The sequence below is a fragment of the Vibrio metoecus genome, from assembly GCF_009665255.1.
In the GTDB taxonomy this organism is placed as follows: domain Bacteria; phylum Pseudomonadota; class Gammaproteobacteria; order Enterobacterales; family Vibrionaceae; genus Vibrio; species Vibrio metoecus_B.
In genome coordinates this window covers 1,441,786-1,557,128 of record NZ_CP035686.1, presented here as the reverse complement: position 1 = coordinate 1,557,128, position 115,343 = coordinate 1,441,786, and the positions used below count along the sequence as shown (strand labels likewise).

The following is a 115,343-nucleotide window of genomic DNA, read 5'->3' as shown; positions in this document are numbered from 1 at the left end:
TATCTATCACAGCCGTTATCCGCGCCCAGTCAAAGATTATCTGGTTGCGAATATTGAGAGCTTATTACCTGTGATGGCGAAGGCTCCGCAGCTAGTGAATAGCGTGTTAGTGCAATCTGTGGTGCAGAAGTTGACTGCTAAAACTGTGGGTTATGTCGATGCGCCCCTGTTATCGGTACCGACACTCGTGCAGCGTTTGCACCGTCATCCCGTCGTCCTGTTTGATATGCAGCGTTTGGCGGGGTTATCGCAAGAAGAGCGCGAGCAACATGTGTTGATCGTGCAAGATCCGTTTACCAGTTATTACGATGCAGATGTGGTCGAAGATTTTGTCGCCCTGCTGCTTAAATTAGGCAAAAAACCAGTATTGTTGCCGTTTAAGCCCAATGGCAAAGCGCAACATATTAAGGGCTTTCTACGCCAATTTCGTTCGACGGCAGCGAATACCGCGGCATTTCTGACTCAAGTGGCGGATCTCAATATTCCGCTCGTGGGTGTAGATCCTGCTTTGGTGCTTTGCTATCGCGATGAGTATGTTGAAATATTAGGCAAAGAGCGCGGCGAGTTTTCGGTTCTGACGGTTCATGAATGGCTCAAACCACGCCTGTCGCAGTTTACGCCTCAAGCAACCGATGCACAGCCTTGGTACTTATTGGCGCACTGTACGGAGAAAACCAAGCTGCCGAATGCGGAAAAAGAGTGGGTGGAAATCTTCCGCCACTTTGGTACGCAGCTCAATGCGGTGGCGGTAGGGTGCTGTGGTATGGCGGGTACCTTTGGTCATGAGGTGGATAAATTAACCATGTCTCGCGATATTTACGATTTGAGTTGGCAACCCGCATTAGCGTCGCTACCGAAAGAACGCTGTTTGGTGACTGGTTACTCGTGTCGTAGCCAAGTGAAACGGTTTGAGCAAATCAAACCTAAGCATCCGTTGCAGGCTCTGTTACACTTGCTATAAGCAGAATGCCCAGTGACTCCACTGGGCTTTTTCATTCAGTTGAATTGAGGTGATTATGAAAAATTTAGAATTAAAGGTTCCTCCAGTCGCGGTTTTTCTGGTGGCCTTGGCGTTGATTCATCTCTCTTCCATTCTCTTTCCAACATTAACCATTACACTACCGTGGCCAAGCCTAGTCATGGCGCTCTGTTTTTGCAGCTCAGGTTTCTGGGGGATTGCAGGTTTGTTGGAGTTTCGTCGTTTTAAAACGACGGTGAACCCCATGGCACCGGATCTCGCGGCCACTGTGGTAGACAGCGGCGTTTTTGCACTCAGCCGCAATCCTATGTATCTCGGCTTACTGCTCCTGCTGTTTGGGCTTGCTTACTGGCAAGAAAACGCTCTTAGCTTGGTGATAGTTGGCGGCTTTCTGTTGTACATGAATCAATACCAAATCGAGCCTGAAGAGCGGATTCTAGAAGCCAAGTTTGGCGAAGCCTATCTACATTACAAAAAGCGAGTGAGACGCTGGTTGTAATGTCCGATTACCTAGCATTTTTAGCTAAAATTCACATATTTGTGAAAAAGAGTTTGAAACATTTCTGGGGATTATAGATTTGTGCGTAGGATAACCTTCCTATTTGACGTTGCAGTGGTAGTGGCTGGCTGGCGCGCGGCGCAATTTGTTCCCAACAAACTTGTCACTGACTTGTCGCCTACCTATCGTTCCAAGTAGTTGGGATATAACGAGCTATCAAATGATAATTTCTGATTAATGAAAGGATTGAGTTGTGCATCAGGTTTCTAAATTGCTGTCGTGCTTTATCGGTTTTTCTCTTTTCCCTACACTGCTCTATGCGGAATCCACAGCAGATATTTCATCTCGTATTATTAATGGTTCGAATGCAAACTCTGCCGAATGGCCATCGATTGTGGCTCTGGTTAAACGCGGTGCAGATGCTTATCAAGGGCAATTTTGTGGCGGCAGTTTCTTAGGTGGACGATATGTCTTAACTGCTGCTCACTGTTTTGATAGTCGTAGTGCTGCTAGTGTGGATGTCATTATTGGTGCGTATGATCTGAATAACTCTTCTCAAGGAGAGATGATTCCTGCGCAAAAAATTTACCGTCATTTGAGTTATAGTCCCAGTAACTTATTGAATGACATCGCGATTGTCGAGTTAGCACAAACCAGTAGTTTACCTGCCATCACTTTAGCGGGTCCTGCAACACGCGTGTCTTTATCAGCATTAACCCCTTTAAAAGTGGCTGGATGGGGGATTACCGTGCAATCGAAACCGCCACAATTTACTCCGATACTACAAGAAGTAGATGTTGACCTAGTTTCGCAATCGCTTTGCCAGATCGTTATGCAGCATGGAATTTCTTCTGATCCTAATTCAACCAATTTTTGCGCTGCTCGTCTTACGAAAGATTCATGTCAGGGTGATTCTGGCGGCCCAATTGTAGTTAAAACGGGCCGAGAGCAACTGGGTATTGTGAGTTGGGGTGATGAACAATGCGCTAAAACGGGCACTTATGGTGTGTATACCAACGTCAGTTATTTTCGTGATTGGATCACAAAGCACACTAACCAGCTTAGCTATGATCAAGTCGCCAATCTCGGTATTCGTTCATTAGGTAAAGTGAGTCAATCATTTACATATACCAACCTTGATTCCAATACGTTGACTTATACAGGAAACACATTCTCTAGCCTGCCTGCTGATTTCAGCGTGCTATCCAATGGATGCAGTACTAAAGTGACGTTAGCCACTAGTGAAAGTTGTAGTGTAGAAGTGGCTGTTGATGCGCAAAACTACCGTCAATATCAGTATGACTTTGAGTTGATCTTTAGCTATGCGGGAGGTTCTAAACGTGCAACGTCTCGCATTCAACTGGATACTTCGCCTTTTGCCCCAAGTACCTCTTCTGGTGGTTCCATCGGCTGGCTGAGTTTGCTGCTTTTGGCTCCATTGGGGATGAGACGGAAAACCGCTTGATTAGCAATACCATAATAAAAATAACCCGCTGTGTGCGGGTTATTTTTTTCGTTATATAAGAGGTCTGAGAATTATGCCGCTTGCTCAATCTGGCTAAGGAAGGCTTCTTTGCGCTCATTGAAACGGTTGACGAGATCATCGATTTCCGCTTGGTCGTAAGGTTTTAAACCACTGGCAACCATACGTTTTAGCCCTTTGCCTACCACTTGTCCTTCATCTTTAAACACAAAGTTGAGTGTCACTAAGCCGCGTTTGCCATCCACATCAAAAGTCGCGCCAGCAAATTCTACTTCTGGATGAGTGAGATCAAGGCGGGTAAATTCCACTTCCATCGATTCATAAATCACCAGTGGACGCTGGCAGTTGATCATCATCTGCTGCTCTTCCATCAAAGGCACCATGATGTGCGGGAAGTTCATGCCAGAAAACTGCACATAGCTGGTCACCACATGCTCAATAAAAGCAGGGTTGCGGTTGACTTCACCTTCACGTGACATGTGCAGGTACTCTTTGCCGCTGGCATCCACGACTGCGCTTTCACGCTGACACTTATTTTCAATGTGCAGAGCAACGCCATCACTCACCATACCTGAGAAGTCAAAACGCATCTTCTGGCTAATGCCTTCTTTTTGCAGCAGTACGGCAAAAAGCAAATCGCCTGGTACGCAGAAACGCTTGCTGTCTTCGTCATGGATTGGGTTGAAATCACCCGCGACCAATTTGGCAAAGTGGCTAGCCTGTTGGCGAGTAAATTGAAATTGGTGTTGTTGGGTTGAATGGTATGCAGTCAGGAACATGGTTATCGCTATCTCAACTAAACTGCGCGCATTATAGGACAGAATCTTGCAATCATTGGTCTATCCAGTGGAGATGTTATTGCTATTTTAAATTGCCACCTCAAGTGATTTAAGCATAAGAGCCCCGTAGGGCTCTTGAAAGGTTGATTTGTCAGTCACTTAGTGCTGGCTTGGTAGCAGCTGATCGGGCATTAAACGGTTGTGTACGGCAAGTTGCAGCAGAGCATTGGCTTTTTCGATATCCGGCGCAAAATAGCGGTCTTTATCGTAAAACGGTACTTTTTCACGCAGTATCTGCCTTGCTTCCTCAATGCGTGGTGAGGACTTCAATGGTGCACGAAAATCCAATCCTTGTGCTGCTGCAAGGTATTCCACCGCCAAAATACCACGAGTATTTTCGCCCATATCACGCAGTCTGCGTGCGGCAAACGTCGCCATGGAAACGTGGTCTTCTTGGTTGGCTGAAGTGGGTAAACTGTCGACTGACGCAGGATGCGCGAGGGTTTTGTTCTCACTGGCTAAGGCAGCTGCCGTGACTTGCGCAATCATAAAGCCGGAGTTCACCCCACCATTGTCGACCAAAAAGGGCGGTAGTTTACTTAGCGCACTGTCAATCAGCAGTGCCATACGCCGCTCGGAGAGACTGCCAATTTCAGCAATCGCCAGCGCCAAGTTATCCGCTGCCATGGCCACAGGTTCAGCATGGAAGTTGCCGCCTGAGATGATGTCGCCATCCTCGGCAAACACGAGTGGGTTATCAGAAACCGAGTTAGCTTCGACTTCCAACACCTCTGCTGCACTTCGAATTTGCTGCAAGCAAGCGCCCATCACTTGGGGTTGGCAGCGCAAAGAGTAAGGATCTTGCACTTTTTCACAGTTGCTGTGGGATTGGCCAATTTCACTGCTGACATCGAGCAGGTGACGATACGCCGTTGCAGCATCCATTTGGGTTCGGTGCCCACGCACGCGGTGGATACGCGGATCGAAGGGGCGACGGCTTCCCAGAGCGGCTTCGACCGACATCGCACCGCACACAGTGGCGGAGGCAAATAGATCTTCAGCCACAAACAGTCCTTCGAGCGCAAATGCGGTCGAGGCTTGAGTACCGTTCAGAAGCGCGAGCCCTTCTTTAGGGGCAAGGGTAATTGGCTCTAGCCCCGCAATTTTCATCGCTTCTAGACCGGAGATGATTTTGCCGTTGTAACGTGCTTGGCCTTCGCCGAGCAACACTGTGCTCATGTGAGCCAGCGGCGCAAGATCGCCCGATGCGCCAACCGAACCTTTTTTCGGTACGCAAGGATAAATCTGGTTATTGACGAGCTCGATCAAAGCTTGGATGACTTCAAGACGGATACCAGAATAGCCACGCGCCAAGCTGTTGATTTTAAGTAACATCATCAAACGAACGGTTTCATCCGACATCAGCTCGCCGATGCCCGCAGCATGAGAAAGCACGATGCTCTTTTGCAGCGTTTCCAAATCTTGCGGGGCAATTTTGGTGTTGGCGAGCAAGCCAAATCCGGTATTGATGCCGTAAACGGTACGTCCTTCGCTGATCACTTGTTCGACGACTTGGGCGCTTTCGGCAATCGCCGGAATCGCTTCTGGATCGAGGGATAACACCACGGGTGAGCGGCTCACTTGACGCAACTGTTTTAAGCTGAGTTGGCCGGGTTTGATCATCAGGTGCAACATGGTTTCTTTCCTCACTTGAGTTTGGCCAGCTCAGCGTTGAGCATTGGTAAATCGAGTTTTTGCTGCTGCGCGCAGCGTTTGGCAATCTCATAGCCCGCATCGGCATGGCGCATTACGCCGGTCGCTGGGTCATTGTGCAGTACGCGTGCAATACGTTCGGCGGCATCATCACTGCCATCACAGCAAATCACCATGCCGGAATGTTGTGAGAACCCCATACCGACGCCGCCACCGTGGTGCAGCGAAACCCAAGTAGCACCACCTGCGGTGTTGAGTAGCGCATTGAGTAGGGGCCAATCAGAGACCGCATCTGAACCATCGAGCATGCCTTCCGTTTCGCGGTTCGGGCTGGCGACTGAGCCTGAATCGAGGTGATCACGACCAATCACGATTGGCGCTTTGAGCTCGCCATTTTTCACCATTTCGTTAAAGGCTAAGCCTAAGCGAGCGCGATCTTTTAAACCGACCCAGCAAATACGGGCAGGTAAACCTTGGAAGTGGATTCGCTCACGCGCCATATCCAGCCAGTTATGCAGATGTGGGTTGTCAGGGATCAGCTCTTTGACTTTTTGATCGGTTTTGTAAATGTCTTCCGGATCGCCAGAGAGTGCCGCCCAACGGAAGGGACCTATCCCTTCACAGAATAGGGGACGAATATAGGCCGGCACAAAACCGGGGAAGTCGAACGCATTGGTAACACCTTCTTCCAGCGCCATTTGGCGAATGTTATTGCCATAGTCCAGTGTCGCAGCGCCGCGAGTTTGCAAATCAAGCATGGCGCGCACTTGGATCGCCATCGAAGCTTTGGCAGCTTTGACGACTTCAGCTTCATTTTGTTGACGCATCTGCGCGGCTTTTTCCATGCTCCAGCCGAGTGGTAAATAGCCATTGAGTGGATCGTGTGCCGAGGTTTGATCCGTCACCACATCAGGCGTGATGTTGCGTTTGACTAATTCGGGGAAGACGTCAGCGGCATTACCCAGTAAGCCGACAGAAATTGGGCGATCGGTATCGGCGATCATCGCCAGCGCTTCATCAAGCGTGTTGGCTTTTTTGTCGACATAACCGGTGCGCAGACGATAGTCGATGCGCGATTCATCACATTCCACCGCAATCATCGAGAATCCTGCCATCGTCGCCGCCAAAGGTTGCGCGCCGCCCATGCCGCCCAAGCCGCCAGTTAAAACCCAACGGCCTTTGGCATCGCCGTTGAAATGCTTTTTCGCAACCGCGACAAACGTCTCGTAAGTACCTTGCACTATGCCTTGCGAGCCAATGTAAATCCAAGAACCTGCCGTCATCTGGCCGTACATCATCAAGCCTTGTTTATCGAGCTCGTTGAAATGTTCCCAGTTTGCCCAGTGAGGTACTATGTTGGAGTTGGCAATCAACACACGTGGCGCATTTTTGTGGGTTGGGAAAACCCCAACCGGTTTGCCCGATTGCACCAATAAAGTCTGGTCATCTTCGAGGCGCTCCAGCACTTCGACGATTTTGTCAAAGCACTCCCAGTTACGGGCCGCGCGGCCAATACCACCATACACCACCAGTGCATGAGGATGTTCAGCCACATCGGGGTCGAGGTTATTCATCAGCATGCGAAGTGGGGCTTCAGTGAGCCAAGATTTGGCGCGCAGCTGTGTGCCACGAGGGGCGCGAATGGTGCGCTGAGTGTCCAGTCTTGTTCCTTGTGTAGATGACTGTGTCATGTTGAGACTCCTTTTGATTCACGGGTGACGGATGGATTGCACTTGTTCGGCCATGGCGTTAGCAATGTCCCAACACAAACGAGCAGCTAAGCGCGCCGTATGTTGATCGATATCGAAACTCGGGTTGTATTCGGCGATATCGGCAATCATCAGTTTGTTTTTGTAATGAAGAATTTGGTCGAAATAGGGGGCAAGCGCTTCTATGCTCACACCGCGCGCGGCAGGCGCACTCACACCGGGCGCACTGGCCGCCGGAAACACGTCCAGATCAATGGTGAGATAGAGGTAATCACAATCATCAATAAAGTGTTGTAATCGAGTCAGGTGATCCTTGAGTGACAAAGGCGAAAACGCTTTATCTTCAACATACCAAACCCCTAGCTTATCTGCGCGTTCAAACAGTGCGGGCGTGTTGCTGGCGCGGCTCACTCCCAAGCAGGCGTAATGAAAATCCCAACCTTGCTGCTGGCAAAAATGGTGGATTTGATTAAACGGTGTGCCTGAGCTTGGGCGTACTGGAACGAACGCTGTTTCAACCCCAGATTCAAACGCGCGTAAGTCAAAATGCGCATCAAAATTGATGATGCCGATCCGCGGTCGCTGTACGCCTGTTGCTAGAAAATGCTGTGCTAAACCCTGAAAGGTTGCCCAAGCAATCTCGTGTCCGCCGCCGAGCACGATGGCCCGCGCGTGAGGCAAAGCCTGTTGAATCACTTGCGCGCATTCTTGCTGAGCTTGCTCTAATGCATCACCTTCACAACGAATGTTGCCCAAATCGTAAATGGGGGTTGGATGGTGCCACGCGAGATTGGCCAGTGCTTGCTTAATAAGGTTGGGCGCGTGTTTGGCTCCGGTGCGACCTTTGTTGCGTTCAACGCCCGCATCACACTCAAAACCGATCAGCGCTACCCCTTGAGGCTGATTGGCTAGCTCGTCCACTTGAATTGGACAAGCGATATAGTGCACACGACGCCCAGCTTGGCCATCTTCGGGATCATGGCGGCCTTGCCAAGTGTGCTCTGTGGTGAAATTAGGATTCATAGCTTAGCTCTCCATTCACCATGCGAGCATGCAGGCGAGAAACGCCGACTTGATAGCTCAGCTCGGCAGGGTGTTCGATATTCCAAATCGCCAAATCAGCATCGTAGCCTTCTACGATTTGTCCACGGTTTGCGGCGTAACCCAAAGCTTGCGCTGCATGGCAAGTGACACCGCGTAGCGTCTCTTCTGGCGTTAGGCCAAACAAGGTACAGCCCATATTCATCATCAGGGACAAATCGGCAAATGGTGAGGTGCCGGGGTTTAAATCGGTAGAGATGGCCATGGGTACGCGATATTGGCGCAGCCATTCAATCGGCGGCTTTTGGGTTTCGCGCAAAAAGTAGAATGCACCGGGAAGTAAGGTGGCAACCGTGCTCGATTGCGCCAATGCTTTCACGCCCGCTTCATCAAGGTATTCGATATGGTCAACGGAGAGCCCACCCATGCGAGCGGTGAGTGCGCTGCCGCCTAAGTTGGAAAGCTGCTCGGTATGACCTTTGATTTGCAAGCCATGCGCTTGCGCAGCATGAAACACGCGTTCAGTTTGCGCCACGCTAAAGCCAATCGACTCACAAAACACATCCACGCTGGTGGCCAGTTGCTCTTCGGCAACCCGAGGAATGATCTCTTGGCAAATATGCGCGATATAGTCATCACTACGGCCTTGAAATTCAGGAGGTAGTGCGTGCGCGGCAAGTAATGTGGTGGTGATTTTGACGCGGCGATGCTGCTCAAGCGCTTTGGCGGCGCGCAGCATTTTCAGCTCATCCTTGAGCGTTAAACCGTAGCCAGATTTCACTTCAACGGAAGTGACACCGCTACGCAGCAGGCCATCCAAACGCGGTAGCGCCAGCTCGATCAACGCTTCTTCACTGGCCTTACGAGTGGCATTCACGGTAGAAAGAATGCCGCCACCTTGGGCGGCGATGGCTTGGTAGGGCACACCTTGTAAACGCAGCTCGAATTCGTTGGCGCGGCTGCCGGCATAAACCAAGTGGGTGTGGCAATCAATCAATCCCGGTGTGACTAATTTGCCGGCACACGAGATAGAATGCGCATCGCTGGGAAGGTCAATATGTTGGCCTATGTGCTGAATGCGCCCCTGCTCAATGATGAGGGTTTGCGGCTCGGTTACCTGATAACCTTGCACGCCCGGTTGCATGGTTACTAAACGCGCTTCGGTCAACACACAATTCATCGCTTTCCATCCAGATATCGATATGTCAAATGTATATACAAATAAATAGTGGAAAGCGTAAAAGTTCGCAACTTGAATGTTGCGAAAATGTGATCATGTGGGACTATTGGTTGAACAGAATTTTCGAGCTGAGTTTATAACGCGAACCCGGATGATAGAGCAGGGCTGAGCTAACCAGTTTGTCACCACTCCAAGTACGGCGATTGAGTAGCAAGCAAGGTTCATTAGCCGCAAGTGCAAGGGCTTGTTTGACATGCGCATCGGCCACAATGGCTTCTACAGTATGCTCAATCGCGCTCAGTGGACAGTTTTGCGACAAATATTGGTTGGGCGTAATTTGGGTAAAATCTTGATCCAAATAGTGTGGCACCGAACGGCTATTCACCCAACGCACTTCCAGTTGCATCGGGATATCGTTAGCGTAGTGAATGATTTCACTGTAAAACACTGGGCTACCCACCATCACACCGAGCTTGATGGCGACAGCTTCGTCGGCGTTCAGCGCACGCTGTTCAACCACTTTGTTGTGATACTGCTTACCGCGACTGAGGATTTCATCCGCGATGTTGCGAATATCTAGCAAAGGCGATTCGGCTTTCTCTTCTGCCGCGCAAACAAAGGTGCCTAAACGTGGGCGGCGCTGCAATTTTCCTTCACTGACCAGATCGCGCAGCGCTTTGTTGACCGTCATGCGGCTGACACCAAATTGCTCGGTTAATTCCAATTCAGTAGGTGTACGATAACCGACCGGCCAACGACCCGACTCGATGTTATCGAGCATAAATTGTTTGATTTGCAGATAGCGTGGAGACAAGTTTCAACTCTTTCAAAAAATCATTTGCATAGACAAATCATTTCTTTGAAATCGAAGTTTTGCAACTTTTTGTGTGTAAGTTGCCACATTGCGCAGATTTTTAGGGTGTGATTGTGCTTGATATTGATGGGGCTAAAAGAGCAACGCCAGCTTGAAAGCTGGCGTTACGAAGTTTAGTCACGCTTCCACAGCATATGACAAAACTTCTGATCCGGGTCACGGCTGATCAACATGCGAGCGAATACATCGTCCAGCACATCGTTCTCTTCGTTCACCAGACCAATGCGAACTTCGGCGTAGATTTCCTTATCGACTTCAAAGCCCACTTGATCATCCCAGTCATCGCCGACATCAACCATTTCAGCCGCGCCGCGATCATCAAACTGAGCTGTGAACAAAATTACATCCACAGGTTCGAGGTTATCTGGCGCCATCTCTAGGAAAATGTCGTATGCGGTATCAATGGTGTCGTCGATAGAAATTAGCTCAGCCATAAGATTACGCTCGGTTCATGAATTTGCGTTCAGCAGTATTGATAACGATACGATCGCCCGTTGCAATGTACTCTGGAACTTGAACCACTAATCCAGTTGGCATACGCGCTGGTTTAGTACGAGAAGAGGCCGAAGCACCTTTGATTGATGGATCTGTCTCTTCAATCACCATTTCAACAGAAGATGGCAGTTCAATCGCAACCGCTTCACCGTCAACCAATACTACGCTCATACCTTGAATTTCTTCAGTGATGAACAGCAGTTCGTCTTCGATTTCATCTTTCTTGAAGTTGTATGGGGTGTAGTCGTCATTGTTCATGAAGACATACTCATCGCCATCAATGTAAGAGAAAGAGATCGGGCGCTTGTTCATTTCTACGGTGTCGAGCACGTCGTCAGATTTGTAACGCTCATCTACGCGAGCGCCAGTATTGAGGTCAGTACAACGCAGTTTGTAGATTTTTGAACCGCCGCGGCCACCTGGAGTGGTCACTTCGATATCTTTGATCAGCAGAGTTTTACCGTTAGAAACGATGGCAAAACCTTTTTTCAGTTCACTTGCCTTTGGCATGAAATATATCCTTCGTGTAAAAAGTGGCAGCATTATAACTAAAGGAAGGGGGAAAAGGAATATCTCTCCTTATGTTGCGTTTTGTCTCACGCGTTGCATGATGAAGAGCTAACCGGAGTGATGCTTTGCTAAGCAATAAAACGGTGAGCTATTGATTGATAGCCGCGCATCGTGGAACATAAGGCTTCTGCAAACCAAGTGAGTACGTGAGCGGTATGACTCTGCCGGTGATTGACCCGAAACAGCCTTTTCAACCTGAATACCAAAGTGCGATTACCGATTTGGTACGTTTTTGGCGTGCAGGGGCAGGGCAGGCGCTGCACAGTATCTATCTTTACGGCAGTGTGGCGCGCAAAACGGCACAGCCTAACCGTTCCAATCTGGATGTCGTGGTAGTCACGCATGGCGCTTTTGAAGAAAATCGCGCGACCTTAATCAACACGATTCGTTGGCGTTTTCAGAAAAGTTATCCGTGGATCACTGATGTATCCATCAAACTTGCAACGGTTGAAGAAATCGCGACCTTAGAGGCGATTTTCTCTTGGGGTTTTATGCTGCGCCATTGCTGTGTGTGCATATATGGCGATGATCTGGCGGAGTGTTTTGGTCACTACGAGCCCAGTTGGGAAATTGCCAAACATTGGAATATGGATGTCGGTGATTGGCTAGCCTATTACCGAGATAAAATTGCCAAAGCGGCTAATCAACAAGAGCAGATTTTGGCTCAGCAGATGGTGGCCAAAAAACTACTGCGTGCCAGTTATTCACTGATTATGTACCGCGACAAGCAGTGGTTTGACGATCCACTAGAATGCGGTACCCACTTCCTACGCTATCACCCAGAGAAGCAGATTGAGATTGACCGCCTTGGTTTACTGCTAAAATCCCGTGCGATTCCCAAACGCTCGGTGGTGGGTTTACTTGATAGCTTTGGTCCTTGGCTGGTGTCTCAATATCAAAAAACCGAATTCAGGATTGGTTAGTCTTTTTTGAGAATTTGCGATAAGTATTATTTTGCACAGTTTAACGGTTTATTAATTAAGGAAATGCTGTGCTAACTTTTAGTTATGTATTCTTCCGAGTTGCTCTAGCATGTCCATTCTTGATAAGTGCCACCCAACCATTAAAAAGATAGAACTGGCCAATATTTCTCAATATCTAGTCTCGTCCATGCATTCAATTCGAGAAGGTATGGTATGGCTGATCCCCTGTTTGATGATCTCTTCCTTTGTGCTGTTTATCGCCAGTATGGGGGAATTGTTTAGTGGTGGTCGCCCGGAGTGGGTGCTGGTTTTATATCGTGCTAATCAAGTGATCGCCGAAACGTTCCCTTATTTGATGACGGCGACCATTTCTTATCTTTTAGCGATGCATTGGCATTTACCACGACCTCCGATTGCGCTACTGAGCATCGTTTACTTAGTGGTGTCATCGGCATCGGTCAGTACCGAACATAATCTGCCGACGTTTCAGATTGTCACGGCACTGGTGACCCCCGTATACGCTATTCCGTTGATTGCTTGGCTTATGCGTTACCCCGCATTGCATTTAACGCGTTCTAACAGTGCTGGTACTATTGTCCGTGAGTCGCTCAATCTGGTGTTGCCGGCAGCGTTGACCTCGATTGTAGTAGTGGCGATTAATTTAATTTTATTTGGCCCAGTGACGCGCCAAATCTTCGCGAGTTTAATGCATTTTGATTATGCCAATGACCCTTATGCATTTGGGTTAACGTTCGCTAGCCTTAATTCCCTACTTTGGTTTTTCGGGGTGCATGGTTATTACGCGTTACTACCTTTAGTGGAACGCTTACAAGAAGCGAGTCTGCTTTCTGAGTCCTATTTATTGATCGGGGAAAGTGCTCCGTATCCGATGAATTTGTCTTTTATGGGTACTTTCGTGTTTATTGGAGGCAGTGGGGCCACTTTTTCACTGGCTTTATCCATTTTGCTGTTTAGTAAACAAAAATCCATACGATTGCTTGCCTTAGCGAGCATTCCTATCGGGTTTATCAATGTGAATGAAATATTCCTATTTGGCTTGCCATTGATTTTGAATCCCAGATTGTTTCTGCCCTTTCTGTTAGTGCCGATGACGAATGTCGTGGTGTCTTTATGGGTGGTTACCTCTGGATGGGTGGATTATCCTACGGTTTCCGTTCCGTTTAATAGCCCGATTTTTCTTAATGCGTGGATTGCGACGAATGGCGACTGGCACGCTTTGTTACTCCAACTGTTCAACATTTTTCTTGGTTGCGTTTTGTATCTGCCTTCGGTGTTACGGCTCAATGAACAGTATGGCAAGCAGGTTATTCGTATTCCTTCGCTAGATACTATGTACACCCGTCGCCAAGAAGAAGCAGAACACTTGCAAGATGACCCGATTGCATTGGCGCAAAAACAAGAACGTGAACAATTGAAGGTTGAGCAACAACTGCAAATGATGAGCAGCAAAGAGTTCTGTTTGGAGTATCAACCACAAGTTTGCCATCGCACTGGGCAAGTGATTGGTTGTGAGGCATTAATTCGCGCCAAAGATCAACAAGATAACATTCTACCACCGGCAGCCTTTTTACCTTCCCTTGCCAAAGCAGGGTTGATGAAAGAGATGGATTTATGGGTGGTGAAACACGCTACGCGTGATGTTCGCAAGCTAACGGATCTCGGAGTTTATGTACCTGTCAGTATTAATCTGACGGCAGAAACCTTGATGAATTTGACCGTAATGGCTCAGATTGAAGAGATCATTCGCCCAGTGGCAGGATTAATCCATATTGAGCTGACGGAAGAAAGTTTACTGGCGGATGAACAGCGTTTGACTTGGGTATTTAATCAACTCCATCAATTAGGTGTCAAAATTTACATTGATGATTTTGGTACTGGTTACTCTTCTCTCAGCTATCTGCACCGTTTTGATGTCGATGGGATCAAGATTGATCGCTCTTTCGTGCTAGCTTTGGCCTCTGAAAAAGGGCGTAAAGTGTTTGCGAATTTACAGCTCGTTGCTCATTCCCTTGAGTTGGAAACGATCGTCGAAGGGGTCGAAACTCAAGAGCAATTAGAAGCGATGGGAGATGAATACCCTTTCTCAGTACAAGGCTGGTTTTACAGTAAATCTCTCACTCGTGAACATTTGGTGGAATTCGTGCAAGAACGTAATATGCTCAAAACAACCCCAGCTGAGGTGCAATAAGCTCGTCGAATTGCTTGCCGATGAAAGGCAAAATCGCGTCTGCCACCGGTTTGAGTTGCTTGTCGATGTAGTGCTGATAATCCATCGGACTTTTGGAATACTCTTTCGGCTCTGGTCCATTCACGGTGATCAAATATTCAATGCTGCCGCGATACTGATACTGTAGAGGCCGCCCGAGTTTGGCATTAATGTCATCCGCCATTCTGGCTGCGCGCACTTGCGGCGGCACATTCTTTTGGTACTCATGTAACCGTCGGCGCAAACGCTTTTGATATACCAATTGATCATCCAATTGGCCTGCCAATGTCTGTTCTACGATAGTGCGAATATAGGATTCTGGGTCTTGGCCGTGGAAAATCAATTGATACAGCTGATGTTGAAACCGTTGCGCGAGCGGCGTCCAATCGGTGCGTGCGCTTTCCAAACCTTTAAAAATCAGTTGTTCATTATCACCATCCCCTTTTAAACCCGCATAGCGTTTTTTGGAGCCCGTTTCTGAACCGCGAATGGTCGGCATTAAAAAGCGGCGATAGTGGGTTTCGTATTCGAGTTCAAGAATCGAAGTAAGGGCATATTCTTGCTTTAAATGCTCTGTCCACCATTGGTTGATTTCACTCACCAAAGCATTACCAATCGTGTCGGCTTCTTGTTGAGTGTACTGACCACCCAGCGCAACGAAAGTTGAGTCTGTATCGCCATAAATTACTTGATAGCCGCGCGCTTCAATCAACTGTTTTGTTTGGATCATGATTTCATGGCCGCGCATGGTAATGCTCGATGCCAATCGCGCATCGAAAAAGCGGCAGCCTGATGATCCGAGTACACCATAAAACGAGTTCATGATGATTTTGATCGCTTGCGAAAAAGCCTTTTCTTGGTTGCGTTTGGCTTCATCGCGCGCTGCCCATAGCTTTTCGATCATCTCAGGCAAAAAGTGTTTGGTACGATGAAATTGACCACCGCGAAAGCCCGGAACCGCGTGATCGGCTTGTTTGCCTATCGGTAGCTTTAATCCTTCAATCAACCCAAGCGGATCAATCAAAAACGAGCGAATAATCGAAGGGTAGAGGCTTTTAAAATCGAGCACGAGTACCGAGTCATACAGCCCCGGAATTGAATCCATCACATAACCGCCCGGGCTGGCAACCCAGTTTTCTGGCTGCAAATTGGGAGCGACATACCCTGCACGGTGTAGTTGTGGTAGATAGAGATTGGTGAATGCGGCTACAGAGCCACCAATGCGATCTAACTCGACACCTGTTAAACGTGAACGCTGAATGGCGAAATCGAGCAGATGAGTGGCCGCAAAAATCTTATTCACTAATACGCAGTCTTGCAGGTTGTAGCGAGCGAGCGAGGGCTTATCGTGGCGAAACATCTGGTTAATTTCATCCATCCGATCATGCACGTTATGGATCGCTTTCCCTTCGCCGAGCAGCTCTTGCGAGACGGACTCCAAAGACCATGAACGAAAATGGTAAGTCGCGGTTTTTAACGTATCGATGCCATCGAGCACCACACGTCCGGGAATACTGATAAAGCCTTGCTGAGTTTGGCTCGCCGTTCGAAAGAAGCTCGGTTGCTGAGCTCGGCCAATAGTGAGTTTCAGTTTGTGGAACTCCGCGCGTTTGTGCAGCAGCCGGAAATCGAAATCCACCACACTCCAACCAATAATCACATCAGGATCAAACTGCTCAAACCATGCAATGAGCGCTTTGAGTAACTGGTATTCATCCTCGACCCATTGAATCGGCGTTTCCGCAGGCTCTGGCTGACCTATCATAATCACTCGACTGTCCATCGGGCTGTCCAAGCCAATCGAATAGAGCAGCCCTTTTTCGGAGCATTCGATGTCTAGCGACACCATATTTAGCGTCGGCAGGTAGTCACCTTGGCGACATTTGGCTTGCTGAACTTGGCGATAACGACCGAAATCGGTGATTTGACCAGTAAATTCGATGCTGCCTTGGATAAAGCGTTCCATCAGAAAACGGTCAGCCAAACGGATATCGGTCTCGAAGGTTAAAATTTCCGCGTGAGCGAGTTTTTCCGCTAAGGTTTGACTATCTCGAATGGTGGTGGTGTAACAAGCAGTGAGGGCTTGGCCTTGGAAGCTGTGTAGGGCGAGGGGTGAGAGCGAAAGCTGCAAGGCCAGTGGCGCTGCAATAGATTCAGTCTCTGAGCAAGCCGATTGTTCAATAAAAAACACAGGGCGCTCACCGCGTATGATTAGTTGCGTGGGGCCTGAAGGTGTGGCAAGCCAAAGTTCAATTTGGGTTTGTCCAGCCACATCACGAGCGTGACGTGTTAATACAAACCCTTGTTCAATCTTCAATCTGATTCACCTTTATAGATTCTCATACAGTTTTGCGCTGGCACATTATACTGATCGTGAAGCTGATTACATCGCATTGTGATTTGTGTCGCCAGATAAGGCCAATCATCGGCGAAAGACAATTGAAATCATACGGTGAAAATGAGTGAAAACATTCACTAAAGCTTTCAATTGGTCGAATATGATTTTCATTAACTTATTGATTTCTATGTGCCACATGTGCGATTCGACACTTTGAAAAATAAGTGCTTGCTAAAGTGTAGGTTTCAGATCATATTCACGAGAGAAAAGTTGCCCGCGTTGGTTGGGGTAACTTCGCTGTAATCCACTGTCTAGGTGGGTGCAGAGCCAATAGATAAGTGTGGAGATACAAGTTTGATTAGTGTTTTCCTTGTAGATGATCACGAGCTGGTTCGCACAGGGATACGACGTATTATTGAAGACGTCCGTGGAATGAAAGTAGCAGGGGAAGCTGACAGCGGTGAAGAAGCAGTAAAATGGTGTCGTGCGAACCATGCAGACGTCATTTTAATGGATATGAACATGCCGGGTATTGGTGGCTTGGAAGCAACCAAGAAGCTGTTGCGTGTTAATCCAGACATTAAAATTATTGTATTGACGGTACATACCGAAAATCCGTTCCCAACCAAAGTGATGCAAGCGGGTGCCGCAGGTTATCTCACGAAGGGCGCGGCGCCGGATGAAATGGTCAATGCGATCCGTATCGTTCACAGTGGCCAGCGTTATATTTCTCCAGAAATTGCGCAGCAAATGGCGTTGAGCCAGTTTTCGCCCGCCTCTGAAAATCCTTTTGCTGATCTCTCCGAACGCGAATTGCAGATCATGTTGATGATCACTAAAGGCCAGAAGGTGACGGACATTTCCGAACAGCTCAGTTTGAGCCCGAAAACCGTCAACAGCTACCGCTACCGTCTGTTCGCCAAACTGAATATCAACGGTGACGTGGAATTAACCCACTTAGCTATCCGACACGGGATCTTAGATACTGAGAAGTTATAGTGTCGACACAGTTTGATTCTGCCCCTTTTCTTAAGACAGTCACCAACCAGCCCGGCGTATACCGAATGTATAACGCTGAGGCTGAAGTGATTTATGTCGGCAAAGCCAAAGACCTCAAAAAGCGTCTAACCAGCTATTTTCGCAAGAATCTCGACAGCGAAAAAACCAAAGCTCTCGTCAGCAACATCGCCAAGATTGACGTGACGGTCACCCACACCGAAACGGAAGCATTGATCCTTGAGCACAATTACATCAAGCAGTATCTGCCTAAGTACAACGTGCTGCTGCGTGATGATAAGTCTTATCCCTATATTTTCTTAAGCGCGCACAAACACCCGCGACTGTCCTCACATCGTGGTGCCAAAAAACGCCGTGGTGAATATTTCGGGCCTTATCCGGATTCGGGTGCAGTGCGTGAAACTCTGCATTTGATCCAGAAAATCTTTCCCGTCCGTCAGTGTGAAGATACGGTGTACAGCAACCGTACTCGACCTTGCTTGATGTATCAGATTGGTCGCTGTGCCGGACCTTGTGTGAAAGGGCTGATTTCTGACCAAGGCTATCAAGAGATCGTCCATTACCTGCGTCTTTTCCTGCAAGGCAAAGACAACCAAGTATTGTCGATTCTGGTTGAGAAAATGGAGCAGGCGAGCCGTGAACTGCGTTTTGAAGATGCCGCTAAAGCGCGTGACCAAATTCAAGCCATTCGCCGCGTACAAGAGCAGCAATTTGTGTCGGATGACAGTTTGGAAGACTTGGATGTGCTCGGTTTTGCGCAAGAAAATGGCATTGCTTGCATCCATATTTTGATGATCCGCCAAGGCAAAGTGCTCGGCAGTCGTAGCCATTTCCCGAAAATACCAAGTGATACCTCGCAGGTCGAAGTGTTTGAGAGCTTTTTAAGCCAATATTATTTGAGCCACAGTGAAGCTCGCAGTATTCCTGCACGGATCATTTTAAATCGAGGATTGACCGAAGAAACCGAGGCGCTACAAACCGCGATCAGTGAACTTGCAGGGCGCAAAGTCACTTTCCATGTCAATCCAACCGGTACGCGTGGCCGCTATTTAAAGCTTTCTAATACCAATGCTTTGACGGCGCTGACGACCAAGATCAATCACAAAATGACCATCAGTCAGCGCTTCAAAGCCTTGCAAGAAGAGCTCGGAATGGATGCGATTACCCGCATGGAGTGTTTTGATATCTCGCATACCATGGGCGAAAGCACGATGGCCTCTTGTGTGGTGTTCAACCAAGAAGGGCCGCTAAAGCAAGAGTATCGGCGTTACAACATCACTGGCATCACCGGTGGGGATGATTACGCGGCGATGGCGCAAGTGTTGGAACGCCGCTACAGCAAGCAGCTTGATAGCAGTAAAATTCCCGACATTATTTTTATTGATGGCGGCAAAGGGCAGCTTAATCGTGCGTACGAAATTATCTCCTCATGTTGGCAGGATTGGCCGAAGTACCCGAAGATCATTGGTATCGCCAAAGGAGTGACACGTAAACCCGGTTTGGAAACGCTGATCACGATTGATGGCGATGAATTCCATCTACCGAGTGATGCACCTGCACTACACTTGATTCAACATATTCGTGATGAAAGCCATAATCACGCGATTGCAGGACACAGAGCGCAGCGCGGAAAAACTCGCCGTACCAGTACGCTTGAGGGTATTGAAGGCGTGGGGCCAAAACGGCGTCAGGCGCTACTCAAATATTTGGGTGGTATGCAGGAATTGAAACGTGCATCTGTTGAAGAAATCGCCAAAGTGCCGGGGATTAGTTACGCGTTGGCAGAAATCATTTATCAAGCATTGAAACAATAAGAAAAATACAGCAACATTAACGCGCCATCGAAAAGAGCCTATATATTATGCGTTTCAACATTCCTAACCTTCTCTCCCTGCTCAGATTATTTCTGATCCCCGTGTTTGTGGTGACCTTTTATCTTCCTTTTGAATGGGCTCCCTTTGTCGCCGCGATGGTGTTCTGGGTAGCTGGATTTACCGATTGGTTAGATGGAATGTTGGCGCGCAAATTAGGCCAAACTTCGCGTTTTGGCGCGTTTATTGACCCAGTGGCCGATAAAGTGCTAGTGGCCACGGCACTGATTTTGATCACCGAACATTATCACAGTATCTGGATCACCATTCCTGCGGTGACTATGATCGCCCGTGAAATCATCATTTCTGCACTGCGTGAGTGGATGGCAGAAATTGGCAAACGAGCCAGTGTCGCGGTGTCTTGGGTGGGCAAAGTGAAAACTCTGACCCAAATGTTTGCACTCTGGGTGCTGATCTGGCGTTATGACGACTGGATGATTTGGCTTGGCTACATTTCTATCTATGTGGCGACTGTGCTGACCTATTGGTCAATGGTGCAATATCTCGCTGCGGCCAAAGACGATTTACTTAACGAAGAACATCACTAGAAAACGGGCGAAAGCCCGTTTTTTTATCGCTGGACGATAGGGGCGTTGGACAAAAGATTGAGCTTGAGATCCAGTTATCTCCATAAAAACGCGGCTTTTTTTGCTAATAAAGTGAGCAAATATCGCGTTTTTGCATGTTAAATAGTCAAACGATTAGAAAGGCAAAAAAATTGTGTTGACTCAATACCTCGAATGCGTAGAATGCATTCCCGTAGTCAGGCAGTCAGCGAAACAAGCAAGCGCCTGAAGTTACAGAGGCGCGTTGGCAGAGTGGCCATGCAGCGGATTGCAAATCCGTGAACCTCGGTTCGACTCCGGGACGCGCCTCCATTGCGACACTAGCTCAGTTGGTAGAGCGCAACCTTGCCAAGGTTGAGGTCACGAGTTCGAACCTCGTGTGTCGCTCCAAATTAAATGATATGGCGTTAAGCGGTATCACAAGATGGTGTCTTCCATCGCAAAGATTTTGCGTGCCCTGGTGGTGAAATCGGTAGACACAAGGGATTTAAAATCCCTCGACTTTCGAGTCGTGCCGGTTCAAGTCCGGCCCGGGGCACCATCTCCATTATGCGACACTAGCTCAGTTGGTAGAGCGCAACCTTGCCAAGGTTGAGGTCACGAGTTCGAACCTCGTGTGTCGCTCCAAATCGAAACCCCGCTCAATGAGCGGGGTTTTTCGTTTCAGTATCCTGTTAATCACATATGGTGCTATTTCTCTTCGATTTGATTAGCATTTGCTAACGTTTTCCTGTTTTTATGAGTTGAATCACGTCGGTTATTCCGTGTCCAGTTACAATTGCCCTAGATTACTAAGGGTTATCCGTGATTGGGTTGTACACGCTAGAGAAATGAGTGCCGAGCATGCAATCGTTCAAGTGGGATCAATATTTCGAAACAGGGTTGGATGAGGTTGATGAACAGCACCAGTATTTGGTGAACATTGTTAATCGCTATAGCTCTCTGTTGGCTGAAAATCACGTCTCGCTAGAAGAGATCCGTCTTGCGTTGTTCGAGTTGTCCCGCTATTCAGAATACCACTTCAAAGAAGAAGAAAAGCTGATGCGTGAGGTCGGCATTTCAGACCGTCATCTTGAAGAGCACATTCAGGTTCATCGCACGTTTATGTCTGAAGTGTTCAGCATGCAAGCTTTCATCCATGACGTAGATGACCGTTCGGCCGTTCAGCTATTGGAGTTTTTGATCCATTGGTTGGCGTACCACATCTTAGGTATCGACCAGAATATGGCGCGACAAGTGATTGCGATTCGCTCTGGCATGAGTGCTGAAGAGGCCTACGCTAAAGAGGAGCGTGAGAAAAATGCCGCGACGGAGCCATTACTCAATGCCCTTAATGCGTTATTTGATCAAGTCTCTGAACGTAATAGGGAACTCGTCAAACTCAATCAATCACTGGAAGAAAAAGTGATTGAGCGTACTCAGCAGCTTTACCAAGTCAATCGTCAGCTAGAAGCACTGTCGATGACCGATAGCCTGACTGGCTTACCTAACAGACGTAAAGCCATGCGTCAGCTCGTACTACATTGGAACCTTGCTCAAGACAATCAACAGTCTTTCGCCTGTGTGATGGTTGATGTTGATGGCTTCAAGGCTGTGAATGACCTCTATGGTCATGATGTGGGAGATAGAGTTTTGACGACGTTGGCACACACACTAAGGGATCACTTCCGTAGTGATGATCTGGTTTGTCGTTTAGGTGGCGATGAGTTTTTGGTGCTTTGTCCTGAAACGAATACATTAGGTGCAGTACATATCGCTCAAGCGGTTTGTCACGCCATTCAACAGCATGTGATCTCGATTGAAGACAACCTATGCTGGCAAGGTAGTGTTAGCATGGGCGTCGCAGAATTCGATCCAAAAATGAAGGATCACCATGAATTACTGCGCGCGGCGGATCAAGCGGTTTACCTTGCCAAAAACAGTGGGAAAAATCGTGTTTGCGCTTTTGATGGGCTGAGCTAGTTGAGTGATTTCAGCATCCACACGTCGCAGCCATTATGCTCAGTTCCTGCCATGGGCTGTGTTAAGTGCTCAAAACCAAGCTGTTGGTAGAGCTTGATTGCTTGGGTCATGCTAGAAAGGGTATCTAAATAACATTTGGCATAGCCTTGCTGCTTCGCAAAATTCAAACAGTGCTCGCTGAGCGCTCGGCCTACGCCATGGCCGCGGCTTGTGGGGAGCAGAAACAACTTCTTCAGTTCACACAAATCCGTATGGCCAGCAAAAGGTGCAATACCACCACCGCCGACTACCTTCCCCTCCAATAACGCAACAAAATACGCGCTGCGATCTTGTTCTCGATAATGCTGACTCATGGCAAGCACTTCAGCATCCGAAGGGCCAAAACCTTCACCAATGGCACCAAACTCAGCGCCGACGCTTTGAATAATTTGGCAAATCTCAGAGTCAAACTCAGGTCGAATCGGTACGATTTCTACTCTCATTGCTAGTCCTTTTCTGGATGAAAAATGCGGTGATGTTGTTTTTTTAGCATGTCACCGCGTACTTCTAATTAGTGGGTATTGCTGTAAGACTTTTCAAGTGCATGAATAATGCCCCAATAATGCATACACGGTGGATTTCAATTTGGCTTTAATCCTAGCTTTCGGTACTATGTATAGCTATTTGAAAACCCCAAGAATCCCTTACGGTAACACTATTGGCGGTCTTGCGACTGCCAAAGAAACCTACTCGGGCTCCTAAAGGAAACTGCTGATTGGCAGACGAGGAAACGATGCAACATCTACAAGAGATTATTGCTAATGCGACCGCGGCGATTAACGCTGCAGAGTCGCTCGTCGCACTGGATGAAGTGCGTGTTCAGTATCTGGGCAAAAAAGGTGAACTGACGGTTCAACTGCAAAGCCTAGGTAAACTACCGCCGGAAGAGCGCCGTACTGCTGGCCAAGAAATTAACGTTGCGAAAGAAGCGGTGCAAAAAGCACTGGCTGAGCGTAAAGATGCGCTGCAAAGCGCAGAGCTGGAAGCCAAATTAGCGGCTGAAACCATCGATGTGACTCTGCCGGGTCGCCGTATCGAAAATGGTGGCTTGCACCCAGTGACCCGTACTATCGAACGTATTGAAAGCTTCTTTGGTGAGCTTGGCTTTACTGTAGAGTCTGGCCCTGAAATCGAAGATGATTTCCATAACTTCGATGCTCTGAACATTGCCGCGGATCACCCAGCGCGTACTGATCACGATACTTTCTTCTTCAATCCGAAGCTGATGTTGCGTACTCACACTTCTGGCGTGCAAATCCGTACTCTGGAAGAGCGTCAGCCGCCACTGCGTTTCATCGCCCCAGGCCGTGTTTACCGTAACGACTACGACCAAACGCATACACCAATGTTCCACCAAGTGGAAGGTATGCTGGTTGATGAAAACGTTAACTTCGCACAGCTGAAAGGCATCCTGCATGACTTCCTGTGTAACTTCTTCGAAGAAGATCTTGAAGTGCGTTTCCGTCCGTCTTACTTCCCGTTCACTGAGCCTTCAGCGGAAGTGGATGTGAAAGGTAAAAACGGCAAATGGCTAGAAGTGCTAGGCTGCGGTATGGTGCACCCAAATGTACTGCGCAGCGTAGGCATCGACCCTGAGAAATACTCAGGTTTCGCGTTTGGTATGGGCGTTGAGCGTTTAACCATGCTCCGCTACGGCGTGAATGACCTGCGTGCATTCTTCGAAAACGATCTGCGTTTCCTAAAACAGTTCAAATAATTCAGGGTTCCCAAGAGGTATATACAATGAAATTCAGCGAATCATGGCTTCGTGAGTGGGTTAACCCGGCAATTACCACTGACGAATTAACCCACCAAATTACAATGGCGGGTCTGGAAGTGGACGACGTACTGGCAGTGGCTGGTGTGTTCGACGGCGTAAAAGTGGGTCACGTGGTTGAGTGTGCTCAACACCCAGATGCCGACAAACTGCGCGTCACCAAAGTCGATGTGGGCGAAGAAGAGCTTCTGGACATCGTGTGTGGTGCAGCCAACTGTCGTCAAGGTCTGAAAGTTGCAGTGGCAACCGTAGGCGCGACGCTGCCAGGCGATTTCAAAATTAAGAAAGCCAAACTGCGTGGCCAACCGTCACACGGTATGCTTTGTTCATTCTCTGAGCTGGGTATCGATGTTGAATCGAACGGCATCATGGAACTGGCTGAAAACGCACCAATTGGTATGGATTTCCGCGATTTTCTGTCACTGAACGATGTGACTATCGATGTGGATTTGACGTCTAACCGCGCGGACTGTTTCAGCATCCGTGGTTTAGCTCGTGAAGTGGGCGTACTGAACCGTGCGGACGTGACTGCGCCTGCGGTGAATGCGATTGCTGCGACCATTAATGATACGATTGCAATTGACGTGAAAGCACCAGCGGCGTGTCCACGTTACCTTGGTCGTATCGTGAAGAACGTGAACGTTCAAGCGCAAACGCCACTGTGGATGCAAGAAAAACTGCGTCGTTGTGGTATCCGCTCTATCGATCCGGTGGTTGATATCACTAACTTCGTGATGCTGGAACAAGGTCAACCGATGCACGCGTTTGATCTGGCGAAGATTGAAGGCGGAATAGTGGTTCGTCTGGCTGAGCAAGATGAAAAACTGACTCTACTTGATGGCTCAGAAGCCAAATTGAACGCAGATACGCTAGTGATTGCTGACCAACAAAAAGCGCTGGCGATTGCTGGTGTGTTCGGTGGCGAGCATTCTGGCGTCAGCACTGACACCAAAGATGTATTACTTGAGTGTGCGTTCTTCGCACCAGACCATATTCGTGGTCGTGCACGTAGCTACGGCCTACACACCGATTCTTCAATGCGTTTTGAACGTGGCGTTGACTACGCTCTGCAACACGCGGCGATGGAGCGTGCAACGCAGCTGCTGGTTGAGATCTGTGGTGGTGACGTTGCGCCAGTGGTAGCCGCAGAATCAGCGGCCGATTTACCAAAACCAAACCAAGTGACACTGCGTCGTAGCAAGCTCGACAAACTGCTGGGTCATGCGATTCCGGATGCGGACGTGGTAGAAATTCTTGAGCGTCTGGGCATGCAAGTGGCGACTACCGCAGAAGGCTGGCAAGCGACTGCGCCAACATGGCGTTTTGATATTGCTATCGAGCAAGATTTGGTGGAAGAAGTAGGCCGCATCTACGGTTACAACAACATTCCTAACCAAGCTCCTGTGGCTGCGTTGAACATGAACCTGCATAACGAAGCGAAATTACCGCTGAAGCGTGTACGCGACTTGCTGGTTGACCGTGGTTACCAAGAAGCGATCACCTACAGCTTCGTTGAGCCTGAGCAGCAGAAACTGGTTGTACCGGGTGTTGATGCGCTGATCCTACCAAACCCAATTTCTGCTGAAATGTCAGCGATGCGTTTGAGTCTGATCCAAGGTCTGCTGAACACTGTGGTTCACAACCAAAAGCGCCAGCAACCTCGTGTTCGTCTGTTTGAATACGGTTTGCGTTTTATCCCTGATGCAGCAGCAGAAAACGGTATGCGCCAAGAGCCAATGTTGGCGGGTGTGATTTCTGGCGCTCGTGGTGAAGAGCACTGGAATATGGAAACGGCAACCGTTGATTTCTTCGATATGAAGGGCGATCTGGAAGCGGTTCTTGAACTGACTGCGAAAGGCAAAGCTTACAGCTTCGCAGCAACTAAGCATCCAGCTCTGCATCCAGGTCAAGCTGCAGCGATTATGGTGGATGGCAAAGCGATCGGTGTTATTGGTACGGTTCACCCAGAACTTGAGCGTAAGTTTGGCCTCAATGGTCGCACAATCGTGTTCGAGATCGAGTGGAATGCGATCAACACACGCGTGATCCCTGAAGCGGCAGCGATTTCTAAGTTCCCAGCCAACCGTCGTGATATCGCGTTGGTGGTCGATGGCAACATCGCTTCTGGCGACATCGTTGAAGCTTGCCGTGTTGCGGGCGGTGAGTTGTTGAAAGACGCGAAACTGTTCGACGTTTACGTGGGTAAAGGCGTTGAAGAAGGTAAGAAGAGCTTAGCGATTGCGCTGACGCTTCAATCCGTTGAACGCACGCTTGAAGAAGCGGATATCGCAGCAGCGGTAGAGGCGATTGTTCAAGCAGTATCTGCCCAATTCGGCGCGGCTCTGCGCGACTAAGCCAGAGATCTCCTCGCTTCAAGCAAGATGATAGCAGGCTCCTCGGAGCCTGTTTTTTATGGTTTGAATGTGGAGTTAGGTCAACAACTCTCTGATTTTTAGATGAAACTAAGAAAAAATTTTTGGCGTATCGAAAAAAATTATCTACTCTAAATAGTGATAAGAGTCTGAAAATCATTTTAGTGACAATGATGTAAATAACTAAAAATTCAGATTTTTTTCCTCTTGTTCTCCAAGAGAAAGTGAGTGATTTTTAAAGAGAGCTGTAAATCATAACGTTTTGAATCGCTTAGTAAGCAATAAAAAAGTTGGCGAAAATCAGAAGGTTGGCATACACTTTCACTGTTCGGCTGTTAGGTTGTTGATTGGTCGAACAAAAATTGCTTTGGCGCTGCCAACCAGCAGCAAGGTTTAACTTAGCTTTGAGGGAAGTTTTATGGCGCTCACAAAGGCCGAATTGGCTGAAGCCCTGTTCGAAAAGCTCGGCATGAGCAAGCGGGATGCCAAGGATACGGTTGAAGTGTTTTTTGAAGAAATTCGCAAAGCACTCGAAAGTGGCGAACAGGTAAAACTCTCTGGTTTTGGTAATTTTGACCTACGAGATAAGAATCAACGTCCGGGTCGAAACCCCAAAACGGGTGAGGATATTCCTATTACCGCTCGACGTGTCGTAACGTTCCGCCCAGGGCAAAAATTGAAAGCCCGAGTCGAGAACATCAAAGTCGAAAAATAAGACCGAGCAATAGACCACGCCCATAAGCGTGGTCTTTTTGCTTTTATCCCTTTCTACTTGTCGCTGCGACAGTGTTGATTGTGTTCCTTTATCCCAATCATATAGCCTGTTTACCCATATTCTGTTTATGCACATGGGATGAAGCTACTTGCAGCCTATCTGCAATACCATATTGTTGAGTAGATGGTGGAGTTAACATTTGAAAGCGCAGCCTGAGCTTTGGGTGGCTGCGCTTGCATGTTTTAAGCGGCTTGGATGTGAGTTGTGATGTAAGGCTGCCAAGCTTGTTGGTAGAGATCTCGTGACGTTGAGCGTATCTTGGCAATTTGAGCCTGTTCCCATTCAGTTAAACCACGCTGCTCTTGGCGAGCGGTTCGCTCAATATTTTGTATTTGCTCATACAGCTGATGCTCAGCACCACTTTTGACTTCAGCAATCGCGGCTAAATGAAATTGAACTTCGGCGATAATTTTGGTTTTAGGCAGTTGCACCAAAACGTTGAGATCGCGATACCCCGACTCTGCTGGATTCTTAAAGCGGTTCTTCACTTTTACAATGGTTGCTTCTCGGTTCAAGGTTTCGTAAGCGGTCACAAGGCTCGCCACATCATGGGCAACGATCGTCGCGCGCGCTAAATCCGTAATACGTTCCGCTTGTCCATCCAGCTCCAACGCAACTTTTTCTAATGCACGTTGGTGAGATTTGGCTCCGGCGAAATACGCTTGAGTATCCGTAAGTAGGGCAGTGCTCTTACACAAGGTTTCTAATTCGATCTGGGCTTGGTGTGCTTTACTGTACAGCACATCAAAATCTTGGTAAGGCTGGGTGACGGGATAATTCTGGCTAGAGATGCCGTACAAACCACTTAAGCTGTGACGAAATAGCTTAGAGCTGACTTCATTTTGTCGAGACTCTTCTCGATTATCTTCCGTTGAGCTTGAGATTAATGGAACGGCCGCCATAACTGGAGCACGGCTTAACAGCAATAGCATCAATGCTGTGGTACGTAGCAATAGACTCATTCACTCTCCTTAGCTTGCGCTGTAGGGTCAAAAAGTGGACCTAGAAGGCGTTTCCTGACAGTGCAATTCAAGTTGGTTCAATGTGTTCAATTCCATTCACTATGATCAATGGGGATGCAGATGGCTGTTTCCAATCAAATCCACCGCTACACTTTGTAAGAATTTGTTATCCATCACATAACATCGACATAGATTCAGACTGCGCCCATTAAGCAGAGTTCCATCACTACAAGTAAGTAAATGTAACGGCCTAGAGGTCATCAATGGGACAAATTCGTGCTACCGAAAATGGGGCAGATCCGCTACTCTTGGCTGTTCTCAAAAAGACAGGAGTAAGAGATGCGAGACCCTGAATTCTGGCATAACAAATGGGCAGCAAATCAGATTGGTTTTCATCTGAAAGATGTGAATCCGTTGCTGATTCGGTTTTGGTCTGAAACAGCACCTAAACGTGATGATAAAGTGCTAGTGCCTTTATGCGGGAAGAGTGAAGATCTCATCTGGCTTGCTAATCAGCATGACAGTGTGCAAGGGGTTGAACTGAGTCAAATCGCGGTACGTTCCTTCTTTGCAGAGCATTTTTATACCCCGACGGTGACGCGACTCAATGCGCAACATGAGTTGTATCAGTTTGATGAGCTGGCTATTTTTTCCGGCGATTTCTTTACAGCTCCTGTTGAATCAGTGGATTTGGTTTATGATCGTGCAGCCTTGGTAGCCTTACCGGAAGAGATGCGCGCAGACTATGCTCAGCGTTTACTACAACTGCTTAAACCAGGTGGACGAATTTTGCTGGTCAGCATGGACTATGTGCAAACTGAGCTGCCGGGACCACCGTTCTCAGTGCCTGAAGCGGAAATTCGCACCTTGTTTATGGGTTGTGAGGTGCGCAGAGTTTACCAAGATACGAGCATAGATCCGCATTTGAATAAGCGCACACAAGTGGGCTTAAGCCGGTTTGCCGAAGAAGTTTGGGTGATTGAAAAAGGCGAGTGACTCTTACTCTTTGAACGTCACTAAGTAGAAATGAAAAAGCGCGCTGAAAGAGCGCGCTTTCTGATAGTGCTGATAAAGATAGGGAGCTGAATTAGTAATGGATCTTCACGGCTTTCGCACACTCAATCGCGCGATCAGTGGCTTCTTGCGTCGTTTTTCCTCGACTAAGGGCAACACCTAAGCGACGACGACCCGCGATATCTGGCTTGCCAAATAAACGTACTTGGGTGTGAGGAATGCTTAAGGCGTCATCAAGCCCACTGAACTGGATATTCTGTGACTGGCCTTGGCCAAGAATCGCGGCTGAGGCTGATGGTCCATATTGCACGATTTGACCAATCGGTAGACCGGTAAAAGCGCGCACATGCAAAGCGAATTCAGACAGTTCTTGGGAAATCAGCGTCACCATTCCGGTATCGTGTGGACGAGGGGAAACTTCATTGAAGATAACTTTATCGCCTTTCACAAACAGTTCAACGCCAAACAGGCCGTAACCGCCAAGCGCGTTAACCACCTGTTCTGCCACATATTCAGCCGCTTTGATGGCATTCTCTGACATCACTTGCGGCTGCCATGACTCACGGTAATCACCATCTTCTTGGCGATGGCCAATCGGGGCGCAGAAATGCACGCCATCGACAGCACGCACGGTCAGCAGTGTGATTTCGTAATCAAAATCGACAAAGCCTTCAACAATCACACGGCCTGCGCCACTGCGCCCGCCTTGCTGAGCGTACTGCCACGCGGCTTCAATTTGTTCTGGGGTGCGAATAACACTTTGTCCTTTGCCTGATGAGCTCATGACTGGCTTACAAACACAAGGTAGACCAATGGTTTCTACTGCTGCGGCAAAGCTTTCGTAGCTGTCTGCAAATTGATATGGCGAAGTTGGCAAGCCTAATTCTTCGGCGGCTAAACGGCGAATGCCTTCACGGTTCATGGTGAGGCGAGTTGCATTGGCGGTAGGTACAACGTTTAAGCCTTGCGCTTCTAACTCCACTAACTTGCTGGTAGCAATCGCTTCAATTTCTGGAACCACGAAATGTGGCTTTTCTAAATCAATCACTTGTTGTAGTGCATCGGCATCGAGCATATCAAACACGTGGCTGCGATGGGCGACCTGCATGGCAGGCGCATCGGCGTAACGATCACAGGCGATCACTTCAAGGCCAAGACGTTGGCATTCAATTGCCACTTCTTTACCGAGCTCACCAGAACCAAGCAAAAGTACTCGCGTTGCGTTATCCCGAGTCGCTGTCCCAAACATAGACAATCCTTATAATTATTCAGTCAACATTAGCAAAAAACAGCGGCCATGATACTGGAACAAAGCACAAAAGAAAACGTTTGCTTCCCGCTGTAGCCCTTCAGATTAGCTCTTATTGGCGTCAAGTTGATGACAGTTTTATGGCGAAAAAATTAGAGTGAAAGTGCGATAAACAGCAAGATAGGCAGGCTAAATAAACTGAAGAAATTACCAAACAGCACCATAGCGGCAACTTGCGTGGGCTCAATGTGGTAGCGTTCGGCAAACAGGTAGTTCATCACCGCAGGTGGCAACATGGTAAACAGCACCATCATTCGCAGTTGTAGGGGAGGCAGTGGAATGAAAAAGTAAATCAGCGCAAACGCGCAAGCGCCGGTAAGCAGAGATTGTACCGTTGAAACAAGGCCAACTTTGAGTCCGGCTAAGCGCAGATTGATCATTTGTGAGCCGAGCGAAAGCAACATTACAGGGACGGCGGCTTGCCCGAGTAAAGCGGTGGCGTTATACAGTGGCGACCAGACGGAGATACCGCTGAGATGGAGCAGTAAAGCCAGTGAGGATGCTAAAAAGACCGGAGCGGTGAGCACGGTTTTCAACACGCTACCTTTGCTCAGCATGGCCACCCCTAAGCTAATGTGCAGACACATAGAAACCACAAACAGCAACACGGCAGAGGGGAGCGCGGTTTCGCCAAACGCATAAGTAAACAGGGGGATCGCTAAATTACCGCTGTTGCGAAACATGTGCAGTGGAGCCCATGTTTTAAATGACCAGCGACCCAAACGACATATCAGGAGCATTAAAATACCGGGCAGCAATACCGCGACAAGAGCGGCAAGCAACAGAGGTGTTTGCTGCGTATCCAGTGGCATGTTGACCAGTGAAGAAAACACCAACGCAGGCACAAAGGCCTCCATATTGATGCGATTGATCGGGCGAAAATCGGGTTTGAGCCAGAGACCAATCAAATAGCCAATCAAGACTAAGCTCATCACAGGAAAGAGAATGGCAATGATTTGTTCAAACATAGCTTGCGAGAGATACGTGTAAAAAGCGCAAGTTATCAGGCTTTATTCAGAACGTCATGGTAGGTGATGGAAAAGTGTGCGCGTGACATCTTTAGCAAGAGGTTTAGCAAAAGTGTTGGTGCAAAAAAATGAAGAGGCCAGCGGCCTCTTCATTCGGTTTACAGTGATAGATAGGAGAGCGGGATATCAGGATTAATCACTTCCAGTGTAGCCTGTGTATCGGCAAGATGACTGATTTTACCTGTTGTACTTTCTACCAGCGCGGCGGCTTCGATTTCTTCGAATGATTCACCCATCATCATCGCTTGTGCTAAGGCAACTTGTAGCGGTGGCAAACTTGGGTTAAATGCTGCATTTTCGGCATACGCGCCAAGGTAAATCGCACCACTGTGCATTTTCAGTGCGACACCACTGAAGTTTTGGGTATAAGGCGAGTGGCTAATGTTCATTGCACGCAGGGCTTGCTGGATCAACTCTTCATCATCATTAGTGGTTTTACCATGATTGACTGGGCTCATCAGGCCTGAATCGATACCGAGATCGGCAGGGCCAAACGATTCGGGTAGATACTCTTGCAAACTTTTTGCTGCACGTTTTGGAAGCTGGATCTTCAGTGAAGAGGCAGTAGTCAGTTCATTCATAAACTGGCGACAGTGTCCGCAAGGGCTGAAGTTAATGGTAATGTCTGCAACGCCTTTCTCACCTTTCATCCAAGCGTGGCTGATGGCGCACTGTTCTGCATGAACGGTTTGACCTAATTGTGCGCCAGTAAATTCCATATTTGCACCTAGGTAAAGGCGACCAGTTAGGCCTCGCACAATAGCTCCGACATAAAATTCGGAGATTGGGGCAAAAGAGTAAGCGGCGGCAATCGGCAGGAGTGCAACGCGCAGATCGGCATCGTCAAGTCCGGAAAGGGTCAATAATTGCTGGTATTGCTCGGCAGAGAAAGTAGCATCGAAATCCTTGGCTAGCACTAATTCGCGTAAGAATGGGGCAAAAGAGGCGGGCATTTGTTGTAATGCTTGTTCAACACGGTTTCTCATAGTGATTCCTTTTCGTGGTATGGAATCCTATTTTAGGGAATAAGAGATTTAATATGGTGATATTAATCACATTAAATAATGCAAATAAATATTATGTTTCATTATTAGAGTGACGTCACACATGATATCGATTGCAAACGTATCTCATGTGACATCACTCGAAGGCTACCCGTGTAGCCAGAGGGCAAAGGCAAATAGAGTTGGCGCTAAAACAGAAGTAATAACCCCGCACACTACCAGTGCAAGTGAGCTAAAGGCGGCATCACGCGGATCTTTTTCGGCACAGGTTGCGGTACCGAGTGCGTGAGAGACGGTTCCCATGGTTAAGCCACGCGCAATTGGGTGGGTGATATTCAGCAGTTTGTAGATGGGGTAGGCGAGTATTGCCCCAAAAAGCCCAACTAACAGCACCAAAATAGCCGCGATAGCGGGTTCTCCACCTAACTGACTCGCGACTTCCATAGCAATTGGGGTCGTCACGGATTTGCCCATCAAAGCGGCGATTAAGGGAATATCCGCCCCTGTGGCCACTGCAATCAAGCTGGCTGTGATCATCGACATCACACTGCCCACGCCACACGCTAAAGCGATAAGGCGCCAGTTGGCACGAATTTGCGGTAACTGTTCATAGAGCGGGTAAGCCAGAGCAACCACGGCAGGTTGCAGCAAGTAACTTAGCCATTGATTATCGGCATAGTAGGTTTCAAAAGGCACTTTCAGATAGGTCAGCAACGGGATCAGGATGCCAATGCTGATTAACAATGGGTTGGCTAACGGTGTTTTGCATTTTTGTGCAAGCCAACGCGCGGCGAAAAACACCAGAAGAGTGATGATCAGCCACATGACTTCTTCCCCTTCTTGAGCATACGATCCAGTAGCAGACCCAGTGTGACCATGACCACTAAAGTACCGCCGATAGCACTGGCTAAAATCGGTGCGATGTTAGCCAGTAGCGTATCGAAGTGCACCATTAAGCCGACACTGATCGGGACGAACAGTAAAATCATGTAGCGGATAAAGAGGGTGGAGCTAGGCTTGACCCATTCGACAGGCACTAAACCGCTAGCCAGTAAGCCAAACAAAATCAGTAAACCAATAATGCTGCCGGGAATGGCAATGCCTAACCATGCTTGTAAATTAATGCCCGCCAAAAGACAGAGAAAAATCAGTCCCATGGAGACACAATATTGAGCTATTTTTTTTATCATCAATAAAATCAGCAAGTAAAAATAAACGATGTTAGCAAGCGAGTTTTTCTACGTAATGGTAGACGGATTTTAAAATCGCCATTTTCTTTGGATCAGCTTGATGTTCATGCACCAGATTTTCCAAATTCAACATATAACTTTCTAGATTGCGCTCGAAATAGTCACGACAATGCGCTGCCCAACGCCGTTGTTCGGCATCGGTTAAGGTATGTGGATAATGGCGTGCGCGGTAACGAAAAAGAAGTGGTTCAATCCGTTTATCTGCCACTTTTATGTCAAGGTTTCCGAGGTTTTCCGGAGCAGTGGTTCGAATGATATCCATCGCTGCGCGATCGGCAGGAGAGAAAAAACCATCATACAATTGGCTATCTACATTGTTTTCCTTGGCAAACTCACGTTCTTGACTGAACACTGAGACAAGCTTTTCACGAATTTCTGGATGTTGGCGAATCACATTCAAATGCGCAAGACACTGCTCGCGATCAATACCAATCTTTTCGGCATTCTCTGCGGTTAAGGTTTTGGCCGGAGCCAGAATTGGGCATTTGTTGAGATGTACTAACTTCACAGGAATCGGCAGTTCATCGGGCGCTAAGTCTTCATAGCGTGTATAGAGGCGCGCTTGCAACGCTTCTGCATCCAGATCCAGTAGTGGCTGAGGGTCTTTACCCAAATCCACCACAATCACCGCATTTTGGTTGGTCGGATGCCAAGCAATCGGCACAATCCAACTGGTGTACTGACGTTCACGGCCAAGCATGCCGGAAACATGCATCAGCGGGGTTTGGTTAACGATATCAATCAGCTCAGTCAGCTTGCGTTTGTGGCGCATGTTAAAAAAATAGTCGAATAACTTAGGCTGCGCGGCTTTGAGCTTTTTCGCCAATTCAATCGTGGCAATCACATCGGCCATGGCATCGTGTGCGTTGCTGTGTTCAATGCCGTTGGCAACAGAAAGGTGTTCTAGTTTGAAGCTGGTAAAGCCATCTTCATTTTCTGGCCATTCCATGCCTTCAGGGCGCAGAGCATGACAAGCGCGGATCACATCCAGTAGATCCCAGCGTGAATTACCGTGTTGCCAGCTCCATGCATACGGGTCGATAAAGTTGCGATAACAGGTGTAGCGCGTCACTTCATCATCAAAACGAATGCTGTTGTAGCCTAGGCTGGTGGTATTCGGCGTGGAAAGCTCTGCGTGGATTCGGGCGATGAATTCTGGCTCTGACAAGCCGTGGCTATTCGCCTTTTGTGGAGTAATGCCGGTAATCAGTGCCGCTTCAGGTGCAGGTAAATAATCATTGGGCAATTGGCAGTAAATGACCAGAGGCTCACCAATAATGTTGAAATCCATATCGGTACGAACACCCGCAAACTGACTTGGACGATCCTTGGCGGGATTGACTCCCCAAGTCTCGTAGTCAAAAAAGAAAAAAGTGGGCTGGTGTTCTTGCTGCATGTGGCCTTACCAAATCGCTGAGAGTTGCCGTTATTAGACCATCCTGACCTTGACATAGCAATTGCTGCTCTTGCGCTATCTTGTTATTTGTTCAGCGTTTCAACAAAAAAGCCGATGCAGGGCATCGGCTTTGAAAAGATCGCAAGGTTATGCTTGCTGAGTTTGTGGTTCGGATTCTTCGGTGGTCTGTTTGAGCAGGCGGCTTGTCACTGTGCCAGCTGTCATCGACCCCGATACGTTAAGAGCCGTACGTGCCATATCAATCAAAGGTTCGATAGAAATGAGCAGAGCAACAATGGTCACTGGTAAACCCATAGCAGGCAGCACAATCAGCGCTGCGAAGGTTGCACCACCGCCCACACCCGCGATACCAAACGAACTGATGGTGATCATCGCGATCAAGGACACGATAAAGTGGATATCCAGAGGATTAATGCCCACTGTTGGAGCAACCATCACTGCCAACATCGCTGGATAAATGCCTGCACAGCCGTTTTGGCCAATGGTGGCACCGAATGATGCTGATAGGTTCGCAATCGCAGGTGGCACATTCAGTTTGGTGATCTGTGCTTCCACATTCAGTGGAATGGTGGCTGCCGAACTGCGTGACGTAAAGGCAAAGGTCAGTACCGGCCAGATGTTTTTAAAGTATGTGGTTGGGTTCACACCCACCATAGCCACGAGCAGGCCATGGACTACAAACATCAGTGCAATCGCAACGTAGGATGCAACAATAAAGCCCAGTAAGCTCAGAATGTCGGTAGCACTGGATGTCGCGACGACTTTCGCCATCAGCGCGGCGATACCATAAGGCGTCAGTGCCATGATCATTTTGACAAGGCGCATCACAATGGCTTGTGCGGCTTCAACAAAAGTGCGAATTGGTGTTTCGAGCTCTTTCTTATCAGCCATCACTTTGCGTGCGGCAATACCAGTAAGTACGCCGAAAATCACTACCGCGATGATTGAAGTCGAACGCGCACCGGTTAAATCCGCAAACGGGTTGGTTGGAATAAAGCTGACTAACAGTTGTGGGATGGTGAGATCCGCAACGCTTGAAGCACGGCTTTGCAATACGGCAATACGTGCGGTTTCGCGTGCGCCTTCAACCAAACCTTCAGCCGTCAGACCAAATGCTTGAGTGATGAGAATACCGATCAGCGCTGAAATCGCGGTAGTGAAGAGCAAAATACCAATCGTTAGGCCAGAAATTTTGCCGAGTGAGCCGTTTTTATCCAGTCGTACGACGGCTGAAATCATCGAAACCAGCACCAATGGCATGATGACCATTTTCAGCAAACCGACATAGCCGTTACCAACAATACCGACCCAAGAAAGGGTTTCTTGAATTGCAGGATGTTTTTCACCGAGCACGACTTGCAGCGCTAAACCAAATGCACTACCAAGTACTAAACCAAACAAAACCTGACGAGAAAGGGTGGATGCTTTTTTCTGTAGTCCGAAGATATACAACAATAAGCCCGCGAAAATCACAAGTGCTGCGATGGTAACCACTGACATAATGAAATCCTTAAAAGGGGTTTGAAATCTAACCGTGACGGCACTTTTAAAGTGGCAGAGGTAACGTGTTAGAACATCAAATGAGAATGATTTTCTGGGAATATAGCGATCGCTATCACGAAAATAAACTCAGAAAAATACATGTTTTATAACTAATAGTTATCAAAAACAGGAAGTTGGTTAATCTAAAATCAGTTTGTGGAAACTTTAAACAAAGAGAGCCCTTTTTTCTGGCATTAATCTCTAATAAAAGAAATGAAATAAGAAGAGTAAATCCACGGTCTGCTGTTTGGTAAAGCAAGAGGAGATAATTATGTTGAATTGGCAACAAGTGTTGGATTTTGCAAATCAAGGTAATCTAGCACCGGATCATGAGGTGTTCCGCAGCTATGCTGAGTGGCGTGAAATACTTAATGAACAGCAGTATTATGTGATGCGTCAACATGGAACGGAAAGAGCATTTTCTAATGCGATGTGTGAGTTGTTTGAACCCGGCTTATACCAATGCGCTGGATGCCAAACTCTGCTGTTTGATTCCGCAACGAAGTTTGATTCAGGCACTGGATGGCCTTCGTTTTCACAGCCTGTGAAATCTAATGCAATCTCGTACCATATGGATCACAGCTTAGCGCGTGCCCGAGTGGAAGTGCGCTGTAACACTTGTGCATCTCATTTAGGGCACGTTTTTCCTGATGGCCCACCGCCGAGCGGGTTACGCTATTGCATCAATTCGATTGCAGTCCGTAAACTGAGTGCTTGATTCGTCGTCATCAGGTCTGTTCTCGGCAGACCTGATGTTTTCCTTTCCAATTTCATCATAAACAAGCTGCTCTGACGCCGAGGCAATATTACGTCAGTGCAAATGGCACGCGCTTGCCTTTCTTACTGGCAGGTTTGTGGGGCTTTGATTTCGGTGATCTTTGATTTGTAATCATGGTACTGCTCCTTATTGTGTCTCGCTCTGGAGACAACGTTCAAACAGGAAAATCAAACTTAAGCATCAAAGAAGAAAGCACTATCCATACCAAGAGTGTAGAACATTTCGTATCAATCGATTATATGAGGGAAATTGTCAGTAATTTTGCTTTGCGGCACGCTAGGCAAAATGTGCGAAGGTTTTTGCTTTGTTGCGTAGAGCGAGTAGACTGTGCCGACTCCGCCCCATGCCTAATAAGAAGTAAGGATGACTGCATGTTAGATCGCACTTTTAGCGCTCAAATCCAACAACGAATAGATCAAAAAACCAAACCACTTGGTGCTCTGGGGCAGCTTGAGCGCATTGCGCATCATTTGGCGTTAATTCAAAGCCAATCCGAACCTTATCCTGTCACTGAGCTTGAAATTCGTCAGCCTACCGCGTTGGTGTTTGCCGCTGATCACGGTATTGCCGCACAAGGTGTCAGTATTGCTCCGAGTGCCGTCACCGAACAGATGGTGAGAAATTTCCTTGCGGGTGGCGCTGCGATCAATTGTTTCTGCCGCACCGAACAGGCGGCACTGCGTGTGGTGGATTGCGGTATTTTGCGTGCACAAGCGGCTCACCCCAGTTTGATTGAGCAGCGTCTTGGTGCTGGTACACACAATTTTGCTGAACAAGCTGCGATGTCTGCGGAGCAAGTGCAACAGGGAATCGAACTTGGCAAGGTGCTGATTCATCGTGAAGTGGCATCGGGCTGTAATCTGCTGATGTTTGGTGAGATGGGCATTGGCAATACCAGTAGTGCTGCCGCTCTTTTGGCCGCGCTGTCAGGACTGCCGATTGAAGTTTGTGTTGGTCGTGGTACAGGGATTAGTGATCAACAGTTCCAACGCAAAATGGAGTTGGTCACACAAGGGGTTGAACGCTGTTTAGGCGCAGCACCACAAGAGGCATTAAAGCAGGTTGGTGGCTTTGAAATTGTGCAAATGGTTGGTGCTTTCCTTGGCGCGTATGAAAAGCAAACTCCCGTTTTAGTTGACGGTTTCATTGTGACGGTGGCGGCTTATATTGCGACCTTAATCGAACCTAATGTGCGTGACTATTTGTTGTTTGCTCACCGTTCACAAGAAGTGGGGCATCGCGCAGTATTAGAGATATTAGGGGCGGATCCGCTGCTCGATTTAGGCTTACGCTTAGGCGAAGGAACCGGAGCGGTATTGGCACTGGGAATCGTACGTGCGTCAGTGGAGTTTTATAATCGTATGGCGAGTTTTGCCGATGCGGGAGTCACTGTGTAATGGCTGCGATTTTACGTTATCAACTCGAACTTTTCCTGTTGGCATTGAGTTTTTTCTCACGCATTCCTGTGCCGGTAAAGTTGCCTTATAGCAGTGAGCGAATGAATCAGGCTGGGCGTTATTTTGCTTTAGTGGGTTTAGTGCTTGGGGCCATTTGTGCGTTGGTGTACTCGTTAGCCACTCAACTTTTTTCCACCAACATCAGTGTGTTTTTGACCATAGTGCTCAGCTTGCTGTTGACGGGCGCCTTTCACGAAGATGGCTTAGCGGATATGGCCGATGGCATAGGTGGCGGCATGACGGCTGAACGCCGTCTAGAGATCATGAAAGATAGCCGCATCGGCACCTATGGGGCTAGTGCCTTGATGATGACTCTGCTAGGGAAATATTTGCTACTCACCGAACTGGCGGATCTTACGTCACTGGTGCCAGTTTGGTTATTGGCTTATACCTTGAGTCGTGCAGTGGCGGCATCATTGATCCACAATACGCCTTACGTTTCAGATCCAGACAGCAGCAAAAGCAAGCCGCTTGCGCAACAACAGTCTGGAACGGATTTAGCCATCTTGGGGCTGACTGCATTGACCACGTTGGTATGTTTTTCATGGCAATTGATTGGGGTGATGATCGCGGTCAGTTTGATTTTCCGGCAAGTTTTTCGTCAATGGTTGATGAAGCGATTAGGTGGTTTCACGGGTGATTGCCTTGGTGGAGCGCAGCAGTTAATGGAGCTGATGATCTATTTGATTTTACTGGCCTTCTTACAGCATGAGCTGATGATTTAGGAGGCGAGGTGAGCGTACATTTGATTTTGGGTGGAGCTCGTAGCGGTAAATCGAGTTATGCCGAACAGTTAGCGAGGCAAACGGCGCACTCTCAAACGGCTAGATTGCACTATGTTGCTACCGCCACCGCTTTGGATGATGAAATGCGCGCGCGTATTGCACATCACCAAGCAAGGCGAACGGCAGACTGGATTGAACATGAAGTTCCCTTAGCGTTGGCGGATTATTTGTCTCGTTTTCAGCGCCATGATGTGGTGCTGGTAGACTGCCTGACCCTCTGGTTGAATAATCAGCTGTTTGAGCATGAGCAATCCCTGTCTTCGACTTTGATTGACCAATTCATTGAGCAGTTACTGGTGGCGTTAACTCAGACCCAAGCTCAGATTTTTTTAGTGAGTAACGAAGTGGGAATGGGGGTGGTACCTATGGGGGAACTGACGCGATTTTTTGTGGATCATGCGGGTTGGATGAACCAAAAAATTGCGGCCTTAGCCGATTCTGTCACCTTTGTGGTTGCAGGATTACCTCAACGCTTGAAAGGTGAGTGATGTACGCATGGCCAGAATTTACTTACTGAGACACGGTAAAACACAAGGTCCAGCTGCACTCAACGGGATGACGGATGTTGCGGTGGATGCTGATGTGCAACAAGCCATCGCGAGTCGACTACTTGACCGATCTTTCACGCGTGTCATTAGTTCACCTTTACGACGTTGCGCTGATTTGGCACAACGCATCCAACATGCGCGCCCCGATGTGATTTTGGATTACGACGCCAATCTACAAGAGATGAATTTTGGACTATTTGATGGGAAATCTTTCACGGACTTGGAGCAAGAATGGCCGTTGTTGGATGCTTTTTGGAAAGATCCTGCCCACAATATCTTGCCGCAAGCGGAGTCATTAGCGTCGGTCTATCAACGAGTGACTCAAGCATGGGATCAGTGGCTACCTCAGATCGAGGATGACACACTCGTGATCTGTCATGCAGGAACCATTCGGCTGATTCTAGCACATACACTCGGTGTGGATTGGCGCAACCCTGATTGGTATAGCCGTTTAAGTATTCCGTATCAGTCGATATCGGAGCTAACGCTGTATCGTGATGAGCCTTTTTTCGTGAGCGTGAACAGCATCGGAAATGTGCTGTGACACGTGGGATTAAGCGAATTGAATATAGAGCATCTCATTGAATTGATGCTAGAATCTGCGGCTGTATCGTTGCCATCTGGCTGGGTATGAGAAGAAAAACACCGCTATTTTGCTGCAAAGATAGAATGGGTGGCCATAAGTGCGATCGTCTTGGCATAAATCCGTCGTACAATTTCTTAACATACCGCTGTGCAATAAAGGAGTAGCGCATGACGAAGTCTTTCTTCCGCCAATCTTTTCTTTTCGACAGCTTAGACCTTGACCATGCTATGGTTGCTCAATCTGTGCGTACGGCACAAGGGGTAACAGTAAAACTGCATCAACGCGGAGTCTTGGAAGTCATCCCCGCGCAACGAGATGTGACTACTCAAAATGTGGTGATCTCTTGTGGTATCCATGGTGATGAAACTGCGCCCATGGAGCTGATGGACAAATGGATTGACGATATTCTCAGTGGCTTTCAGGAGTTGACTGAACGCTGCTTATTTATTGTTGCTCATCCTCAAGCCACCCAGCAGCACACACGTTTTATCGAACAGAATCTGAACCGCTTATTTGATGATAAGTCACACGATCCTAGCGTAGAGCTTGCGATTGCCGATAATCTGAAAGTGTTGCTTAAGCAATTTTTTGCGAATACAGAAGAGAGCTCTCGTTGGCATTTGGATCTGCACTGTGCGATTCGTGGCTCTAAACATTACTCCTTTGCGGTAAGTCCTAAATCGCGCCACCCTGTGCGCAGCCGCAGTTTGATGCAATTTATCGAGCAAGCCCATATTGAAGCGGTAATGTTATCCAATGCGCCCTCCAGTACGTTTAGTTGGTATTCGGCGGAGCATTATGCTGCGCAAGCCTTGACCTTAGAGCTCGGTCAGGTTGCACGTCTCGGCGAAAATAAATTAGATCGTTTAGTCGCTTTTGATTTGGCCATTCGTGATCTTATTGCTCGGCATAAGCCTGAGCATTTGCCCCGTAAGCCTGTGATGTATCGAGTGAGCCGTACCATCGTGCGCCTGCACGATGATTTTGACTTCCGTTTTACTGATGATGTGGAAAATTTCACCGCCTTTATGCACGGTGAAGTATTTGGTCATGACGGCGATAAGCCCCTAATGGCGAAGAATGAAGGGGAAGCGATTGTGTTCCCTAATCGAAAGGTCGCCATCGGTCAACGAGCTGCTTTAATGGTATGTAAAGTGAATACGCGCTATGAAGATGACCAATTGGTGTACGACTGATCGCGCCTCAGCATGAACTCCTTTCTATTTAAATGGCTTAACGGTAAGGTTAGGCCATTCTTTTTTCTATGAACGATAAGATGGATTTTCATCGACTGCTTCAACATAAACAAAAGCGTTGGCGACGTAGTGGCTACTGGCTGCTTGGGCTTTTTATCAGCATAGGGGCGATTTATTTGCTGGTGGGAGAAGTCTGGTTGTCACCGTTTTCTACTTGGTCTTCGCTTGAGCAACAGTTGGTGTGGGAACTTCGCTTACCAAGGTTACTGGCTGCGGCGGTGATTGGTGCTTCTTTAGCCGTTGCGGGAGCGACCTTGCAAGTGCTGCTCGGTAACGTGCTTGCTGAACCCGGTGTGGTTGGTGTTTCTGGCGGTGCAAGTGTGGCGATGGTCATTTTGCTGCTGTTTTTCCCAAGCTTAAATTCACCGATAGCGTTTATGGTTGCCGCGGTATTGGGCGCGCTACTGTTTACTTTGCTCTTAGTGATGATGGCTCGCAAGCTGCGGTTGACGACTGCAAGGTTATTGTTAGTGGGAGTCGCATTAGGCATTTTGTCTGGAGCCGTAGTCACATGGGCTTTCTATTTCAGTGATGATTTAGGGTTACGTCAATTGATGTACTGGCTGATGGGCAGCGTTGCGGGAGTGAGCTGGTATCAACACGTATTGTCTTTTGTGGCGATCCCTGTGGTGATTTGGCTTGCGCTGCAAGGTGGCCTTCTCGATAAACTCATGCTTGGAGAAGGCCATGCTAAGCAGTTGGGGGTTGATATTCATCGTGTGCGTTGGCGTTTAATCCTCGCGATTGCCTTACTGGTTGGCGCTTCGGTTGCTTTAGGCGGGGTGATCGGTTTTGTAGGGTTAGTGGTTCCCCATTTACTGCGCTTAACGCTCGGCTCTGAAAACCGAATGTTGTTGCCAATGTCTGCGCTGTGTGGGGCGTTATTGCTGGTGAGTGCGGATTTAATTGCCCGTTTGGCGTTGGGCAGCGGTGAGTTACCACTGGGCGTAGTGACAACAACGCTAGGAGCACCAGTTTTTATCTGGATGTTGGTGAGAAACCATGATTCGTGTTAACAGTTTACAAGTCGACTCACGTTTACTGCCTCTTTCTTTGCAAGCTAACACTGGCGAAGTATGGCATGTCATTGGCCCTAATGGTTGTGGCAAAAGTACGTTTCTTGCCGCATTAGCAGGGATGATCCCTTTCTCTGGTTCTGTACAGATTGGCGCGCTGGACGTGAGCGAGGCAAGCTTGTCTGAACTTGCACGCCATCGCGCCTATTTAGCGCAAAATGATAAACCCAGTTTTCAGCTGCAAGTGTTCCAATATTTAGCACTTTCCATTCCTGCAGGCGTTACGTTAGAACGCTCTGAAGTGGCGAGTGAAATTGACCAAATCAGTCGTTTACTTAATATTGACGATAAATTACACCGTTCGATTCACCAGCTTTCTGGTGGTGAATGGCAGCGTGTACGTTTAGCTGGTAGTTGTCTACAAGTTTCACCAGTATTGAATCCTTCCGCTCGCCTACTGATTTGGGATGAACCCGCCGCTCCACTCGATATCGCTCAAGAAAGTTTATTGTATCGTTTGATTGATCGAATGGCAGGGCAGGGATTAACCGTCATTATGGCTAACCATGATCTCAATCGAACACTGCGCCATGCAGATCAGGTTTTGCTACTGAATAATGGTGTGCTCTATAGTGCTGGTCGAGCGGAAGATGTGCTGACTCAAGAAGCCTTACAGGCTGTTTTTGGTACATTGATTCGGCGAGTTCAACTGGATGACCAGTACCATCTTCTTTTCGACTAATTCCATGACACCATTCATATCGTTGCTGGTGTGACTGACCAATCGTGGCGCAGTGAGCACTCTTTTGGCGCAGACGTATTTGTCTTAGAGGCTTATTTTTTTAGTTTTTTATTATTTTTCAATGAATTACTTTTCGATGGAAAGGTGGTATAGGTTGGCACACAATTCGCAATAGTAGATTTGATACATTCTCGTTCTTGTTAGGCTCATATTCTTTGGCAGATCCTTTCGGATAAGAGTATTGAGCTTCTACTGAACTGATTGGCCCTCAATCAGACGCGGTATGCCACCTTAGTCACTAAGGTGGCTTTTTTTTACTTCACTTCTGAATGGCGCATAGCGTATCGCCTTGGGCGCAGTGAAGTATAAATGACATCTGTTTTATTGAGTCAGTGCAGCGAGATTGGCTGGGCGGTAATAAACGGATTTAAGCACTTTTCCCTGACGGATCGTTTTCGATTCAGCGATAAAATCCTCAGCACATTTGGCAATAATGTATTCACCTTGATGAACCGCCATTAGCTTAATACCTTGTTCTGCATAGAACTTTTCTGTATCTAAATACTCTTGTTCATTACGGCATACTTTACTCATATTTGAGCTATGCACTTCATCCCAGCAAGGAATAAACTCAATGTTTAAATTGTCAGCTACATGCAGCAGCAGATCGATGAGGTAGCTGATCGATAGGTTATCTTCAACCTTCACTTGTCCCAAATGCACTAAGCGTCCCATGAGAACGTACACTGTATCGACAATAGCATCGGCCTGTTCGGTTTTGCTGTCGGCTTGGGCAAGTTCGGTTAATTCTTCAATGGCTAATGAGGTATGTAAGGTATCAGCTTGTTCATTTAACGTTTGCGGAGCCGCGACAGGTAAATCGAAGGTTTGGCGAAATTCGCTGATGTCACGGTATAAGTGGTCAAAAATTTCTTGTGTCAGCTTGGTTAATTGCATGCTTGCATTCCGAATGGTGTTAACAATGGGGCAAGTGTAACAAAGCTCATGAGGTGGGGCTACGGCAGTGCGAGGATTGATGGTGCTAGAAAAACAAAAAGGCGCAATTATGCGCCTTATCGGTAGGAATAACCGAAATACCTATCAGCCTACATAGGGAATAGGTTTATAGGTAGAGTTTGGCCAGTTGTGATGGCTCTAATTCTTTACCTTCAAGACTCGCGTTCCAGTTTGGTCCTACTAGAACACCGTCTTCATCCAGTGTAATCAACCAATCTTCAACAAATACGTCAAAAGGGATTTCAACGACTTCAAAATCAGCCCACTCTTCAACGTTATGAATTTGTGCATCTTCTTTTGATGACCAGAAAGGCATAACTTCACTTTCTGCAAATTCAGTTGATTCACAAGAGAGCCAACCTTCTTCATTACGTAAACCCCAAACAAGTTGGTTTTCTCGGGTTTCTTCAATAAACAGCGCTAAATTCGCGTCGATATCTGCCGTTAATTTGCTCATTTTGTTCTCTCGCAGTAGATAATGCCGTAAGGGTAGCACTTTCATCGAAGAATGCCCATGACGATCTCTGTCTGCTCATAAAAAGAGTGAAATCACAGTTTAAAGGCCGTTAATTTTTGGTCGAGCTGGCGCGATAAATCGGCTAATTTCTCACTCTCTTCTGCCAGATACGTTGCCGCTTGCGACATTTCCAGTGCCGCATCATTAATTCCGCTTACGTTGCGATTCATCTCTTCTGCGACAGCACTTTGTTCCTCAGCTGCGGTAGCGATTTGCGTTGCTTTATCACTGACATGTTGAATGTGGTTCACAATCAGCGAGAGGTCACTGCCGGCATTTTCTGCCGTGGAGACACTATGCGCGGCCAAATCTTGGCTCTTTTGCATCGCACTGGCGGTGCTGACGGCAAGCTGCTGTAATCGATTGATCATGGTTTGTATTTCGTCAGTGGAATGATGTGTTCGGCTGGCTAAATTACGCACTTCGTCGGCCACCACCGCAAAACCTCGACCTTGATCGCCCGCGCGCGCAGCTTCAATCGCCGCGTTTAGGGCAAGTAGATTGGTTTGCTCAGAAATACCACTAATGACTGCAGTGACTTCGCTAATCTGCATAACCCCTTCTTTGAGCTTATTCACTTGCTCGGTCGCAATGCCCAGCTCTACCGATAAAGCACGAATGCTATCAACACTGGAATGGACATCTTTATCGCCTAAATTAGCTTCTTTGCTAGCATCGAGAGTATCGTGTGCGGTGTCTTCTGCATGTCCGGCGACATCGGCTACTGTCGCGGTCATCTCGTTCATTGCGGTAGCCAACTGGTTGAGTTGATCACGTTGAGATACTACGGCTTGGCTAGTTTCTTCTGCTGAAGAGGCAATACGAATGGCCGCTTCAGCAACCGAGGATGCCGATTGTACGGATTCGACTAGCGCGACCCGCACCGAGGCAATACTGTCATTAATGCGTTGGGCAACAATGCCAAGCTCATCGTTTCCCATGACAGGGATCTGTGCCGTGAGATCACCTTGCGCCACTTTTTTCATCACATCTTTAATCACATCAAGTGGGTGTACAACTGCTTTGCTGATAACCACTCCGAGTCCCACCATAATCAAAGTGATGACTAACGTGGCTAATCCCATTTTGATAAACTGTTGATAGACAGCTTGTTGGATATCATCGAGCAGCATACCTGAGCCTAAAATCCATCCCCAAGGTGCAAAGCCATTAACGTAAGACAGTTTTTCGGCAGGACTACCTTGCTGGTTTTTCCATGGATAGATCAGAGAGCCTTGCTGACCATTCCGCGCTAAGTCGATCATGGTGAACCAGAATTGACCTTCTGTATCTTTGCCCGGATTTCCCATCTGTTGACCGACCAAGTCCTGACGGATCGGGTGTACAACCGTATAACGTGATTCATCGATAACAAACATGTAATTGTTGCCATCAAATCGTAGTGCGTTAATCAGGGCTTTGGCTTGTTCTTGGGCTTGCTCTTTCGGTAGGGTTTGATGGAGATAAGCCACTTGAGAGAGTGTGCTCTGAATAACGGCCTTTAAGCGCGCTTCTCGTTCTGCAATCAAATTTCCTTGTAGTGCATTGGCGGAGATAAAGAGTAGACTCAAAAATCCAACAATACCGACGATAACAATAGCGGCCAGTTTATAACTGACCTTGATATTCTCTAGCTTCAACATGACGTTACCACCTAACTGAGCGCTGTGATGATCGGTTGTCTTATTCGGCTAAATTATTGTTGGTCTGAGTTGGCCGATAAGATCTAATAAAAGGATGGATGACAACCGATGATTTGCCAGTTGGCTAAGTTTATTTTGTTAAGTGGCTCAACTATCTGGTGATAATTAGTGTAATAACTCAAGAGAGTGAGGGGAGTTTAACTCCCCTCACTATGATAGAAATGATGGAGTGGTATTCGACTAGGTTTCAAGTGTCACACGAGTATCTTCGCTCAGTGCTTCAAGTTCATTCATGACATCATCAATTTCAACATTGATAGGTAAACGCATGGCGACATTGGCAGTAAAGAGACTTGAACTGATGCCACCTCCTCCTGCAATAAATACGCGTTGGCAGTCCATATCGAGGATGCTGATCCCTTGGCCATCCAAAAGATGAGTGATTTCATTGACTATGCCAGCTCGGTCATTGGCATCAAGCCGAATTTGGTAAACCGTATCACTTTTATGGACGTGAGGATCTGAATCGGTAATTTCGACCAACAGCCCTGGGTATGTCTGGAAAGCCTGCTTAACGGTCGCCGTATTTTCTTCAGGCAGCTCAATTTTGATCACTGCCGCAACGCTATCCTCAATAAAGTTGACCTTACTGATGAGCCATTTACCACTGTTTTCATGAGTGACGGCGGCCAGTTGTTTAATGGTGGCTGGGGTTGCTTTTCCGACAAAGTTAACAATGAAAGTCGCGTTCATGTTGGCCTCCTGATAAGGAATTCGCTTTGTGCTCTTTTTGAGTGTAGGAGCTTAATAAGCTTGAGAATTGATGTGAGTCAATTTTTGAGCAGGCAGTAGCAGTAAAGAGACAATAATTCTACTTATGCCACACATTTTTCAGGCGTTGTTTCTTTGAAACGGCAAGAATCAGGCCATCGAAGATGGCCTGATTGAGAGATTAGAAAGTGATTTTTAGGTTTACACCGTAGTATTGAGAATCATACGGAACGCCCGCATCCAACGCATATTTTGCTGCGTCAGGGTTATTGCTCCATGGGCTATTTTGGAAGGATACATCTGCTGAACCACCCCATGCGCTGCTTACCCAACCATGCACATGACCGATAGGGTTGAGGAAGAATAAGGTTACTCCACCAACGGTATCTGAACCCATCACTTCGCCACCATTGGCGACAATGTTCTGTTCAGCTTCAAACATCAGTTCACCGACCACTGCACCGAAGAATGGCGTGATGAAAATGTCTTGCCATGAAGGCACTTCTGCGAAAGATTCGACGCCGTATTCCCAGAAAAAGGTCGACATGGTTGCCGAGTAGAGGAAGGACTCAAACTCGTTAAAACCTGCATGACGTGCCGCAGTGTAATAAACACCACCGAAGTAGGGATGCATAATGTAGTTGAGAAAATGTTCGTCACGATCCCATGTTGGACCTGCCGTGACGTTATCTTTCCACTTTTTGCCAAGTCCGCTGAGGTTGCGATCTTCGGCATCCCATTTTGTAATCGATTCAGGGAGTAAAGTCATCAAGCCGGCGGTCATAACACTCAGACCTAAGATGGTATAGGTTTGGCCTTTTAGATAATCCCAATCGCGAGTGTCTTGCACCATTAAATATTTTGGGAGTGGCTCGTCGAGTTTGAGTGACGACGTGCTGTTGAGACTCAAAGAAAAAGGATCACTGAGCGATTGGGTATAATAATTGCTTGAATAGCAGCCGGTCTGCTCACAGCCTGCTTGATAGGCAAAATCGGATTGTAAGTTCACATCTTGTTGTGCGTTTACGCAGGCAGAAAATGTCAACAACATCATGGTGGTGATGTTTTTCTTGAGCACAGATGTCTCCATTAATAGGTAATTAATCGATCAGGGTCACAATTATCCATAAAACGACCAACAAGAAAACTGCTAATTAAAAGTAGTTTGAAATTGCGTAATGGATACAACGTTCTTTTCTATTGGCTTATTGTAAGCCAATATAGCAACAGCATTAACATCAGGATGGCAAATATGTTGAAAATAGCAATGCTTAGTACCGGCGAAGAAGTTTTGCATGGTGATATTGTGGACTCTAACGCAGCTTGGCTTGCGCGCGAGTTTTATCAGCATGGTTTCTCGCTGTCTAAACGTTCGACCGTTGGAGATAACCAACCTGCACTTATTGAAGAACTGATGATGCTGAGTTTTAACTCGGATGTTGTAATCGTCAATGGAGGGCTAGGGCCAACCAGCGATGATATGACCGCGGAAGCCGCAGCTCAGGCAGCCGAACAACCGTTGGTTATGAATGCCCATTGGCTGAGCCAACTTGAGGCCTTTTTTGCTGGACGCGGTCGAGCCATGCCTGACAGTAACCGTAAGCAAGCGATGTTACCCGCGAATGCAGAATTGATTGATAACCCAGTGGGTACTGCTTGTGGCTTTAAAATGCAGATCAACGATTGTTGGTTCTACTTTACCCCAGGGGTTCCCAAAGAGTTTTACAAAATGGTCAGCGAGCAGATTTTGCCGGATTTACAACGGCAATTTCCTTCCGTGTTAGGGCAGCAATGCAGCCGCTTGTATACCTTTGGTACTTCGGAATCTTCGATTTCAGATAAATTGGATAAAATGCATTTACCAGAAGGGTATACCTTGGGTTACCGCTCATATTTGCCATTTATCGAGGTTAAGCTGTTTGGTCCTGAGCAAGATGATGAACGCCGTTTGAGTTTGCTGAAAATCATTCATGCGCATTTGGAACAATATGTTGTCAGTATCGATGAACCCATGCTGGCGTATCTTGGGCATATGATGACGGAAAAAGGTCTTTCGCTGGCGTTTGCAGAGCAAGTGACCCAAGGTTGGCTATCAAGCTGGCTATTGGGCGAGCCGCAAATCGAAGCTTTAGCCGGGCCGTCTTGGATTTTGAGCCACAAAGTTTCCTCTGAACTAGCTCAACAAGATCCGCTTGCCGCTGCCTTTGCATTGGCTGGTGCCACCAAAGATAAATGTGGCACTCAAATGGCCTTGGTGACAGGAGCATTGAAGGATGAGCAAGTCTCGGTTGCGCTTTCAACCCCAAATGGTGAATGGGGGCAAACGTTAAAGTTTGTCCGTCGTTTTTCGGTACAAGAACAAAAAGAGTGGATCGCGACGCTGGCTGCAGACATGCTTTTGCGCTATCTCACGGGGCGACCGATGTTTGTCGGTTACAGTGCCGTTGAACGAATTAAAGAGATGTATCTACCGAAAAGTGCGCTCAATTAAAAATCAAAAACTTAGGGTAATATTTTGATTTTTATGAATTTTTATAGGGTTCTCCGTTCGGTGTTAACTGAATGAATCGACTACTTATTCTGCTTGTTGATGGTTTGGCTTTCGTTATGCGTATTTTGTCTAATCAATAAGCGGATGATTTACTTAGAGAGCGAGATTTGTCTCAAAAGAGAGGCTTTAAACGCTGTTTTGAATCTGTACACTGACCTCTCCCCCGAAAAGTGGCGGCAGGAGGCTGACATGTTTCAACACTCGAAAATCTTGGTTTGGTATAGAATCGCCAGTCAAAAAGTGGTTTTAGGAGAAGCACATAGCGACGGAACTGAGGATGTGGTTTCGCTATGGTTACATGCCCCAACGCAATTTGATCACGCCAGTAATCAGGGGTATTGGTTATCCCTGTTTGATGATGGTGGACGCGAAATCGGTAATAAATGGGTATCGATGAGAACCGCAGATGCGATTTTGTGTGGTGTCAATAGAGCCAGAGCGTAAGCTCTGGCTAGATCATTTTCGTTGAAGCTGTGGATACGTGCGAATCTCAAACCAATTTAAACGCAGCGGATTAGGTCGTCAGCATTGGTTAATGTGTATACTACGCGCGTTTAGCTTTGAGCTGATAAGCGACCTGCTCGATTTCCAATGCTGATTTTGCGCGGCATATGCACGGCAAAATTTCGTTACCTTGCGTGTACGCCATCGCAAAACCAACATACTCGACTTCACCAGAGATCAATTGACAACGACAGGCACCGCAATGCCCGTCGCGACAGTTGTATTCTGGATCTAACCCCGCTTTTTCCATGCTTTCAAGCAGGGTGTGGCTAGGGTTAGACTCAATGGTCAGCAGTTTGTTGATTTTGATTGCCGCCATTACAGTTCAAAGCCCTCGAAATCATCGGTGCTAACTTCGTTGTCGATTTGGCCAACCAAGTAAGAACTGATTTCAGCTTCTTGAGGAGCAACTTGTACGTTATCAGAAGATAACCAAGCATTGATCCAAGGAATCGGGTTGGTGGTCGCAGTTGGGTAAGCTGGCTCAAGACCCACGGCTTGCATACGAATGTTGGTAATGTACTCAACGTACTGGCACAAAATATCTTTGTTAAGGCCAATCATCGAACCGTCTTTGAACAAGTAAGCTGCCCACTCTTTTTCCTGCTCTGCCGCTTCTTTGAACAGATCAAAACTTTCTTGTTTACACTCTTCTGCAACTTGCAGGAAGGTGAAATCGTCCATACCGTTGCGCAGGAGGTTGAGCATGTGCTGAGTACCTGTCAGGTGCAGAGCTTCATCACGCGCAATCAGTTTGATGATCTTCGCATTGCCTTCCATCAACTCACGTTCTGCAAACGCAAATGAACAGGCAAAACTTACGTAAAAGCGGATCGCTTCCAGCGCATTGACTGACATTAAGCACAGATACAGTTTCTTCTTCAGATTTTTGAGGGAAACATTAACTGTTTCACCGTTGATCTGATGTTGGCCCTCACCGTAACGGTGGTAGTCGTTAGTTAACTGGATCAAATCATCGTAGTAGTGGGCGATGTCTTTCGCACGCTTGAGGATGTGCTCGTTTTCAACGATATCGTCAAACACCACCGCAGGATCATTCACGATGTTACGGATGATGTGCGTGTATGAGCGTGAGTGAATGGTCTCAGAGAAAGACCAAGTCTCAATCCACGTTTCCAGTTCAGGCAGTGAAACCAACGGTAGCAGTGCTACGTTCGGGCTGCGGCCTTGAATTGAATCGAGCAGAGTTTGGTATTTCAGGTTCGAAATGAAAATGTGCTTCTCATGATCAGGCAGTTTGCCGTAATCAATACGATCGCTTGACACATCCACTTCTTCCGGACGCCAGAAGAAGGAGAGTTGCTTTTCAATCAGCTTCTCGAAGATTTCATATTTTTGTTGGTCGTAACGTGCGACGTTGACAGGCTGACCAAGAAACATAGGTTCTTTTAGTTGGTCATTCTTTTTTTGGGTAAAAGTACTGTAAGCCATTGTTGCCTTCATCCGTTTGGCCTCTTGCCTGAGCAAGAGGCATGCAAATCAAAGAGTTAAACTATTATCTCGTGGTTTAGCTTGAATAAGCTTAGATTTTACAAGCACCGCTTGCGCAATCATCTTCTTGCACTTTGACAGCATCAGTTTGCTCGTCTTTCGCGCCATCACGAGTGTTATGGTAGTACAGCGTTTTTACACCAAACTTGTACGCTGTCAGCAGATCTTGCAGTAGTTTCTTCATCGGTACTTTGCCTGAATCGAAATTACTTGGATCGTAGTTAGTATTGGCTGAGATCGCTTGGTCAACGAACTTTTGCATGATACCCACTAAGTGCAGATAGCCGTCGTTCGAACCGATGTTCCACAGCAGTTCATAGTTCTCTTTAAAGCGAGTGAATTCAGGAACCACTTGCTTCAGGATGCCATCTTTTGACGCTTTTACCGAAACATAACCACGTGGTGGCTCGATACCGTTAGTCGCGTTAGAGATTTGCGATGAAGTCTCTGATGGCATCAATGCAGTCAGAGTCGAGTTACGCAGACCGTGTTCCATGATCTCATGGCGTAGCTTGTCCCAGTCGTAATGCAGAGGTTCTGCACATACGAGATCGATATCTTTCTTGTAAGTATCGATAGGCATCAAGCCTTTCGCGTAGTTAGTCTCATGGAACAGTGGGCAACGACCTTGTTCTTTCGCGAGCTTCATTGAAGCACGTAGCAGGTGATACTGCATGGCTTCAAATGTGCGATGAGTCAGACCATTTGCGCTGCCATCAGAGTATTTCACGCCGTTTTTCGCTAGGTAGTAAGCGTAGTTGATCACGCCTACACCCAGAGTACGGCGGTTCATTGAAGAACGACGTGCCGCAGGCAGTGGGTAGTCTTGGTAATCCAACAGTGCATCCAGAGCACGAACCACAAGGTCAGACAGCTCTTCAAAATCATCCAGTGACTGAATTGCACCTAAGTTAAATGCAGAAAGGGTACACAGGGCAATTTCACCGCTTTCATCTTCCACATTCGCCAGTGGTGAAGTTGGCAGCGCGATTTCCAGACACAGGTTTGATTGACGCACAGGCGCAACGGCCGCATCAAATGGGCTGTGCGTGTTACAGTGGTCTACGTTCTGAATGTAGATACGGCCTGTTGAGGCACGCTCTTGCATCAGCAGAGTAAAGATTTCCAGCGCTTTAACGGTTTTCTTCTTAATAGAAGGATCGTTTTCGTACTTCACGTACAGGCGTTCGAATTCATCCTGATCTTGGAAGAACGCATCGTACAGTCCAGGAACATCAGAAGGAGAGAATAGGGTAATGTTGCCGCCTTCAACCAGACGCTTGTACATCAGTTTGTTGAGCTGAACACCGTAATCCATATGACGAACACGGTTCTCTTCTACACCACGGTTGTTCTTCAGAACCAGCAGAGATTCCGCTTCACCATGCCATAGAGGGTAGAACACAGTTGCTGCACCACCACGAACACCGCCTTGCGAGCAGCATTTCACCGCCGTTTGGAAGTACTTGTAAAATGGGATACAGCCAGTGTGGAACGCTTCGCCACCACGGATTTCCGAACCCAGCGCACGAATACGACCTGCGTTGATACCAATACCGGCACGTTGAGAAACGTAGCGAACAATCGAGCTCGCCGTTGCATTGATAGAATCTAGGCTGTCGCCACACTCAATCAGCACACAAGAGCTAAACTGACGAGTCGGAGTACGTACACCCGACATAATTGGCGTTGGCAGCGAGATCTTAAAGGTCGACGTCGCATCATAGAAACGCTTGATGTAGTCAAGTCGCGTCTCTTTGGGATACTTAGCAAATAGGCAAGCAGCCACCAAAATGTACAGGAACTGTGCACTTTCGTAGATTTGACCCGTCACACGGTTCTGTACGAAATATTTGCCCTCAAGCTGTTTCACCGCAGCGTAAGAGAAATCCAGATCACGACGGTGGTCAATGAACTGATCCATCAGTTCCAGCTCTTCACGGGTATAGTCTTCTAGCAAATGTTTATCGTATTTGCCTTTCTCGACCATATTGGTCACGTGTTTGAACAGCGTTGGCGGCTCATATTCCCCATAAGCCTTTTTGCGCAGGTGGAAAACCGCAAGGCGCGCAGCAAGATATTGGTAGTCCGGCGTTTCTTCAGAAATCAGATCCGCCGCCGACTTGATGATAGTTTCATGGATGTCTGAGGTCGTAATGCCATCATAGAACTGAATATGAGCGCGCAGTTCTACTTGAGAGACAGAAACGTTTTGCAGTCCTTCGGCAGCCCAAGTGATCACTCGGTGGATCTTATCCAAATCAATAGTTTCTTTGCGGCCATCACGCTTGGTGACAGTAAGTTGTTGGTTCATTCTGCTTCATTTCCCTAACAAAACTGATAAAAGCCGTATTTTTGTCTAATTCTTGTAAATTGAATCGCGGCTTTTGTGATCAAGCTCGCCCTACATATAGAGTCATAAACACTATATGTAGGGGTGCTTCAGTGTTCGGGTTACAAGATAGTGCTATGAGAGGCCTATTGCAAGTTACAGTTAGGGGACAGATTGTGGATAACTAGCAAAATTAAAAAAATCAGTTAGTGCCCACTTACTGATGATCAAAGAGCAGAGTTGATTGTAAAAAACTGCCTTTTCCACATCGCTTTATTCGTAACCACAAACGAAAAAAATTTTCTTGATCTTTAAGGAAAAATTTACGCTGAAATTGGATCGTTCAAAATGGAATCAAACGCACGAAAAATAGACTAAAAAAGTGCGGTAACCTGTGCTACCGCGGCGATTTTTTAGCGTTGTCTATGCGTTAAATTAGGCGGGTATGGACGATGTAATTGACATCGACATTGGCACCTAAACGGTAGGTATCGGTCAGCGGATTATAAAGTAAGCCGGTGATGCCTTGTTCTTGCAACGCGGTTTGGTCAATCATCTTCAATAATTCAGATGGACGAATGAATTTATTGTGGTCATGCGTGCCTTCCGGAACGATTTTCAGCAGCTTTTCTGCACCCACGATCGCAAACAGATAGGACTTAAAGTTGCGGTTAAGCGTAGAGAAGAACACATGACCACCGGGTTTAACCAGTTTGGCGCAAGACTGAATTACCGAAAGTGGGTCAGGAACGTGCTCCAGCATCTCCATGCAAGTTACCACATCATACGTTTGCGGGTTGGCAGTCGCATGATCTTCAACAGTGCTTTGGATGTAGGCCAGTTTCGTGCCAGTTTCGAGAGCATGCAAACGTGCCACTTCTAACGGTTCTTTACCCATATCAAGACCAGTCACTTGTGCGCCTTCGCGCGCCATGCTTTCGGCTAAAATGCCGCCACCACAGCCGACATCCAAAACCCTCTTCCCAAACAGGCCATTGGCTTTTTCTAGCACATAGTTCAAACGTAGAGGGTTGATCTGGTGTAAAGGCTTGAATTCGCCTTCCAGATCCCACCAACGGGAAGCCATATCCTCAAATTTTTTGATTTCATTAGGATCGACGTTCTGTGTTGCTGTCAGTGGTGTCGAAGCCAAGTCTATTGAAGCCATCTTGTATCGCCTGTGTTACGCATCCGTGAAGAGTGGCATTATAGCGCGCTGAGTAAATCGCACCAGTTGAGATGCCAGATTTGACGATGAGCGTTTAAAAAACAACCATCTAACTTTGCCAAGTGCAAGGAATGTGTAAATTCTCGGCATTTAAGACGCAACCAAGGTCACAACCTGATAAAAGGTCAGGGAAAGTAATGCCGAAGCGTGGAAACATGTGTTATATTTTTTCACCTTATAAGTATCAAGAATATCCAGTTCTCGACTGACTTGGCGCTCAATCTTGTAGTGAGCCCCGTTTCAGTAAGAATTTGGGTATACCGATCAAACTATAGAGGGATAATGGCTCTATGAGCGATCTAGCTAAAGAGATCACGCCCGTAAACATCGAAGACGAGCTACGCAGTTCGTATTTGGACTACGCGATGTCGGTTATCGTGGGTCGTGCTCTTCCTGATGTGCGTGATGGCCTTAAACCAGTACACCGACGCGTACTGTTCGCGATGAATGTGCTGGGCAACGACTGGAACAAAGCCTATAAAAAATCTGCCCGTGTGGTAGGTGACGTAATCGGTAAATATCACCCTCATGGTGATAGTGCGGTTTACGACACCATCGTGCGTATGGCGCAGCCTTTCTCACTTCGTTACATGTTGGTCGATGGCCAAGGTAACTTTGGCTCGATCGACGGCGACTCCGCGGCGGCAATGCGTTATACCGAAGTTCGTATGTCGAAAATCGCGCACGAACTCTTGGCAGACCTAGACAAAGAAACCGTTGACTACGTGCCGAACTATGACGGCACCGAGCAGATCCCTGCGGTATTGCCGACGAAGATTCCGAACCTGCTGATCAACGGTTCATCCGGTATTGCGGTGGGTATGGCAACCAATATTCCTCCGCACAACTTAGGTGAAGTGATCGATGGCTGTTTAGCCTACATCGATAATGAAGCGATCACCATTGATGAGTTGATGGATTACATTCCTGGTCCAGATTTCCCAACCGCAGCGCTGATCAGTGGCCGTAAAGGCATCATTGACGCGTACAAAACCGGCCGTGGCAAGGTTTACATGCGCTCGAAAGCGGAAATCGAAACCGATAAGAACGGCAAAGAAACCATCATCGTCAGCGAAATCCCTTATCAAGTGAACAAAGCTCGCTTGATCGAAAAAATCGCTGAGTTGGTGAAAGAGAAGAAAGTCGAAGGCATCAGTGCACTGCGTGACGAGTCTGATAAAGACGGTATGCGCATTGTGATTGAGTGTAAGCGTGATGCGGTTGGCGAAGTGGTTCTGAACAACCTGTATGCCAACACTCAGCTGCAAACCACTTTCGGTATCAACATGGTGGCACTCGATAACGGTCAGCCTAAGCTGTTTAACCTGAAAGAGATGCTGAAGTGTTTCGTCGACCATCGCCGTGAAGTGGTGACTCGTCGTACTATTTTTGAACTGCGCAAAGCGCGTGAGCGTGCCCATATCCTTGAAGGTTTGGCACTGGCTCTGGCGAACATTGATGAGATCATCGAACTGATCCGTCATGCCGCCACGCCTGCAGAAGCAAAAGAAGGCTTAATTGCCCGTGGTTGGGATCTTGGCAACGTTGCTGCGATGCTTGAGCGTGCGGGTACTGATGCTGCGCGTCCTGAGTGGCTTGAGCCACAATACGGCATCCGCGATGGCAAGTACTTCCTGACTGAGCAACAAGCGCAAGCGATTCTGGATCTGCGTCTGCACAAGCTGACTGGTCTAGAGCACGAGAAGATCCTCGATGAGTACAAGCAACTTCTCGAAGAAATCGCGGCGTTGATGCACATTCTGGCGAGTACAGAGCGCTTGATGGAAGTGATCCGTGAAGAGCTTGAAGCGATTCGCGCTGGCTTTAGCGATGCGCGCCGCACTGAAATTACTGCAGCAACCCACGACATCGACATGGAAGAGCTGATCGCCCGTGAAGATGTGGTTGTGACTCTGTCACACGAAGGTTATGTGAAGTATCAATTACTGAGTGACTACGAAGCACAGCGTCGTGGTGGTAAAGGTAAGAGCGCAACCAAAATGAAAGAAGAGGACTACATTGAACGTCTTCTGGTTGCCAATACTCACGATAACATTCTGCTGTTCTCAACTCGCGGCAAAACTTACCGTATGAAGGTTTACCAACTGCCGTTGGCAAGCCGTACTGCACGTGGTAAGCCAATCGTGAACCTGCTTCCTCTGGAAGAAAACGAGCGTATTACAGCGATTCTGCCAGTGACTGAGTTTAGCGAAGATAAATTCATCTTCATGGCAACCGGTGACGGTACTGTGAAGAAAACGTCACTGGATCAGTTTGCCAACGTTCGTGCGAATGGTTTGATTGCGCTCAACCTGCGTGACGAAGACTCGCTGATTGGTGTGGATATCACCGATGGCGAAAGCGAAATTATGCTGTTCTCTAAATTCGGTAAAGTGGTTCGCTTTAAAGAGTCCGAAGAAACCGCGGTTGTGGATGAAAATGGTCAACCCGTTCTTGATGAAAATGGCCAGCCAGAGATCAAGTTCAAAGGTGTAAGACCAATGGGTCGTACCGCTGCGGGCGTTCGTGGCATGAAACTGGCTGACGGCGACCAAGTAGTATCGCTTATCGTACCGAAGGCCGAAGGTGATGTGCTTACAGTAACCGAAAATGGTTACGGTAAGCGTACCAGCTTGTCTGAATACCCAACCAAAGGTCGTGGTACTCAGGGTGTGGTTTCGATCAAAGTCTCTGAGCGTAACGGCAGCGTAGTGGGTGCAGTACAAGTGGCCGAGGGTGATGAGTTCATGATGATCACCAATGCCGGCACATTGGTACGTACTCGCGTGGCGGAAGTAAGCCAAGTGGGCCGTAATACACAAGGCGTTACCTTAATCCGTACTTCGGAAGGTGAAAGTGTGGTGGGTCTGCAGCGTATCGATGAAATCGAAGAATCTGAATTGCCAGAAGGCGAAGAAGCACTCGTTGAGAACGATGCACCTGTTGCACAAGATGATGGTGAAGAAGAGTAATCTGCTCTGTCATATCTCCACCTAATCACACTTAGGTCGGGGAAATTCATAAAGTGCCTAATCAAAGCCGGACAATCGTCCGGCTTTTTTGATCCCGCTTACAGCCTATAAGCCCCACTCAGTTTTCTCACAAACACTTAGTTATACTGGCTGGGCAAATGGTTAAGGAGTCAATATGGATGGGATGACGCTGATACTGGGTGTCGCTGCGGTAGTGGCAATGGCGATTTATCTATTGATTCGAACCCCGCGCCGAGTCGCAGTTGGGTTTGTCGGAATTGTGACTATGGTGAGCGTGGGTCTTTTTTTATGGATGCAGCAGCCAGAGCCTAAAGCCCAAGTTAAGGCCGAAACAAAATCACTGACTCAGACAATGAGTGATTTGCAGGAAGCGTTACGTAAAGATCCCAATCAAGCCGATGTATGGTTCTCTTTGGGGCAAGGCTATTTATTGGAGAGTGATTTTCCCGCTGCAACACAATGTTTTGATTACGCGATTCGATTGACCGAGTTTCCGACCGCTAACCAATATGCCGCGAAAGCGACAGCGCTTTACTATCAACATAAGCAAAACATGAATGATGAAGTAACTCAGCTTTTGAATACGGCTTTAGAAATTGAACCATTTAATGAAACGGCACTAACACTGATTGCTCAAGACCACATGATCAGCTTTCGTTATCAGCAGGCAGTGGAAACTTGGCTGCATTTATTGGACTCGCCCGATCTCGCTCTCGATAGAGCCAAAATCATTCAACAATTGGAGCTGGCGAAATCACGAGTGGTCAAAGCCAGCTAAATCGTCACCAAGCACTAGCTACCTTCGACTCGAAGCCGTTATTTTGTTTGAACTTATCTTGTTTAAATAGAAGAAAAGCCAACGCACTGTTGGCTTTTCGTTGAAGGCACTCTATGTCAATGTCACGAGAGTGCAGAATCGAGGCTTAAACCCTGACTTCTAGCGTCTACTGACTTTTCGTCTAATAGTCCGCTTCGCGTTGCTCGGCTTTCTTATCCCATTCAGGAACGACAGTATCGAGGAAGTGCTGTTTCTCGGCTTTCATCTTCTCCATATCCATGCCTAAGGCTGCTTGGGCTTTCTCTTTGCTTGAGATATCCGGTTGCTTAATCGGATCCGTGATGCCTTTAGTGGCTAATAGACGCGCCAGTTTAGTACGTGCATCCGCCGCGCGATCCACCGCGGTTCCCAACACTTCTAAAGCTACTTCAGGCGCATGCATGTGCACACCATGTGAAGCGATGGAGTAATCCCAACGCCATTGCGCATGACGGATATCTTGCAAGATCGATTGCATTTCTTGTTCCGTTGCACCGGCTTTCCATGCAGCTGCTGCTTCAAAGTGTGCTGCAACGATCTGTTTTTCAGCCGTCAGCTTCATTTTCAACACTTGCGCTTTACGAGTCGCGACAATGTTTTTCAACTCATCTTTGCTTTGGGTATGGCAGTTTGCACAGGTATTTTCAAAGCGATCAAATGGGTTACCGATTTTATGGTCGGTATACACTGTTCCATCTTCGTTTTTCACCTTAGGCATGTGGCAATCCGCACACACCACATTATTTTTGCCATGAATACCAGCACGCCACGTTTCATACTCAGGGTGCTGCGCCTTAATCATAGGGGCTTTGGAGAGTTGGTGCGTCCAGTCGCTGAAATTCAGCGCATCGTAATAACGCTCCATAGAATCCACATCGGTACCCATATCCCAAGGGAATTTCACAGCCTTGGTGGGGCCTGCGAAATAGTATTCCACGTGGCACTGACCACACACACCCGCTTGTTGATCGAGGCGTGACATTTGATCAAAGGGCTTGCCAATCGCCTGATATGCACGCTCGACATAAGGACGGGTGATTTTCAGTGCCGGTTCACCATTTTTGAAGGCTTCACTGCGCGTGTCATGGCAGTCCGCACAACCAATTGGGTTAGTAATTTCTTCACCCAAACGCGCCCATTTGCCTTCGAAATAGCCATCTTCACCGCGTTCTTCAATTACTCTTGCCACATCGGGTGATTTACAGCTCCAACAGGCCATTGGCATTGGGCCTGAATTGGCATCGGTTGGACCGCCAGTACGCAAGGTTTGGCGAACATCATCTAATGCGTAAAAGTGCCCACGAGCCTTGTTGTAGTCTTTGGCAAAGCCGTAGCCCGCCCATAACACAATCATGTTGGGATCTTCCGCCAGAGCATCTTCGATAGGTTTACTCTCTGACGTCTCTTTCCATGTCTTGTATTGATCAGGGTGTTGTACCTGATAAGTCTCGTTACGCGGATCTGCAAGTTTGTTTTCTGTTTCTGCAGACACACCAAAGCTCGCCACTCCCAAGGAAGTTGCGCTCATGAGTAACAATGCTGCTGATTGTTTTATCCAGTGCTTTTTCACAATGGCTTCTCCATATTCCGTGTTGGTTTCTGCGTTGTGGTGCTGAATATCCAAATTAAGAAAGAAGAATGCACAAGCCATTATTGTTTATATTTCTAAAAACAGAATAAGGCATATTAATAATCATTGTTTTGGATCAATTTACCACTGTGACCAAGCTTCAAGAAAATCCAATATACCCCTTAAGTGGTATTTGCTGTCTAAATAAATAGAAAACAGTTAATTATTGAAATTAAATGATTTTTAATGAGTTAGGTGATATGCCTCACCAATTCTTGCTTGAGAAATACCCATATAAGAGAAGGGGAGATATGCTATTGATATAGCGTTGTGGCTTATCCAAAATAAGAACAGATTGCATTTGGTGAATAATCGAAACCAAGAGTAATTGTTTTTCTGATTTTGATAACAATCCATATCAGAAATAAGGACAGGATAATATGGGCAAAGTTCAATTTGCCATAGCCATAATGCTGAAGTCACTTCTTGCATTTTGTCTCTATGGATATTCTATTTATGCCGTTGCTGAATCTTCTGATAAAAAATCGGAGGTATCTCCACAACGCCATGAAGTCACTTTCATCCGTGATGCTGATTACAAATGTGTTCAGTGCCATAAGGATGCCAAAAATACACTGCTTGAATCGCACAGTGAGCAAGCGTTGCAACAAGCCGGGCGTGATCTGAACTGTACCAATTGCCACAGCAATATTGGCCCTGAACACCGTAATGGTGCTGAGGATGTGACCAAATATTTCAGTGCGCAATCGCAACCAGGCACCGAAAAGGTTTATCTGGATCCAGAGCAGATCCTGCAAGCCAACAAGGTTTGTATGGACTGCCATCAACCGGACACACTCCGTGAGAAAAGTTGGACGCACGATGTACACGCGAAAAACCTCACCTGCTCTAACTGCCACACCGTTCATGCCATGGATGCCAAAGTGCTGAGCTTTGATCACAAGCAGAAGATAAAGCTGTGTGTCGATTGCCATTCCGATTTCAAAGCGAAGGAAGAGGAGAAATAACATGAGCTGTTCAAGACGTCATTTTCTCACGGGTTCCGGAGCTTTAATCATGACCACGGGCATTGCGGGTACGGCAGTGATCAATAGTCGCTATGTGCTTGCAGCCGTGCTGGAAGAAGACAATAAACGTTACGCCATGGTACATGATGAAACCGCTTGTATTGGTTGTACCGCGTGTACCGAAGCTTGTCGTGAAGTGAACAAAGTGCCTGAAGGAGTCTCCCGTTTGGAGATTATTCGCAGTGCTCCGCAAGGTGAGTTTCCGAATGTGGATTACCGTTTTACTCGCAAATCTTGCCAACATTGTGAGAATCCACCTTGTGTGTATGTCTGCCCAACAGGGGCTGCTTACAAAGATGAAGCAACAGGCATTGTCGATGTGCATAAGGAGCGCTGTGTGGGCTGTGGTTATTGCATTGCTGCTTGCCCTTATCAAGTGCGCTTTTTCCATCCGGTCACTCATTCGGCGGATAAGTGTAACTTTTGCCGAGATACCAATTTGGCGCAAGGCAAACAGCCTGCGTGTGTGGAATCTTGCCCCACTAAGGCGCTGACATTTGGCGATCTAAACGATCCGACCAGTGCAGTCAATCAACTGCTGGCGACCCGCACGGTGTACCGAGATAAAGTCCAGCTGGGTACCAGCCCTAAACTGTATAAGATCCCGCATCAGAAAGGGGAGGTGTAATATGAGCACTTTACAAACCGCTTTTCATTTTGATTCTTTAGTGTGGGATTGGATTATTGCCATCTATTTATTTTTGGCAGGCATGTCTGCTGGTGCAGTCATGATTTCGCTCTATTTGAAACGCAACGTAATACAAGGCGATGCGGCAGAAAATGGGATTATTAAAGCGACCGCTTGGCTAGCACCATTCGGAATTATTGCGGGCCTGACGATTTTGATTTTTCACCTCACTAAGCCACTCGAGTTTTGGAAAATCATGATTTATTACAACCCCACCTCAGTGATGTCGATGGGGGTGATTTTGTTCCAAGTGTATATGGCGGTGCTGTTCGTTTGGATCGGGATTATTTTCAGACCTGTGATCATGCGGCTCTTGAATGGCAAATTCACCTTTGTGGATGGTTTGCTGCTGAAAGCCAAGCAATTTGAAAATGGGATTGAAATTTTCCTCGCCATTTTAGCCATTACTCTTGCGGCTTATACGGGCTTCCTGCTTTCGGCATTAAAAACTTATCCGATGCTGAATAATCCGGTGTTGCCAATCCTGTTCTTATTCTCCAGTCTTTCATCTGGTTTCGCGGCTTGTTTGATGGTTGGGGTGTGGATCTTTAAAGAGCCGATGAACAGTCCAAGCATTGCCTGGCTGCACAGATTTGAGCGCCCGACAGTACTGTTTGAATTGTTTGTGTTGGTGACCTTCTTTACTGGGCTGATTTTCAGTGGTGGTCAAGCACAGGCTTCAGTATGGAATGCCATTTCAGGCGGCTTTTGGGCTAACTGGTTCTGGTATGGTGTAATCGCACTCGGCATGGTGTTGCCTTTGGTGCTGAATGCGCTATCTCCTAAATCACTCAAACATTCGCTCGGCTTTGTACTGTTTGTCACCTCGCTCAGTTTACTCGGGGTGTTAATGTTGCGTACCTTTGTGTTGTACGCCGGACAGATGACCGTCATTTGAGTGTGATAGGAAAAGCTCATGAGTGACTTAGGGCTGTTTTTACTCATTCTGGTCGCCGTGTTAAGCACGGCGATGAGCCTTTGGGGGCTAAGTCGTTTTCGCAATTATTCCTCATCTCCATCGAGTTTTGAGTCACAGCAAACACTACTCATCAAAACCTGCCGACTGGTGTTCCTTTGCGCTTTGTCGGCCTTGGTGTTGTTGGCGTATGCGTTCATCAGTGACAATTTTGCGCTGCATTATGTTTCATCCCACTCCAATTCTGCTCTGCCCGTGTTTTACAAAGTGGCGGCGGTGTGGGGCGGGCATGAAGGATCGATGCTGTTTTGGGTGATGACGCTGGCAGGTTGGTCTGCAGTGATCTCCTATCAGCGTTGTTACCCGCAATCTTATCATTTCAAAGTGTTGACCTTGATGAATGCGCTGGTTGCCATGTTCGCGTGGTTTACCTTGTTCACCTCCAACCCCTTTGAATTAAACACAGTCTTGCCGAGCGAGGGGAGAGATTTAAACCCAATGCTGCAAGATGTCGCGCTGATTTTCCATCCTCCTTTGCTGTATCTCGGCTATGTAGGTTACTCCACGGTGTTGGCGTTTGCTCTGGCCGCGTTATTGGAAAAAGAGATCCCCAGCCAGTGGGTGGAATGGTGCCAGCCGTGGGCGATGGGCGCGTGGCTGTTTTTAACTTTAGGCATCGGGCTTGGTTCATGGTGGGCGTATTACGAACTAGGCTGGGGCGGTTGGTGGTTCTGGGATCCCGTTGAAAACGCCTCTTTACTGCCTTGGCTGACCGGAACGGCGCTGTGTCACACCTTATTGGCCAATCGATACTACGGCGTATTGCAGCGTTGGTGTTATGTGTTGGCACTGATGACGTTCAGTTTAAGCATCATTGGCACGTTTATTGTGCGCTCTGGCGTACTGACTTCCGTACATGCGTTTGCGGTTGACCCCGACAAAGGCATCGCCTTACTCGGCATTCTTGCTTTGGTGCTGCTTGTGGGCTTAGGCAGTTTTGTCCTGCGTTTAGACGAGATTCGCTCAGCGCCTCTTACTCACTGGTGGAGTGCGCCATTTTTAATGTTGATCGCGACAGGGTTATTGGCCATCGCCGCATTTACCGTGGGCATGGGCACCTTTTACCCCATGCTTTACACCTTGTTTGGGTTTGGCAACATTTCAGTCGGTGCGCCGTATTTCAATGCCATGATTTTGCCTTTTGTCCTCTTGGGCATGTTGGCACTAGGTGCAGTTCCGCTAGTCAAGCGCAAAAACCGACGACGCATTGCGTTAGGGTTAGCGCTTCTTTCAGTACTACTGGGAACCACGTTATATCGCCTGCAAGTGGATAACCCTACGCTGTGGGTACAACTGTTCTGGATTTTGGGATGCTGGGTTGCCAGCACACACTTGCTCTGTTTATTGGAAAAAAGAACGCGCGCGATCCCTATGGCTATGGCGCATTTGGGTTTGGCATTTCTGGCCGTGGGCGCGGCGATGAATGCTGAACACTCTCAGGAAATCGCTAAAAAAATGGCACCGGGAGACACACTGACATTTATGCAGTGGCAGGTGACCTATCAGGACATAAACTGGGCAATAGGGCCGAATTACACCCTAGAGAAAGCACGATTTACATGGCAAAAAGAGGGCGCGAGTTCTTTTATCATGGAACCTGAACGCCGTCATTATCCGATACGGGTAATGAACATGAGCGAACCTGCTTTGCATGGACTGTGGAATGGGGATTTGTACGTCACGCTCGGCAGTAAGTTTGGCGAGCAGAGTCATTCCGTAAAAAGCTATACCTTAAAGAGCTATGCCGTAAAGTTACAGTTCAAAGCCTATATGGCTTGGATATGGTTAGCGGCACTGATGTTTGTACTGGGCTGCGCGCTGGCGTTAGTGAACCGCTGGCAAGAGAGGAGAGTGCTGGGTGTTGAAAGCCAACGTTATACGCTTGCTTAGTGTGGCCTTAGTGATTGGTGGCGTACTTGCTGCGATTGGCTTGGGTTTGGAAAATAAAAATACCAACAAGGCAGAAGCGAGTGTGGTCAAACAGTTACCGGCATTTGATGCCCCAGATTTACTTGACCCAAACTTACGCGTAACGCAGCAAGATTTTCTCATTTCGGACTACAAACTTCTCAATGTGTGGGCTTCATGGTGTGGCATTTGTTTGAGTGAGCATGAATTTTTAAACACATTAGCCCAGCAAGGTGTTCCTATTTACGGCTTAAATTATCGGGATGAATCCCGAGCCGCGACTCGCTATTTACAGCAGCACGGCAACCCGTTTGTCAAAGTGGCTCAAGATCCACAAGGTTCAGTGGCGTTAGATCTTGGCGTGATTGGCACACCGGAGACGTATTTGATCAACTCGGCAGGGGGGATTGTTTTCAAATATTCAGGGCAATTGACCCAAGAAAAATGGCAACGCTATTTTCAGGCATACTTTAAACAGGAGGGTTAATTGTTACTCCGGCTGGCTTTCTTTCTATTTTTCATCGTATCGCCACTGCAAAGTTGGGCGAGTGATCCGCTTTCAAGCTCAGAAGGCGTCAACGCCGTCGAGTTTTTTGAGTTTGATTCTACTGAGCAGCAGCGTATGGCAACTGAGTTGGCGAAATCATTACGTTGTCCACAATGTCAAAACCAGAATTTGATTGAATCAAATTCACCGATCGCCAAAGATTTGCGCTTTAAAGTGTTTGTGATGGTGAAAGAGGGGAAAAGCGAGCAAGAGATTGTCGATTACATGGTTGAACGCTTCGGTGATTTTGTGTTGTACCAACCGCCATTTAAAGCCCAAACTTGGCTGCTGTGGTTGACCCCTGTGGTTATTCTGAGTCTCTTTTTGATCTACGCCGCCCGATCGGTGCGGCGTAAATAGCTACCAGTCAGACAAAACACGGCACCGTCTGGACATAAGACGTATTTCTGGCCGTATTTTTAAATAGATAAATATGGATCACATCAGAGGCTAAAAATACAAGTTGCACGGATGTGTTTCATATTGATCTACTTGCAATGTCTTTAAATCAATTTTTATTAAAATATGACTAATTATTAGTGATATTATGGGAGAAATTGACACAAACAGAGGTGATTGACTGCAGGTTGTTAATTTCTATTGATATACCGTTCGGCATTGGAAAATAGTTTTTCACATAATTTTTTCTGGTTCATATACTCTGGTGTGCCTTGTTCCATTGAGTCTAGAGCTTCTTTCGCTGCTTGGTATTCTGTGACCATAATAGAGAATTGCTCTTCAAAGTTGTTTTTTTGTGTTTTTTTGTTTGATTTTCTTACGGGTTTTCGCATTTTTAATTCCTTATAGACCCCAAAGTTTCTTTTGTTCTCGTTCTAATAAAATATCTTCAATTTTTTTTCTTATCTTGTGAATGTTATCTGGACTTTCATCTGCATTAAGAGTTTTTACTTTGGAATTCTTTGAATTAGAACCGGTGATTGGTTTTTTCAAATTTTGATCTCCTTCCCTAGCATAGAAATATGTAACCCATCGAACATCACATCTTGCGAATGTTTAATTTCGAAAGAAATCCCAACCTAGAAAATTATCATTAGGTGATATGAAATTGGATAAGATTAAAAAACACTATTTATCGGATTTACAGTAGGAAGATAAATCTAAAATTTTTACTGTAAGATTGAGGACTAAAGAACGGTGTTTCTTTATTTAATGAGGGTTTGAATGACTAGATCTCATCATATAAACAAGATCTAGTCATAAATATTTATAGCAAAGTAACGTTAGCAGCTTGTGGGCCTTTATTACCTTGTTCTACGTTGAAAGCAACTTTTTGGCCTTCAGATAATGTTTTAAAACCGTCACTAACAATAGATTTGAAGTGAACGAATAGATCAGCACCGCCGTTGTCAGGAGTGATAAATCCAAAACCTTTAGTTTCGTTGAACCATTTTACTAGGCCAGTTGTTTTGTTAGACATATATATATCTCGATAGATTAATTACATTGAAAGAGAAACTACTAAATATGGAATGAAGAAAAAGTTATCGCAGGATATATATGACAAACTGAATCAAAAACTGAGAAGATCTTAAACTAAATTTTATATCAATAGCTCACTGTTAGAACTGGCGCTACTATACACGATGTACACACAATAGATACGCATTTCTTTGCTTTAAATTATTAATGATTAAAATCAGTGGCTTAGTGGTTTTTGGGTTGGGGCTAAAGCGAGTGCTAAGCCTAATCGACACAATTTTAGTCAGTTAGACACGATAAAACTATTGAATGTTACCAAGGTAATCCCTCTTTCTAATCGGGGGGAATGATTCAAAAATGTGCTTTGGGATTATATCGGTCACCTACACTGAGCAGGCCAAATTGAGCAAATATCATCCCCACGTTGGTTCCTGATTTACCGCTTATAATAAGCTATACCCCAAAAACACTCCGTATTTGTCATCGGTTTGCTTGGGTATAATGCCGCCCAATTTCCAAGTGTCGTATTTAAAAGGTCATACCATGAGTCAATATGTTGTCTGTGCGCTCTACAAGTTTGTTGAGCTCAATCATTACCAAGAGCTGAGAGCGCCGCTGTTGGCACTGATGGAAGAGAACCACATTCGCGGCACATTATTGCTGGCACAAGAAGGCATTAACGGCACAGTCGCTTCTTCTCGGCAAGGGATTGATGTGTTGCTGGCGTGGCTAGATAACGAGCCAAGTTTAAAAGGCACTGTCTATAAAGAGTCTTTTGCTACTGAGCCTCCGTTTAACCGCACCAAGGTCAAACTCAAGAAAGAGATTGTGACCATGGGCGTAGAAGGCATCGATCCGCGTCATGTGGTGGGTACTTACGTGAAGCCACAAGATTGGAACACGCTGATCTCCGATCCAGAAGTGTTGGTGGTGGATACGCGTAATGACTACGAAGTGCAGCTCGGTACGTTTAAAAACGCGCTCAACCCAAAAACCGAGACGTTCCGTGAGTTTCCGCACTATGTGCAGGAAAACCTCGATCCGCAAAAGCATAAGAAAGTCGCCATGTTCTGTACCGGCGGGATCCGCTGTGAAAAATCCACCGCTTATTTGAAAGAGCAAGGTTTTGATGAGGTGTATCATCTTGAAGGTGGCATTTTGAAATATCTTGAAGAAGTGCCTCAAGAGCAAAGCCTGTGGGAAGGCGATTGCTATGTATTCGATGGACGCGTTGCGGTAGGGCATGGCCTTGCAGAAAGTGACTATCAAATCTGTAATGCTTGCCGTCTACCGATTACAGAGGAAGACAAGCAAAGCGAGCAATACGAACAAGGCGTCAGCTGTCCGCGTTGCTTTGGGTCACACACGGAAGAGCAGTTAGAGCGTTTCCGTGAGCGTGAAAAGCAAGTCCAATTGGCGAAACTGCGCGGTGAAAGCCATATCGGCGAAGAGAGTGCGCACGTCATTGAAGCTCGTCGCGCTGAAAAACTGGCACGCAAAGCGGCGCAGCGTGGTCAGAAAGGTTAACGAGTTGTGAATGGGTGGCTGTTTTGCTACCCACTCACTGCTTGAAATCGCTGGCGGAATTCCCTCGGAGTCATAGCTTTGAGGGTTTTAAATTGGCGGTTGAAGTTCGATAAATTTCCAAACCCAGTCCGTTCGGCAATTAACGCAATCGGCAGCGCAGAACTTGCCAAAAGCTCACACGCTTTACCAATCCGAAACTGCTTTAAATGCTCCGAAAAACTCATCCCATAATGCTTTTCAAATAAGCGATACGCCGAGCTCTCACTCAAATGTAAGTGATGACATAAGTCGGTGATTTTGATCGCTTGCGCGTAGTGTTGCTCCACGTATTGTTTCGCCAACTGGATTTTCTTATGCGTGTCGCTGTTACTGGTGAGTGGTGTCATCAAATAGGGCGCAACGGATAGGCGCTGCGCTTGCGGATCGTCCGCCATCAACAGCAGAGATTCAATCACGCGTAAGCTCTGGTAACTGTGAGCTTGCTGCTCAAGATTTTCCAGTAAATGGGCAACTTGAATCGCGGTCTGCTCGCTCAGGTGTAAACCATAAGCGGCATTTTGCTGTAAGCGTTTTAAAGCTTGAGCCTGCGGTAACACGTTTTGCAGTTTATCTAGCCACTCTTGCTTAAACCAGATAATCGTAGAGTGCAGGGTTTTGGATTGATTCAAGTGCTGTCGGCCTGCAATCATATGCGGCAAACCCGGGCCATAGAGCAAGAGGGTGTTGTGCTCAACCCCACCAATCGCATCGCCCGCAAAATAGTTACCTACAAAACGATGATCGGGGTTCTGATAGAGCACCAGTTCATACTCAGTGTGATAGTGCCAAGGACAGGAAAACTCTTCTTTATGAGTGTTACTGTGGAACTCACGCAGTACCCAATCCTGACTGATGCCACTCATCACATTTTCAATTAAAGGCCGCATAAATACCTACACTGTTTTTTTACCTGTCAGTTTGATAGGCCTAGACTAGGGGAGTGGCTCAATTTCTGTCAAATGGTGGAATGATTTTGCAAGAATAGTATTAGAACTGGCTCGAATAACATCAATACAGAATAAGCAGATTCAGTACACTAGCCGCTTTATCTAACCATGATATTTCATCTTCAGTTCTGCTATGGAGTTACTGCATGTATCGAGACAAAACCGCCTTACTGTTTATTATGTCGACACTGGTAACAGGTCTGTGCGGGGCTTTTTTCTATCCACTTTCTAGCTTGTTTATTGTTGAGGCGCTCGGAGCCTCACCGATGCAACTGAGCCTGTATATGGTCATGGCAGTGGTCAGTTCAGTCATCGTATCGCAGTGGCTCGCGCGTCAGTCAGATCGTGATTGGCAGCGTAAAACTATCTTATTGGTCGCATTGCTCTGCTATTTGATCACCGTGGTCAGCTTTATGTTTATTCGCAGCTACAGCCTCGCCATTATGGTGGTAGTGCTGTTTGCCAGTGTAAGCGGCGCGTCATTTGGTCAGCTTTTCGCACTTGGCCGCGAATACGCCGATCGGCATCTAACCGACAAAACCACGTTTCTCTCCACCATGCGTGCCGGCATTGCGATTGCTTGGGTATTTGGCCCACCAACGGCGTTTATGCTCAAAGCCAGTTTTGGCTTTAGTGCGGCCTTTGCAGTTTCTGCGGCGATTGTTTCCTTAGCGATTGTGTTGATTGCCCGCTATTTGCCTACGGGGGAAAAAACAGCCGTGGTTCAACCGGATGGTGCCCAAGCGGATTTAAGAAAATACTCGGCACGTAAGCGTGCGTTGATTGTACTGTACTGCGTAACCTTGGTTTGTACATTTGGCGCAAATAACCTCTACATCACCAGTATGCCGCTCTATTTATCTCGCGAATTGATGGTGCCTGAACACTGGTTAGGCTTGTTGTTTGGTACTGCGGCGTTGTGTGAAATTCCCGTAATGTTAATGGCAGGAAAACTGGCTCAGCGCTGGGGAACGAATAAATTGCTGATGCTTGGGATCACCAGTGGCATGCTGTTTTACGGTGTCATGCTCACCCACACTGGGTTCATCGCCATGATGGCAGCACAAGTTCTGAATGGCTTTTTTATTGGCGTGTGTGCAACGTTAGGAATGGTGGTGCTGCAAGACATGATGCAAGACCGACTGGGTACTGCATCAACCCTGTTTTCGAGCATGCTCAGCATTAGTTCGTTAGTGGCGAGTTTGTCGGTAGGCGTAGTGGGCGAATTTTATAACTACTTCAGCACCTTATATGTTTCTTTAACGGGGGCCTTCAGTGCACTGATTTTGTTGGCGTTGTTTAGTCAATTGCAGCGTAAGTCGGTACTGGTTGAATCGGCATCTAATGAGGTATCAGTTGGATAAGTGACGCGATATTGGCTACTGATCGTGTATTCATTATCTACACTGCTGAATGCGTAATTATTCTTTAATACGTAAAAAATATGTGACCATACTTCCATATCTTATGGCGTGATAAGAAATATTTATGAAAGAAGGTATTATTTTTAAGAAATATCAGTGATTGTGGAGACGGTAGGTGGACAATTCGGTTGTTGCCCAATTAAAGAAAGAGTTCTACGCGCAGTTGAGCGCGTTGCAAACTCATTCTGCACCACAATCTAAGCCGACGTTATCGGTATTAACCGATGAAGAGTTGCGCCAATTAGAGCAAATGTGGATTGAGCTGTGCGTCTGGAAGAAGTCGCAAAGCTGAATTTTCTCTCCTCATTTTGCTGACTGAATGAACCCAACCCGCAACGGTTGGGTTTTTTGTTGCTCAAAAAAGCATTTGTTATAACATAACAATTTAAGCCTCCGAGTGATCTTTTCTTTGAAAAAAGGGGTATCAGCCCTCATAGTTAGGTCACTAGTAGAGATAAGTTATGCAAATGTTGAGAGACGTGCATCCTGTTACAAAGATTCAAGTGAGTGCAAATATGGCGGAAGTAAGAGCCAGAGTTGATTTCAAAGTTGGCGCCAAAAGTAATATTGACGCGGAAATCCTGTCATTTCATGGACTGCAAACCGATAAAGAACATGTTGCAGTTATTTTCAAATCAGCGGACACCACCCAAGAAGCTCCGCTAGTGCGTATGCATTCGGAGTGTTTAACGGGCGACGTTTTCCATTCTTCTCGTTGTGATTGTGGTGAACAGCTGGAAGAAACCATTACCAGAATGGGTGAGTCAGGCGGCATCATCCTGTATTTGCGTCAAGAAGGGCGTGGCATTGGTTTATACAACAAGATTGATGCTTATCGTCTACAAAGCCAAGGCATGAATACCTATGAAGCCAACAATCACCTCGGTTTTGGTGATGATCTGCGCGATTTCACTGAAGCTGCACAAATGTTGCAAGCGTTGGGTATCAATAAAATCCGTCTTGTGACCAACAACCCTAAAAAAATCCGAGAGTTAAAAGAACACGGCATTGAAATTGTTGAGGTTGTGCATACCTCTGCTCACATCAAAGCGGGTAATGAAAGTTACTTGAAAGCCAAAGTTTCCCACGGCAAACATCAATTAAAGCTGTAAGTTTCCGTTTTATAAAGACTTTGAGCCATCTGGTGAAAAATTAAGAATGTTATTAAACCCCACGCTTGTGGGGTTTTTTGTATGTGTGCTTGAAAAAAAATTGTAAATTTGTATTATCTGCAACGAAATAACAAATGATAATAATTTGCAATTCATATCAAGCTCAACAAGGATGCTCCATGAACGTTAAGTCTATTCTTTCTTCTGCCATTCTGGCTTCACTTGCACTCAGTGCTTCAAGTAGTTTTGCAGCCGCCACGACTCAAACTCAAGTCGTTGAACATTATGCTGATATCGCGCATGCCGTGTATGCCGATTCGCGTGTGACGGCTCAGAAACTGCAAAATTCCATTGATCGTTTTTTGCAAAAGCCAACGGCTAAAGGTTTAGAAGATGTTAAACAAGCATGGTTAGCCGCTCGTGTTCCTTACCAACAATCGGAAGTTTTTCGTTTTGGTAACACGATCGTCGATGACTGGGAAGGTCAATTGAACGCTTGGCCATTGGATGAAGGTTTGATCGATTATGTGGCGGGTAGCTATCAGCATGAACTCGGCAATGAAGGCGCGAATGCCAACATTATTGCCAACACATCATTGACGATTGGTGCTAATAAGGTCGATGTAAAAGAAATTACTCCTGAACTGCTGGCGAGCCTAAATGAAATCGGTGGTTCTGAGGCGAATGTGGCGTCAGGCTATCATGCGATTGAATTCTTGCTGTGGGGGCAAGATTTGAATGGCACTAAGGCGGGAGCCGGTACGCGTTCTTATACCGATTATCTGCAAGGTAAAGAGTGTACCAACGGCAATTGTGATCGCCGAGCACAATACCTCAAAGCCGCCGCACAACTGTTGGTAACGGATCTTGAGTGGATGGAAAAACAGTGGGCAAATGACGAAAAAGGTAACTACCGTCAGCAACTGTTGAACGAATCCAGTGAGAATGGCTTGCGTAAGATGTTGTTTGGTATGGGGTCTCTTTCTCTGGGCGAATTAGCGGGTGAGCGTATGAAAGTCGCGCTGGAAGCGAATTCAACCGAAGATGAGCACGACTGCTTCTCAGACAACACCCATAACTCGCACTACTACAACGAGCAGGGCATCTACAATATTTTCACTGGCACCTACACTCGTGCGGATGGTTCTGAGCTGAAAGGCCCAAGTCTGTATGAGTTAGTCGCAGAAAAAGATGCCAGTGCGGCAAAAGAGATTCTGCAACAGTTTGAAACTGCCAGAACCCAAGTCGGTGAGTTAGTCACCTCAGCAGAGAAGAATAATCAACATTTCGATCAGCTCATCGCAGCCGATAACACTGCCGGTCACGCCATCATCAATCAAGCGATTATGGCACTTGTGGTTCAAACAGGCTCTATTGAGCGTGCTGCAGGCATTATTGGCATTGATAACCTAAACCCAGATACGGCGGATCACGAGTTTTAATCTGTCACTCTCGTTATCCTTTCCCTCTGTAACACCGAGTAGGAAAGGGGTTGATCGATTTTGCAATAAAACCCAATCCCGCTTTGCGCGAATTACTATACCCAAACGACTTGGAGTTGCAGGTAACCAACACCGCTGCAGCTTCAAGTCGGAAGGGGATAAAAAGGGATTGGGTTGTTTTTATAGGAACAATGTCATGAAGTCCTCTTTATCTCTGCTGCTGTTGGGTGCCGTATTGAGCAGTTCTGCCTTGGCTGCGGAGATTAAATCGGGTGGTGATACTAGTACCACCAAGGAAGGGGCGAACGCCTTTTCTATGCCAGCGACCAATTTACCGATTACCAAGCGCCTTGATTTTAGTGTGGGGAACAGTTTTTTCCGTAACCCTTGGGTACCCGCACCCGCTTCAACGGATGCTCGTGATGGTTTAGGGCCTTTGTTTAACACCAACGGCTGTCAAAATTGCCACATCAAAGATGGGCGCGGTCATCCGCCGGAACTTAATGATACCCATGCGGTGTCCATGTTAGTACGCTTGAGCATTCCGGCCGTGACTGAGCAACAGAAAGCGATTTATGCCCTCAATGGCGTTGTGCCTGAACCCACTTATGGTGGTCAGCTACAAGATTTTGCGCTGCCAGATCAAAAGCCCGAAGGGCGCATTCACATCACTTATGATGAAGTGGTGGTCACTTTCGCTGACGGTACGCCTGTCGCCTTACGTAAACCGAATTTGAAAATCTTGGATCTCGCTTATGGCGACATGCATCCGGATGTACAAATGTCGGCACGGGTCGCACCACCAATGATTGGACTTGGACTTTTGGAAGGGATTGCAGACCAAACCTTACTGGAGTGGGCAGATCCAGAAGATCGTAATGGTGATGGCATTTCCGGACGAGTCAATCAAGTGCGAGATGTACGAACCGGTGAAACTGCGATTGGCCGTTTTGGCTGGAAAGCTGGGCAGCCTAACATCATGCAGCAAAATGCGGCCGCCTTTAATGGCGATCTGGGCTTAACCAGCCGCTTGTTTCCACAAGAAAACTGCACGGAAAAACAGACGCTATGCCGTGAGCTACCGAGTGGTGGTTCACCAGAGGTCAGCGACAATATTTTGGATTTTGTCGAGTTTTATGCTCAGCACTTAGCGGTTCCCGTGCGTCGCAACGTGCAAGATCCTCAGGTGCAATTGGGTGAAAAACTGTTTGCCCAAGCGGGCTGCCAGTCTTGCCATAAAACAGAAGTCGTGACTCAGGAAAATGCCGATCGCCCTGCACTTTCCAAGCAGCGTATCCAGCCTTACACGGATCTGCTGTTGCACGATATGGGAGAAGGCTTGAGTGATGGTCGCCCGGAAGCGTTAGCATCTGCACGTGAGTGGCGTACTGCACCTTTGTGGGGGATCGGTTATACCCAAGAGGTGAATGGACACACTTATTTCTTGCATGATGGTCGAGCACGCAATGTGATGGAAGCGATACTGTGGCACGGTGGTGAAGCGCAAACGAGCCGCGACAAGGTATTGCAATTGGATAAAGCACAGCGTGAAGCGCTGATTGCCTTTTTGAATTCGCTTTAGGAGGTGAGGATGAAAAAAACGCTGACTCTTTTGGCTCTGTCGCTACTGACCGCGTGTCAGAGTGCCTCAAATCCTGACCATTCTAGCCAAGCGGTGTTCGAGTTAGAACGTGAATATGCGCAAACTCTCTCCGATCAGACCGAACAGTTGCAGCAGAGTGTGACTCAATATTGCCAAGCGCCGAATGGCGATATCACACCACTTAAACAACAGTGGCAAACCAGTATGCAGGCGTGGATGCGTTTGCAAGGCCAGCAGCGTGGCCCGAGTGCGGCGCTGGATCTAAGTTGGAACATGCAGTTTTGGCCAGACAAAAAAGACACGACTGGGCATAAGATGAAGCAGTTACTGGCTCAGCCTCAAGCATGGACGGCGGATGACATCGCGAAACAGAGTGTTGCGGTGCAAGGTTTGGGTGCATTGGAATGGCTGATCTTCGATAGCAAATCGGCTATATTGACTGAGCCGCAACAGGCATGCCCTACTGCGATGGCGATTAGCCACCATGTGCAGCGCAATGCGCAAAACATTGCTCAGGCTTGGCAAGATAACCCGTGGCAAACGCTGGATGAACAAGCGTGGCGAGCCGAGTACATCGCTCTGCTTTCTAATCAACTTGAGTTTGCTCTCTCTAAACTTAATCGACCACTGGCGAACATTGGTCAGCCACGGCCGTATTTTTCCGAATCATGGCGTTCTAAAACCTCGCTCAGTAATATGCGTTATAACTTGCTAGCGATTCAGGCGCTCTATCATGCCGATGGACAAGGGCTGGATGCCATGTTGCGCGGGCAAGGTATGGTAACGACGGCAGATCGCGTCTCCGATCAGCTCGCGGGGATTATCGAAACATGGCCGCAACAAGCTAGCCTGTTTGACATGTTGCAAACCAAAGCAGGGTATCGAGAGGTGTTAGCGTTGCGTGATAAGTTCGAACAACTGAACTACTTGCTGCACGATGAAGTCGCGGTGGGGCTTGGCGTAGTGATTGGGTTTAATGCAACCGATGGTGACTAATGCAACTCGCCGCAATTTGCTGAAAGCGGCACTGTTTGGTGGCTGTACACCTTGGTTGGTCAACGCTTGTAGCTCTACACCATCATCTGCGTGTGCCTTAATTGGCTGCGCGATTGAGGGGCGAGAGCGTTTCAGCGTGGTCATGGCCGATAGCGCAGGGCAAAAAATCGGCCAATTGCCTCTGCCAGCCAGAGGGCATGGGATTGCCATTCACCCTCATTTGCCACAGGCTGTGGCGTTTGCGCGGCGACCGGGGCAGTTTATGTCGGTGTTTGATTACCAAACAGCGCAACAAATTGTGCTGCGTCCTGCTGATGCACAGCGTTACTACTACGGGCATGGTGTGTTTTCGGCAGATGGCCGCTTTTTGTATGCTACGGAAGGGGAGCAAAAAACCAGCCGTGGCGTGATCGGCGTGTATGACGTTTCCGAACGCTATCAGAAAGTCGCTGAGTTCAGCGGCTTTGGTGTTGGCCCTCACGAAGTGATCTTGATGGCAGATGGTCGTTTGGTGGTAGGCGTTGGTGGTGTGCATACCTTTGGCCGTGAGGCATTGAATCTGGACACCATGCAGCCGAGTTTGACTTACCTCTCTGCACAAGGTGAGGTATTGGAGCAAATCACACTTGCCGATCGCCATTTGAGCATTCGTCACCTGGCGCATGATGGTGCGCAAACGGTTTTGTGTGGTCAGCAATATCGTGGTCAGCCGGATGATTATCCGCCGCTAGTCGCCATGCACAAAGGCTCTGGGCCGCTCATTCCATTGCAAGCAGAGCCTGAGCAGTGGGCGCGTTTCAATCACTATATCGCAAGTATTGCTGCGACGGAGGAGTGGATTCTTGCGACTTCACCACCAGGAAATTGCTATGGAATTTGGTCTAAAGCCACAGGCGAACTGGTGGAGCTCGCTGCACTAGCTGATGCTTCCGGCGTCGTGGTTCGCCATGGTGCGTTTCAGGTGAGTTCAGGGTCGGGTAAGGTTATTTTGCAATCGGCACCAGAGCACGCTCAAACTCGCATGAGTAATGTGATGTGGGATAACCATTGGTCTGCAATTGGGTGACGAAATCTACTTGTCGAGTAAATACGGTTTTCACGTTCAATTTATTCATTATGCAGGAGAGAACAACGGACGATAAAAACGAGACATTGGTGAAAATATATCTATCAACAGCTTAAATTTGCGGCTGACCTTTGCCATACTTGATGCATCTCTGGCCACTAGGGCATCTTGATGAAAAGCAAAGTTGTTTTTGCTATCGCATTGTTATTCTTTGTTATTCCATGTTCTGCAGCTCAGCGTTTTGTTGAGTTGGGTTGGGTTGATTCTGCTTCTCCAGTTTATGAACAGATGGTTGACCCTGTGTTGGTCGAGCAAATTTATCAAAACAATAATGATCAGCTGTTGTGGAGTGATTTAGGCACTGCCAATCACTTTGAATCTCAGTTAGAAGTTATTCACCGTGCGGGAGTTAGCCCGTTTTTTAAGAAGCAACTTCAGCAGTTAAAAGCGTATCGTCAGCAAGATAAATGGCATGAATACGATCTGTTAGCGACCGATACCTTGTTGCAGTACCTCAGTTACGCAGAACTTGCCCCGCAAATTGGCATTTCATGGTTCTTTGAAGGGCAGCTCGACAAACCGCTTGCTGCGCCGAGTGAAGAGGCACAGCTTGCCTTACATATGGCGATAGGCTCCCAAAACCTTGATCAACTGATTGAGGAATACACCCCCAAAGATCCTGCTTATCAGCAACTACTCCACACCTATCAATTTTTATTAGCGACCGAGTCTCATGACATTCCACTTTATGAACAAACGGGGTTAAAACGAGAGGGCGATTCGCTAACGCATCGTGATGCTTTATTACGCCGCTTGTCTCTGGTTAATCTTGACATTACGGATGTGCGTGAGGATGTGGCTTTCTATGATCAGACTTTGGTTAAACCGATTAAGCAGTTTCAGAGCATGCATGGTTTAAAAACTGACGGTGTAATTGGCCCTGAAACCATCAAATGGCTCAATAAGTCAGTGACTGAACGGGTGACTTTACTGGCGCTAAATGCTGAGCGCCTTCGCCTGTGGCCGATACCGCAGGACACAGTGATAGTGGTCAATGTGCCGGGTTTTGATATGAAATACTGGGATGCTGGGCGTGAAGTGTTCGAAGCTAAAGTGGTGGTTGGACGTGTGACTCGACCGACACCTGTGATGAACACCAAATTAGATTCGTTAATCATCAACCCGACTTGGAATGTGCCACGTAAAATCATGGTGGAAGATATCCTGCCGATGGTCAAACGTGATCACCAATATTTGGCTCAGCACCAAATTGAGATTATTCGAGGTTGGAGTGACCCTGAAGTGGTGGACCCACAAGAGATTGACTGGGCAACTGTTGACCCTGAAACCTTCCCATATCGGATGCGTCAACAGGCTGGAATACAAAATGCGCTCGGCATGTATAAGTTCAATACGCCAAACTCTCGTGCTATCTATTTGCACGATACACCGAGTAAGCATCTGTTTAATAATGCTGCTCGTGCTTTTAGTTCAGGCTGTATCCGTGTTGAAAATGCGCAGAAGTTTGCACAGACCTTATTGGAGCAACAAGGAATTGTGCTAAGTGATATACCGGATACAACGAAAACCATCGCGCTAAAGAAGCGAATCCCTGTACAAATCATCTACCAAACGGTTTGGTATGAAGGTGGAATATTGAATTATCGCGATGATATTTACCGCTATGACTCTCTAGCTCTTGGCAATGGTGATGCGTATCCAAAATTGACCAAAATTTGACAGCGGAAATTTTCCTTTATTGCTCAATGAATAAGCGAATTTACTGTTTGAATTAGTGATAGCTAGCACGTTTTATGCATTTGATATCGAACCCAGAGTTCGGTACTTTCCGTACCGATAAAACCCAGTTCGGTAGGTAATAAAGTGCAGACAACACGACGAGACTTTTTAAAACTGACCGCAGGCGGATTGATTCTAGCTGCATGTACGCCAAGCATCGCGCTCGCAAGTTATGCCGCTAAGCCAAGAGAATTGGCCTTGAGTAATTTGCACACGGGCGAAAGCATTGAAACGCGTTATTTCAATGGTAAAAACTATGTGCGTTCAGAATTGAAGCGATTGAATTACTTGTGTCGTGATTTTCGTCGTGACGAAGTTCATCCCATGGACAAAGTGCTGTTTGATCAGTTATGCCAGATTCAACAGTTATTAGGCACTCAAGCGGAAGTGCATATTGTTTCGGGTTACCGCTCTCCAGCAACCAACAAACAGTTACGCAAAAAGTCAAAAGGCGTAGCGAAAAAAAGCTACCATATGTCCGGACAAGCCATCGATTTTCGTTTAGATGGTGTTTCGTTGAAGAAAATCCGTGAAGCTGCGATTAGTTTGCAGGTCGGTGGGGTGGGTTACTATCCGAAAAGCCAGTTTATCCATATTGACACCGGACCTGTGCGCCAATGGGTTGGAGCCTAACTTGTCAAAGGCAGGCGTTAGTGACATAGTGCCAGCCAATTAAGAATCAGACAGGATAGGTTTATGTCTTTACAATATCAGGTGGTGCCAGTTACGGCGTTTTCTCAAAACTGTTCGATCGTGTGGTGCGATGAAACCATGGAAGGGGTCGTTGTGGATCCGGGCGGTGATGTGAAGCAACTGGCGATGTTGATTGCTGAACTTGGTGTGAAAGTGACCCAACTGGTACTGACTCATGGTCATCTTGATCATGTTGGTGGCACAGAGCCACTGGCTGAAGCTCTTGGTGGTACTCGTATTGTCGGACCACACAAAGCCGATAACTTTTGGCTGCAAGGCTTGGAAGGGCAAAGTAAAATGTTTGGTTTCCCTCCTACTGAAGCATTTGAACCGGATCAATGGCTGAATGACGGTGACGTGGTCACGTTTGGTAATCAAGCCCTGCAAGTTCTGCATACTCCGGGTCATACACCGGGCCATATCGTGTTGTTTAGTGATTCAGCTCGACTGGCGTTTGTCGGTGATGTGTTATTCAACGGCAGCATTGGCCGTACTGATTTCCCACAAGGGGATTTCAACACTCTCATCGCTTCGATTAAGAATAAGTTGTGGCCACTGGGCAACGATGTAACTTTCATTCCCGGCCATGGACCGAAATCGACTTTCGGACGTGAACGCGCAAGTAACCCTTACGTTGCCGATGAAATGCCACTCTATTAAGCCGCTGTAAAACGGTACTCTGGCTCGGCCGCGGCAAGATAGCGCCGAGTCAGACCGACAAACTCTTCCGCACTGCGATCTAAATCCTGCTCTGAGATAAACAGATCGTACCCAAAAAACTCACGTTGATGATGCATTCGATTAGCTAGCATGGCTTGTAACCCATGGTATTGATTGCCCTGTACATCGACGTAAGGCGTTGAGTCTAAAACCAAGTCTTCAAACTGATCTTGTCTCGCTTGTTGTTGAGCACCTAAATAGAGCAAAGCTCGTTGACTGAGCAGCACTTGGGTAGAAAGTCGCGGACAGATGCTATTAAGATAAGGTGCATACTCTTTTAAGCGAATCCCCACCCAAGGTAATGGCTGATGCCAGCCATCACGCTCATAGCTACATACGCCAATTTGGCTGATGTTATTCCACTTTACTACCCAACCACCTTGATAGAAATGTTGTTGAAAATGGGTGGTGGTTAAGGTGTAGGCTACTTGTCCTTTAAGTATTAGCCAGTAAGCCAATGCTCCCCATATCAAAAGAGCGAGTACGCCAACCAAAGCTTGCAGTGCTGTTTGTGCAAGCCAAAACACTCCGATGATGAGCACACTCGCAAGCAAGGCAACCCCAGCGAGGATCTTCGGGGTAAAATGCAGTTGATGATTGTAGAGCTGCAAGGTTGGCATAGGTTCCTCGTGTTAACGCACTTCGCACAAATTATAGCCATGCAAACGGGAAGAAGAGCAATTGTCGCGGAGAACTTGACCTCATCCCTACAAACTGTAGACGTAATTTGTTATAAAGCGCGCTTCAAAATTTTACCACTGCCTTTGGGCAGTAAAATGGAGACCAACCCGATGAGACTCGCTCACAAGCGTAAAGTGCAGGCCAAGCTGCAAAAGCGCATTAAAGCCATCGTTGCAAACCTTGCTACGGTAAAATCGAGCACGCCTGTGCAACAACAAGTACAACCTGTGCACTCAAAGCCCCTTTCTGCAAACAAAACCAAGCAAGTGGCAGCGCCAACGGTGATTTGCCAACTGACTCCAAAACAGCAGCAAGTTCTTGATATTGTGCGTGATGCGGTTGAGGGTATTAACCCGAAAGCCATCGGTTTAATCGCTGGTCAAGATGAAGCGAAAGCTTCGGCATGGGCTGCCGGTGCACTCAAAAAACTGTTGGATGAGAAGCTGGTTGAGAAGAACCAAGCGGGTAATAAAGTTACTTATACATTAGCGGTGTAAGCTGTTTGCAAAGCTCCATTTTTGGAGCTTTGCCTTTCTACTACCTATGGTTCTCAGCGTTTGGCTGTATCTTTGTCACATTTTTTACTCTTTTCTTTAAACTCTCTCCCGAAAGAATTACTAGGTATTTTTCTAGTTAGACTGAGTTTGATTAGTCTTTATGTAACTGTTTTTAAATTATTTTAAAACTTCTCCTACGTGTTATTACTTACGACTAATAGCGAATTTGCCAACACGCTTTGTTAAGTGTCTGCGTGGTCTCGCCGATTTTTTCTGCGATGAAAATCGACCACATTGGTGATGAGCCTGTCGCAGGGTGCGCAGGTATTGATAACCAAGGACGTCAAACAATGAGTCTTATCCATCAATCCGTATCACGAGTCATTAAACGAAGTGCGCTGCTGATTGCGGCAGGTGTTGCGTTGCTAACCACTTCTGTTTTTGCAGAAGAGAAAGTTTATCGCTTAACGCTAGCAGAAACCTGGGGGCCGAACTTCCCGATTTTTGGTGACACGACCAAAAATATGGCAGCTATGGCCGAGAAAATGTCGAATGGCCGTTTGCAGATCCGTATCGATTCCGCGAATAAACACAAAGCCCCACTGGGGGTATTTGATATGGTGAAATCGGGTCAATACGATATGGGACATTCAGCGTCCTATTATTGGAAGGGCAAAGTGCCTAACACCTTGTATTTCACCTCGATGCCTTTTGGTATGACAACGGCGGAACAATACGCGTGGTTCTATCATGGCGGTGGTATGGAGTTGATGGATAAAGTCTATGCACCTCATAACATGCTCTCTTTCCCTGGCGGCAATACCGATGTGCAGATGGGTGGTTGGTTTCAAAAAGAGATCAATACCGTTGAAGACCTACAAGGTTTAAAAATGCGTATCCCGGGTTTTGCGGGCGAAGTATTAGCCGAGCTTGGTGCCAAACCAACCAATATTGCTCCAGGAGAGCTGTATACCTCATTAGAGCGGCGCACGATTGATGCGTTAGAGTGGGTAGGTCCATCACTGGATTTACGTATGGGTTTCCACAAGATTGCGCCTTATTACTACACAGGTTGGCATGAGCCAGCAACGGAACTGCAATTCTTAGTCAATAAGCGCACGTGGGAGAAACTGCCAGAAGATCTGCGCGAAATCTTGCGTGTTGCGATGCGCACTGCCGCTTATGATATGTATGTTCAGTCTGTCCATGAAAGTGGCAAGAACTGGGTATCTATCACGCAAGAGTTTCCTAATGTGAAAGTGAAAACTTTCCCAGCGCCGGTCATCAAAGCTCTGCGTGAAGCCAACGATCGCTTGTTAGCGAAACACGCGGCAGAAGATCCTCTCGCGAAAGAAATTCAAGAGTCACAAGCCAATTACCTAAAACAAACCCGCAGTTGGACTGATATCTCACTTCGTGCCTATCTCAACAGTGAAGCGCAGTGATAAGCTGAACTGCGTGTGCAGGAAGCCTAAGAAAAGCACATAACGATAAAGCTCCGTGCACGTCAGTGACACGGAGCAATGTGATTAGACAGGGAGTTGGGAATGAGAAGTCTGATTTATATTGAACGGATGTTTAACCGTTTGAGCGATCTACTGGGGTGGGTCTCCAGTATTCTGTTTATTTTATTAGTGGTGAACGTCGTGTATGACGTCATCATGCGCTATGCCTTTAACGATGTTTCTATCGCGTTTCAAGAATTGGAATGGCATCTGTTTGCCGCAGTGTTTTTGCTCGGCGTTCCTTATGCGATTAAAGCCGGTGGCCATGTTCGAGTAGATATTTTCTATGAACGTTTGTCTCTTAGAGCACAAGCGGTGATTGATATTCTTGGCACTCTTTTCTTTCTTCTGCCGTTCTGTCTCTTAGTGGCTTATTTTGGGATCGACTTTGCCAAAGAGAGTTATGAGCTTGGTGAAACCTCTGGTGACCCGGGGGCTTGCCATATCGCTGGCTGATCAAGTCTATGATTTCGGTTTCATTTATTTTTATGACGATCAGTGGATTAGGTTTATTGATCCATTCGCTTAATAAAATGTTCAACCCTCGTCTTATGCATGCCGACTTAAACCAACTGAAGTAAGGGAAACGTATGATTGGTATTGTAATGTTTATCGTTGCCCTGTTTGCGTTATTACTGGGTTTTCCTGTTGCGTTTACTTTTGGTGGCATTGCACTGATTTTTGGCGTTTGGGCTGAAGGCATCGAAATGTTTGCTTTTATGCCTTATCGCATTCAGTCGATTATGGAAAACACGGTATTGATGGCGGTACCGCTGTTCGTGTTTATGGGGCTAGTACTGCAAAAAACCAAACTGGCGGAACAGTTACTTGAATCAATGGGGCGTTTGTTTGGTGGTATTCATGGTGGTGTAGCGATTTCTACTGTGTTAGTCGGGACTTTACTGGCGGCATCGACTGGCGTAGTCGGTGCTTCAGTGGTTGCCATGGGGCTGATTTCACTGCCAGTTATGCTCAAATATCGCTATGACAAAGGCTTGGCCTGCGGCACGATTTGCGCATCGGGTACACTTGGACAAATTATTCCCCCCTCTATTGTTTTGATTCTGTTGGGTGACGTATTGGGTGTGCCGGTTGGAGATCTGTTCCAAGCGGCGCTGTGGCCAGGGTTGATGCTGGTTGCGGCTTACATCATTTACATTTTGATTTACGCCAAATTAAACCCGCAAGCCGCGATGCCGATTGCGCCGGACGCCGAGCTTTCTCGCCGTCAAGAAGTGATTAAAGCACTGAAAGCGGTGATCCCACCGCTGGCTCTGATTATTGTCGTATTGGGATCTATATTCGCGGGCGTTGCCACACCGACAGAATCGGCGGCATTAGGTGGTGCAGGGGCGATTTTACTGGCGTTAGCTTACGGCCAGTTCAGTTGGCATATGGTGTATGATGCCTCTAAAGAAACCGTCAAAGTGACCGCAATGGTGTTTGCGATTTTGCTTGGTGCAACGGCATTCTCCATGGCTTTTACCTACACTGGGGGAGATGAACTAGTTGAAGAATGGATGATGAATTTGCCAGGAGACAAATGGGGTTTCTTGATTGTCACCATGCTGGTTATTTTGATCCTCGGTTTCTTCATCGATTTCGTGGAAATCTGCTTCATTATCGTCCCCATCCTTGCACCAGTGGCGGTGCTATTGGATGTCAATATGACTTGGTTTGCGATCTTGATTGCGATGAATCTACAGACATCGTTTTTAACGCCGCCGTTTGGTTTTAGTTTGTTCTACTTGAAAGGGGTTGCGCCCAAATCAGTCACAACCATGGATATTTATCGCGGTGTGGTGCCTTTTATCCTGATTCAGATCTTGGTGCTCATCTCGCTGATGGTGTTTCCAAGTTTTTATGGAATGTGATCCGACTCAAGACTGAGCGCATTGAAATTCAATCGTTACGTACAAGTTGCTAGAGTGAAACTGCTTTTCGAAAGGTCGGAAAGCAGTTTTTGTATGAGGAAAAGGAATGCCTCTCAAAGCCAAATTGATTTTACTGGCTTTACTGCCTCTATTACTTGCGACGGCAAGTATCAGTTGGATCTCGATTCATCAAGCTAAAACCTTAGGTCAACGTGAGGTCGAGATCTTTCGCGCCAAGTTGATTGAAGAGCGTGAAACATCGTTAAAAGACAGTGTTGACGTGGCATTCGATGCCGTGCGATTAATCGCCGACAACCCGAACTTAACCGAAGCAGAAGCCCAAAAGCAGGTGAAAGCCGTATTAACCAACATTCGCTATGGTTCTGATGGTTATTTTTTTGCGTACGATGCGCAAGGTACAAACTTAGTGCATCCTACTCAGCCGGAATTGATTGGACAGAACTTGTGGGAACTGCAAGATGAACGGGGCGATTACCTGATTCAAGCTCTGCTGTTCCAAGCTCAATCTGGTGGTGGTTATCATCAGTATTTATGGCGTAAACCTTCGACGGGGGAAACCGTACCTAAACTCAGCTATTCCGCTTGGCTTGATGATTGGCAATGGATGATTGGTACGGGTCTATACATTGAAGATGTCAGCCACGAAGTGGAAAAGATGCAAGCGGCGATTAACGCTAACATCGATACCACCTTCTTCTCTGTGGTGGTGATTGTGATCGTTACAGTCGCGGTCATCGTGGTGCTGACATTAGCAATTAACCTGCATGAGCACCGTTTAGCAGATAAAAACTTGAAAGATCTGGTGCATAAAACAGTTCTTTTTCAAGAGGATGAAAAGAAACATCTCGCGCGTGAACTGCATGATGGGATTAACCAACTTCTCGTTTCTAGCAAGTGCCATCTTGAATTGTTGGGAAGCCAGTTGAAGGATCCAAAGCAGTTGATGCATTTAGAAAAATCTCAGCTTTCCTTAATGACCGCGATTAACGAAGTTCGGCGTATTTCGCATCATTTGCGCCCAAGTGCATTGGATGATTTGGGTTTGCAAGCCGCGTTGACCACTTTGCTAGAGGACTTCAAGCTTCACTCACAAATGGAGATTGAAATGCTGTTTGATACCCAGCCAGGAAGATTAAAGTCGGAAGTGGCGACCACGCTATATCGTGTTGTGCAGGAATCGCTTAACAATATCGAAAAGCATGCCAAAGCACGTAAAGTCACTGTGTTATTACAGCAAATGGGTGACATGTTGCAACTCATGGTACGTGATGATGGGGTGGGTTTCTCCAGTAAAGAGGCGTTGCAAAAACGCGGCATTGGCCTGCGTAACATGCGTGAGCGGGTGGAATTCATTGGCGGTGAATTTGAATTAAGTAGCGAGCCACAACTAGGTACTGAAATCACGGTATTGTTGAAATTAGATGGATCAGTTTATGGATAAACCAATCAGAGTCGTGATGGTGGATGACCATCAAGTGGTATTGGATGGTTTTATTGCCCGCTTAGAGCAAGAGCCTGAAATCGATGTGGTTGCAACGGCCAGCAATGGTTTAGAAGCATTGGAGTTAGTTAAACTGCATCAACCGGATGTGGTGTTGATGGATGTCAGCATGCCGACCATGAATGGTATTGATGCAACCCGTTTAATTAAAGAAGAAGCCCCGCACACCAAAGTGTTGATGCTGACGATGCATGATAATCGAGAGTACATTATGCAAGTAATGCAAGCCGGCGCGATGGGGTACATGCTCAAAGAAATTTCCGCGCTCAAAATGGTGCAGGCAATAAAAACCGTTCACCAAGGGGCGACGTATTTTTGTGAATCGACCACGTCTACACTGTTTAGCCAAGAAATTTTACCTATGGCTAATAAACCTAACCCACTTAGCCGCCGCGAAGAGGCGATTTTACGCCTCGTCGCACAAGGGTGTAGCAGCAAGAAAATCGCGACCTTGCTCAATATCAGTTATCGAACCGTAGAAACTCACCGCCAAAACATCAAGCATAAACTCGATATTCACTCCACTGCGGAATTAGCGCAATACGCATTACAACACGGCTTGTTAGAGTAACTTTATTCCGGTTGAGTAATGCTGCCAATCGTGAGCATTGGGGCTGCATCCATGTCTTGCGCATTCATCATGGCTGAAATTCGTTGAACAGAGGAGAGAAGTAAACTCTGCTCCCAATCTTGTAGTTGGTGAAATTGCTCAACGAAACTTTCTTGCAAAGGCTGAGGGGCTTGGGCCAACAGTTTACGCCCTTCATCGGTTAAGTGAGCATGAACTTTACGTTTATCACTGTTACTACGCACGCGCTGCACATACCCATTGCGCTCTAATCTATCCAAAATAGTTGTGGCAGTGCCTTGGCTCATGTTGGTGTGAACTGCGAGTTCACGAATCGTGACTTGACCTAAATCGTTAATTGAGCGCATCAAAATCAGTTGCGGACCGGTGAGCCCTGCATCTTTATTGAGTTTTTTAGAGTGTAGATCGATCGCGCGGATGATCTGACGGAGTGCGACTAATACTTCTTCGTGCTTTTCCACAATGGTGCCCACATTACGATGACTCAGGCGCGAACCTTACCTCACTTCTTCTGTTTTTAAAAGCATTGAACTCTTCTCTATTGAACACCTATTTTGTCAAATTGATTTTAATTAATATGTTTTGATATCAATGTATTTTAGGGTTTCAGTATGCTCGATTTAATCATGAAAAATCCATATATACTGGGTTTTTAGTGATTAAATGCGTGTATAACTGGATCTTTTCTGTGATCTATGTAAAATAATCATGCTTTTTATGAATGGAATTAACAATGAGCACAAAGCAATTTGTGTTTTTTAAAATGAAAATGCTTTGTTGTCATTGTTATTGAGTTCGATTTATATGACTCAGAGAGGAAACATGACACAAGAAATTGATAAGTACAGTATCGACAATACGGACTACACCGTAGGTCAAGACAATGTACAAAAATGGGGATTCGATGTGCACAATCCTGTCTTTGGGATCAGTGCGGGTTTGATCGCCGCATTCTTATTGTTGGCTGTATTGGTGGATGCTCACCAAGCCAAAATAGGGTTAGACGCGATAAAGCAGAGTATTATTGCCAGTTTTGATTGGCTATTTATCTGGTCAGGCAACCTTTTTCTATTGTTCTGTATCGGCTTGGTATTGTCTCCGTATGGCAAGATACGCCTTGGGGGGCAGGCAGCAAAGGCAGATCATTCTTTTGTATCTTGGTTAGCTATGCTGTTTGCTGCCGGAATGGGGATTGGCTTGATGTTCTGGAGTGTTGCTGAGCCAGTGGCTTACTACACAGGCTGGTATGAAACTCCACTGGGCGTGGAAGCGAATACCCCACAAGCGGCACAACTTGCGATGGGTGCAACGATGTTCCACTGGGGACTCCATCCATGGGCTATTTATGGAATAGTGGCACTGTCACTGGCTTTCTTTTGTTATAACAAGGGGTTGCCACTTTCAATGCGTTCGGTGTTTTATCCTTTGCTGGGTGATCGAGCTTGGGGCTGGGCTGGGCATATTGTGGATATTCTGGCGGTGTTAGCAACCTTATTTGGCTTGGCAACTTCATTGGGGTTGGGTGCGCAGCAAGCCGCATCGGGCATTCACCACGTGTTTGGGTTTGAATCAGGTATTGGGTTACAAATTGTGGTGATCTGTGTAGTGACTGGTTTAGCCACCCTGTCGGTGGTGCGTGGTATTGATGGTGGAGTTAAAGTCATCTCAAACATCAATATGATTGTGGCTTTTTTGCTGCTCGCACTCGTTGCGGTGATTGGTTATAGCGTGACGTTTACTTCAATCCCGACCACGCTGCTAGCGTATTTGCAAAATATCATTCCACTGAGTAATCCCCATGGTCGTGAAGATGAAGTGTGGTTTCAAGGTTGGACCGTATTTTACTGGGCGTGGTGGATTTCATGGTCTCCTTTCGTGGGGATGTTCATCGCCCGCGTTTCGAAAGGCCGAACCATTCGTGAATTTATTGTGGCGGTACTGCTCATCCCAACATTAGTAACATTAGTTTGGATGTCGGTATTTGGTGGCCTAGCGATTGACGATGTGATCAACAAGGTGGGTGTGTTGGGGCAAAATGGCTTAACGGATGTGTCGTTAGCGATGTTCCAAATGTTTGATTCATTGGCTTATGGCAATGTGCTTTCGGTGATTGCGGTCGTGCTGGTCTTGGTGTTTTTTATCACCTCATCAGATTCGGGGTCACTGGTGATCGACAGTATTACATCGGGAGGTAAATTGGATTCTCCGGTGTTGCAACGTATCTTCTGGGCCGTATTAGAAGGGGCGGTTGCGATTGCCTTGTTATGGATTGGTGGAACTGAGGCCGTACAAGCTCTGCAAGCAGGGGTGATTTCAACCGCGTTACCCTTTACCGTCATCTTATTGTTGATGTGTGTCAGTCTGTGGAAAGGATTAAAAACAGAACCTGAATTCACAGAGCAAACGAAAATATTGAATCATCGTTAAGAAAAGCTCTCCTCAGATAACTGGATGGCGGCTCAAAGGTTCTATATGTTCACAAAAAAAGCGCGGAGGATTCTCCGCGCAAGCTACCTTGCGATAGATAGGAGCAGCTTTTTATAAAGCTGTGAATAAGGTGTTCTGAGTGTCTGGTGTCCAGTCTTGTTGAGAAACATGAGGGACACTAACTAAATAGCGCTTACCTTTATAGTTGACGACGTCTCCTTGTTCATAAGAAACATTGAGAGCCCAGTTTGTCGATGGATCTGCGTTGATCCATAAACTTGAAGTCGAAGACGGTGCCCAGTCTTCTTGCGCGGTGTGAGTCGTCACCGCTTTGTACACGACACCATGATGTAAAACATACTCTCCGGATTGATACGTTTTGCCAACGCTCCAAAGCGGAGTGTAGTTATCGATAGTATCAAAGACATAGCCGGCTTCTTTGGCGATGCGGATGAACTCCGCAAGCTTCGGTAAGTTTTGCGCTGCCCCCATGCCCCGTTTCCCGTCTTCAAATAGAAACTCGTGTGTTAGCACAATGACTTTATCTGCGTGAAGTGAGGTACCACAGGGAAATTCTTGAGCTTTTGAGTTAATTGGTTCGATGGTCGCGGGTGAGCAGTTATTCAAGGCGTTATCTACATAACGTAAAAAGGGTACGGCTTCGGTCAAGCTGTTGGCCGGCATAGGGATGCCCCAGTTTTCAGGTGCCCAATCTACATCCCAACCATGAGATTGATAGCCTTGATTGGCAAGAAGGTTTTGTACCTCAATCGAGGCTTTTACACTATTCGACGGGTTAGCTGGATCGCAAACATAACCCGGCTCCCAAGGTTTTAAATTGTCTGATGTGGCGCATAAACCATCGGCTTGAAAATGCTTTGTAACCCGCCAACCGTTGGTGTAAGGGAGGCGAGCGAGTTCATTACCTTTGTAATTCGGATAACTACGAATGGTTGGCAGATGTTTCTCCAGCGTGATCAGGTTTTGCTCGAAAGTGGCCGCATCATGAACAGGATCTTGATAAGAGTTGATTTGATGATTGCCCGTAACATTACAGTCTGCGCCGCTGGTTGGACCAAACTCTTCTACACAATTGTGAATCATATGATCGTAGCTGTGGTTGCCGACAATGTGGCCTGAATCCAGTGCAAATTTGAGCGCCTCTAGAGCACGATCTTCATTTTCATCACCGATGCCATCTAGGTGCCAAGCATTAACATAAAACGTCGCTTTAACACCACCTTGGTTCAATACTTTTATCACTTCGATCGAAGCGTTGATCGGACCGTCATCAAAAGTCAGATAAATCGTACCTTTAGGTGTGCCGGAGGCCAGTGCAGGGGCTGAAATGGCAAAAGCCATTGCAGTGAATAAAGCCAGTTTTTTTAATTTCATATTCATTTCCATTTGTTTAAATAAGAAATTCAGGGTGACGTTGTTAGTGTTTATATTGATAGAAATAACAAGTCTACCAGTGAGACTTATTTATTTTCTCTGATCATCCTATCCAGAAGTACATCGATAAAAATAGCGTTAACTATCCGAAATGGGATTTTGTTCACGAATAACGCAACCGGTTGCGCTTTTTAATGTGAATTTAATTTGCTACAGTTTTTAGGTCGATATTTGAACAAGGGAAGTTTGAGCATGAAAAAAATCCTACTCTGTTGTAGTGCTGGCATGTCTACCAGCATGTTAGTTAAAAAAATGCAGCAAGCTGCTGAAATTAAAGGTATTGATTGTAAGATTGATGCACTGTCAGTCAATGCGTTTGAAGACGCAATTCAAGAATACGATGTCTGTTTACTGGGGCCACAAGTTCGTTTTCAGTTAGAAGAGTTACGCAAGACAGCTAACGAATACGGTAAAAGTATTGCTGCCATCTCACCTCAAGCTTACGGCATGATGAAAGGTGATGAAGTTCTTCAGCAAGCATTAGATTTAATTAACTAAATATTTCTTTAACAGAAAATATTTCCACTCAATCCTCATTGATTAAATGAGGATGGGGTAACTCTTTATCTAAATATAAGGTGAATTCTATGAAGCTTTATGATGCGATAATTGGAATCGTAGAGAAGCATATAGCGCCCATCGCGGCAAAGGTGGGGAATCAGCCCCATGTGAGAGCGATGCGTGACGGCTTTATTGTGGCGATGCCATTTATTATTGTGGGTAGTTTTATTTTAATTTTTGCTTTTCCTCCTTTTGCTGAAGATACCACGAACACCTTTGGTCGAGTGTGGTTAGATTTTGCTACAACCCATTTCGATATGATCATGATGCCCTTTAATATGTCTATGGGAATCATGACGATATTTGTTTCATTGGGTGTGGCATACAGCCTAGCGAAAGCCTACAAAATGGACGGCATCACGAGTGCGGTGTTGTCATTAATGAGCTTTTTGTTGGTGGCTGCTCCCGCTAAAGATGACACGCTATCTATGGCTCACATGGGGGGAACAGGGATCTTCACTGCGGTGATGTGTGCTTTTTTTGCGGTGGAACTGTACCGCTTTATGAAAAAACATAACATCACCATTCGTATGCCTGAGCAGGTGCCACCGGCGATTGCTCGCTCATTTGAAGTTTTGTTGCCTGTCCTAGCAATTTTTGTGACGCTTTATCCACTGAGCCTTTTTGTACAAGCCGAATATGGCATGTTGATCCCTGATGCTGTTATGGCGATGTTTAAGCCTTTGATCAGTGCTTCGAATACTTTGCCAGCCATCATTGGTGCATTGTTGGTGTGTCAGTTGCTCTGGTTTGCAGGGATTCATGGCGCTGCGATTGTGGTGGGCTTACTGTCTCCTATCTTCTTAACCAACATTAGTGCCAATATCGATGCGTTTGTTACTGGCCAGCCTGTGCCGAATATTTTTACTCAACCATTCTGGGATTTTTATATTTTCATTGGTGGTTCTGGGGCAACACTCGCGCTCGTTATTCTGATGTCATTCAGCCGTTCTGCGCATCTGAAAAGTATCGGTCGAATGAGTGCGGTTCCTGGATTTTTTCAAATCAACGAACCGGTCATTTTTGGTAGCCCTGTGGTTATGAACCCAATTTTGTTCCTGCCATTTGTTTTTGCCCCGGTGATCAACGCTACGATCTCTTATTTCGCTATCCAGCTTGGTTTTGTTGGAATGGGGGTTGCGACGACACCTTGGACCACGCCGGCAATTATCGGTGCATCTTGGGGAAGTGGTTGGACATTGACTCCTGTGTTGCTGGTTATAGGTTTGCTTATTCTTGATCTATTTATCTACTTGCCGTTCTTCAAAATGTTTGAAAAACAAGTGCTTGAACAAGAGCAACCTGCAGAGATGAAGGCTAAAGTCGCTGAACCTAGCGGGCAAGGTGTGACAGCATAACTGTATTGGCTAAGGCTGCTCCTATTGGGTGGCCTTAGCCTAGGGAGAGAAATATGGAACAAGAAATGGTCGTGATGGAAATCATCTGCAATGCAGGTGAAGCGAGAAGTCTGTGCTATGAGGCATTGCGTTTGTCGCGAACAAAATCCTTTGATTTGGCAGAAGATAAATTGCGTCAAGCCAAAGAGTGCTTAAATAAAGCCCACCTCATTCAAACCCAATTGATTGAAGAGGACCAAGGTGAAGGCAAAGTATCTATGACCTTAGTGATGGTGCATGCTCAAGATCACTTAATGACCACAATACTTGCGCAAGAAATGGCAACAGAGATGGTGGCCTTACACAAACAGCTAGCGAGTGAGGGAACGAAATGTCTCGAAATGCATTAAAGCTGGCGATCATCGGTGGGGGGAGCAGTTATACCCCCGAGTTGGTTGAGGGTGTTCTTAAAAGATTAGAGTTTCTACCAGTCAAACAATTGCACTTTGTCGATATTGAAGCAGGGGCAGAAAAGCTACATATCATTCGTGAACTCGCCCAAAGAATGGTCGACAAGGTTGGGGCTGACATCGAAATTAAAGCGGGATTTGATCGTCGAGAGGCGATTGCCGATGCGGATTTTATCATGACTCAGTTTCGTGTTGGAGGACTCGCAGCAAGAGCGAGTGATGAACGTATTCCATTGAAATATGATGTGATTGGGCAAGAAACCACAGGGCCTGGTGGTTTTGCTAAAGCACTTAGAACGATTCCCGTCATATTGGATATTTGCCGAGATATTGAAGAGCTCGCCCCCAACGCTTGGATGCTGAATTTTACCAATCCTGCTGGTTTGGTTTCTGAAGCCGTCAGTAAGTATTCTACAGTCAAAAGCATAGGATTATGTAATGTTCCTGTTTCTATGCAGATGATGATCGCGGAAATGATGGAGTGCGACCCGAAAGCGTTGCAGCTTGAGTTTGCAGGTTTGAACCATTTGGTTTGGGTTCATCAAGCATGGCTTGATGGAGAAAATATTACCCAAACTGTATTGGAGAAAGTCGGTGATGGTGCCAATTTCAGTATGAAAAATATCTGGGAGGAACCGTGGGATCCTGAGTTTTTAAAAGCACTCGGTGCGATACCTTGTCCATACCATCGTTACTTCTATCAAACCGATGCCATGCTTGCTGAGGAGCAGCAAAGTGCGAAAGAGAAAGGGACTCGTGCTGAGCAGGTTATGGCAACCGAGAAAGCGTTATTTGAGCTTTATCAAGACCCCAATTTAGACCATAAGCCTAAAGAGTTGGAAGCCCGTGGTGGCGCATATTATTCGGATGCATCCTTAAATCTAGTGGATGCCATTTACAATAATCGTAATGGTATTCATGTTGTCAATGTTCTGAATAATGGAGCGATCAGTTCATTGCCGCACGATGCGGTCATTGAGTGTAGTGCTGTGGTGGGAAGTTGGGGGGCAAAACCCATTGTTGTCGGAGAGCTTTCACCGAAAATCAGTGGTTTGCTACATCAAGTAAAAGCCTATGAACAGCTTGCAATCGAAGCAGCGGTGCATGGTGATTACCACCTCGCATTAATGGCTCTAACGAATAACCCTCTCGTCCCCGATATTGGTCGAGCCAAAGCGATTTTGGATGATATTCTGCGTGAAAATGCAGCTTACTTACCTCAGTTTAAACTGACGTCGTTGTAACTTTGCTTAAGGTGAATCTCGAGATGAAGGTAATTTTTAACGCCGATGACTTTGGGCTGACGCCAGGAGTGAATGAAGGCATCGTCAAAGCACATCGTGATGGGGTCGTGAAATCAACAACCTTGATGGTAGGCATGGCTGCGGAACGGCATGCTGTTGAACTGGCTAAACAGTTTCCTGAATTAAAAATTGGCCTTCATCTGAGATTTACGACAGGGCGCCCTTTAACGGGGGAAAGAAACTTAACTGATGAACATGGCGTCTGTACCGCCTACCGTGATTTTTGGCAGCGTAGAGACTATCAACCTGAAGCGATCTACCATGAAGCTATCGCTCAGGTCGAACATTTTCTGAAGCTCGGGCTTACTTTAAGTCATCTGGATAGTCATCACCACGCCCATACGCATCCACAATTTGCCCCTATCATTTATGAAGTGGCGCAAAAATACCAAGTGCCACTGCGGGCTGTGGGGCTTGCAAGTGAAGAAGAGTTTGGGTGTCGTTATCGCTTTAGCGATTTTTTCTACGATGAACGTTTGGGTATCGAGCGCTTGGTCAATCATTTACTTGAGCTAAAAAATCGTTTCGAGCTTGTGGAGATTATGTGCCACCCAGCTTATGTTGATGCTTTATTGGAACAGTGCAGTGGTTATGCAAAGCAAAGGGAAGAAGAACTACGAATTCTAACCAGTTCACAATTAATACAAATGTTGATTATGCATGATATCGAAGTCACGGATTATTCGGCTTTGGTTTCTGCTCCTAGTCACTCCTGTGTATGATGAATTTTGTCTCGCCGGGTTGCCGCTTCCATGGCGGTTTGTCGTGAAAGCTGGCAGTTCCTTGTTTTTCTGAAGTTTCTGGCTTCCTATAGGCTCTAATATGGCAAGAATTAAAGATGTGGCTGAACTCGCGGGTGTCAATCGCTCCACTGTATCTAGAATCATCAACGGTGAGGGTAAATTTAAAGAAGAGACTCGGCGTAAAGTTGAGCAAGCGATGTCTCAGCTTAATTATCGTCCGAGTGCTATCGCGCGTTCTCTAGCGACGTCCTCATCCAATATCGTAGGTCTGTTGGTCACCTTCTACACCGGTGGATTTTTTGGTGAGATGATGGAACAGGTGCAAACAGAGTTAGATATGCACCAGAAGTTTTTGATCACTGCTCAAGGCCATCACTCTGCTCAAGGTGAGAGAGACGCAATCCAACGTTTCCACGATCTGCGTTGCGATGGTTACGTTCTACACAGTCGATATTTATCTGATGATGATTTACGAGTTTTGGCTCAACAACCGACGCCTTTTGTGTTGTTAGATCGCCATGTTGAAGGTTTGGAAGATCGCTGCATTACTTTCGATCACCGCGGTGCAAGTCAATTGGCTGTAAATCATTTATTAAAGCAAGGACATAAGAAAATAGCGTGTATCACAGGACCTTTGCATCGGCACAATAGCCGCTTACGTCTACAAGGTTACCTCGATGCTTTAAGTCATGCAGGGATTGCTCCAATACAGACCCTATGTGAAGAGGGCAACTATGGCCGACATAGTGGTTATTCTGCGATGCAGCAGTTGTTAGAGCGACATCCGGATGTTACGGGTGTTTTTTCTTGCAGCGAAGAGATGACCACGGGAGCACTGCAATATTTGCATGAACAGCGTATCCCTGTGCCAGAACGAATTTCACTGGTGAGTTTTGATAGTGTTGATTTGTGCGAAAGTTTATATCCTACGGTAACGGCAGTGCACTTCCCAATCAGTGAAATGGCACGAGCCGCTGTTCAATCCTTGATTGCAATGGTGAAACAGCAGCCAGCCTCTGGCTTGCAATGTTTTAGCCCTATCTTAAAAACGCGTAACGCAGACCAAACCTTGTCGCATGTCTAACATCTAAAGTAAGGAAAGATCTAAGGCGTGTCGCTTAGCCAAAATTGGTAAGCGACACGAAGATGGGTGCTTAACACACCGTTGGTGGTAGTTTTGCGACTTGCTGTATTAAGAGTGGGTTACCCAAAACATAGCTCAGCTCTACTTTGGTCAGCAAAGCTAATAAACTCTCTTGGCTTTCGGCTTCTTGTACTTTGATGCGTGCTACCGCATCTAAAGGTTCAATCGCCGAGCCTGATTGACGAGAGGGGAGTTTATCCATCATAGCAATATGCAGCGCAATGAGATTATGGTCAGCAAGAACCATACGTGCACTCCATACTTCCTGTAGATCAACCACATACTCTTCTCGACGAGCCTGTGCTGCCAGTACGATAGCAGGTGTTTCGATTTCTTCAGGTGTAGCAAGGATATGCATTTTTTTAAACCACGAACCAATAGCATGCGACGCCGTGATCCCAGAGAGAGGAACCGAGAGCCACAATCCAATCAGAGCGGGGGACATCCACGCGAGCAGCGTCCAAGAATCAAGCATGGCTGCATAACCAAGTAAGAGGCCTGCCGTCATGTGCCAGCGATGTCGGTAGAGTAAGTCTTTGATCGGTAAACTACCATCATCTCGACGTTGTGGTGCCCAGCCACTATCTCGACCAAATAGGATAGAAACGACAGCACCACAGTGGATTAACATCATGATTGGAGCGACTAACGCTGAAAGTAAAATTTCAGTCATCGCACTGAGCATGACTTTAAAGCGCCCACCCAAAGTGCGGCACATTTCGCCATCAAACATCAGTAGCAGCAAGCCGAATATTTTCGGGCTGAACAAGATGCCCATGGTGATATAGAACAGCTGTAATGCTCGTGCTGAGTCCATTACTGGCCATGTTGGGAAGAGCGAGAATTGTTCAGTAAAATATTCTGGGCGAATAAAGTGCGCTTGCAGTGCGAGCAACAAACCAGACAAGATCAGCAATAACCAAAATGGCGAAGAGAGATAAGACATAATGCCAGTGGTTAAATGTAAGCGGCTAATCCAGTGTAGACCTTTGGAACCGATGATTCGACTGTGTTGCAGGTTACCTTGACACCAACGACGATCGCGTACCGCCAAATCGATGATTGACGGTGGGCACTCTTCAAATGAACCGCTCAGATCCGCCGCAATGGTGACACTCCAACCAGCACGACGAATCAATGCAGCCTCAACGAAATCGTGGCTGAGAATATGCCCTCCAAACGGTGGACGACCAGATAAATGGGGTAATCCGGCCGCACTCATGAAGGCTTCAGTGCGAATGATCGCATTATGTCCCCAGAAGTTGCCTTCTTTTTGCACCCACCAAGCTAAGCCTGTTCCGACGATAGGACCATAAATTCGTGCGGCAAATTGCTGCACGCGAGCCATCAGAGTTGTACCGTTGATCAACGCTGGAATGGTTTGAATTAAGCCTGCATCTGGGTCACTTTGCATACGTTGAGCTAACGAAATCATAGTGCTTGGTTGCATCACACTGTCAGCATCCAAAACCAATAGGTGATCGTAAGCTGAGCCCCAACGGCGGCAGAAGTCTGCGATGTTACCTGCTTTACGCGCAATATTCTTACGGCGGCGGCGGTAGTACACCTTGGCTTGGCCTGCGGTTTGTTGGCGCAGTAACCAGAAAGCTTGTTCTTCGGCTAAGGCCACTTCAGGATCGGTGGTATCACTGAGAATAAACCAGTCAAACGCATGACCATGCTCTGTTTTCGTAAGCGCTAAGGCCATGGTTTCAACCGCGGCAAAAACACGATCGGGTGACTCGTTGTAAGTTGGCATCAAGATCGCGGTGCGTGTGGTTAAAGGTTGTTCAATTACAGTGGCTTTTTTGCGGCTCGTTAAAACGAAAAACCCCGCGATTGAGCTAGAAAACGCCAGAGCGATCCAACAGAAGTTGATGGCAAACAGGACTAACACGGCATACTCGATAGGGGTTAAGCCACCCACTAAAAATACACCGCGCATTTCAAAGATTGCAAAAACAGAGAGCAGTAACGCAAAGCCAACAACGAACACGCGGCGCAGCGGATTGGATTTTACTCCATCCGCTTGAATAGGAGAGCGAGGAAAACCTTCACTAAGTCGTTTTAGGTTTTGCTCTGGCATTTCACCATGTTGTTCTGGCGGCATAGCAGCACCTCCCATTAACTGGGAGGCACCTTGTTCAACCATAGGGTTTGTCATAAAAAATCCGAGAGCTTACTACAGGGTCCAGCGGTATAACCAAGTTTCTACTGGACGCGAATCTTGTAAAGTCAGCTCAGCACGTAACTCAGCCAATTCTACTTCACCAGGATCAAATTCAAATGACAGGCGATAGCCATTAGTCGCTGGATTGTCGCGAATAACGACATTGTTAATCACACCGGCATTCGTGCGAACTTTAGGCTCTGGCATTTGTGCTGGCTTGTCACCTTGTACTTGGTAGTCAATCACAAACAGACGTTTTGGCGTCGGTTTCGCGATATCTGCACGCCCACTTGCCGTACGGCTAACAATGATTGCTTGTGGATTCTCTTCAGCTTTCGCACCCCAATTCAGGTGATAAGAGAATCGATATTCACTGCCAGCGGCGAGCGGTTGGGCTGGTTTCCAGAAAGCTACGATGTTGTCATGAATTTCTGATTGAGTTGGAATCTCAGTCAATACAACGGCACCCGCACCCCAGTTACCCACAGGTTCAACCCATAGGCTTGGACGTTTTTCGTAATGCGCTTCCAAATCTTGGTAGTTGGCATAATCACGCTCACGTTGCATTAAACCAAAGCCTTGAGGAGAGTTATCCATAAAAGCACTGACTTGAAGAGTGCGAGGATTTGCCAGTGGACGCCATAAACGCTCTCCGCGACCGTTAATCATCAGTAAACCATCAGAGTCATGAACGGAAGGGCGGAAATCATCGGTTTGTTGACGACCATTCGGAGAATGCATGTACATACTGGTTGCAGGTGCGAGACCTACTTTTGTAATTTCAACACGAGGGAACAAGACCGATTCGACATCCATTCGAGTGTTTTGTCCTGGACGAATCGAGAAGCGGTAAGCACCAGAAACACTTGGGCTATCAAGCAGTGCATGAACCACAATCAGGTTCGTGTCGTAATTGGGTTTCTCTACCCAAAATGCACGGAAGATTGGGAACTCTTCTCCTGCCGGATCGGCTGTCTTAATCGCTAAACCACGAGCAGAAAGACCGTAGGCATTACCTTTTCCTAGTGCACGGAAATAACTCGCACCTTGGAAGACAAACAATTCATCGAAATAAGAAGCGCTATTTAGAGGGTAGTGCACACGCAAACCGCTATAACCGATATCTTCGGTAGGTAGGTTCTGTTGTAACACTTCGCCAGCACTAAACATACTTGGGTCATAACTCAAGTGGGTCGCTTGGTTTCCTTCAACTAGGGCAATTTCAATCAGATCTTGGAAGAAGAAACCACGATGGAATAACTGCATTTGGTAAGGCAAACCGTCGGCTTTCCACACGGCGCTCTCGGGTTTAAAACGAATATCGCGGTACTCATCATAACTGATGTTAGCCAAGCTTTCTGGCAGCGGATCTTTTAAGGCAATATAAGGCTTTTTCGCTAACTGGCGAGCAAGACGAACGACCGTGTCGTTATCAAACGCCCCAGTTTTTGCAAAGCGAACCACGCTTCTGGTGTCGCCAGTTTTGACGGGCTTAGCGGGTTCAGTATTCACTGATGGAGAAGTTTCTGTGTTTTTAATATCTGTAGCAAAGCCATTATCAGACATCAGTAGAGAAGCCCCAAACAACAGGGAAAAAAGTACAATCAGTTTTTGCGCGTGGCGTTGCACGGCACTGGACACACGAATCATATAAAAATGAACCGATAACAAAGTGGAATACGAAGATTGCTCAAGAGTTTACTGTAATTTTGCTTACCGGACGGTATCGCAGGACATCACAATTCTCATTCAGCGCGAAAGATATCAGAACTGTAAAAAAATGCACAACATATGTTGTTGATAATTGTCTTTATCAGATATTTTCTATTCATAAGCTTATATCCTTTAGTTATATGTGTTTTTGGAATGAAAATCACACTATGGTGGCGATAAAAATTTGGCAGCAGTCAATAGTTTGTTACTAAAAGCCTTATAACATAAATGGTTAAATTTGGTCTGTGATAAGTTGTGAGAAAAAATGACAAAACGAGTGCGAGTTAATCAAATAGTGTTTATTATCGCCGTTCCTTGGTTCCAACCTATTGTTTGACATAATGAAACTCACACTAAAACACAAACTAATTGGTGCAAGTTTATCTGCAGTGGTGGTGATGGCGACGGCATTGACTTGGCTTTCCGCCGGTCAACTGCAACAGCAGACCAGCAATGCGGTATACACTCGCGCTGACGCCATTTCTTCCACCGCTGCAAAAGGTATTTCTGACTGGATTTCAATTCGTAAATCGATCAGTTCGGCATTTAATTCTCATATCGATGCGCAAGACGTTGTACCTTATTTACAACAGGCCCGTAATGCGGGGGGCTTCGATGATATTTTCTATGGCACCACACAAGGGGCAATGTACCGTTCACACCCTGAACGTAACCGTGCGGATTACGATCCACGTACTCGCCCTTGGTATAAAGATGCCGCAAGTGCGGGAAAACAGATTATTACGACGGCCTACAGTGACGCCATTACGGGGGCCCTTTTAGTCACTATCGCAGAGCCGATTCGCGTAAATGGCAACATGAACGGTGTGGTTGGTGCAGATGTGTTGATTGATCAACTAATTGCAGATGTGATCAGCATGGACGCAGGAAAAGAAGCTCAAACAATGTTGATCGATGGTCAAGACGGTTCTTTCCTTGCGCATCCTGATAAATCCCTTTTGCTAAAACCTGTGACAACACTCTCCTCAGCATTGGATATGCGAACCATTGAGCGTGCCGCTCAGCAAGGTGAACTAGTGTCGCTTAGCTTAAATGGAGTAGAGAAATTCTTCTTCTTTGCTGCTGTGCCAGAAACTCCTTGGTACTTCGCGATTCAAATGGACACCCGGACCGAGTTCGCGGCACATTCTGAATTACTGACTGGCCTTATTACTACAGCGCTGCTGATCACTGTGATTGTGGTTGCCATTGTTTCTTGGTTGGTGAGTTTCCTGTTCCGTGATTTAGGTCGTGTATCTAAAGCTCTACAAGAAATTGCGTCGGGAGATGCGGATCTCACCCAGCGTTTAGAGCCACGTAGTGATGATGAGGTTGGGCAACTGGCGAGCAACTTTAATACCTTTGTAGGCAATATGCATACGATGATACTTAAGCTGAGCCAAGTCTCTGCGGCCTTGGCGCAACAAGCGAAAGTCACGGCGGCACAAGCAGAAGAACGCAGTAGCCGTATTCGTTTACAGCAAGATGAAATCAATATGGTTGCTACTGCGATCAATGAGATGGCGGCGGCCACTCAGGAGATTGCTGGGAATGCTGACCATACGGCACAAAATTCCGGTGAAGCGGTTACGGCATGTGTGCACGGCAGTGGTCAAGTGAGTCAAACTCAGCGTTCGATTCAGTCATTGGCCGAAGAAGTTCAAGTCGCGACTGAGGTTATCCAAGAATTGGAAGCCCATGGTCACCAGATCAGCACGATTCTGTCGACCATTCAAAACATTGCTGAGCAAACTAACTTGTTGGCTCTCAATGCGGCGATTGAAGCGGCACGAGCCGGTGAACAAGGTCGTGGGTTTGCTGTCGTTGCGGATGAGGTTCGTGTACTAAGCCAACGCACCCACGCATCAACTAAAGAAATTCAACAAATGATCGAAACGCTACAAGCGACCACTGGTAAAGCGGTGGGCATTATGGATGATAGCCGTCGTTTGGCAGACACCAGCGTTGCAGATGCGAATGAAGCATCGGTCAGCTTGGAGCAAATCCACAAAACAGTAGAGCGCATCAGCGATATGGCAACACAAATTGCGTCTGCGGCAGAAGAACAGGCGTCGGTAACGTCGGAGATTACTCGCAATACGGTGGGTATTCGTGATGTGTCGAACGATCTTGCGCAAGAAGCACATTCTGCCGCTGAGCAAGCGACACAGTTGTCTGAATTGTCACATGAGCTTGAGCAAGAGATCCGTCGCTTCAAACTGTAAGTTGAAGATAGACTAGAGTCAAAAGGAGTGCTTCTGCGCTCCTTTTCTTTTTATTACACATCCGATTTATAGCCAGAGTGATTGTATCTGTGTGTCATGTTGCATGTGGTGCGTATATTGCGCTTGAAATAGTTCTGCGGTCGCGATGGCATCGGTTAGCGCATGATGCGGTGAATAGGACGGAAGACCATAGCGCATGCGAGATTGTCCTAATCGTACGGAGGGTAAGGGCCGCCCTGTAACACGTTGCCAAAATGAGCGTTGTTGTTGCAGTATATGGCGTTCCACTTCCAGAGTATCGATCAGCGGTAACTCAAGCACTTCTCCCCAGAGTTGTAATGTGGCTTGCTGCAGAAACTCTCGTTCGATATGACGAAAATGTACCACGGCAATTTTTCCGTGTAGTGCTCTGATTAATTCCCGTAGTACCTCGGCAGGGGCTTGTGCTCGGCTGAGTTCCGAGTGAGTAATACCATGGATTACCACCGATTCTTCAGCAAGAGGTTGGGTTGGCTTGACCAACCAATAACGAGCTTCTTTAAGTGCAATGCGAGAGGTTGTGAATGGTACTAAACCAATACTCAAGATAGCGTCTTGCTGAGGGTTTAAGCCTGTGGTCTCGAAGTCGAGTGCGACGAGAGGGCAATCGGCAATTGGAGTCGAGCCCTCGACGACGGGTTGAGCATAATAGTGTTGCAGATCTGGCTGTGTGGTCTGTTTAGCTAAATGAGCCAAACGTGCTGGCCAATAAATCGCGGATTGAAACATCGTACTTACTTAAAGTGTTGGTTAGCCTGATAACGGTACTTGAGGTAATTTTGCCCGTTACTGAGGATTTGAAACGCATCTTTTAAGTTCCGCCGTTCAAAGTCGGAGAGATTTTCTGGCTCGATGCTGTTATCGGCTTCTCTCTCTTGCTCTACATCTACCGCTTGATGACGTATGCGCACCATCGCAATAAATTCCAATGCATCACGCAGATCTTTACCTTTGCCTTGGGGCAGCAATCCTGCATCAATCACATCATCCAGCCGTTCAAAAGAGTTTTTTGCTCGTGATCCTGCGGCGAGTGCATGTACACGGATTAAATCTGCCAACGGTGCTGTCCCTCGACGTTTCAAATTGATCGAGTTATTGTGGCGACCATCTTTTTCCATCACAAAGTTTTTGAAAAATCCTAAGGGTGGAGTGCGGTTAAGGGCATTGCGCGCTAAACAGGCCAAAAAGCGCTGATTACGCCTTGCGCGCCGTACAATGAAGCTGGATAACTGTTCTGCCCACTTGGTGCGACCATATACGCCATCCAGATCGAAAAAAATAGAGGCATTAAGCAGGGCTTGGGGATTCGGGTTATCAATCCAATCTGCAAAACAGTTCTCCCACTCTTTGCGTGTCATACGCCATTTGGGATTACTGGCCATGATGTCGCCATCGCAAAGCGGATAGCCGCACCGATCTAATCCATGACACACCCATTCAGCCAATTGGGCGAAATAAGCACCATGTTGTTGAGCGTTGTAGCGATCGTCCAGAATCAATGCATTATCTTGATCGGTCACAATAAGCTGTTCATCCCGACCCATGGAACCAAATGCTACAAAACAGTATTGCAGCGGCGCTTCGCCTAGCTCCGCTTCACCAAGTTCAATAATGCGTTGTGTGAAAGCGCGGCCAATCGTCGACATCGCGGTGCCAATCATGTGGGAATTTGCATCCTCATTGACGAGGCGTACAAAACTCGCTTTCACCTCACTCGCGAGCTGGGCTAATTCATCAATACTGGTTTGCTGATAGATACGGCTCACCAAGAGCAAAGAGTTTTGCGATTCATGGCGTACGATATCGGTCATATCGATGATGCCTATCGGCTGTTTCTCTCTCAGCACCGGAAGATGATGCACATTATTGCGCAGCATGGTGAGCATGGCTTCATAAACGTAGGCATTGTGATCAAGTGAGATGACCTCATAGGTCATGACTTGACTGACTGCTTGAGTGATATCGATACCTTGCGCTAAAACACGGCGACAGAGATCTCGCTCAGTAATAATGCCGACGACTGGTGTGGAGTCATCTTCTTCATCATGCAGGATCTGATTATCTAAGATCAGTAACGCCGAAACATTTTCATTTGCCATGCGTAACGCAGCTTGCTGGATCGAAGCATTTTTATCTATGGTTGGGGCTGGGTGAGTTAATAACCGCTTGACTTTGCTGGTGATGAGATCGTTTTGCTCTTTTTGTTTCTTAACCGTTTGGCGTAAACGCACCGATTGTTCGACCTCAACGAAATCGGCGAAGCTGTCGAACTCTTCATGCAACTGGTGAAAGAGGGCCTCTGGAATGCAATACAGCAAGGTATCTTCAATCGCCGAGACCGCGAAGGAAACTTGGTTGCGAGTCAATAGCCCCATTTGTCCAAATAAACTGCCTTCTGTCAGTCGGTTATAAAGCTCGCCATGACGGCGATAGACTTCGACTGCACCACTACGAATCAAATACAAATCACTAATGGCTTGTTTGTGTCCGATAATTGGCGTGTCTTTACGAAAATAGGCAATTTCAATCTGTTGAGCGATGTTGGGTAACAGGTTAGAAGGTAGGGCATCAAAAGGGGGATGCTGTTGCAGAAACTGTTGAATCTCGATTAACTCGGCGTCCATGAGGGCTCCTCTCGTTACAAACATCCGTTGAGCGATGTTTTTGGCGGTTTGGGTTGACCATGCTACCTCACTTTACTGCGTGAGGTCTAATCGGAGGGATGGATTGTTTGGGAGTTTATAAAGATAGGTACAACAAAAGGTAACACCCAAAACAAAAAAACCGGCTATTTCAGCCGGTTTTTAGAATGAGCACGGGTGGCGAAATTACATCACCGCAGCAATGCCTTTGCACAGTGGCAGCATGTTTGATTTTGTCATGCCGGCAACGCTGATGCGGCCCGAGCCTACAATGTAGATACCCAACTCTGATTTCAAACGAGCGACTTGTTCTTTATTTAGACCAGAGAAAGAGAACATGCCATTTTGGCGCTCGATAAAGCTAAAGTCTGCGTCTACACCCACTTCTTTCAATGTGTTGACGAACAGTACGCGCATCTCTTGAATACGTTCACGCATTTCAGCCACTTCAGCTTCCCATTCAGCACGTAGCGCAGGGTTATTGAGAATATAAGTGACCACTGCGGCGCCGTGAGCGGGTGGGTTTGAGTAGATAGAGCGGATAATCGCTTTAACTTGTGAGAACGCCGTTTCTGCAACCTCTGTTGAAGGTGCAACCAGAGTGAAAGCACCTACACGCTCGTTGTACAGACCAAAGTTCTTTGAAAATGAGCTGGCAACCAAAATTTCAGAATTGTATTTAGCAAAAGTACGTAGACCTGCCGCATCGTCTTCCACACCCGTTGCAAAGCCTTGGTAGGCAAAGTCAAACAGAGGCAGAAGACCTTTATCGGCAACTAACTTTGCCAACACTTCCCATTCTTGCTCCGTTGGGTCGATGCCTGTTGGGTTGTGACAACATCCGTGCAGAAGTACCACATCACCTTTCGCTGCTTGCTCTAAATCCGCCAACATAGCAGCAAAGTTTTTGTCTTTGGCTTCGGCATCGTAGTAAGCGTATTGCGTTGTTTCTAAACCTGCCGCGTTGAACACACCGTGGTGGTTCGCCCATGTTGGGTTGCTGATCCAAACCTTCACATCACCTAATTGACGTTTAATAAATTCACCAGCGACACGCAGAGCACCTGTACCACCAGGAGCTTGTGCCGTTTTCGCTAGTTTTTGAGTCACTATGTCAGAATTCGCGCCGAACAACAGTTTTTGTACTGCTAAACCGTACTCTGCAGTTCCTTCAATCGTGAGATAAGATTTGGTTTTCTCTGATTCAAGTAAGGCTGCCTCTGCTTTCTTTACGGTAGCAAGAACAGGGGTTTCTCCCGCTTCATTCTTATAAATACCAACACCGAGGTTAATTTTGTCGGTACGGGGATCTTTTTTGAACTCTTCAGTTAAACCAAGTATTGGGTCTGCGGGGGCGGCAACGACTTTTTCGAACATAAAGCACATCCATGTCAAGTTAGGGGTGGGAAGGAATGATTGAACTCATTAAATTTATCGTATTTATACCTTCCTCGAATTCTTGTGACAACAGTACCTGAAAGAAAATATCGAAAAATTTTTACTTGGCTGAGGAATTGGGAATAGCAGGTCATTTTGTGATGTAAATGGCCCAAGCTTTTCAGCTTAGGGCGGTGCCGGTGGTTTGCCTTTAGACTGACCAGATGACAGGGAAGGGGAAAATTCAGCGTGTGTTGGGATTATTACGTATGAAATTTTCAGCCGAGTGGGTTTGCTACTCGTAGCACGCAATATCACTCAGACCTTAGCCTTTAAAATGGGCAACGATAGCGGTAGATATTTCTTCAATAGCCAGACAGGCCTCAATAACTGCAGGAGAATAATGACTGTCCGATCTTGCGAGAGTGAGAGTTCTGGATTTTTTATGCTGAACGAATGGATTGTGTTATTTCACTCTCAACCTTTATGCAACGAAGTTTGCCAATTAGAGGTGAGTGTTTATGGTCAGAGTGTTGCACAGAAATAAGGAAGCCCATGAGTCGCGACTTAAAGGATTTTTCAGTTCAGTTACCCATAAACCGAGATTTGATAACCTATCAAACGCAGGTCAAAGAGAAACTGTATGATTTTAACCATACGCGCCCAGCCCAGCATGCTGAACGGCAAGCGATATTAAATTCGCTCTTGGGTGCGGCAAACGATGTGACGATTGTGCCTCCGTTTTTCTGCGATTTAGGCCATAACATTCATTTCAAGTGTGGTGGCTTCTTAAACACTAACGTCACTATTCTCGATATTGCTCCTGTGACGATTGGAGAATATGTACAGATGGGGCCAAATGTGGTGATCAGTACCGTCGGGCATCCACTGGATCTCGCGCAGCGTGTGTTACCGATTGCGGCTGGCAACCCGATTGTGATTGAAGATAACGTGTGGCTTGGCGCGGGCGCGATCGTGCTTGATGGCGTTACCATTGGTGCGCGTAGTGTGATTGGAGCTGGAAGTGTAGTAACCAAAGACATACCGCCGGATTGTGTTGCCGTGGGGAACCCGTGCCGAGTGATTCGCCAAATTGAGCACAGTGAAATGCCGTCTGAAGCGGAATTAGATGAAATGTGGCGTGATCTCGACTTTATTGAAAGTGATAAATAATCGCTGTCCACCGCATTAAATGCTGTTAAGATGCAGCTCATAGTCGGGGAGCCTGAGAGCGCATGAAAGAGTGCGAATCGAAGGCTGAGATCGCGTAGCGAGACCCGTTGAACCTGATTCAGTTAGGACTGACGTAGGGAACTATCCTCAACAGCTCGTATTGTTTCGCCATTCATCTGCGGTTTGGGATCAGTTCCTGTTTTTCACAGGAGCCTTTATGCCACTAATCTCTTCAAATCCTACCCCTATAGTGCTCACCATTGCTGGATCAGACAGTGGTGGCGGTGCGGGGATTCAAGCCGATATCAAAGCCATATCTGCAACCGGCAGTTATGCTTGTTCTGCCATTACTGCGATTACGGCGCAAAATACGCTGGGTGTTTCTGCCGTTTATCCTCTGCCTTTAGACATTCTTGAACAGCAATTAGATGCTATTTTCTGTGATATTCCGGTATTGGCGGTAAAAATTGGTATGTTGGCAGATGCCCCAATCATCGCTCTGGTTGCCAAGAAATTGCGTCAATATCAACCTAAATGGATTGTGCTCGATCCGGTGATGATCTCGACTAGCGGACATCATCTACTCGCAGAAGATGCCGTTGTCACCCTAAAAAATGCGCTGTTACCGCTTGCTAGCATAATCACGCCTAATTTACCGGAAGCAGCGGTTTTAGTTGGAATGACAGAGCAGGAATGGCAACACAATCCACAGCAGGGCATTGCTGCACTACGTCAGTTAGATACCCAAGCTGTTTTGCTCAAAGGAGGGCATAATCATCAGCAAATGGACAGTGATGATCTGCTTATCGAGGTTGATAATATCCACCATTTCCGCGCGCCACGAATTGCTACCAAGAACACACATGGCACGGGCTGTACACTCTCATCGGCAATTGCTTCCTATCTCGCTCAAGGTCATGTGTTGAAAGACGCTGTCGAGAAAGCTAAGCACTATATTCATCAGGCGATCTGGCATGCTGATCAACTGAAAATTGGTCAAGGTTATGGGCCAGTACACCATTTTTATCTACTGCAAATGGCTAAAAGCCAGCAGAAAAGCCAATAAGAGTGAGCTTGAGGTATAAAAAAAACCGTCTCGCTTGAGACGGTTTTTACATTCAACAGAGCGGAATTAGAAACTCGCGCTGCGTGGGGTGCGTGGGAACGGGATCACGTCACGTACGTTACCCATACCAGTTACGTAAGACACGAGACGCTCGAAGCCTAGACCGAAGCCTGCATGTGGAACTGTGCCGTAACGGCGCAGATCGCGATACCAATCCATGTGCTCAGGATCGATACCGAATTCACGCATACGTGCATCCAGAACGTCCAAACGCTCTTCACGTTGTGAACCACCGATGATTTCACCAATGCCCGGAGCTAATACGTCCATCGCCGCAACGGTTTTGCCATCTTCGTTCATACGCATGTAGAAGGCTTTGATGTCTTTTGGATAGTTCTTCACGATCACTGGCGCTTTGAAATGTTCCTCTGCGAGGAAGCGCTCGTGCTCAGAAGCCAAGTCGATACCCCACTCAACTGGGAACTCAAACGTTTTGCCACAGTTTTTCAGAATTTCGATCGCATCGGTGTAATCCACTTGTGCGAAGTCTGAATCTACAAACTTTTCAAGGCGGGCGATCACTTCGTTGTTGATACGATCGTTAAAGAACTCAAGATCGTCACGACGCTCTGCCAGTACGGCTTTGAACACATATTTCAGCATATCTTCAGCCAGTTTTGCTACGGTGTTTAGATCCGCGAACGCGACTTCAGGTTCAACCATCCAGAACTCCGCCAAATGACGGCTAGTGTTTGAGTTCTCAGCACGGAACGTTGGGCCGAAAGTGTACACTTTGCTGATTGCACAAGCATACGCTTCCGCGTTGAGCTGGCCTGATACGGTCAGGAAGGTTTCTTTACCAAAGAAGTCTTGGTTGTAATCCACTTTACCTGCCTCAGTGCGTGGCAGGTTTTCCATATCTAGCGTTGATACGCGGAACATTTCACCCGCACCTTCTGCATCAGAAGCAGTGATCAGTGGCGCAGAAACCCAGAAGTAACCTTGCTCGTGGTAGAAGCGGTGAATGGCTTGTGCCAAGCAGTTACGAACGCGTGCTACGGCACCGATCACGTTAGTACGTGGACGCAAGTGAGCCACTTCACGCAGATATTCAATAGAGTGACGTGTTTTCGCCATTGGGTAAGTGTCGGCATCTTCAACCCAACCAACTACTTTTACCGCAGTCGCAGCCAGTTCAAACGCTTGGCCAGAAGCTGGAGATTCAACAATGGTACCCGTTACTTCAACAGAGCAACCTGTCGTTAGCTTCAGGATTTCATTGTCGTAATTATTCAGATTATTAGGAACCACGGCCTGAATCGGGTTGAAACAAGAGCCGTCATAGATGGCAAGAAACGAAATTCCAGCTTTGGAATCACGACGTGTGCGAACCCAGCCGCGAACAGTGACTTCACTGTCTACTGCGAGCTTGCCGCTTAGTACGTCATTTACAGGCGCGTAAGTCATGTTTATTACAGTCTCCGTTGAGATAAAAGACACCCCAATGCCATTTGCAGCAATCGTTGCGCAAAAAATAGACGAAACATTGGGTTGTAGAGAGTTTTACAGATTCAACGGAACATATTACCTGTCAATTTGTCAGCTTCAACCTTTAATGTGGTTTCCGCGCAGAATTCTTCTCAATCAAGGTAAATTGGTTGAGCAATGACTCCAATTGTTGCGATAAATGTTCAAGATCGACACTGATTTCACGCGTTTCGCTCGCTGAATGGGAAGTGTCATCAGCATGATGAGTGATCACATCGACTTTACTTTGGATCTCATGGCTGACTTCAGTCGTACGTTTGGTTTGCTCTTGAATTCCCATCGCATGATTGAGCACTTGCTGCATTTCAGCGACCACATTGGTCATGACTTTAGAGAGTTCTTCAATCTCGGTTGAACGTTGGTGAGCGTGAGAACACACAGTATCAACGGAAGTGAGGGAGGCTTGGCTATCACGTTGGAAGCCAGAAATGATGTTCTCAATGTTGCCTGTCGCCTCAGCGGTGCGTGATGCTAAATGGCGTACTTCATCGGCTACCACGGCAAAGCCTCGGCCTTGTTCGCCCGCGCGGGCGGCCTCAATGGCAGCATTCAGAGCCAGTAGGTTAGTTTGTTCGGCAATGCCTTTAATCACACCAAGGATGGAGGAAACTTGGGTTGTTTGATTATTTAATTCCACAATACGTTGTTTAACCGATTCAATATCGCCAACCAGATTTTTGATATCTTCACTGGCTGCGTGTGCTTGCTTGGCACTTTGCTGGACAATACTGGTGGTGTGATTAACCAATTTAGAGGCTTCTTCGGTGGCGTATTCGACTTGCTGTTGTTTGGCTTGCATGTCGGTAATATTGAGCTGTACTTCGGAGGTTTCTTTTTGCTGATTATTGGCTGCCTGATCTGTCACTTGTGCCACATCAGTCAATTTTCTTGCTGAATCGGCAAGAGAATGCGAAGTGTCTTGCACTTGCTGCAAGCTCTCAGAAACAGTATCCATCAAAGAGTTAATTGATACGGCAAGTTGCCCGAGTTCATCTTTTCGGTCATTGGCTAAGCGATGAGACAGATCTTTACTCTTACTGACATCTGACATGAAAAACGAGGTTTTCTGCAGTGGGAGCACAATAATTCGACGCATAAAGTAGAGTGTGATCATAAAGCCAAATAGGGCAATCACGGACATAATTCCGATACCGATTAGAGTTCGATGATTCACCATTTGGGTTAAGTGGCTAAGATTAAACTCAAGGCGGATGACGCCAAGCACTTCACCTTCCGGAGCCATATGACAAGCCACACAGTTCGTTCCACGATAATTTTCACTCGACTTCATCGGTAAGGCAACCACAATACCTTGCCCCCAATCGCCAGAATAAGGTTCGATTACGGTTTCACCGGCGAGAGCGCGTTGATCGATGGAGTCTTGTGGTTTTTGCTCTGGCATTCCTGAACCATAAAGTTTATTCACAGTTGCCGACCGAATAACTCGGACTTGTTCGATGCCATCTTGAGCCAAGGCTTTCTGCCGCAACGTCTCTTTTTGTGCCATGGTGCCAGTGAGCATCATCATGTTCAAACTATCAAAGTAGTTACTGGCCTTATCGTGTAGCTGCTCACTTAGCACGGAATGAATCAGATCTTTTTGCTGCCAATATTGGTAGGAGGTTGAGCCTGCCAAAACTAAGGCAAACACGGTAATTAATGTCAGCAGCAATTTACTAAGAATGGATGAGTTCATGATAGTTTTGTAATTATAAGTGACCCCGACTTATGTAAATATAGCGTTAATTCGCTAGGTGACAAACGTAGACCAATTGTTAGTGTGACCTTAACCAAAGTGTGAGTTTAAATATGAGGGATGACGCATACTCTTTTGTGATAGCTCAACTTATTAAGCCGATGATTATCACCTAGTGCATTGATTGTTCAGGAATGTTTTTAGGCGATTTGCGTGAGAGGAGAGGTTGGTCAGAATTATGTTTTGAATAGCCTTGTCTCAATGCGGGAGATTTCTTAGTATTGCGGCTCTTTTAATGCCCCGAGAATGATGATGAAAACAGAATTATACAAAGAGTTTATGTTTGAGGCTGCCCACCACTTACCGCACGTGCCTGCTGGACATAAATGTGGACGCTTGCACGGCCACTCTTTCTTAGTTCGTCTGTACGTTGAAGGTGAAGTGAACCCTCATACTGGTTGGGTGGTTGATTTTGCTGAAATTAAAGCGGCATTCAAACCGATTTATGATCGCCTTGATCACTATTATCTGAATGATATTGAAGGGTTAGAAAACCCAACTAGCGAAGTGTTGGCAAAATGGATTTGGCAACAGCTTAAACCGAGTTTGCCTCTGCTGAGCAAAGTTGAGATTAAAGAAACCTGCACAGCGGGTTGTATTTATCGCGGTGAGTAGCGCATCGATGTCAGCTTCAATCTGACCATGCAAAGCATAAAAAAACGCCCGGATATCCGGGCGTTTTTGTGACAGTAAAAAGTGTTGCGATTAACAGATCACTTTGATGGCCAAGCCACCTTGTGAAGTTTCACGGTACTTAGCATTCATGTCCTTACCCGTTTCCAGCATGGTTTCAATCACTTTATCCAGTGAAACACGTGGAGCAGAAGAACGACGCAGCGCCATACGGGTTGAGTTGATCGCTTTCACCGCTGCAATGCCGTTACGCTCGATACATGGCACTTGCACTTGTCCTGCAACTGGGTCACAAGTCAAACCAAGGTTGTGTTCCATTGCGATTTCAGCCGCCATACACACTTGCTCTGGGCTACCGCCTAAAAGCTCAGCGAGACCCGCAGCGGCCATAGAACAAGCCACACCGACTTCGCCTTGGCAGCCTACTTCCGCACCTGAGATAGAGGCATTACGCTTGTACAAACCACCAATCGCACCAGAAGCCGCGAAGTAGCGGATATAGTCTTTCTCAGTCACGGTTTGGATGAATTTGTCGTAGTAGGCGAGTACCGCTGGGATAATGCCACACGCACCGTTGGTTGGTGCGGTCACAACGCGACCGCCTGCGGCGTTTTCTTCGTTAACCGCAAACGCATACATGTTTACCCAGTCAACCACTGCCATAGGATCGTTGGTGGTTTTTTCTGAAGTCAGCAGTTGTTGACGCAGTGCTGCCGCACGGCGTGGTACACGCAAAGGCCCAGGTAGGATGCCTTCGGTGTTCATGCCGCGTTCCATACACTCACGCATCGTACGCCAGATGTTGGCGAAATAGGTGCGAACTTCTTCGTCTGAGTGCATGGCTTTTTCGTTCGCCATTACTAGCGTGCTGATAGAGAGGCCACTCTCTTTACACTGGTTCAGCAGCTCTTCAGCAGAGCGGAAAACATAAGGAACTTGAATGAGAGATTCACTCTCTTTACCGAAGTGTTCTTCATCAACGATGAAACCACCACCGATAGAGTAGTAAGTTTTGCTGAAGATTTTCTCGTCATTGATCCACGCGTGAATCTGCATGCCGTTTTCGTGCAATGCCAGATTAGTGCGGTGGAAATTCATGCCACCTTCACGAGGGAAAGAGACGGTATGACAGTGCATACCAACAGGAAGACGTTCTGTTTCTTCTACACGAGCAATAAAGCCCGGAATCGAATCGATATCCACTTTCTCTGGCGTATTGCCTGCCAGACCCATGATGATAGCGATATCCGTGTGGTGACCTTTCCCTGTCAGTGATAGCGATCCATAAACGTCCACGGTGATTTTAGTGACGTCGCGCAATTTTCCCATTGAGCGTAGTTCGTCAATAAACTCTTTACCCGCTTTCATCGGTCCAACCGTGTGTGAGCTCGAAGGACCAACACCGATTTTATAGATGTCAAATACACTAATCATTTTGAATGCCTCAAAACTAAGCCCCCCTAGGAGTAGGGAGGCTTTTTGTATTGTTATATTTTGTGTTTTAAGCTCATACGCAAAGGTAGAGATTAAAGAGCGCC

The 115,343-nt window shown here is 46.9% G+C and carries 102 protein-coding genes, 4 tRNA genes, 1 pseudogene and 1 riboswitch (2 of these 108 only partly in view); of the genes and pseudogenes, 63 read left to right on the top strand and 44 right to left on the bottom strand.

The genetic code is table 11. From position 1 onward, the window contains the following. The 3 genes from ydiJ to vesB form a co-directional block, all read left to right on the top strand. Positions 1 to 961, top strand: the 3' end of a protein-coding gene (ydiJ, locus tag EPB59_RS07015; protein ID WP_195706941.1) for a D-2-hydroxyglutarate dehydrogenase YdiJ. 2,075 nt of this gene lie to the left of the window's left edge; 961 of the gene's 3,036 nt are visible here — the last part of the coding sequence; the start codon falls outside the window, past its left edge; its stop codon occupies positions 959 to 961. Between the two features lie 55 nt (positions 962 to 1,016). After that, positions 1,017 to 1,478: a methyltransferase family protein gene (locus EPB59_RS07010; protein WP_000792733.1), complete on the top strand. Its 462-nt coding sequence runs from the start codon at positions 1,017 to 1,019 to the stop codon at positions 1,476 to 1,478. A 253-nt stretch (positions 1,479 to 1,731) separates the two neighbouring features. Next, entirely contained in the window at positions 1,732 to 2,943 is a 1,212-nt protein-coding gene (gene vesB, locus EPB59_RS07005) for a GlyGly-anchored extracellular serine protease VesB (protein WP_154172036.1), read from the top strand. Positions 2,944 to 3,014: 71 nt separating this feature from the next. Here vesB and EPB59_RS07000 read toward each other — a convergent pair whose 3' ends face one another. The 8 genes from EPB59_RS07000 to yeiP form a co-directional block, all read right to left on the bottom strand. Then, positions 3,015 to 3,740, bottom strand: coding sequence for a DUF3581 domain-containing protein (locus EPB59_RS07000; protein WP_154172034.1), 726 nt, complete (start codon positions 3,738 to 3,740; stop codon positions 3,015 to 3,017). 159 nt (positions 3,741 to 3,899) lie between these two features. Further along, on the bottom strand, positions 3,900 to 5,435 hold the full coding sequence (gene hutH / locus EPB59_RS06995; protein ID WP_000902906.1) for a histidine ammonia-lyase: 1,536 nt from the start codon (positions 5,433 to 5,435) through the stop codon (positions 3,900 to 3,902). An 11-nt stretch (positions 5,436 to 5,446) separates the two neighbouring features. After that, on the bottom strand, positions 5,447 to 7,144 hold the full coding sequence (gene hutU / locus EPB59_RS06990; protein ID WP_154172032.1) for a urocanate hydratase: 1,698 nt from the start codon (positions 7,142 to 7,144) through the stop codon (positions 5,447 to 5,449). Positions 7,145 to 7,162: 18 nt separating this feature from the next. Continuing rightward, positions 7,163 to 8,185, bottom strand: a complete 1,023-nt coding sequence (gene hutG, locus EPB59_RS06985; RefSeq protein ID WP_154172030.1) for a formimidoylglutamase — start codon at positions 8,183 to 8,185, stop codon at positions 7,163 to 7,165. Next, positions 8,175 to 9,383 (bottom strand): imidazolonepropionase, encoded by a 1,209-nt coding sequence (gene hutI / locus EPB59_RS06980; protein WP_154172028.1) that lies wholly within the window; start codon positions 9,381 to 9,383, stop codon positions 8,175 to 8,177. Before hutI ends, hutG begins: the two co-directional genes overlap by 11 nt. Positions 9,384 to 9,486: 103 nt before the next feature. Further along, entirely contained in the window at positions 9,487 to 10,197 is a 711-nt protein-coding gene (hutC, locus tag EPB59_RS06975) for a histidine utilization repressor (RefSeq protein ID WP_000075030.1), read from the bottom strand. Between the two features lie 173 nt (positions 10,198 to 10,370). Continuing rightward, on the bottom strand, positions 10,371 to 10,691 hold the full coding sequence (locus tag EPB59_RS06970) for an HI1450 family dsDNA-mimic protein (RefSeq protein WP_000818873.1): 321 nt from the start codon (positions 10,689 to 10,691) through the stop codon (positions 10,371 to 10,373). 4 nt (positions 10,692 to 10,695) lie between these two features. After that, positions 10,696 to 11,262, bottom strand: coding sequence for an elongation factor P-like protein YeiP (gene yeiP, locus EPB59_RS06965; RefSeq protein WP_001123593.1), 567 nt, complete (start codon positions 11,260 to 11,262; stop codon positions 10,696 to 10,698). A gap of 215 nt (positions 11,263 to 11,477) precedes the next feature. Between yeiP and EPB59_RS06960 the strand changes: the two genes are divergently transcribed. After that, on the top strand, positions 11,478 to 12,245 hold the full coding sequence (locus tag EPB59_RS06960) for a nucleotidyltransferase domain-containing protein (RefSeq protein ID WP_055050606.1): 768 nt from the start codon (positions 11,478 to 11,480) through the stop codon (positions 12,243 to 12,245). 109 nt (positions 12,246 to 12,354) lie between these two features. Further along, a complete protein-coding gene (locus EPB59_RS06955) occupies positions 12,355 to 14,454 on the top strand; it encodes an EAL domain-containing protein (RefSeq protein WP_154172026.1) in 2,100 nt (699 codons plus the stop codon). Here EPB59_RS06955 and EPB59_RS06950 read toward each other — a convergent pair. Continuing rightward, a complete protein-coding gene (locus EPB59_RS06950; protein WP_154172024.1) occupies positions 14,426 to 16,789 on the bottom strand; it encodes a DNA polymerase II in 2,364 nt (787 codons plus the stop codon). The two genes, EPB59_RS06955 and EPB59_RS06950, sit on opposite strands and share 29 nt — an antisense overlap. Before the next feature lie 375 nt (positions 16,790 to 17,164). Here EPB59_RS06950 and uvrY point away from each other — a divergent pair, with 375 nt between their 5' ends. The 8 genes from uvrY to EPB59_RS06910 all read left to right on the top strand — a co-directional run bounded on the left by uvrY (position 17,165) and on the right by EPB59_RS06910 (position 22,226). Next, positions 17,165 to 17,809 carry a UvrY/SirA/GacA family response regulator transcription factor gene (gene uvrY / locus EPB59_RS06945; protein ID WP_001902713.1) on the top strand — a complete coding sequence of 215 codons (645 nt, stop codon included), beginning with the start codon at positions 17,165 to 17,167 and terminating at the stop codon, positions 17,807 to 17,809. Continuing rightward, on the top strand, positions 17,809 to 19,641 hold the full coding sequence (gene uvrC, locus EPB59_RS06940) for an excinuclease ABC subunit UvrC (protein WP_154172022.1): 1,833 nt from the start codon (positions 17,809 to 17,811) through the stop codon (positions 19,639 to 19,641). The genes uvrY and uvrC overlap by 1 nt, the downstream gene beginning before the upstream one ends. Before the next feature lie 47 nt (positions 19,642 to 19,688). Continuing rightward, on the top strand, positions 19,689 to 20,246 hold the full coding sequence (gene pgsA / locus EPB59_RS06935) for a CDP-diacylglycerol--glycerol-3-phosphate 3-phosphatidyltransferase (protein WP_001211977.1): 558 nt from the start codon (positions 19,689 to 19,691) through the stop codon (positions 20,244 to 20,246). 256 nt (positions 20,247 to 20,502) lie between these two features. Continuing rightward, positions 20,503 to 20,576 (top strand) — tRNA-Cys (locus tag EPB59_RS06930). Between the two features lie 2 nt (positions 20,577 to 20,578). Further along, positions 20,579 to 20,654 (top strand) — tRNA-Gly (locus EPB59_RS06925). Between the two features lie 64 nt (positions 20,655 to 20,718). Then, positions 20,719 to 20,805, top strand: a tRNA-Leu gene (locus EPB59_RS06920). Between the two features lie 10 nt (positions 20,806 to 20,815). After that, positions 20,816 to 20,891: transfer RNA gene (locus EPB59_RS06915), tRNA-Gly, on the top strand. Between the two features lie 216 nt (positions 20,892 to 21,107). After that, on the top strand, positions 21,108 to 22,226 hold the full coding sequence (locus EPB59_RS06910; RefSeq protein WP_154172019.1) for a GGDEF domain-containing protein: 1,119 nt from the start codon (positions 21,108 to 21,110) through the stop codon (positions 22,224 to 22,226). Here the strand turns inward: EPB59_RS06910 and EPB59_RS06905 are convergent. After that, a complete protein-coding gene (locus EPB59_RS06905) occupies positions 22,223 to 22,708 on the bottom strand; it encodes a GNAT family N-acetyltransferase (protein ID WP_154172017.1) in 486 nt (161 codons plus the stop codon). The genes EPB59_RS06910 and EPB59_RS06905 overlap by 4 nt on opposite strands. A gap of 290 nt (positions 22,709 to 22,998) precedes the next feature. Between EPB59_RS06905 and pheS the strand changes: the two genes are divergently transcribed. The 3 genes from pheS to ihfA all read left to right on the top strand — a co-directional run bounded on the left by pheS (position 22,999) and on the right by ihfA (position 27,129). Beyond that, the gene (gene pheS / locus EPB59_RS06900; protein WP_001164217.1) at positions 22,999 to 23,982 is read left to right on the top strand and encodes a phenylalanine--tRNA ligase subunit alpha; all 984 of its coding nucleotides are present in this window, start codon (positions 22,999 to 23,001) and stop codon (positions 23,980 to 23,982) included. A 26-nt stretch (positions 23,983 to 24,008) separates the two neighbouring features. Beyond that, complete coding sequence (pheT, locus tag EPB59_RS06895; RefSeq protein ID WP_154172015.1) at positions 24,009 to 26,396, top strand: phenylalanine--tRNA ligase subunit beta; 2,388 nt, start codon at positions 24,009 to 24,011, stop codon at positions 26,394 to 26,396. Positions 26,397 to 26,832: 436 nt separating this feature from the next. Beyond that, entirely contained in the window at positions 26,833 to 27,129 is a 297-nt protein-coding gene (ihfA, locus tag EPB59_RS06890) for an integration host factor subunit alpha (protein ID WP_001229255.1), read from the top strand. A 242-nt stretch (positions 27,130 to 27,371) separates the two neighbouring features. Here ihfA and EPB59_RS06885 read toward each other — a convergent pair whose 3' ends face one another. Continuing rightward, positions 27,372 to 28,151, bottom strand: coding sequence for a phosphoribosylglycinamide formyltransferase (locus tag EPB59_RS06885; RefSeq protein ID WP_154172013.1), 780 nt, complete (start codon positions 28,149 to 28,151; stop codon positions 27,372 to 27,374). A 339-nt stretch (positions 28,152 to 28,490) separates the two neighbouring features. On the opposite strand from EPB59_RS06885, the gene EPB59_RS06880 reads away from it, so the two are divergent. Next, on the top strand, positions 28,491 to 29,147 hold the full coding sequence (locus tag EPB59_RS06880; RefSeq protein WP_154172011.1) for a thiopurine S-methyltransferase: 657 nt from the start codon (positions 28,491 to 28,493) through the stop codon (positions 29,145 to 29,147). Positions 29,148 to 29,238: 91 nt separating this feature from the next. On the opposite strand, the gene purT is transcribed toward EPB59_RS06880, so the two are convergent. From purT to EPB59_RS06840, 7 genes are all read right to left on the bottom strand, one after another. Then, positions 29,239 to 30,414: a phosphoribosylglycinamide formyltransferase 2 gene (gene purT / locus EPB59_RS06870; RefSeq protein WP_195706940.1), complete on the bottom strand. Its 1,176-nt coding sequence runs from the start codon at positions 30,412 to 30,414 to the stop codon at positions 29,239 to 29,241. A 152-nt stretch (positions 30,415 to 30,566) separates the two neighbouring features. After that, on the bottom strand, positions 30,567 to 31,442 hold the full coding sequence (locus EPB59_RS06865) for an AEC family transporter (protein ID WP_154172007.1): 876 nt from the start codon (positions 31,440 to 31,442) through the stop codon (positions 30,567 to 30,569). A 158-nt stretch (positions 31,443 to 31,600) separates the two neighbouring features. Continuing rightward, on the bottom strand, positions 31,601 to 32,488 hold the full coding sequence (cdd, locus tag EPB59_RS06860; RefSeq protein WP_154172005.1) for a cytidine deaminase: 888 nt from the start codon (positions 32,486 to 32,488) through the stop codon (positions 31,601 to 31,603). 165 nt (positions 32,489 to 32,653) lie between these two features. Beyond that, a complete protein-coding gene (locus EPB59_RS06855; protein ID WP_055027176.1) occupies positions 32,654 to 33,331 on the bottom strand; it encodes an LrgB family protein in 678 nt (225 codons plus the stop codon). Further along, positions 33,322 to 33,696 carry a CidA/LrgA family protein gene (locus tag EPB59_RS06850; RefSeq protein WP_195706939.1) on the bottom strand — a complete coding sequence of 125 codons (375 nt, stop codon included), beginning with the start codon at positions 33,694 to 33,696 and terminating at the stop codon, positions 33,322 to 33,324. Before EPB59_RS06850 ends, EPB59_RS06855 begins: the two co-directional genes overlap by 10 nt. A gap of 31 nt (positions 33,697 to 33,727) precedes the next feature. Then, positions 33,728 to 35,152 carry an exodeoxyribonuclease I gene (gene sbcB / locus EPB59_RS06845; protein ID WP_154172001.1) on the bottom strand — a complete coding sequence of 475 codons (1,425 nt, stop codon included), beginning with the start codon at positions 35,150 to 35,152 and terminating at the stop codon, positions 33,728 to 33,730. Between the two features lie 147 nt (positions 35,153 to 35,299). Further along, entirely contained in the window at positions 35,300 to 36,673 is a 1,374-nt protein-coding gene (locus EPB59_RS06840) for an L-cystine transporter (protein WP_154171999.1), read from the bottom strand. A gap of 313 nt (positions 36,674 to 36,986) precedes the next feature. Between EPB59_RS06840 and msrB the strand changes: the two genes are divergently transcribed. From msrB to btuD, 8 genes are all read left to right on the top strand, one after another. Beyond that, on the top strand, positions 36,987 to 37,433 hold the full coding sequence (msrB, locus tag EPB59_RS06835; RefSeq protein WP_154171997.1) for a peptide-methionine (R)-S-oxide reductase MsrB: 447 nt from the start codon (positions 36,987 to 36,989) through the stop codon (positions 37,431 to 37,433). A 431-nt stretch (positions 37,434 to 37,864) separates the two neighbouring features. Next, positions 37,865 to 38,890 carry a nicotinate-nucleotide--dimethylbenzimidazole phosphoribosyltransferase gene (cobT, locus tag EPB59_RS06830; protein ID WP_154171995.1) on the top strand — a complete coding sequence of 342 codons (1,026 nt, stop codon included), beginning with the start codon at positions 37,865 to 37,867 and terminating at the stop codon, positions 38,888 to 38,890. Next, positions 38,890 to 39,675 (top strand): adenosylcobinamide-GDP ribazoletransferase, encoded by a 786-nt coding sequence (locus EPB59_RS06825; RefSeq protein WP_000718967.1) that lies wholly within the window; start codon positions 38,890 to 38,892, stop codon positions 39,673 to 39,675. The genes cobT and EPB59_RS06825 overlap by 1 nt, the downstream gene beginning before the upstream one ends. A gap of 8 nt (positions 39,676 to 39,683) precedes the next feature. After that, positions 39,684 to 40,223: a bifunctional adenosylcobinamide kinase/adenosylcobinamide-phosphate guanylyltransferase gene (cobU, locus tag EPB59_RS06820; RefSeq protein ID WP_154171993.1), complete on the top strand. Its 540-nt coding sequence runs from the start codon at positions 39,684 to 39,686 to the stop codon at positions 40,221 to 40,223. Positions 40,224 to 40,230: 7 nt separating this feature from the next. Continuing rightward, positions 40,231 to 40,827 (top strand): alpha-ribazole phosphatase family protein, encoded by a 597-nt coding sequence (gene cobC, locus EPB59_RS06815; protein ID WP_154171991.1) that lies wholly within the window; start codon positions 40,231 to 40,233, stop codon positions 40,825 to 40,827. Positions 40,828 to 41,036: 209 nt separating this feature from the next. Further along, positions 41,037 to 42,065: a succinylglutamate desuccinylase gene (locus EPB59_RS06810; protein WP_154171989.1), complete on the top strand. Its 1,029-nt coding sequence runs from the start codon at positions 41,037 to 41,039 to the stop codon at positions 42,063 to 42,065. Positions 42,066 to 42,145: 80 nt separating this feature from the next. Continuing rightward, entirely contained in the window at positions 42,146 to 43,141 is a 996-nt protein-coding gene (gene btuC / locus EPB59_RS06805) for a vitamin B12 ABC transporter permease BtuC (protein ID WP_195706938.1), read from the top strand. Continuing rightward, positions 43,128 to 43,883, top strand: a complete 756-nt coding sequence (gene btuD / locus EPB59_RS06800; protein ID WP_154171985.1) for a vitamin B12 ABC transporter ATP-binding protein BtuD — start codon at positions 43,128 to 43,130, stop codon at positions 43,881 to 43,883. The genes btuC and btuD overlap by 14 nt, the downstream gene beginning before the upstream one ends. A gap of 381 nt (positions 43,884 to 44,264) precedes the next feature. Here the strand turns inward: btuD and EPB59_RS06795 are convergent, their stop codons facing one another. From EPB59_RS06795 to EPB59_RS06775, 5 genes are all read right to left on the bottom strand, one after another. Beyond that, positions 44,265 to 44,840 carry a nucleoside triphosphate pyrophosphohydrolase family protein gene (locus EPB59_RS06795; RefSeq protein ID WP_055050627.1) on the bottom strand — a complete coding sequence of 192 codons (576 nt, stop codon included), beginning with the start codon at positions 44,838 to 44,840 and terminating at the stop codon, positions 44,265 to 44,267. Positions 44,841 to 45,006: 166 nt separating this feature from the next. Continuing rightward, the gene (locus EPB59_RS06790; RefSeq protein WP_055050856.1) at positions 45,007 to 45,357 is read right to left on the bottom strand and encodes a DUF2750 domain-containing protein; all 351 of its coding nucleotides are present in this window, start codon (positions 45,355 to 45,357) and stop codon (positions 45,007 to 45,009) included. A 92-nt stretch (positions 45,358 to 45,449) separates the two neighbouring features. Beyond that, a complete protein-coding gene (locus EPB59_RS06785) occupies positions 45,450 to 47,060 on the bottom strand; it encodes a methyl-accepting chemotaxis protein (RefSeq protein WP_055050628.1) in 1,611 nt (536 codons plus the stop codon). 240 nt (positions 47,061 to 47,300) lie between these two features. Then, entirely contained in the window at positions 47,301 to 47,813 is a 513-nt protein-coding gene (locus EPB59_RS06780; protein WP_154171983.1) for a glycine cleavage system protein R, read from the bottom strand. Positions 47,814 to 48,012: 199 nt separating this feature from the next. Further along, positions 48,013 to 48,909: a DUF3943 domain-containing protein gene (locus tag EPB59_RS06775; protein WP_000914644.1), complete on the bottom strand. Its 897-nt coding sequence runs from the start codon at positions 48,907 to 48,909 to the stop codon at positions 48,013 to 48,015. A 174-nt stretch (positions 48,910 to 49,083) separates the two neighbouring features. Here EPB59_RS06775 and EPB59_RS06770 point away from each other — a divergent pair, with 174 nt between their 5' ends. Further along, positions 49,084 to 50,322: a CinA family nicotinamide mononucleotide deamidase-related protein gene (locus tag EPB59_RS06770; protein ID WP_195706937.1), complete on the top strand. Its 1,239-nt coding sequence runs from the start codon at positions 49,084 to 49,086 to the stop codon at positions 50,320 to 50,322. 249 nt (positions 50,323 to 50,571) lie between these two features. Next, positions 50,572 to 50,826 carry a hypothetical protein gene (locus EPB59_RS06765; protein ID WP_000486264.1) on the top strand — a complete coding sequence of 85 codons (255 nt, stop codon included), beginning with the start codon at positions 50,572 to 50,574 and terminating at the stop codon, positions 50,824 to 50,826. A gap of 100 nt (positions 50,827 to 50,926) precedes the next feature. Here EPB59_RS06765 and yfaE read toward each other — a convergent pair whose 3' ends face one another. The 4 genes from yfaE to ubiG form a co-directional block, all read right to left on the bottom strand. Further along, complete coding sequence (gene yfaE / locus EPB59_RS06760) at positions 50,927 to 51,205, bottom strand: class I ribonucleotide reductase maintenance protein YfaE (protein WP_154171979.1); 279 nt, start codon at positions 51,203 to 51,205, stop codon at positions 50,927 to 50,929. Next, complete coding sequence (gene nrdB / locus EPB59_RS06755; protein ID WP_000331865.1) at positions 51,205 to 52,338, bottom strand: class Ia ribonucleoside-diphosphate reductase subunit beta; 1,134 nt, start codon at positions 52,336 to 52,338, stop codon at positions 51,205 to 51,207. The genes yfaE and nrdB overlap by 1 nt, the downstream gene beginning before the upstream one ends. A gap of 91 nt (positions 52,339 to 52,429) precedes the next feature. Then, positions 52,430 to 54,712, bottom strand: coding sequence for a class 1a ribonucleoside-diphosphate reductase subunit alpha (gene nrdA, locus EPB59_RS06750; RefSeq protein WP_154171977.1), 2,283 nt, complete (start codon positions 54,710 to 54,712; stop codon positions 52,430 to 52,432). A 448-nt stretch (positions 54,713 to 55,160) separates the two neighbouring features. Further along, positions 55,161 to 55,898: a bifunctional 2-polyprenyl-6-hydroxyphenol methylase/3-demethylubiquinol 3-O-methyltransferase UbiG gene (ubiG, locus tag EPB59_RS06745; protein ID WP_154171975.1), complete on the bottom strand. Its 738-nt coding sequence runs from the start codon at positions 55,896 to 55,898 to the stop codon at positions 55,161 to 55,163. Positions 55,899 to 56,248: 350 nt separating this feature from the next. Here ubiG and gyrA point away from each other — a divergent pair, with 350 nt between their 5' ends. Together gyrA and EPB59_RS06735 are read left to right on the top strand one after the other, a co-directional pair. After that, positions 56,249 to 58,930 carry a DNA topoisomerase (ATP-hydrolyzing) subunit A gene (gene gyrA / locus EPB59_RS06740; RefSeq protein ID WP_154171973.1) on the top strand — a complete coding sequence of 894 codons (2,682 nt, stop codon included), beginning with the start codon at positions 56,249 to 56,251 and terminating at the stop codon, positions 58,928 to 58,930. 175 nt (positions 58,931 to 59,105) lie between these two features. Then, entirely contained in the window at positions 59,106 to 59,729 is a 624-nt protein-coding gene (locus tag EPB59_RS06735) for a TPR domain-containing protein (RefSeq protein ID WP_154171971.1), read from the top strand. A gap of 181 nt (positions 59,730 to 59,910) precedes the next feature. Here the strand turns inward: EPB59_RS06735 and nrfA are convergent, their stop codons facing one another. Then, positions 59,911 to 61,296: an ammonia-forming nitrite reductase cytochrome c552 subunit gene (gene nrfA / locus EPB59_RS06730; protein ID WP_431355113.1), complete on the bottom strand. Its 1,386-nt coding sequence runs from the start codon at positions 61,294 to 61,296 to the stop codon at positions 59,911 to 59,913. A 482-nt stretch (positions 61,297 to 61,778) separates the two neighbouring features. Here nrfA and nrfB point away from each other — a divergent pair, with 482 nt between their 5' ends. Genes nrfB through nrfF form a run of 6 tightly spaced genes read left to right on the top strand, consistent with a single transcriptional unit; the run spans position 61,779 to position 66,905 of the window. Then, positions 61,779 to 62,366, top strand: a complete 588-nt coding sequence (gene nrfB / locus EPB59_RS06725; RefSeq protein WP_154171970.1) for a cytochrome c nitrite reductase pentaheme subunit — start codon at positions 61,779 to 61,781, stop codon at positions 62,364 to 62,366. A 1-nt stretch (position 62,367) separates the two neighbouring features. Beyond that, positions 62,368 to 63,054 carry a cytochrome c nitrite reductase Fe-S protein gene (gene nrfC, locus EPB59_RS06720; protein ID WP_154171968.1) on the top strand — a complete coding sequence of 229 codons (687 nt, stop codon included), beginning with the start codon at positions 62,368 to 62,370 and terminating at the stop codon, positions 63,052 to 63,054. A 1-nt stretch (position 63,055) separates the two neighbouring features. Continuing rightward, entirely contained in the window at positions 63,056 to 64,012 is a 957-nt protein-coding gene (nrfD, locus tag EPB59_RS06715) for a cytochrome c nitrite reductase subunit NrfD (protein WP_154171966.1), read from the top strand. A gap of 18 nt (positions 64,013 to 64,030) precedes the next feature. Beyond that, positions 64,031 to 65,980, top strand: coding sequence for a heme lyase CcmF/NrfE family subunit (locus tag EPB59_RS06710; protein WP_154171963.1), 1,950 nt, complete (start codon positions 64,031 to 64,033; stop codon positions 65,978 to 65,980). Beyond that, the gene (locus tag EPB59_RS06705) at positions 65,949 to 66,485 is read left to right on the top strand and encodes a DsbE family thiol:disulfide interchange protein (RefSeq protein WP_154171961.1); all 537 of its coding nucleotides are present in this window, start codon (positions 65,949 to 65,951) and stop codon (positions 66,483 to 66,485) included. The genes EPB59_RS06710 and EPB59_RS06705 overlap by 32 nt, the downstream gene beginning before the upstream one ends. Next, positions 66,486 to 66,905, top strand: coding sequence for a heme lyase NrfEFG subunit NrfF (gene nrfF / locus EPB59_RS06700; protein WP_154171959.1), 420 nt, complete (start codon positions 66,486 to 66,488; stop codon positions 66,903 to 66,905). Between the two features lie 230 nt (positions 66,906 to 67,135). On the opposite strand, the gene EPB59_RS06695 is transcribed toward nrfF, so the two are convergent. From EPB59_RS06695 to cspE, 3 genes are all read right to left on the bottom strand, one after another. Beyond that, the gene (locus EPB59_RS06695) at positions 67,136 to 67,336 is read right to left on the bottom strand and encodes a hypothetical protein (protein ID WP_055050640.1); all 201 of its coding nucleotides are present in this window, start codon (positions 67,334 to 67,336) and stop codon (positions 67,136 to 67,138) included. Between the two features lie 10 nt (positions 67,337 to 67,346). Next, on the bottom strand, positions 67,347 to 67,496 hold the full coding sequence (locus EPB59_RS18420) for a hypothetical protein (RefSeq protein WP_195706936.1): 150 nt from the start codon (positions 67,494 to 67,496) through the stop codon (positions 67,347 to 67,349). A 274-nt stretch (positions 67,497 to 67,770) separates the two neighbouring features. Continuing rightward, positions 67,771 to 67,983 carry a transcription antiterminator/RNA stability regulator CspE gene (gene cspE, locus EPB59_RS06690; RefSeq protein WP_000066843.1) on the bottom strand — a complete coding sequence of 71 codons (213 nt, stop codon included), beginning with the start codon at positions 67,981 to 67,983 and terminating at the stop codon, positions 67,771 to 67,773. A 545-nt stretch (positions 67,984 to 68,528) separates the two neighbouring features. Here cspE and EPB59_RS06685 point away from each other — a divergent pair. After that, positions 68,529 to 69,512: a rhodanese-related sulfurtransferase gene (locus EPB59_RS06685; protein ID WP_055050642.1), complete on the top strand. Its 984-nt coding sequence runs from the start codon at positions 68,529 to 68,531 to the stop codon at positions 69,510 to 69,512. A gap of 26 nt (positions 69,513 to 69,538) precedes the next feature. Here EPB59_RS06685 and EPB59_RS06680 read toward each other — a convergent pair whose 3' ends face one another. Continuing rightward, positions 69,539 to 70,438 carry a helix-turn-helix domain-containing protein gene (locus EPB59_RS06680; RefSeq protein ID WP_154171957.1) on the bottom strand — a complete coding sequence of 300 codons (900 nt, stop codon included), beginning with the start codon at positions 70,436 to 70,438 and terminating at the stop codon, positions 69,539 to 69,541. Positions 70,439 to 70,644: 206 nt separating this feature from the next. Here EPB59_RS06680 and EPB59_RS06675 point away from each other — a divergent pair, with 206 nt between their 5' ends. From EPB59_RS06675 to EPB59_RS06630, 10 genes are all read left to right on the top strand, one after another. Next, positions 70,645 to 71,862, top strand: a complete 1,218-nt coding sequence (locus EPB59_RS06675) for a sugar efflux transporter (RefSeq protein WP_154171955.1) — start codon at positions 70,645 to 70,647, stop codon at positions 71,860 to 71,862. Between the two features lie 175 nt (positions 71,863 to 72,037). Beyond that, positions 72,038 to 72,214, top strand: coding sequence for a hypothetical protein (locus EPB59_RS06670; RefSeq protein WP_055050645.1), 177 nt, complete (start codon positions 72,038 to 72,040; stop codon positions 72,212 to 72,214). A 169-nt stretch (positions 72,215 to 72,383) separates the two neighbouring features. Further along, a complete protein-coding gene (locus EPB59_RS06665; RefSeq protein WP_154171953.1) occupies positions 72,384 to 73,034 on the top strand; it encodes a GTP cyclohydrolase II RibA in 651 nt (216 codons plus the stop codon). A 179-nt stretch (positions 73,035 to 73,213) separates the two neighbouring features. Beyond that, the gene (locus EPB59_RS06660) at positions 73,214 to 74,476 is read left to right on the top strand and encodes an imelysin family protein (protein WP_195706934.1); all 1,263 of its coding nucleotides are present in this window, start codon (positions 73,214 to 73,216) and stop codon (positions 74,474 to 74,476) included. A gap of 196 nt (positions 74,477 to 74,672) precedes the next feature. Further along, positions 74,673 to 76,058, top strand: coding sequence for a di-heme oxidoredictase family protein (locus tag EPB59_RS06655; protein ID WP_154171949.1), 1,386 nt, complete (start codon positions 74,673 to 74,675; stop codon positions 76,056 to 76,058). 9 nt (positions 76,059 to 76,067) lie between these two features. Continuing rightward, positions 76,068 to 77,075, top strand: a complete 1,008-nt coding sequence (locus tag EPB59_RS06650) for an imelysin family protein (RefSeq protein WP_154171947.1) — start codon at positions 76,068 to 76,070, stop codon at positions 77,073 to 77,075. Next, positions 77,065 to 78,141, top strand: a complete 1,077-nt coding sequence (locus EPB59_RS06645) for a DUF1513 domain-containing protein (RefSeq protein WP_195707101.1) — start codon at positions 77,065 to 77,067, stop codon at positions 78,139 to 78,141. The genes EPB59_RS06650 and EPB59_RS06645 overlap by 11 nt, the downstream gene beginning before the upstream one ends. Positions 78,142 to 78,312: 171 nt before the next feature. Beyond that, positions 78,313 to 79,881, top strand: coding sequence for a L,D-transpeptidase family protein (locus EPB59_RS06640; protein WP_195706933.1), 1,569 nt, complete (start codon positions 78,313 to 78,315; stop codon positions 79,879 to 79,881). A 144-nt stretch (positions 79,882 to 80,025) separates the two neighbouring features. After that, on the top strand, positions 80,026 to 80,574 hold the full coding sequence (locus EPB59_RS06635) for a DUF882 domain-containing protein (RefSeq protein ID WP_055050651.1): 549 nt from the start codon (positions 80,026 to 80,028) through the stop codon (positions 80,572 to 80,574). 63 nt (positions 80,575 to 80,637) lie between these two features. Beyond that, a complete protein-coding gene (locus tag EPB59_RS06630; RefSeq protein WP_154171941.1) occupies positions 80,638 to 81,294 on the top strand; it encodes an MBL fold metallo-hydrolase in 657 nt (218 codons plus the stop codon). On the opposite strand, the gene EPB59_RS06625 is transcribed toward EPB59_RS06630, so the two are convergent. Continuing rightward, positions 81,291 to 81,974 carry a DUF2982 domain-containing protein gene (locus EPB59_RS06625; protein ID WP_055050653.1) on the bottom strand — a complete coding sequence of 228 codons (684 nt, stop codon included), beginning with the start codon at positions 81,972 to 81,974 and terminating at the stop codon, positions 81,291 to 81,293. The two genes, EPB59_RS06630 and EPB59_RS06625, sit on opposite strands and share 4 nt — an antisense overlap. Positions 81,975 to 82,145: 171 nt before the next feature. On the opposite strand from EPB59_RS06625, the gene EPB59_RS06620 reads away from it, so the two are divergent. The 6 genes and pseudogenes from EPB59_RS06620 (at position 82,146) to EPB59_RS06595 (ending at position 88,004) form a co-directional block, all read left to right on the top strand. After that, entirely contained in the window at positions 82,146 to 82,532 is a 387-nt protein-coding gene (locus EPB59_RS06620; RefSeq protein ID WP_055050860.1) for a hypothetical protein, read from the top strand. A gap of 350 nt (positions 82,533 to 82,882) precedes the next feature. Beyond that, positions 82,883 to 83,977 (top strand): TRAP transporter substrate-binding protein, encoded by a 1,095-nt coding sequence (locus EPB59_RS06615; RefSeq protein WP_195707100.1) that lies wholly within the window; start codon positions 82,883 to 82,885, stop codon positions 83,975 to 83,977. Positions 83,978 to 84,079: 102 nt separating this feature from the next. Next, positions 84,080 to 84,618: pseudogene (locus tag EPB59_RS06610) on the top strand (TRAP transporter small permease subunit). Positions 84,619 to 84,627: 9 nt separating this feature from the next. Next, positions 84,628 to 85,911: a TRAP transporter large permease gene (locus EPB59_RS06605; protein WP_055050655.1), complete on the top strand. Its 1,284-nt coding sequence runs from the start codon at positions 84,628 to 84,630 to the stop codon at positions 85,909 to 85,911. A gap of 106 nt (positions 85,912 to 86,017) precedes the next feature. Further along, on the top strand, positions 86,018 to 87,373 hold the full coding sequence (locus EPB59_RS06600; protein ID WP_055050656.1) for a cache domain-containing protein: 1,356 nt from the start codon (positions 86,018 to 86,020) through the stop codon (positions 87,371 to 87,373). Beyond that, complete coding sequence (locus tag EPB59_RS06595) at positions 87,366 to 88,004, top strand: response regulator transcription factor (protein WP_195706932.1); 639 nt, start codon at positions 87,366 to 87,368, stop codon at positions 88,002 to 88,004. Before EPB59_RS06600 ends, EPB59_RS06595 begins: the two co-directional genes overlap by 8 nt. 2 nt (positions 88,005 to 88,006) lie before the next feature. Here EPB59_RS06595 and EPB59_RS06590 read toward each other — a convergent pair whose 3' ends face one another. Next, positions 88,007 to 88,483: a MarR family winged helix-turn-helix transcriptional regulator gene (locus EPB59_RS06590; protein ID WP_032469891.1), complete on the bottom strand. Its 477-nt coding sequence runs from the start codon at positions 88,481 to 88,483 to the stop codon at positions 88,007 to 88,009. A 361-nt stretch (positions 88,484 to 88,844) separates the two neighbouring features. Here EPB59_RS06590 and EPB59_RS06585 point away from each other — a divergent pair, with 361 nt between their 5' ends. After that, entirely contained in the window at positions 88,845 to 90,449 is a 1,605-nt protein-coding gene (locus tag EPB59_RS06585) for a BCCT family transporter (RefSeq protein ID WP_055028558.1), read from the top strand. A gap of 111 nt (positions 90,450 to 90,560) precedes the next feature. Here the strand turns inward: EPB59_RS06585 and cod are convergent, their stop codons facing one another. Further along, positions 90,561 to 91,856 carry a chitin oligosaccharide deacetylase gene (cod, locus tag EPB59_RS06580; protein WP_154171937.1) on the bottom strand — a complete coding sequence of 432 codons (1,296 nt, stop codon included), beginning with the start codon at positions 91,854 to 91,856 and terminating at the stop codon, positions 90,561 to 90,563. A gap of 240 nt (positions 91,857 to 92,096) precedes the next feature. Between cod and EPB59_RS06575 the strand changes: the two genes are divergently transcribed. The 6 genes from EPB59_RS06575 (at position 92,097) to EPB59_RS06550 (ending at position 97,403) form a co-directional block, all read left to right on the top strand. Continuing rightward, positions 92,097 to 92,402 carry a PTS sugar transporter subunit IIB gene (locus EPB59_RS06575; RefSeq protein WP_055050660.1) on the top strand — a complete coding sequence of 102 codons (306 nt, stop codon included), beginning with the start codon at positions 92,097 to 92,099 and terminating at the stop codon, positions 92,400 to 92,402. A gap of 89 nt (positions 92,403 to 92,491) precedes the next feature. Further along, positions 92,492 to 93,823 (top strand): PTS sugar transporter subunit IIC, encoded by a 1,332-nt coding sequence (locus EPB59_RS06570; RefSeq protein WP_055050661.1) that lies wholly within the window; start codon positions 92,492 to 92,494, stop codon positions 93,821 to 93,823. Between the two features lie 53 nt (positions 93,824 to 93,876). Further along, a complete protein-coding gene (locus EPB59_RS06565) occupies positions 93,877 to 94,212 on the top strand; it encodes a PTS lactose/cellobiose transporter subunit IIA (protein ID WP_055028554.1) in 336 nt (111 codons plus the stop codon). After that, a complete protein-coding gene (locus EPB59_RS06560; protein WP_055050662.1) occupies positions 94,194 to 95,516 on the top strand; it encodes a 6-phospho-beta-glucosidase in 1,323 nt (440 codons plus the stop codon). Before EPB59_RS06565 ends, EPB59_RS06560 begins: the two co-directional genes overlap by 19 nt. Before the next feature lie 23 nt (positions 95,517 to 95,539). Beyond that, positions 95,540 to 96,298, top strand: a complete 759-nt coding sequence (gene chbG, locus EPB59_RS06555) for a chitin disaccharide deacetylase (RefSeq protein WP_055050663.1) — start codon at positions 95,540 to 95,542, stop codon at positions 96,296 to 96,298. 100 nt (positions 96,299 to 96,398) lie between these two features. Next, positions 96,399 to 97,403, top strand: coding sequence for a LacI family DNA-binding transcriptional regulator (locus EPB59_RS06550; protein WP_055050664.1), 1,005 nt, complete (start codon positions 96,399 to 96,401; stop codon positions 97,401 to 97,403). Positions 97,404 to 97,473: 70 nt separating this feature from the next. On the opposite strand, the gene mdoH is transcribed toward EPB59_RS06550, so the two are convergent. Then, the gene (mdoH, locus tag EPB59_RS06545; protein WP_055050665.1) at positions 97,474 to 99,627 is read right to left on the bottom strand and encodes a glucans biosynthesis glucosyltransferase MdoH; all 2,154 of its coding nucleotides are present in this window, start codon (positions 99,625 to 99,627) and stop codon (positions 97,474 to 97,476) included. An 18-nt stretch (positions 99,628 to 99,645) separates the two neighbouring features. Next, positions 99,646 to 101,283 carry a glucan biosynthesis protein G gene (locus tag EPB59_RS06540; protein ID WP_055050666.1) on the bottom strand — a complete coding sequence of 546 codons (1,638 nt, stop codon included), beginning with the start codon at positions 101,281 to 101,283 and terminating at the stop codon, positions 99,646 to 99,648. A 404-nt stretch (positions 101,284 to 101,687) separates the two neighbouring features. Here EPB59_RS06540 and EPB59_RS06535 point away from each other — a divergent pair, with 404 nt between their 5' ends. Beyond that, complete coding sequence (locus tag EPB59_RS06535) at positions 101,688 to 103,571, top strand: methyl-accepting chemotaxis protein (protein WP_195706931.1); 1,884 nt, start codon at positions 101,688 to 101,690, stop codon at positions 103,569 to 103,571. 66 nt (positions 103,572 to 103,637) lie between these two features. On the opposite strand, the gene EPB59_RS06530 is transcribed toward EPB59_RS06535, so the two are convergent. From EPB59_RS06530 to EPB59_RS06520, 3 genes are all read right to left on the bottom strand, one after another. After that, positions 103,638 to 104,339 (bottom strand): 3'-5' exonuclease, encoded by a 702-nt coding sequence (locus tag EPB59_RS06530; protein WP_154171933.1) that lies wholly within the window; start codon positions 104,337 to 104,339, stop codon positions 103,638 to 103,640. Positions 104,340 to 104,344: 5 nt separating this feature from the next. After that, positions 104,345 to 106,234 (bottom strand): CBS domain-containing protein, encoded by a 1,890-nt coding sequence (locus tag EPB59_RS06525; protein WP_195707080.1) that lies wholly within the window; start codon positions 106,232 to 106,234, stop codon positions 104,345 to 104,347. A 204-nt stretch (positions 106,235 to 106,438) separates the two neighbouring features. Then, positions 106,439 to 107,629 carry an amino acid aminotransferase gene (locus EPB59_RS06520; protein WP_081017635.1) on the bottom strand — a complete coding sequence of 397 codons (1,191 nt, stop codon included), beginning with the start codon at positions 107,627 to 107,629 and terminating at the stop codon, positions 106,439 to 106,441. A gap of 555 nt (positions 107,630 to 108,184) precedes the next feature. Here EPB59_RS06520 and EPB59_RS06515 point away from each other — a divergent pair. Then, on the top strand, positions 108,185 to 108,802 hold the full coding sequence (locus EPB59_RS06515; protein ID WP_154171929.1) for a sugar O-acetyltransferase: 618 nt from the start codon (positions 108,185 to 108,187) through the stop codon (positions 108,800 to 108,802). 34 nt (positions 108,803 to 108,836) lie between these two features. Further along, a riboswitch (TPP riboswitch) is annotated at positions 108,837 to 108,959 on the top strand. 60 nt (positions 108,960 to 109,019) lie between these two features. Beyond that, positions 109,020 to 109,868 (top strand): bifunctional hydroxymethylpyrimidine kinase/phosphomethylpyrimidine kinase, encoded by an 849-nt coding sequence (gene thiD / locus EPB59_RS06510; RefSeq protein WP_154171927.1) that lies wholly within the window; start codon positions 109,020 to 109,022, stop codon positions 109,866 to 109,868. Positions 109,869 to 109,934: 66 nt separating this feature from the next. Here the strand turns inward: thiD and asnS are convergent, their stop codons facing one another. Both asnS and EPB59_RS06500 read right to left on the bottom strand, forming a co-directional pair. Beyond that, complete coding sequence (gene asnS / locus EPB59_RS06505) at positions 109,935 to 111,335, bottom strand: asparagine--tRNA ligase (protein ID WP_154171925.1); 1,401 nt, start codon at positions 111,333 to 111,335, stop codon at positions 109,935 to 109,937. 145 nt (positions 111,336 to 111,480) lie between these two features. Continuing rightward, complete coding sequence (locus tag EPB59_RS06500; protein WP_154171923.1) at positions 111,481 to 113,112, bottom strand: methyl-accepting chemotaxis protein; 1,632 nt, start codon at positions 113,110 to 113,112, stop codon at positions 111,481 to 111,483. 312 nt (positions 113,113 to 113,424) lie between these two features. On the opposite strand from EPB59_RS06500, the gene queD reads away from it, so the two are divergent. After that, complete coding sequence (queD, locus tag EPB59_RS06495; protein ID WP_000845981.1) at positions 113,425 to 113,787, top strand: 6-carboxytetrahydropterin synthase QueD; 363 nt, start codon at positions 113,425 to 113,427, stop codon at positions 113,785 to 113,787. A 90-nt stretch (positions 113,788 to 113,877) separates the two neighbouring features. Here the strand turns inward: queD and EPB59_RS06490 are convergent, their stop codons facing one another. Together EPB59_RS06490 and EPB59_RS06485 are read right to left on the bottom strand one after the other, a co-directional pair. After that, positions 113,878 to 115,239, bottom strand: coding sequence for an L-serine ammonia-lyase (locus EPB59_RS06490; protein WP_000626425.1), 1,362 nt, complete (start codon positions 115,237 to 115,239; stop codon positions 113,878 to 113,880). Positions 115,240 to 115,331: 92 nt separating this feature from the next. Continuing rightward, positions 115,332 to 115,343, bottom strand: partial view of an aromatic amino acid transport family protein gene (locus EPB59_RS06485; RefSeq protein WP_055027148.1) — the final stretch only. It continues 1,242 nt past the right edge of the window; the window shows 12 of its 1,254 coding nt (coding positions 1,243-1,254); its start codon lies beyond the right edge, outside the window — the gene reads right to left on this strand; it ends in the stop codon at positions 115,332 to 115,334.

What these genes read in the sequence shown, in the direction of transcription:
- EPB59_RS07010 (WP_000792733.1), top strand. Translation starts at nt 1,017, where the DNA reads ATGAAAAATTTAGAATTAAAGGTTCCTCCAGTCGCGGTTTTTCTGGTG.
- EPB59_RS07000 (WP_154172034.1), bottom strand. Translation starts at nt 3,740, where the DNA reads ATGTTCCTGACTGCATACCATTCAACCCAACAACACCAATTTCAATTT.
- hutH (WP_000902906.1), bottom strand. Translation starts at nt 5,435, where the DNA reads ATGTTGCACCTGATGATCAAACCCGGCCAACTCAGCTTAAAACAGTTG.
- hutU (WP_154172032.1), bottom strand. Translation starts at nt 7,144, where the DNA reads ATGACACAGTCATCTACACAAGGAACAAGACTGGACACTCAGCGCACC.
- hutG (WP_154172030.1), bottom strand. Translation starts at nt 8,185, where the DNA reads ATGAATCCTAATTTCACCACAGAGCACACTTGGCAAGGCCGCCATGAT.
- hutI (WP_154172028.1), bottom strand. Translation starts at nt 9,383, where the DNA reads ATGAATTGTGTGTTGACCGAAGCGCGTTTAGTAACCATGCAACCGGGC.
- EPB59_RS06970 (WP_000818873.1), bottom strand. Translation starts at nt 10,691, where the DNA reads ATGGCTGAGCTAATTTCTATCGACGACACCATTGATACCGCATACGAC.
- yeiP (WP_001123593.1), bottom strand. Translation starts at nt 11,262, where the DNA reads ATGCCAAAGGCAAGTGAACTGAAAAAAGGTTTTGCCATCGTTTCTAAC.
- EPB59_RS06960 (WP_055050606.1), top strand. Translation starts at nt 11,478, where the DNA reads ATGACTCTGCCGGTGATTGACCCGAAACAGCCTTTTCAACCTGAATAC.
- EPB59_RS06955 (WP_154172026.1), top strand. Translation starts at nt 12,355, where the DNA reads ATGTCCATTCTTGATAAGTGCCACCCAACCATTAAAAAGATAGAACTG.
- pgsA (WP_001211977.1), top strand. Translation starts at nt 19,689, where the DNA reads ATGCGTTTCAACATTCCTAACCTTCTCTCCCTGCTCAGATTATTTCTG.
- EPB59_RS06910 (WP_154172019.1), top strand. Translation starts at nt 21,108, where the DNA reads ATGCAATCGTTCAAGTGGGATCAATATTTCGAAACAGGGTTGGATGAG.
- EPB59_RS06905 (WP_154172017.1), bottom strand. Translation starts at nt 22,708, where the DNA reads ATGAGAGTAGAAATCGTACCGATTCGACCTGAGTTTGACTCTGAGATT.
- pheS (WP_001164217.1), top strand. Translation starts at nt 22,999, where the DNA reads ATGCAACATCTACAAGAGATTATTGCTAATGCGACCGCGGCGATTAAC.
- pheT (WP_154172015.1), top strand. Translation starts at nt 24,009, where the DNA reads ATGAAATTCAGCGAATCATGGCTTCGTGAGTGGGTTAACCCGGCAATT.
- ihfA (WP_001229255.1), top strand. Translation starts at nt 26,833, where the DNA reads ATGGCGCTCACAAAGGCCGAATTGGCTGAAGCCCTGTTCGAAAAGCTC.
- EPB59_RS06885 (WP_154172013.1), bottom strand. Translation starts at nt 28,151, where the DNA reads ATGAGTCTATTGCTACGTACCACAGCATTGATGCTATTGCTGTTAAGC.
- EPB59_RS06880 (WP_154172011.1), top strand. Translation starts at nt 28,491, where the DNA reads ATGCGAGACCCTGAATTCTGGCATAACAAATGGGCAGCAAATCAGATT.
- purT (WP_195706940.1), bottom strand. Translation starts at nt 30,414, where the DNA reads ATGTTTGGGACAGCGACTCGGGATAACGCAACGCGAGTACTTTTGCTT.
- EPB59_RS06865 (WP_154172007.1), bottom strand. Translation starts at nt 31,442, where the DNA reads ATGTTTGAACAAATCATTGCCATTCTCTTTCCTGTGATGAGCTTAGTC.
- cdd (WP_154172005.1), bottom strand. Translation starts at nt 32,488, where the DNA reads ATGAGAAACCGTGTTGAACAAGCATTACAACAAATGCCCGCCTCTTTT.
- EPB59_RS06855 (WP_055027176.1), bottom strand. Translation starts at nt 33,331, where the DNA reads ATGTGGCTGATCATCACTCTTCTGGTGTTTTTCGCCGCGCGTTGGCTT.
- EPB59_RS06850 (WP_195706939.1), bottom strand. Translation starts at nt 33,696, where the DNA reads ATGATAAAAAAAATAGCTCAATATTGTGTCTCCATGGGACTGATTTTT.
- sbcB (WP_154172001.1), bottom strand. Translation starts at nt 35,152, where the DNA reads ATGCAGCAAGAACACCAGCCCACTTTTTTCTTTTTTGACTACGAGACT.
- EPB59_RS06840 (WP_154171999.1), bottom strand. Translation starts at nt 36,673, where the DNA reads ATGTCAGTGGTTACCATCGCAGCACTTGTGATTTTCGCGGGCTTATTG.
- msrB (WP_154171997.1), top strand. Translation starts at nt 36,987, where the DNA reads ATGTTGAATTGGCAACAAGTGTTGGATTTTGCAAATCAAGGTAATCTA.
- cobT (WP_154171995.1), top strand. Translation starts at nt 37,865, where the DNA reads ATGTTAGATCGCACTTTTAGCGCTCAAATCCAACAACGAATAGATCAA.
- EPB59_RS06825 (WP_000718967.1), top strand. Translation starts at nt 38,890, where the DNA reads ATGGCTGCGATTTTACGTTATCAACTCGAACTTTTCCTGTTGGCATTG.
- cobC (WP_154171991.1), top strand. Translation starts at nt 40,231, where the DNA reads ATGGCCAGAATTTACTTACTGAGACACGGTAAAACACAAGGTCCAGCT.
- EPB59_RS06810 (WP_154171989.1), top strand. Translation starts at nt 41,037, where the DNA reads ATGACGAAGTCTTTCTTCCGCCAATCTTTTCTTTTCGACAGCTTAGAC.
- btuC (WP_195706938.1), top strand. Translation starts at nt 42,146, where the DNA reads ATGGATTTTCATCGACTGCTTCAACATAAACAAAAGCGTTGGCGACGT.
- btuD (WP_154171985.1), top strand. Translation starts at nt 43,128, where the DNA reads ATGATTCGTGTTAACAGTTTACAAGTCGACTCACGTTTACTGCCTCTT.
- EPB59_RS06795 (WP_055050627.1), bottom strand. Translation starts at nt 44,840, where the DNA reads ATGCAATTAACCAAGCTGACACAAGAAATTTTTGACCACTTATACCGT.
- EPB59_RS06790 (WP_055050856.1), bottom strand. Translation starts at nt 45,357, where the DNA reads ATGAGCAAATTAACGGCAGATATCGACGCGAATTTAGCGCTGTTTATT.
- EPB59_RS06785 (WP_055050628.1), bottom strand. Translation starts at nt 47,060, where the DNA reads ATGTTGAAGCTAGAGAATATCAAGGTCAGTTATAAACTGGCCGCTATT.
- EPB59_RS06780 (WP_154171983.1), bottom strand. Translation starts at nt 47,813, where the DNA reads ATGAACGCGACTTTCATTGTTAACTTTGTCGGAAAAGCAACCCCAGCC.
- EPB59_RS06770 (WP_195706937.1), top strand. Translation starts at nt 49,084, where the DNA reads ATGTTGAAAATAGCAATGCTTAGTACCGGCGAAGAAGTTTTGCATGGT.
- EPB59_RS06765 (WP_000486264.1), top strand. Translation starts at nt 50,572, where the DNA reads ATGTTTCAACACTCGAAAATCTTGGTTTGGTATAGAATCGCCAGTCAA.
- yfaE (WP_154171979.1), bottom strand. Translation starts at nt 51,205, where the DNA reads ATGGCGGCAATCAAAATCAACAAACTGCTGACCATTGAGTCTAACCCT.
- nrdB (WP_000331865.1), bottom strand. Translation starts at nt 52,338, where the DNA reads ATGGCTTACAGTACTTTTACCCAAAAAAAGAATGACCAACTAAAAGAA.
- nrdA (WP_154171977.1), bottom strand. Translation starts at nt 54,712, where the DNA reads ATGAACCAACAACTTACTGTCACCAAGCGTGATGGCCGCAAAGAAACT.
- ubiG (WP_154171975.1), bottom strand. Translation starts at nt 55,898, where the DNA reads ATGGCTTCAATAGACTTGGCTTCGACACCACTGACAGCAACACAGAAC.
- gyrA (WP_154171973.1), top strand. Translation starts at nt 56,249, where the DNA reads ATGAGCGATCTAGCTAAAGAGATCACGCCCGTAAACATCGAAGACGAG.
- EPB59_RS06735 (WP_154171971.1), top strand. Translation starts at nt 59,106, where the DNA reads ATGGATGGGATGACGCTGATACTGGGTGTCGCTGCGGTAGTGGCAATG.
- nrfA (WP_431355113.1), bottom strand. Translation starts at nt 61,296, where the DNA reads ATGAGCGCAACTTCCTTGGGAGTGGCGAGCTTTGGTGTGTCTGCAGAA.
- nrfB (WP_154171970.1), top strand. Translation starts at nt 61,779, where the DNA reads ATGGGCAAAGTTCAATTTGCCATAGCCATAATGCTGAAGTCACTTCTT.
- nrfC (WP_154171968.1), top strand. Translation starts at nt 62,368, where the DNA reads ATGAGCTGTTCAAGACGTCATTTTCTCACGGGTTCCGGAGCTTTAATC.
- nrfD (WP_154171966.1), top strand. Translation starts at nt 63,056, where the DNA reads ATGAGCACTTTACAAACCGCTTTTCATTTTGATTCTTTAGTGTGGGAT.
- EPB59_RS06710 (WP_154171963.1), top strand. Translation starts at nt 64,031, where the DNA reads ATGAGTGACTTAGGGCTGTTTTTACTCATTCTGGTCGCCGTGTTAAGC.
- EPB59_RS06695 (WP_055050640.1), bottom strand. Translation starts at nt 67,336, where the DNA reads ATGCGAAAACCCGTAAGAAAATCAAACAAAAAAACACAAAAAAACAAC.
- cspE (WP_000066843.1), bottom strand. Translation starts at nt 67,983, where the DNA reads ATGTCTAACAAAACAACTGGCCTAGTAAAATGGTTCAACGAAACTAAA.
- EPB59_RS06685 (WP_055050642.1), top strand. Translation starts at nt 68,529, where the DNA reads ATGAGTCAATATGTTGTCTGTGCGCTCTACAAGTTTGTTGAGCTCAAT.
- EPB59_RS06680 (WP_154171957.1), bottom strand. Translation starts at nt 70,438, where the DNA reads ATGCGGCCTTTAATTGAAAATGTGATGAGTGGCATCAGTCAGGATTGG.
- EPB59_RS06675 (WP_154171955.1), top strand. Translation starts at nt 70,645, where the DNA reads ATGTATCGAGACAAAACCGCCTTACTGTTTATTATGTCGACACTGGTA.
- EPB59_RS06665 (WP_154171953.1), top strand. Translation starts at nt 72,384, where the DNA reads ATGCAAATGTTGAGAGACGTGCATCCTGTTACAAAGATTCAAGTGAGT.
- EPB59_RS06660 (WP_195706934.1), top strand. Translation starts at nt 73,214, where the DNA reads ATGAACGTTAAGTCTATTCTTTCTTCTGCCATTCTGGCTTCACTTGCA.
- EPB59_RS06655 (WP_154171949.1), top strand. Translation starts at nt 74,673, where the DNA reads ATGAAGTCCTCTTTATCTCTGCTGCTGTTGGGTGCCGTATTGAGCAGT.
- EPB59_RS06650 (WP_154171947.1), top strand. Translation starts at nt 76,068, where the DNA reads ATGAAAAAAACGCTGACTCTTTTGGCTCTGTCGCTACTGACCGCGTGT.
- EPB59_RS06645 (WP_195707101.1), top strand. Translation starts at nt 77,065, where the DNA reads ATGGTGACTAATGCAACTCGCCGCAATTTGCTGAAAGCGGCACTGTTT.
- EPB59_RS06640 (WP_195706933.1), top strand. Translation starts at nt 78,313, where the DNA reads ATGAAAAGCAAAGTTGTTTTTGCTATCGCATTGTTATTCTTTGTTATT.
- EPB59_RS06630 (WP_154171941.1), top strand. Translation starts at nt 80,638, where the DNA reads ATGTCTTTACAATATCAGGTGGTGCCAGTTACGGCGTTTTCTCAAAAC.
- EPB59_RS06625 (WP_055050653.1), bottom strand. Translation starts at nt 81,974, where the DNA reads ATGCCAACCTTGCAGCTCTACAATCATCAACTGCATTTTACCCCGAAG.
- EPB59_RS06620 (WP_055050860.1), top strand. Translation starts at nt 82,146, where the DNA reads ATGAGACTCGCTCACAAGCGTAAAGTGCAGGCCAAGCTGCAAAAGCGC.
- EPB59_RS06615 (WP_195707100.1), top strand. Translation starts at nt 82,883, where the DNA reads ATGAGTCTTATCCATCAATCCGTATCACGAGTCATTAAACGAAGTGCG.
- EPB59_RS06605 (WP_055050655.1), top strand. Translation starts at nt 84,628, where the DNA reads ATGATTGGTATTGTAATGTTTATCGTTGCCCTGTTTGCGTTATTACTG.
- EPB59_RS06600 (WP_055050656.1), top strand. Translation starts at nt 86,018, where the DNA reads ATGCCTCTCAAAGCCAAATTGATTTTACTGGCTTTACTGCCTCTATTA.
- EPB59_RS06595 (WP_195706932.1), top strand. Translation starts at nt 87,366, where the DNA reads ATGGATAAACCAATCAGAGTCGTGATGGTGGATGACCATCAAGTGGTA.
- EPB59_RS06585 (WP_055028558.1), top strand. Translation starts at nt 88,845, where the DNA reads ATGACACAAGAAATTGATAAGTACAGTATCGACAATACGGACTACACC.
- cod (WP_154171937.1), bottom strand. Translation starts at nt 91,856, where the DNA reads ATGGAAATGAATATGAAATTAAAAAAACTGGCTTTATTCACTGCAATG.
- EPB59_RS06575 (WP_055050660.1), top strand. Translation starts at nt 92,097, where the DNA reads ATGAAAAAAATCCTACTCTGTTGTAGTGCTGGCATGTCTACCAGCATG.
- EPB59_RS06570 (WP_055050661.1), top strand. Translation starts at nt 92,492, where the DNA reads ATGAAGCTTTATGATGCGATAATTGGAATCGTAGAGAAGCATATAGCG.
- EPB59_RS06565 (WP_055028554.1), top strand. Translation starts at nt 93,877, where the DNA reads ATGGAACAAGAAATGGTCGTGATGGAAATCATCTGCAATGCAGGTGAA.
- EPB59_RS06560 (WP_055050662.1), top strand. Translation starts at nt 94,194, where the DNA reads ATGTCTCGAAATGCATTAAAGCTGGCGATCATCGGTGGGGGGAGCAGT.
- chbG (WP_055050663.1), top strand. Translation starts at nt 95,540, where the DNA reads ATGAAGGTAATTTTTAACGCCGATGACTTTGGGCTGACGCCAGGAGTG.
- EPB59_RS06550 (WP_055050664.1), top strand. Translation starts at nt 96,399, where the DNA reads ATGGCAAGAATTAAAGATGTGGCTGAACTCGCGGGTGTCAATCGCTCC.
- mdoH (WP_055050665.1), bottom strand. Translation starts at nt 99,627, where the DNA reads ATGACAAACCCTATGGTTGAACAAGGTGCCTCCCAGTTAATGGGAGGT.
- EPB59_RS06540 (WP_055050666.1), bottom strand. Translation starts at nt 101,283, where the DNA reads ATGATTCGTGTGTCCAGTGCCGTGCAACGCCACGCGCAAAAACTGATT.
- EPB59_RS06535 (WP_195706931.1), top strand. Translation starts at nt 101,688, where the DNA reads ATGAAACTCACACTAAAACACAAACTAATTGGTGCAAGTTTATCTGCA.
- EPB59_RS06530 (WP_154171933.1), bottom strand. Translation starts at nt 104,339, where the DNA reads ATGTTTCAATCCGCGATTTATTGGCCAGCACGTTTGGCTCATTTAGCT.
- EPB59_RS06525 (WP_195707080.1), bottom strand. Translation starts at nt 106,234, where the DNA reads ATGGACGCCGAGTTAATCGAGATTCAACAGTTTCTGCAACAGCATCCC.
- EPB59_RS06520 (WP_081017635.1), bottom strand. Translation starts at nt 107,629, where the DNA reads ATGTTCGAAAAAGTCGTTGCCGCCCCCGCAGACCCAATACTTGGTTTA.
- EPB59_RS06515 (WP_154171929.1), top strand. Translation starts at nt 108,185, where the DNA reads ATGAGTCGCGACTTAAAGGATTTTTCAGTTCAGTTACCCATAAACCGA.
- thiD (WP_154171927.1), top strand. Translation starts at nt 109,020, where the DNA reads ATGCCACTAATCTCTTCAAATCCTACCCCTATAGTGCTCACCATTGCT.
- asnS (WP_154171925.1), bottom strand. Translation starts at nt 111,335, where the DNA reads ATGACTTACGCGCCTGTAAATGACGTACTAAGCGGCAAGCTCGCAGTA.
- EPB59_RS06500 (WP_154171923.1), bottom strand. Translation starts at nt 113,112, where the DNA reads ATGAACTCATCCATTCTTAGTAAATTGCTGCTGACATTAATTACCGTG.
- queD (WP_000845981.1), top strand. Translation starts at nt 113,425, where the DNA reads ATGAAAACAGAATTATACAAAGAGTTTATGTTTGAGGCTGCCCACCAC.
- EPB59_RS06490 (WP_000626425.1), bottom strand. Translation starts at nt 115,239, where the DNA reads ATGATTAGTGTATTTGACATCTATAAAATCGGTGTTGGTCCTTCGAGC.